We start from the raw sequence: 115,343 nt of genomic DNA on the forward strand, positions 1-115,343 counted from the left end.
CAATAACATTGACTTGTAATAAAATTTCTTTGCTCTCAAGGAGAACATCGTCCTACGATAAATCCAAGTGAGTATCAGTAAAGCAGCATGGTTGAATTGTCATTCAACTCAAACAGCGGAGGGTGGACGTGGTTTCGCAGACCATAGTCGACGGCCTGGTGCCGTACAAAATTGGCGAAAAGATCCGCACTTTACGGTTGCGGAAAAAAATGGGGCTCGTGGAATTGGGGCAGCACACTGGTCTTTCCGCGGCTCTGCTATCAAAACTGGAGAGGGGAAAGCTTTTTCCCACCTTACCTACACTCTTAAGAATCGCACTGGTGTTCAGCGTGGGACTTGAGTATTTCTTCCGCGAAGAACACAAACACGTTGTTGCAGTGGTACGAAAGAACGAACGCCAGCGTTTCCCCGATAAGCCGGCGACAAATGATGTTTCTTATTTCTTTGAGAGCCTGGATTTTTCAGCTACTGAAAAGAAGCTGAATGCATATTTTGCGGAGTTTCAGCCGATCGCTCCCGAGAAGGCCCGAATCCATTTTCATTCCGGCTTCGAGTTCCTTTACGTCATTCACGGCGATCTGGCACTGAAGATCGGAAACGAGGACTACGTTCTGGCAGCGGGCGATTCGGTCTACTTTGATTCTTCGGTGCCGCATTCGTACCGCAGCGAAGGAAAGAAATCGTCAGAAGGCGTAGTGGTCACGATCGCCTGAAGACCCGTGACTAGGCGGTGGACGCCTTAGCGTCCCGTTATCGAACTCGATAGGCGCGGCCGGTCCCTTTGAGAAGTCCGGCCTTGGATGCAGACCGCGCACATTTACCTGCCACTGCTGATTTGCTCCGCTCCGGCTTTTCCTGAATACTGGATCCAAGGAACGCAACTGCCCCATGATCCACGAAATCTTCCCTGTCGGTCCCCTGCAATGCAATTGTTCTGTCGTCGGAGATGAAACGACACGCGAGGCCATCGTTATCGATCCCGGAGACGACATTTCGAGAGTCCTGTCGGTCGTTCAAAAGCACGGCTTGAAGGTGAAACAAGTCCTGATTACTCACGGCCACATCGATCATGTCGGTGGCGCGATGAAGCTCAAGCAGGCGACGGGAGCTCCGATCCTGATGAACACCAACGACATGTCGCAACTCGGAATGCTGGACATGCAAGCGGCGTGGATTGGAATGGCTGCTCCGGGAATGGTGAAGATCGATGCCTCCCTGGATCATGGAGGAAAGATCTCTGCCGGCACGCTTGAAGCGAACATCCTTCACACCCCTGGCCATACTGAGGGCAGCACGTGCATTTACTTTGAATCCGAAAAGAAGCTGATTGCGGGCGACACACTGTTTGCGGGAAGCATTGGCCGAACGGACCTACCGGGCGGCGACTTTGACAAGATCATGCGCTCACTACATCAGCAACTAATGCAACTTCCTGACGAGGTAGTGGTAATTCCGGGGCACGGACCAGCGACGACGATCGGCGAAGAGAAGGAAACAAATCCTTTCCTCGTCAGATAGCGCGCTTCTTCCTCACGACCTCTGTTTTCTGCTTTTGGGGTAGGAATACTGTGAAAACGGTCCCACTGTTGCCGGGACGCGTGCTCGACCAAACCCGGATGGATCCGCCATGCTTCTGGATCATACCCATGGTGACCCAAAGGCCCAGTCCAGTTCCTTTGGAACCTTTTGTGGTGAAGAACGGTTCGAACAGGCGAGCCTTGTGCTCAGCCTTGATTCCGGGTCCCGAGTCACCAATACTGACGCGAACCCCTCGCTGGCCCTTTCCAGTCCAATGGCGCGCGCGACTCACGCGAACGTGAATCTTTCCTCTGCGTCCAGTGGCATCAATAGCATTGGCCAAGAGATTGGAAAGGATCTGCCTGACCTCGCCGGAATAGGCTTCGATCGGCGCGTCTTTCCCCAGATCGCACTCGATCTGGATATCCGCATTGCGTATCTTCCTGCCGAAGATGGCCAGCACCTCGTCCATGAGTTTAGAGACCTGAACGGGTTCGACGTTGGTGCTGTCGCGGTAGAAACCGAGTGTTTGCCGGGCGATGTGCGCGACTCGGGTTACTTCCTCCTGCGCCATTCGCGTGTAGCCTTTCGCGGTCTCATCCAGGGATTTGTTCTGCTCGAGCAGATACAGCAGGTTGGTTACGGCCTCAAGCGGATTATTGATTTCATGAGCGATGCTGGCCGCCAAACGTCCCGTGGCGGCAAGTTTCTCTGAATGGCGTAACGCTTCGGCAGCCTGACGACGCTCGGTTATATCTTCGATGACCTTGATGATGTATTTCGGTCGACCGTTCTCATCGCGCAGGAGCGAAGCGGCCGTCTGCACCCACGCCTGGGTTCCGTCCTTTCGGATATAACGCTTCTCCGCGGTGTAACTTGGCCACATACCTTCGAGCATGCCGTAGAACTTCTCGTCGTAGGACGGGAGGTCGTCGGGGTGGGTGAACTCGCGGAAGTTCCTGCCGAATAGTTCTTCGCGGGAGAAGCCCAGGATGTCCGTGAGCTTGTGGTTCACCATCAGCATCGAGCCATCGACCGCAATCAGCGCCATTCCCACCGCTGCCTGGTTGAAGGTAGCGCGGAAGCGATACTCGCTCTCACGCAACGCTTTCTCGAACGTCTTGGAAGAGGTGACGTCGATGGCGACGCCGATCATACGTTCGGGAACGCCTTTGGAATCTTTGAAGACCGTAGCTCGAGAATGGACCCATCCCCAGTTGCCATCGCCACGCTGGACTCGAAACTCGATGTCAAAGTCCTGATGCGACGAAACCGCAATCTCAATCGCCAACTTCACCCGGTTGCGGTCGCTCTCGTGAACACGCGAGATGAGCGAGTCGAAATCGTTTGCGAGAGCCTCTGATTCAGAGATACCGAAGATTCGTCGCACCTCCGGGGACCAGATCACGTGGTTCTCGCGGATGTCCCACTCCCATGTGCTGATACCGGCGGACTCGAAGGCTAACTGCTCGCGTTCGCGGCCAAGCCGCATCTGCTCCGCAACGGTGCGCTGATCCGTGATGTCGATGGCTCCTGAGACTACCGCCTGGCGACCTGCGAACTCCACGCTGCTTCCGCTGAAGTAAATCCACTTTGCCGTACCGTCTTTCGTCACGATGCGGGCTTCGAATCGAGACGGGATGGGTTTACCCTCGGCGCGCAGACGGAAGCGTTCCCTGATGTACTCAAGCGAATCCGGATGCACCAAGTCGAGCAGGTTCTTGCGCATGAGTTCTTCGTTCGAGAACCCGGTGATCTCGCTGGTAGCGTTATTGGCGTAAATGAAACTCTGATTGTCGTGGATGAAGATTGCTGATGGAGTCGCGTCGGCCAGGGAACGAAAACGTTGTTCGCTCGCGTTCAAGGCTCGTTCTGCCGCCACTCTGGAAGTTACATCTTCGAAGGCGACGGCAGCAGCAACCAGTTTTCCGCTCGCGTCCAGGATCGGTGCGGCGTTGGCGCGAACCGTCACTTTTTGTCCGTTGTGCCGCACAACTTCGAACTCGTGGCCGTTTACCTGTTCCCTGCTTCGCAAGGCCTTAATGAGAGGCCAGTCGGTAGCGGTGAAGGGAGTGCCGTCTTCATGAAACGCCCGGTACATATCGGGATACTGATCAACATCTTGGGCGACGGGAGCATCGGTTCTCCAGAATTTGTTCGCATAGTCGTTTCGGAGAATGATTTTGCCGGTCGGGTCGGCAATGATGACACCAGCGGGTAATTGCTGAAGCACGTTGTGTAACAGCGTCAAAGCATCGTCTTTGTCCCGAAGCGCTTCTTTCGCCGCATGCTGAAGCCTTGCGTTCTCGACAAATGCTGCCGCCCGATTTGCTAAATCGCCGGCAAACTCGATGTCGTGTTCACCGTAAATCTTGTCTGCCTTGGAGGAGAAAAAGACGATAGCACCCACGGTGTTGCCGAACGCTTTCATGGGAGCAATGAGCATCGACTGGATTCCGAGACTGAGAAGCTGGGAAGCCTGGCTCTGGCTCCGCGTTACAGCCATCAGTAGTTCAGAAATGCCATCGGAAAGCACTACTGGATGATCGCCGCTAGTGACTTGCTTGATGAAATCGCTGTGGAAGAAGTCGGCAGCATGCAGAGGGTCATCGGACGCACGTGGATATGCCGCCGCAAGCGTACACTCGCCGGACGGTTGACAGGTGTAGAGAAAACACCAGTCTGCAAACTCCGGAACCAGCGATTCGGCAAGTGCTCCCAGGGTCTGGTCGAGCGGAAAACCAGCCAGAAAAACCTGATCAGTTCGCGCGAGCAAGGATTTACGCACGAGTTGCGAATCGACTGTAATTCGGGCTGCTCCGTGACGGGATTCCTGCATGACAAAAGAAAAGGAGGGTGGCCAGACCGATCACCACACTACCGATCACCACACTATGGTCGTACAGCTTACCACGCGAACCGTGACTCTCGTTCAGCAACAAAGACGAAAGGGCAGCCCGAAAGCTGCCCTTGTCTCCCGGAGTTCGGTTAGAACCGGAACTGAGGGCCAATCGTGAGTCGCAGATTGTGGTTGGCGCCGCGATCGAAGTACATCAGGTCGCCCGCCTCAATACGGAATCCGAACCAGCCCGCGAAGAATTCCACGCCGCCGCCGGGGTAAAAGACACCGTTCGTATCGCCGCCATTGATTCCCGAGAACTGGTTACCGAGATTCTTGTCGGTACTGAAGTTCAGGAAGCCGCCTTTCATTACGGCAAAGACACGCACTGCGTCACCGGTAGTTTGGAACTTCGGACCGAATAACCCGTGCATCAGACGAAGATTGGTGGTATTGACGGATACCACACCGCCATTCGTCGTCGTGTTCGTGAAGCTTTGCGCGAAGTTGTACGACAGCTCGCCTTCCAGCTGGACATTGGGATGGATGTTGAAACCAACACGTCCACCCAAGCCCCAGAAATTAGCGTTATCAGCGTGCTTCAGACGAACATAGTCCGCATAAACGCCAACCGAGCCTCGGTCTTGCGCGAATGTTGCCGGCGCCGCAAGCAGAAACAGCACCGCGATCATAGCTAATGCGATTTTTTTCATTTCTTTCCACTCTCCAAACCGGTCGTTCGTCCTCCGTGTGGTTCACGCCTTCCCGCTCAGGCGCTCGCCATGAGGAGAGCAGGGAGTCAGCACGGGGACACTCCGACTTGGATGGCAGCGTTGCCCCCGGGGTGGGCTGATGACTAGTTGGTAACTACTCCGAAGTGAGCTGCTGTAGCAGGCGAAAATACTCAGGGAAAGAAATACGTGCCGAACTAGCGCCATGTATCCTTGTTTCCCCTTTGGCCCTTAGAGCGGCCACGGCAAAAGCCATGGCGATCCGGTGATCATCGTGAGAGTTGATATCGGCGCCGTTAAGTTCCTGCTGGCCGGGGATCGTCAAGCCATCTTCGTCTTCTTCGACTTTCGCGCCCATGGCCTTCAGGTTCTCTGCAATGGCGGCAAGACGGTCGGATTCCTTGACCCGAAGTTCCTTCGCATCCCGGATCCGAACGCCGTCTTTCGTATAGGGCGCGATGGCAGCCAGCACAGGAATTTCGTCGATGACAGCCGCGGTGGTGGCGCCAGCTATTTCCGTGCCGCGTAGATTGCCGGATTCCACCGTGATCATTCCGACAAGTTCTCCGTGTTTCTCTTCCAAACGAATGACACGAGTTCTCACTCCCATGGAGGCAAGCACATCGAGTAGAACGGCACGCGTGGGATTCATGCCGAGTCCGTCAATCACGAGGTTTGATTGCGGATACAGCGCGGCAGCACAAAGGAAGAAGGCTGCCGACGAAAGGTCGCCCGGGACGGTGGTCTCGATCGCAGAGAGGTCCTGGAAACCGCGGATACTCAGTCGACAACCCATCCGTGTCACGCTTGCGCCAAAAGCACGCAGTGCAATCTCCGTGTGGTCGCGAGTGGGGACTGGCTCATTAACAACCGTTTCGCCTTCTGCGTAAAGTCCGGCGAGGAGAATGGCGGACTTCACTTGAGCGCTGGGCACCGGCAGAGCGTACTCAATCGCCTGAAGTTTTTGACCGGTGATTTCAAGTGGCGGGAATCCGCTCACAGAATGGATGCGTGCTCCCATGGAAGTCAGCGGCTCAATTACTCTACGCATCGGACGACGCGAGAGCGATTCGTCTCCGATCATCCTGCAGGAAAAGCTCTGTCCGCTCAGTATTCCGGCGAGCATTCGCATCGTCGAACCGGAGTTGCCGCAGTTCAGGTCTTCCGCCGGCTGCTGGAGATGAAGGCCACGTCCTTCGATTTCAACCGCGCCTTCGGTGTGAACTACGTCGCATCCGAGTTCGCGCATGCAAGCAAGAGTGCTGGCGCAGTCCGCCCCTGTAGAGAAATTCAACAGTTTCGTCGTGCCCTTCGCGATTCCCGCCAACATTGCGTAGCGATGCGAAATTGATTTGTCGCCCGGCAGTCGAAGACTGCCTAAGATGTTGTGTGCCGGATGAATAACTGCGACATCGTCCTGCATTTGTATTGGCCCATCCTCGAATAAGTTGCCCGCGTCGGCTACTTCAACTTCTTTATATTGTCAAGAGCAAATACAACTTCTCGCCTTCTTTTTCTCTCTTAGCAGTCAGCGCGGAACAAAGCGCCGAGCTCGGTACCAGTTAACAAGGTCCTCGCCACTGCCTCCCAAACTGGAACGTCTCGTGAAAATTGGGAAGTAACGGAAATGGAACTTCGGCCCTCGGCTCTTTTCCTTATTTTAGCCTTAGCGTTGCCAGCTTGGGCTCAATCAACGCCATGGTCACGCCCCAGTCATGACCGTTTCGAAGCGCCGATCAGTGGAGTGGTTCGCGATTACCGCGGAAACGCTGTGAATGGCGCACGAGTTGAAATACAAGAATTGATGACTGGTCGCACGGTCATCACTACGTATACATACTCCAACGGAAGCTTTCAAACGGATGAGCTACCGGCTGGTCGCTACGAGATCGTTGCGATCTATGGATTGACAGAAGCGCGCATGCGCTTCGACCCGGAGCACGACCGAGATGTCACTCTATCGATGCCTGCGCCCCCGACGACTGAGTCCAGCAGCAATCCCACTGTTTCCCTGTCGCAGATGAAAGTGCCGGGGAAAGCCCGTAAGTTCTTTCAGAAGGCGCTCGATGCTTTCCGGAAGTCACGCATCGACGATGCGTTCGGCTTCGTTCAACAAGCCCTGGGCATGTATCCCGATTACGCACAGGCGCTAGCTCTCCGCGGCGTGCTGAACCTGCAGAAGGGTGATACGCAGAGTGCGCAACCGGACCTGGAGAAAGCCGTCGCACTCGACTATGGAGACGGCACCAGCTTCGTCGCACTCGCGTCTCTGTATAACGTCGAGGGCAAGTTTCAGCAGGCTCAGCAGGTTTTGGAGCGTGGCTTGAGAATGCATCCGGATTCGTGGCAAGCGCTGACGGAGTTGGCGCGAGCCCAGATCGGCAGGAAAGAGTTCAACGAGGCTCTGGGCACCCTGGCGAGATCGGAAAAGCTTCTGCCTCCTAGTATTCATTACCCGCTGATCTTCCGCGCACAGGCTTATGCAGGGTTGAAGAATTACCCCGCTGCCGTTGCTGACTTGCAGACTTTTTTGCAGAAAGAGCCGGACGGACCCAATTCGGAAGCGGCGAGAAAGACACTAGGGAAACTGCAGGAAGTGGTTCTGGCTGAAAAAAAATAGCCACAACACACTGAGATGGAGCGGTCAACCAGCCGCTCCATCTTTCATTTTGCCGATGTTTCGCGCAACACGGCTGCAGGTACTTCCCGCACTTTTGCTGAAACCGTAAAGGCTGGAGTTTCCGAGCCCCTTCCCCACCTGTTTACCTTCCAGTGCGCACGAACGAAGCGAATGTCAGGTTCGCCCCTTAGGTCCAGCAAGATCGGTGTTTGGCTTTTATAAAACTGCTGCGGGAATTCGAGAAGCGCCTTGGGCGTCCAGGTCTGGCCATCCGTTGAACCGAATATCGAGAGGTCGAAAGACTCCTGTTCAACGGCTTCAACGATATCCAAGCTGACCAGAAAGACCCTGTTCTCGGCCGAAGAGATGTCCACGGGATCCCCATCGCCTTTCGCAGTTATAACGGTATTTGCCGGGATGATTGCAGAATCGATCATGTCGGAAATTCTATCGGCTTCAGGGTAGCGCGCAAAGCTTAACTAGCGTCCCAGAAATTCCCGCAACGCGAGGTGGACCTGTTCCGGCGCTTCCAGCGGAGCATAATGTCCCGCTTTGGGAATACGACGCAATCGGCTATTGCGGATGCCGCTGTGGATCTTCTCCATCTCCGCAAGAGGAGTGGCCGTGTCCTCTTCGCCCCACAAGATCAGCGTGGGGACGTTGATGGTGCTCAGGGTTGGAACGGAGTCGGCACGCTCAGCCATGCCACGCTGAACCGCCGCTATGCCCATCGCGGAGGCCTGCATCATCCATCGTTTTGCGTTCTGCACTACATCCGGTCGGTTGCGATGGGTGCTCTCGCCGATCAGTTTCGGAAGCTGTGCCTCGATGAAGGGCTCGGTACCCCGCTTCAGAACGTCCTCAGCGGCCTGGAGACGCGTCTTGCGTGCGTCGTCGCCATCCGCGCTGGCTTTGGTGTCGACGAAAACCAACGCTTCGACGCGCTCACGGAACCGGCGCCAGAACTCAAACAAGATATAGCCGCCAATCGAGTTACCCGCGAAGCTTGCCTTCACAACGCCAACATCCTGTAGCACGGCGAGCAGATCTTCGGCGTGCTGTTGCATAGTAGCGGGTCGATCACCTATCGGAGAATCGCCGAGACCGCGAAGGTCTGGTGTAATGACGCGGTATCGAGTGGAAAGAAGTTCGGCAACGCCGCCCCAGACGTGGTGGCTGGCTGGAAATGGATGCAATAAAACGAGGTCAGGACCGTTTCCACTGACCTCGTAGAAGATTTCTGTGTCTCCGCTGCGTACTCGCATGGCGACTCGAGTTTATCCAAATTCCAGCTATTGCGGAGTGTGTACGCTCGCGACATGGGCCGGCAGTACGTACTCCGGCTCCATGGGGATAATGACCCACGCAACCAGATAAACGATCAATGCGAGTGGAACCGTCGCGACCAAGGCGATGATCCATATCAGGCGCATGAGGGTGACATCGGTGCCGAAGTACCGGGCCATGCCTCCGCAGATACCAGCGATCTTGTTGTCAACCCGGGAGCGCTCGAGGCGCCGAATCGGCATGGTCCCGGCAACAATCCGGCCGCAATAAGCGCAAACACGCGCATCGTCCTGAATGTTCTTTCCGCAGTAGTTGCAGTACATGGACTTCCCTCCACCACATGATACGCAGTCAGTGTGAAAAAGGTTCCCTACATCATTCGGTAGGGCTGTTTCAGGTGCTTCTTTGCCAGACTTGCCCGGGGAGAATCAGGATCTTCCGCCACAACGGTTTGATAGTGCTTCACCGCGTCCTCTCGACGCTGAAGGACGTCGCACATCTCTCCTGCTCCTAACGACGCTCGCAGGCGAAGATCGGGATCTGTCTTCTGGAATTGCAGTACCCGCTCAAACGCTTCCGCGGCGTTCTTTGCGTCGCGCTGGCCGCGAAGCGCCTCACCCAATCCGTACCAGGCCATCTCAATGTGGGCCTCAGGATACGCGCCGCTCTCAGCGGCTTTCAGCAGTTTGTGATAGCTTGCAATCGCCTCGGGTGCTTTGCCGGATGCGTTATAGAGATTCGCAAGTTCAAGCGCCATGAGGAAATTGTGAGGGTAGCTATTGTTAAGGCCATCGATGAGTTCGATGGCTTCCTTGTAACGTTCCTCGCGCCGGAGAAAAAGCGCCAGCGCAATCTTGGCGTCCACGGCAGCCTCTCCTCCACCGTTGGCAGCCTCGTAGAGGTACTTGATTCCCTTTTCCCGGCTGCCACTGAGTCCGATGATCGACGCGGCTACTTTCACTGCCCAACTCACGCTTCCAATCACGTAATTGTGCATGCCGACGATCATCTTCGCGTCGGTGTAGTCCGGCGCCAGCTCCAGCACCTTCTCGTGGTCATGACGAGCGCCAACGGCGCTGCGCAATGCCGAAAACCATGCTTTTTCGATAAGAGCCGTATAGGTTGACTTCAGTCCTCGCGTGACACCACGGGCGTACAGAGCGTCCACGTCATTCGGATTTGTCTTGAGCTTCGCGTCGGACAACTGCAAGGATTGCTGCATCAACGCCTTGATCCGGTCTTTGGTCTTTTGCTCCACCGGAAACTGCTTGCTTTGAAGGAATCCTTCCTTGGCGTAGAGTTCGCTATCCAGTGCGCCGATGCGGTACATCTCCTTGAACATAACGCCCGATAGAAGATGGTTTACCGCGAACGCGTCGTCAGGATTCTTCTCCAGCGCAGTTTCGAATTCCTTGATCGCCTTGTCGTACTGAAGGTTGTAGAAGTGCTCAAAACCTCTGCGCGTGTGCTCGTCCTGGAGGTGGTATTTCAGGATCTGTTGCGCCGGCTTTGGCTTGGAGTTTTCGGCTTTGGGATGGGAGGCTACGGCTAAGGTCGTAAGTAGTGTAAAAGCAAGGATCAGGACAGTACGGAAGAATAGCCGTCTGAAACGCGAACTGCCATAGGGTTTCATGAAGGTAAGTACCTGAGTAGTTTATCCGATATTCCAGGGATTCTGAAACGCGTAGAAAGCTATTGTCCGCTGGGGGCGGACAGAATGACTAACGCAAATCATTCCCAGACCGACTCTTACACCGAGGCGGAAGCCGCAGCAATTTTGGGCATATCTCTGTCACGCCTGCACCAGTTGTTGGACGAAAACATTTTCAACGACGGCAGCGCGCGTCCGTCCGATATCCGTCTTCGTGATACGGACCTGGTTTTGTTGGAGTTTTGGAACCGCAGTACCGGAAACCCAAAAGTCCTCCGAATGCCTCACCGCTAATTACGGCGCTTGTCCCCCGCAGGCGCCGTACTCCTTTCCTCAGATTGCTCAACTTTTCGGCCTCTGAGTAATTCTTTCCCGCTTGCGAACGTGACCCAAAATCCTCAGCGTCCTGTAAGTCATTGAATATTCGGCACATAGCGAAATTCCCATTTTGGTGCTTCAAGTGCGCACGAGAACATTAAGGAGTTCAATAAGTTATGGAGCAGCTTGCTGATAAGGTTTCACAGGAATATTGGCGTCCCGCGGTACAGAACCACGCCCGTGAGGTTCCCGTCGATGTGCGCTCGCGCGTAGAAGTTTGCGAGGCATGCGGAACGGAGTTCGTACTCGGCGCCCGGTTTTGCCATGTTTGCGGAGGCGAACGCCAGGCGGTCCAGGCCCACAGCAACAGGTGGGCGGAAGCGCTCGATTTCGACAACATTCGGCACGCTCTCGGCCTGTCTACTGGGGCTTTGATTTCCTTTATCGTAGGCATCGTCTGTCTCGCCGCTGCAATTGCGACGGGTTTCATCTACAGCGCGAAGTCGCTGGTTGACTGGCAGGCGGTCCAGGTATGGCGCATCGAGTGGCTACTGGCCGCAGCCGTCGCATTTATCGCCGGCATTCTCCTCAAGCGGAACGAAGCCTGAAACTCCGGCAGAAAGTGAAAGGCCCTCGCGATCGGCGAGGGCTTTTCGTTTTGCTGCAAGAACTTATTTGGATTCCTGGTTCACGCTAATGTCATTGGCCTTGTAGTGGTTCCCGTCAAAAATAGCCGCGACAGTCACATCGGAACCAACCATCAGGTTGGAAGGAAGCTGTCTCTTCCGATCGAACGCGATGTCGTAAGTCTTGTTGTCGGTACGGTTCTCGACCGCAATGGAACCGCTGCTCACGTCTAGATATCTCACTTTGCCAGCGAAGGTGAAGGTTTCTCCCGGCGCGGCAAGAATCGTAATTTCCTGCGCGTTGCCTTCGCGAGCCTGTCCGGGCTTGAACTGGACACTCACGAGCGCTCCGGGCTTTAGCTCCGACGCTGGCACTGTCTGGCCCTCTCGCTTGATCTGGGTGTCGTCATTGACGCGGAAGGTGACCGGCCTACCTGAGAGACTATCCGCGACACTGGCTATATTGCTTTCGATACTCGTGATTTGGCCTCTAGCGTCAGCAACTACGGCGCTCGTAACAACTCTCACGTTCCGGGCGAGGATCTTGTCACCATCGAGCATGGTGTCCACGTACACGCGGTCGCCCTTCTTTACGTGTTCGAAGGTAGTTTCCTTGCCATCACGGAAGAAGTGGGTTCGCTCATCGAACTGCACGTTCCATCGGTTGCCGCCGAAGACCTTCACGCCGAGTTCATTGTGGATACCGTCGATCTTACTTACGGTTCCGCCGATCAGACTGGTTTTGCCATCGGGCAGCTTCGGTTGTCCAAAGACGGGATCGTCGTCAGTCGCAGCCGTCTTTTTGCCATCTGGCTGGTTCACCTTGACCGTGACCGGCATCTGGACTGGCTCCGCGCCGCTTTGCTGTTCGGCGTGCTTCTCTTGACTCTGTTGGGGCGGAGTATTGCCTGCCTGCTGTGCGACTGCTGCCGTTCCCATGGACACCGCAACCAGGATGGCCATCGCTGAAGGGTAGAAACTTCTCATGCGCTGGTGAGAAGCAGGTCTGACTTACAGAGTTGGCTAACCGCTGCCCTGGGAGGCAATTTCCCAAGATTGGCACTTCCATACCCATGGTCAGCAACTTTCTCCGGAGTTCGGACAAACGCGTGAGGATTTCACCCATCAAATCAGTCATCAAGCTGCTGCTTTGATTGGCAGCGATGTTGCTCTGTTCTTTTCTGGAGGTCTTGTCCGTACATGCATCGGCCCCGTTCCCTGGTCGTGGCTTCCCTGGTTTTAGCCCTGGGACCGTTATCGCTTCACGCAGGCGATCTTCGCATTCCCCTGCCGAAGCGAAGCAAGTACACCCCGGTCCAGAAGTTGAATCGCGACGGTGTCTCCGCCGTTGAGAAACACCAATACGACAAAGCCAAAAAGCTCTTTTACGAAGCGTATCTCATCGACCCAAACGATCCCTTCACGCTGAACAATCTCGGGTACATGGCGGAGTTGGAGGGAGATACTGATCGCGCCCAGCGTTACTACCAGTTATCTTCCGAAGTGAGTTCCGATGCAGTTGTCGACAAGGCGAATAACTCTCTTGTCGAGGGCAAACCGGTTTCGGCCGTAGCTGGAAACGCGGAAGAAAAAGGCATCAAGATCAACCGTCTTAACAGCCAGGCTATCGCGCTCCTGAACAAGGATCGTGCCCCTGAGGCTGACCTCATCCTCCAAAAGGCGCTTGCGCTGGATGCGAAGAACCCTTTCACACTGAACAACATGGGATACGCCAAGGAGAAGGAAGGCGAACTCGAAGCCGCTTACCAGTATTACTCCGCGGCAGCGAACTCCAACTCCGGTGAGCGAATCGAGATCGCCGCGTATCCAAACTGGCGTGGACGCGCTATCAGCCAGGTCGCGCGCGATAACGCGAACAAACTCAGCCGGAATATGCGCGACGGCAGCATGGAAGCGCGCGTGGCTCGATTGAATCTTCGCGGTGTTTCGGCGATGAACCGCAATGACCGTCGCGCAGCACGACAATACATCGAACAAGCTTACAAACTCGCCCCAACAGATGCTTTCACCCTTAACAACATGGGATATCTGGCCGAGCTCGATGGCGACCGCGAAACTGCGAATCACTTTTATGAGCGCGCCCAGGAAGCGAACAAAGCAAATTCCCGTGTCGCGCTAGCTACCCGCAAGGAAGTGGAAGGGATGCGGATAGGGGAAGTCGCTTTAAACAGCGACGCGCTGGTGTCACAGCGGATGGCCGAAGCGCAAGCGGAGCGGCAGAGGATGGGTGGCCCGGTCCTATTACGCCGGCGTGCAGATAATTCGGTGGTGGTAGAGCCGGCGGAGCCTGTAGCGCGTCCGCAGGTTCGGGTCAGCGACGCGAATGGCAATCTCATCCTGCCGCCTCGCCCAGCGACCAGTTCATCCCCCAGTACTGGCGGCCTCGCGATGCCGCTGCCGGACAGCCAACAGCCTGTCACGGTACATCAGGGCGAGAACGACAACGGCTTGATCATGCCTTTGCCTGAAAATGACCAGCCCGGGCCTAACGGCAACGTCAAGGAAGGTCCCAAGGACGGCGGGATGATTATGCCACTTCCGGATAATCAGCAGCCTGGAGCACAGCAGCCCGCGGGTCAACAGCCCGGCGATCAGCGGCAGGACTCGAACGCAATCGGAAACCCCGTCAACACGCAACCACCTGCCACAACGGTTCCGAATCCGCCGGCGACGCAGCCTTCCACGGCTCCGCCGCAACGGCCGGTCGCTCCACAGCAGAATGTTCCGCAGCAGTCTGCGCCGGTTCAGCCCAGCGCACCGAACCAGACGGCGCCAGCACCTACACAACAGAACCCCGGCTTGTTGCTGCCGGCTCCTGACCAGACGCAGGCACCTCCAGCGCAGCAAACTGCGCCGACGCAGCAGCAGACACCGCAGCGTCAGCAGGAACCCGGACTGTTGTTGCCGCCTCCGGACAACCAGCAACAACCGAACAACCAGGCTGCGCCGCCGAAGAACAACACTGCGCAGAACGGCAACATCGGCGTGTACACACCCCCGGCACCGAATCGCACCACGTCTCAACCGAAGCGCATCAACGATAATAATCGTCCTGCTGCGAACTCAAACGTCCACAAGATTGACGACCGCAAGTAACTTTCTTCTGTGTGCCTCCGCCCGGCTATCTGCCGGGCTTTTTTGTTGGCGCGTCCGACGCTCATCACATAAAACCGAAATCGGCGTCACTGCCGACACCTGTGCTTGGGTGTTGCATTGTCGTAAAGGAAGGACAGCATGATCTTCGGAGCATTCTCTTTTCTTCTTTCCGCCACGGTAATCGCCAAGGAGTCGGTTGGAACCACCTTGGACCATCTGCAGGAAGCCTTTAACGGCGAAAGCAATGCCAGCCATCGATACAAAGAGTTCGCCAAAAAGGCCGACATGGAAGGATTTGGCCAGGTTGCAAGCCTATTTCGCGCAGCATCGAAAGCCGAGGAATTTCATGCCCGCAACCATGCCGAGGTCATCCGTAAACTAGGTGCGGAGCCCAAAGCTACGATTGAAAAACCAGTCGTGAAATCGACGCGCGAGAACCTGCAATCGGCAATGGAGGGGGAAATCTATGAGCGGGATGTGATGTACCCGCCCATGTTGGAACTGGCGAAAAAGAACGGCCATCCCGAAGCGGTGCGAACGTTTTTATATGCCTTGAAGACGGAAGCGGAACACGCACGACTTTTTCAGGATGCGCTGAAGCATCTGGCCAAGATGCACAACAAGACGACTTACTACGTGTGTAACGTCTGTGGATACACGGTTCAGACGCTGAATTTTCTTAAGTGTGTCGTATGCGGCCACTCCAAGGCCGACTACGTCCCGGTCGATTAATCATCGTCTGTTTGGCGGGTAATCGGGTGGCGAGTGGCTACAGTCTTCTCGCCACTGTCACGCCGTCCCGAACTGGCAGCATCACCGAATACCACTCCGGCGAATTTGCCAGCATCTGGTTGAATTCCACGATCTGTTTGGTGTGATGCTGCGGGTCTGTTTTGATCTCGGGATTGCCAGCCGCATAGACTACCCGTCCGCTCCAAAGAACGTTATCGGCGACAAACAGGCCGCCCGATCGAACGAAGTTCTTCGCCAACCGAAGGGCCCGAGGATAGTCTTCTTTGTCGATGTCACAGAAGATGATGTCGAACTGTTCCTTCTGCTCCGAAAGTATCTCCAGGGCATCACCGACGGAAACATCCACTTGGTCAGCTACTCCCGCACGTTCGAAGTAGCCCCTCGCTTCCTGTGCGTTCTGCGCGCTGCCGTCCGTGTAATGAACCCGGCCTGTTTTGCCGACCGCACGAGCCCACCAAATGGTCGAGTAGCCGATCGCCGAACCAAGCTCAAACACTGTTTCGGCGCCACTGATTTGGGCCAGCAACTCGAAAAGACGCCCAATTACAGGTCCGACAATCGGAATCTTGCGTTCAATCGCCTTCTGCTCCATTTCCGTGAGCACGGAGTCGCGCGGCGGAAGCATGGCGTAGAGGTAGTTTTCCACCTCAGGGCCAGTGATCGGATGCGCATCTGGATAATTGCTCTGATTAAATTTCGTCATGCTACTGAATCGTCTGTCCTGGTTTTAGATCAACAACTTCCACTCCCATATCGGACACCAGCTTGCGCAGCTCATTCGGCGTACCTTTCAGCAGTGGGAACGTTCCAAAATGCATTGGGATCACCGCTTTCGGGCGCAACAAACTGCAGGCATACGCGGCCTCTTTCGGCGACATCGTGAAGTGGTCGCCCATCGGCAGGCAGGCGATTTCCGGCGCGTACAGATCACGAATGATCGCCATGTCACCAAAAACCGCTGTATCACCCGCGTGGTACAGCCGGAGCCCGCTTTCAAATTCGATCACGTACCCGCACGCTTCGCCACCGTAAATGATGGACCCATCGTCTTCCTGGATGCCGCACGAATGAATTGCGTGCACCATTGTGACTTGTAGGTCCTCCACCTTCTGGGTCCCGCCCTTGTTCATCGGTGAGACATGCTTGACCCCCTTCTTCCCCATCCACGTAGCGAGTTCGAAGATTCCGACTACCTTCGAGTTGTGCTTCTTCGCGATCGCGACGGCGTCGCCGATGTGGTCAAAGTGCCCATGGGTACAAAGCATTACATCGCACTTCTTAACATCCTTCTCCGATTCGGGCGTCATAGGGTTCTGCGACAGCCACGGATCAACGTAGATCGTTGTGCCTTTGGGAGTTTCGATCCGGAATGTGGCGTGCCCAAGCCAGGTGAGTTTCAGTCCATGAAGTTGCATATGTTCCTCGTGCCCGGAAATTGTAAATCAGCGGGCGAGCTCCGGATTTCGCCGATCCAACTCACTGTCGCTCGGTTAGGACTGCTGATATCCTTTTCGCCATGCAATCATCAGCCACTCAGGCGCAACTTAAGGTTCTCATCTCGCGCGAGCAGATCGCGAGACGTGTGACCGAGCTTGCGGAACAGATCACCCGTGACTACCAGGGTGAACAGATTCTTTTTGTCGGCGTATTGAAAGGCGCTTCCATTTTCTTAAGCGATCTGGCACGGCAGGTAAATCTCGATGCCACCTTCGACTTCATCAGTGTTTCCAGCTATGGGAGCAGCACAAGATCCAGCGGCGAAGTAAAACTGAATAAAGACGTCGACCAGTCGCTCGAAGGTAAGAACGTCATTATCGTCGAAGACATTCTCGATACGGGCCTGACCCTCAGCTTTCTTTTGAAACAGTTCCAGAACCACAAGCCCAAGTCACTCAAAATCGCCGCTCTGTTGGACAAAGTCTCCCGCCGAATCACCGACGTTCACGGAGACTATGTGGGATTCGAGATCCCAGACGAATTCGTGGTCGGCTATGGACTCGATTACGCTGAGCGTTACCGTAATCTGCCGGACGTCTGCGTTTTGAGCCAGTAAGAGGTGGTTTATGTTGTCGTTGATCAGGGACCTGTACGCACATCAAGCATGGGCCGACGCCGAGATGTGGCGGTTCCTGCAAAGCTCACCCGCTGCTCTGGTCGACAAACGAGTAATGGAACTGCTGAACCACATCCACGCGGTGCAGCGATTTTTCCTTTCGGCCGTGCAAGGTGAACCTCTGACTCGTGAAGAACTTGCGGTCGAAATGCCTGCTTCGGACCTGCTTCTGTCCTATCGGCAGTATCACTTGAAGGCCGAAAGCTATCTGGGCAAAATGCGGGAGGCCCACCTCAACGACAAGGTTACCGTACCCTGGTTTCCGGATTTCCGGCCTACCTCGACCGAGGCGCTCCTTCAGGCCGTCATGCACACCGTCCATCACCGCGGCCAAATCCTGATGCTGGCCCGGCAATTGGGAGCCGACCCAAAGCCGGTGGATTTCATCATCTGGACGGCGAAGGGACGGCCGGAACCCAAGTGGGATGTCGCGGCTTCGGCCAGTTGATAAAATTCGTACATGTCCACCACGGCCCCCTCTCATCGCGACTGGCAATCCGTAGCACGCCTTATCGACCACACCGTTCTTAAAACCGACGCCCGCCGTGCTCACATCGAGCAGTTGTGCTCGGAAGCGCGCAAGTACAACTTCGCTTCGGTTTGTGTCCAACCCGTGTGGGTGGAACTTGCAGTCGAGTTACTGAAAGGATCCGGCGTCATGACCTGCACAGTCGCTGGTTTTCCTCAGGGGGCAACGCTGTCTTCCGTGAAACTGTTTGAGACGCTTGCGGCCGTCCGGCAGGGCGCGGCAGAAGTGGATATGGTCATCAATGTGGGGGCTTTGAAGGATCGCCAACTCTCACTGGTGGAAGACGAGATCCGGGCACTTGCCGATGCATGCCATAACGGGAAAGCCCATCTCAAAGTCATCATCGAATGTTGCCTGCTGACCGAGGACGAGAAGAAGCTTGCCTGTGAACTCGCGCTTAAAGCTGAAGCAAATTTCGTAAAGACTTCCACCGGAATGTCGACCGGGGGCGCCACGGTCGAGGATATTCGGCTAATGCGATCTGTCGTTGGGTCGAAAATGGGTGTCAAGGCCGCAGGGGGCATCCGCACCGCCCAGGGCGCTCTAGCCATGATCGATGCAGGCGCAAACCGCATCGGGGCCAGTGCCTCGGTCGCCATTGTGCAGGAACTGGGCGCAGTCTAGGTCGTATTCTCCACATATCGGGACAAGTGGTCGGAACTGTGATTTTCGGCTGATATCATGGTGCGTCACGAATGAACTCCACCAATAAAGCCCTGGGCACGACGGAAAGCGTTGAGTCGTTTCTGCTCGACGTGGCAGACGTGGTCAACAGTTCCCTCGACCTTGACACCATCCTGAAGCGCGTGGCCGAGATCATTCGGCGGGTCATCGATTACGAGATTTTCGCCATCTTGCTCGTCAACGAGAAGACTCAGGATCTTCGAATTCGATTTTCCATCGGCCACACCCCGGAGACGGTCGAGCGTACGCGCGTCAAGATTGGTGAAGGCGTAACCGGACAGGCAGTACAGCGTCGCGAGCCCATCGTCGTCAATGACGTCCGCCGCACCAGCGGTTACATCGAGGCGCTGCCCGAAGTCCGGTCGGAAGTTGCGATTCCGCTGATCATCAAAAACCGAGTCATTGGGGTCATTGATATCGAGGCGTCCCAGCCTAATTACTTTACGGAAGAGCATGCGCGACTTCTCACCGTCGTCGCTTCGCGCATCGCGATTGGAATTGAGAACGCCCGCCTTTACACCCGCACTTCCCGTCAAGCCAGGACGCTTCTGCTTCTGAACGAGATCAGTCGTGAACTGACGTCCATCTTGAACGTGGATGAGTTATTGCGACGTGTCGGTGAATTGCTGACCCGCATCATCGATTACCAGATGTTCAGCATCCTGCTCGTGGATGCTACCGGTGAAAAGCTCGTCCATCGATTTTCGATACGCTTCCAGGAAAGCATTCACCTGAAACACGACATCCCCATCGGACAGGGTCTGGTAGGACATGCCGCGTTGCTGAAGGAGCCCGTGCTCGTTCCGGACGTCACCAACGACCCGCGGTATATCAAGCTGAATCCGGAGACTCGCTCCGAGTTGGCCATACCGCTGATCTACAAGGGCAAGGTACTGGGCGTTTTGGACCTGGAGCACACGAAGAAGCGCTTCTTCAATGAAGACCACATGCGGACGATGACCACCCTCGCCGCACAGATAGCCATCGCGATCGAGAACGCCACTTTGTACGAGCGCGTCATTAAGCAGGAGCAACGCCTGGAGCGCGATCTGGCCCTCGCGCGGGAGCTTCAGTTCCGGCTGCTGCCGGCCTGCTGTCCAGTCTTGGGGAATGCCGAACTCGCCGCCAAGTTCATCCCAGCCCAGGCAATAGGCGGTGACCTCTACGACTTCCTTGAATACCCGAACGATACGGAAGGCTGCTCGAAGTGCGTTGGTATTGCGATCGGCGACGTCAGCGGCAAAGGTGCTGCGGCAGCTCTTTATGCGGCTCTGGTGAGCGGATTCCTTCGTTCGTACTCCGCTGAGCGCCCAAGTGCATCCGAGATGCTTCGCATGATCAACGCTTCCCTTGCGGAGCGTCATGTGGACGCCCAGTACGTCACGATGGTGTACGCCATTTGGCGAGACGAGCAGAGCCTGCTGCATATCGCGAACTCAGGATTGCCCCGTCCGATTCATTGCCGAAAAGGCAAGTTGGAGCGGATCGAGGCCGTCGGTCTGCCGCTCGGATTATTCGAGACTGTCGAACACGATCAACTCACTTTTCGCGGTCAGCCCGGCGATGTCTTCGCTTTCTTCAGCGACGGCATTGTGGACGCAACCAGCCCTGAGGGCGAGATCTTCGGCCGCCAGCGAATCGAGGAAGTTGTCGCGAAGAACTGGAAGAAGACCGCAGACGAGATTGTCTCTGCCATCTTCCAGGCGACTACCGAACATACGGCCGGCGCCGCACAGTTCGACGACCAAACCGTGGTCGTCCTCAAAGTAAGAGGTACGGACAGATCCATCCAGAAGAAATGACGAAACCCTTAAAACCTTCAGCATCTGGCCGTCCACCGGCGTTTGTTTATTCCGGAAAGAAGTTGCTTTGTGAAGCTGTGCCTGTCGCGCAACTTGCGAAACGATTTGGCACACCTCTCTACGTCTACTCCAGCTCCACCATCCGCGACCGATACCTGACTTTTGACGGGGCGTTCAAGGGTTCGCCTCATACCGTTTGTTATTCAGTGAAGGCCAACTCGAACCTGAGCATCCTGAAGCTGCTGGCAAGCATGGGGTCGGGGTTCGATATCGTGTCCGGCGGTGAGCTCGAGCGTGTACTTCGCGTGGACAAGAAAGCCGCGCATCGAGTGGTTTTCTCTGGGGTTGGAAAGACTCAGGAGGAAATCGACCTCGCACTCAAAACCGGCATCTTGATGTTCAACATCGAGAGTGAAGGAGAGGCGGAGTTGCTGGGCGCCCGCGCGTCCAAATTGAAAAAGCATGCCCGGGTCGCCTTGCGGGTCAATCCTGACGTTTTCGCGGAAACACACCCTTACATATCGACGGGGCTTCACAAGCACAAATTTGGAATCCCCATCGCAGACGCTCGCCAGATCTACCGCAAGTTGGCAAAAATGCGCTACCTGGATGTCGCCGGCATCAGTGTCCACATAGGATCGCAGATCACTTCCGTGGATCCCTTTAACGCAGCGATGGAGCGATTGGTCGAATTGGCGGTGAACCTCCGACGCGACGGTCACGATATTCGTTACATCGACTGCGGCGGCGGGCTTGGGATCCACTACCACGGAGAACATACGGACTTCGCACAGACGGCCCAGAGATATGCGCTCGCCGTGATCAAGCCGCTGTCGGGTCTCGGCATCCACCTGCTTCTGGAGCCAGGGCGAGCCATCATCGGTCCATGCGGAGCACTCATCACGCGTGTTCTGTATCGCAAGAGAAACGGTGACAAGAACTTTCTCGTGGTAGATGCGGGAATGAACGACCTGATTCGTCCATCTCTATATTCGGCGTACCATGAAATTGTTCCGGTAGAACTCAGCAGCAGAAAGCGTGAAACGGTAGATGTCGTCGGCCCTATCTGCGAAACCGGCGACTTCTTCGCACGTGATCGGGAACTGCCGGTAGTAGGGTCCGGTGATCTCGTCGCCCTTCTCGACGCCGGAGCTTATGGCATGTCGATCTCGTCCAACTACAACACACGCGGACGGGCGGCTGAAGTGATGGTAAGCGGCAAACAGACGAAACTCGTCCGGCGCAGAGAGACTTTTGACGATCAGGTACGGACCGAATCGGTGCGCTAAGGGAGTAGAACCACCTTCCCGAACATCTGACTATTCTGCAGATACCGATGTGCTTCCGCAGCCTCGGTCAGTGGGAATGTGCGGTCCACCACAGGTTTCAGCCTGCCTTCGAACACGTGTCCCAGTGCCTCGCGCAGGTCACCCATGGTTCCCATGAAAGAACCAAGGAAGGATAGTTGTTTCGCGAAGAGCACGCGGATGTCGAACTTGGCCTCCGGACCCGTGGTCGCGCCGCACGTCACAATCGTTCCGCCTGTTCGCAGAGACCTCATGCTCTCCTGCCAGGTGGCCTGGCCCACATGTTCGAACACGATATCAACACCACGCTTTTCGGTGATCCGCTTCACTTCGTCGGAAATCTTCTGCTTGTAGTGATCGATTGTGTAATCGGCCCCTAGTTCCCTTGCCCGTTCGAGCTTCTTATCGTCGCCCGCGGTGGCAATTACCTTTGCATGAAATAGTTTCGCTACCTGGATAGCCGCCGTCCCCACGCCTGAACTGCCTCCGAGCACGAGGACCCATTGCCCCTGTTTGATCTGCGCCCGCGCGACCAGCATGTGCCAGGCAGTGAGGAAGACAAGGGGCACGCTCGCCGCCTCCTCAAAGCTTAGAAAGTCCGGAATGGGAATGACCTCCACCTGAGGCACCGCCACAACTTCGCAGTTTCCGCCATCCACCAAATTCCCGCGAACCGCAAATTGCCGACAGAAGCTCTGCTGCCCGGAATTGCAGAACTCGCAGTGATTGCAGAAGACCATGGGCGTCAGGATGACGCGCTGTCCTTTTTGCACGCCGGTAACGTACTCTCCGAAGTCTTCCACCACCCCAGCCACATCGCTTCCGTTGATATGCGGCAGTTTCACGCCGGGAAGGCCTTTTCTCGTCCACAGATCCAGGTGATTCAATGCGCAGGCCTTCACCCGGACCAGCACATGATCCTTCCGCAATACTGGCTCCGGAACGTCCTCATACTTCAACACTTCCGGACCACCAAATTCATGAAAACGAATAGCTTTCATCAAAGCCTCACAGGAAACCCGCCAAGTTACCATATCGGGCGTTCGCCTTGCTCGTTCCATGGGACCGAGCCGCTATAATCAACTTGCCTTGAAACCCCTGCGGCTCATACCACTTCTGTTCTTTTTCTTCTATTGCGTGGCTGCGTCCGGCCAACCGGCGGTACAAACCGTTCTGATTTTGCCCTTCGAAAACCAGTCGAAAGCCCCCGGCTTGGAATGGATCGCGGAGGCGTTCCCGGAAGTCATTGGCGAAGGCATGAATTCGCGCGATATCTACGTTGTTCCTCGCCAGGACCGCGAATACGCTTTCGACCGCATGGGCGTGCCGTCCAGTACCCATCTCTCGCGCCAGACTCTCTATCGAATTTCCGAACAGATGGACGCCGACTTCGTCGTCCTTGGCGCTTATAACTACGACGGCCAAACCTTCACCGCATCCGCCCAGTTGCTGGATATGAAGAAGCTGTACCTCGGTCCGGAGTTGAAGGAGAGTGGTCCTCTGGTGAACATGGTCGAAATCCAGCGTTCCGTTAGCTGGCAACTGCTGAAGGCCTTGGGATCGAGGCACTTGCCGGCCAAAAACGTGTTCCTGGAAGAATCTGCTCCGGTGCGTCTCGACGCCTTCGAAAACTACATCCGGGGCATTATCGCCAACGGACGACAGGAACGAATCCAGCGCTTTCGCGAAGCTATTCGCGTCAATCCAAGCTTTACCCGCGCGGTGTTCCAGTTGGCCAAAACCTACTTTGACAATAAGGAATACGAATCAGCCGCCTCCTGGTTCTCTCGCATTCCCAGGACGCACGCTCTCGCCGGCGAATCCAGTTTTTATCTTGGACTCTCCGAGTTTTACAGCGGAAATTACGAGAAGTCAGAGAATGCGTTCAAGTTTTTGGAGAGCCGCTTCCCTCTTGCGGAGGTCAACAATAACCTTGGCGTGGTTATGGGCCGCCGTGGCAAGCGGAGCGAATTGGAATATCTTCGCAAAGCGGTTGAGGTTGACCCCAATGACCCTGATTATCACTTCAACATTGGCGTCGCTTATGCCCGCATTTTCGACGATAACAACGCCGTTCGCGAATTAAAGGAAGCCCTGCGACTGCGTCCATCCGATGCGGAAGCCAAGAGCCTGCTCGATTCTATTACTGGAAATCCGGGTACTTCCCTGGCTAACAGCTTCCGGCAGGCCAGTGCTCAGAAGTTGCCCCTGCAGCGAGTTAAACGCAATTACGACGAGACATCGTTCCGTTCGCTCGCCTTAGAAATCGAGCGCGCAGCGGAGGCGCGGCTTGTAAATACTGATCCGAAGCAACATGCTGCGTTCCACGTCGAGCGAGGACAGCAGTTCCTGACCCAAGGCTTCGATGACGATGCACGCAAGGCTTTTCAGGAAGCGATTGTGCTCGATCCCACTAGTAGCGAAGCGCACACCGGCATGGCACAGATATATGAATCGGAAGGCAAAACCGAGCAGGCGGTCGCCGAGGCCAATGCGGCGCTTCGTCTGCAACCTACAGCCGCCGCTTTCTTAGTGCTCGCCAGGGTGAATTTGAAGGACAATAAGCTCGACATCGCAAGCGAGCAAGTTACTCGAGCCTTGGCGCTTGATGCGAAGAGCAAGGAAGCACTTACGCTCAAACGCACCATAGACGAGAAACTCGCCGCTGCAAGGAACTAACCCTATGCCGCAGGCATTACGATGTGTGTTTGCCGTCGTGTTTTTGATGCTCTCCCATCTCTCTTGGGGAGATGTCCTCAAGATCACCATTGATGGGACCATCCACCCTATTGCCGCCGAGTTCGTCGGGCGTGCGGTCGATCAGGCAAAGAAAACGAATGCTGACGCTCTGCTCATCGAGTTACGCACTCCCGGTGGTCTGGAATCTTCCACACGGGTCATAGTCGAGAAGATCGTCGCATCTCCCGTCCCTGTCATCATCTATGTCTCTCCGAGTGGCAGTCGGGCAGCGTCAGCCGGATTCTTCATTCTCCAGGCTGCCGACATCGCCGCCATGGCCCCAGGTACGAACACCGGCGCTGCTCACCCTGTAACCATCGGCGGCGGGAAACTCGATGACGTCATGCAGGCGAAGATTACCAACGATTCCGCCGCTTTCATGCGCTCCATCGTGGCGAAGCGCGGACGAAACATCGCAGTTGCAGAAAGTGCCGTTCGGGAGTCCAAGAGTTTTACCGACCAGGAAGCCCTGAAGGAAAAGCTCATCGAGATCGTCTCGCCGAACGAGCGACAGCTCCTGGCCGACCTCAATGGGCGAAAGATTAAACGGTGGGATGGCACTGAAGCTGTACTGAAGACCACGGGCGCCGTCAACGACTTCAAGATGACCTTGAAGCAGGAGATCCTCACCTGGCTGATGGATCCCAATATCTCGTTCATCGTTCTTGCAATCGGGCTTCTGGCGCTCTACTTCGAGTTCAACAATCCCGGAGCGGTCGTACCCGGCGTCGTGGGATTTTTCTTTATCGTGCTCGCAGTGTTTGCACTGAATATCCTGCCCGTTCGTTACTCGGCATTCGCTCTCATCGTATTGGCATTTGTGTTTTTTGCATTGGAGGCTAAGTTCGTGAGCCATGGAGCGCTGACGATCGCTGGAATTGCTTCTCTGACCATCGGCGCCATGCTTCTGGTAGACGGCCCGATACCGCAGATGCGCGTGCAGCTCTGGACTGCATTAGCCGTGAGTGTTCCACTCGGCCTTATTACGGTATTTCTGATGGCACTCGCAATCCGCGCTTACAGGGGTAAGGTCACGACCGGAGTGGAAGGGTTGGTAGGAGAGATCGGTACAGCTCAAACGCCATTGGAACCGGAAGGCAAGGTTTTCGTCCACGGCGAGACCTGGAATGCAGTCTCCTCCTCTTCCGTGAAGGCGGGCGAGCAGGTACGGGTAAGGCGGGTCGCGGGGCTGAAAATTGAGGTGGAACCCGTGGCGGCCGCCGCTACTCAGCGATAACTTCTACGATTCCTAAACGATAGTTCTCATACTCACAGCACGCTGCGTGAGCTACAATCCGCCTCATTGCAGCATTACTAACGGAGCGCCACATGCCTTTCGGACTAGTTACGATTTCCGTCGCCATCGTCGTGCTGTACCTGCTGAGCTGCATCAAGATCCTTGCCGAGTACGAGCGCGGCGTTATTTTCAACCTGGGACGCCTCCAGGGAATGCCCAAGGGCCCCGGCATAGTCCTGGTGTTTGCACCGATCCAGCGCATGGTCCGCATTTCCCTTCGCCAGGAAGCGCTGGATGTTCCTCCGCAGGACATCATCACCCGTGACAACGTTACCCTGAAAGTGAATGCGGTGATCTTCTTCCGGGTGATCGATCCGAACCGCGCGGTGGTGGAAGTTTCTAATTACCTTTACCAGACCTCACAGTTTGCGCAGACGACTCTTCGTTCCGTGCTTGGCGAAGTGGAACTCGACGAATTGCTGGCGCACCGCGACAAGATCAACGTGAGGCTTCAGACGATTCTCGACGAACATACTGACCCGTGGGGCGTGAAGGTCACCCGGGTGGAAGTAAAACAGGTTGACCTACCGGAAACTATGCTCCGCGCCATGGCTCGCCAGGCCGAGGCCGAACGCGAGAAGCGTGCCAAGATCATCCATGCGGAAGGCGAATTCTCCGCGGCACAACGTTTGACCGACGCCGCACACCAGCTCGCCACCGAGCCAATGACCATCCAATTGCGCTATTTGCAGACGCTGACCGAGATTGGCGCTGAAAAGAACACAACCATCGTATTCCCGATACCGATCGATATTCTGCAGGGAATTCAATCCGTGCTGAAAAGCAAGGTCAATAAACCAGGGGCGCAAGAATGACAGATGGGAATGACACCGAGATCACACTCGGGACCGGACGTCTTCTCGGTTTGTTTTTCGGACTCGTAATCGTCTGTGCCATTTTCTTTGGACTCGGCTTCTCGATGGGGCGAAACTCTGTGAAGTCAACGCTCACGATGGAAGAAAACCCATCCGTGACAATGCCGGCTTCCGCCACCGCCGGCAATAAGTCCACAGCAGGTACACTTCCCCGTCCCGCGACTTCCCCGGATTGTCTCAGCCCGGGCGGTTGTGGGGAGAGCCAGACGGTCTCCGAAACCGCCGCCCCGAAACAAACCACGGCCGCAGTTGGTGAAACGTCTTCTCCGGAACTCAGCCAGACGCCGCTTGCGATCCCCGCCGGTTCTTACACCGTCCAGGTAGCTGCTGTCTCCAAACAGGAAGATGCCGACGCACTGGTCAGCGCGCTAAGAAAGAAATCGTACCCGGTGTTCATTGCATCAGGGCCGACTGACAAGCTCTTTCACGTGCAGATTGGACCTTTTTCGGACATAAAAGACGCGGAAGCGATGAAGACTAAGCTGACTGGAGACGGCTACAACCCGATCGTGAAGAGGTAGTTGTTACGGGCTAGACCGCGACTTTTTCTCGACGTTCTTGGTCGAATTGCGGTAGCAGAACAGAAAAGACTGTGCCGGAGTCGATACAGCCACTTCGGCTCCACACTTTTATTTTTCCGCCGTGCTTTTCGACGATGCCTCGGCTGATCCAAAGCCCTAGGCCGTTTCCACTGCTCCCTTTCGTGGTATAGAAAGGCTCGAAAAGCTTCAACCGGGATGCAGAGCTCATTCCTGAGCCGTTATCGCCGACGCTAACACGAATTCGACTTGCAGCCCCATTGCGTGACGGATCTTTACTCACGCGAATTCGCAAGATTCCCCGTGGGCGCATCGCATCCACGGCATTGAGCACCAGGTTCGCGAAGACCTGCCGCAGCTCTGATTCATACCCAAAGAGCAAGTCCTCGGTCTGGTACTCCCGCCTTATCTCGATGTCTTTTTCACAAAGGCGGTGCCGGTTGATCTCCAGCACATCGTCCAGCAACTTGCGCATGTGCACGTCTGAGGGTTTGCCTGTATCGCGATAGAAACCGAGAGTCTGCTTTGTGATTGCACTGGCTCGCCCTATTTCCTGCAGAAGTAACTTGGCGTACCTTTGTGCCGTTTCATTCAGGGTCGCATCCACTGTCAACAGGTACGCCAGGTTCGTGACCGCCTCCAACGGATTGTTGATCTCGTGGGCGATTGCCGCCGCCATTCTTCCAGTTGCCGCAAGTTTTTCGGAATCGATCAGGGCCTGCTGCATCCTTTTCCGATCGGAAATATCTCTGGCAATTTTCGATGCCCCGATGACCCGGCCGTTCAGGTCTTTCATCGGCGATACCGTCAACGAGACGTCCAGCAGCCGACCGCTCCTGTGCAGCCGCTTAGTCTCGTAGTGCTCGATATGCCTTCCGTTCCTCAATTGCTGGAGGATCTCCACTTCTTCGTCGTGGAGGAATTCGGGAATAAGCGCCAGGATTGACTTGCCGATGATTTCCTCTGGCTGCCAGCCAAACATCCGAGTGGCTGCCGGATTCCAGCTTCTCACGATTCCATTAAGGTCCTTGCTGATGATGGCGTCCTCGGAAGAGTCCACAATGGCCGCCAGTCGGAGCCGAATTTCGTCGCTCCGCTTCCGCTCGGTGATGTCTCGGGCAATCTTCGAGGCTCCGACAATCCTGCCGTCGGCCATCTTCAAAGGGGAAATCGTCAGCGAGAAATCACGGCGGGTTCCATCTTTCCGGATTCGAACCGTTTCATAGTGCTCAATGCGCTCACCGTTCCGCAGCTTACGGAGAATCTCGGCTTCCTCGTGGTGCAGTTCAGGAGGAATGATGGTTAGGATCGACCGGCCGATCATTTCGTCGGGTTCCCAACCGAACAGACGAGTTGCGGCGCGATTCCAGCTTCTCACGATGCCGTTAAGGTCCTTGCTGATGATCGCATCGTCGGAAGACTCCACGATCGCCGCCAGCCTTAGGCTTACTTCGTCCGCTCCGCTCAATTCAGGGAATCTGATTTCGTCTGGACTTTGTGCTTTTCCAGCCACTTCACCCACTCGAGAGACCCTCTCTATTGACGATATCCATGAATTGCCAAGAGGTGTATTTCCAGGAATATAGGGATGCCTATATTTTGCTTGCCAGTAAAATACGCGCTTTGGATGAAGATGCAGCTGAGCTGCCGGACGGTTGCTTCCCCCAACCTCTCACCCCACCCCTTGCGCCGAAACATAATAACCGATCCCTCGCCATATGATTACTGGAAGGATTCCGTCACATTGCCATTCCACTGCATAACATGGAAAATCTTAGCCATTGAGCTCACGTTCTAGCTGCGGAGAGGCATCTTCATGGCGCGCCTGAAAGTGGTGGCGCATCGAAAAACCGGCCACCTCGTCAAAGGGTACACAGAGTTACCCTGGGCCCTCGACCAGGTCGGAAACCCCGCCATTGTCGACTTTAAAGCGCCCACACAACTTAGCATCCATCCTGTCACGGCCGCCCGGGCAGTTGTCGTTTCGCTCGACTCACTCAAAGCCATCTTTTTCGTCAAGAACTTCGACGGCAATCCCTCCTATGCCGAAACGAAATTCTTTAATCCCGAACCGCAAATCGAGGGCCTTTGGGTCCACGTTACGTTTCAAGATGGCGAGGTCACCGAAGGTATCGTCCACAATGGCTTGAGCCTATTGAACGATTCTGGATTCCTGATGAAGCCTCCCGACCCACAAAGCAATAATCAGGCAGTCTATGTGCTCAAATCGGCCATATCCGCGTTCCGCGTTGTAGGCGTGCGGGCGAAATTCTGATTCCTATCCCCTGAACTTCCCTTTTTGTTCGGCTCTACTGTATAACCACTAGTTCCGTTTCAGGAGGGCTTCTTGAACCATCGCCGTTCATGGCTGGTCTTAATACTCATTCTCGTCCTGACCCTAACGGCATCGGCCCAATCTGTTCCTTCGGACCTCGATAGCTGGGTCGATCGTACGATGAAGACCTTCGCCGTGCCGGGTGTCGCAGTAGCCGTAGTCAAAGACGGCAAAGTACTGGTCGCGAAGGGGTACGGTGTGCGGGAGCTGGGAAAGCCCGCACGGGTTGACGAGCACACCCTCTTCGGCATCGCGTCCAACACCAAGGCTTTCACCAGCGCCGCTCTGGCCATGCTCGTAGACGAAGACAAGCTCGCCTGGAATGACCCCGTCACCCTGCATTTGCCATGGTTCGCGATCGACGATCCATACATCACCCACGAACTGACCGTCCGCGACACTCTTAGCCATCGCAGTGGCCTTGGGCTCGGTGCCGGCGACCTGATGTTCTTCCCGCCCTCAACGCTTAGCCGCGACGAGATCCTGCGTCACGCCCGTTACCTGAAACCAGCTTCCAGCCTGCGCAGCAAGTACGCCTACAACAACCTTATGTTTCTCGCTGCCGGGCAGATCATTCCCGTGATTGCAGGCAAAAGTTGGGATGAGTTCATCAAGGATCGTATCTTCCAGCCCCTTGGCATGACCGACTCCGTAACCGATACGAAATCGGCAATCACAAGTTCGAACCACGTTGTCGCCCATTCGAAAGTCGACGGCAAAATCACCCCGGTCGGCTGGCAAGGGATGGATAATGCCGGACCAGCTGGTTCTATCGCGTCGAGCGTCACCGATCTTTCCAAATGGGTGATGCTCCAACTGAACCGCGGCACCACTGCCGACGGTAAGAAATTGTTCAGCGAGAAACGCTCTGCTGAAATGTGGACGCCCACCACCATTGTGCCAATCAGCAAGCAGCCGAAGGTCTTAGCAGCCGCTACGCCGAACTTCATGAATTACGGCATGGGCTGGTTTCTTCGCGACTATCACGGACGCAAACTCGTCTATCACACCGGCGGCTTAGTCGGTCAGGTTTCGAAGGTCCTGCTCGTTCCCGAGGAAAACCTGGGCATAATCGTTCTCACTAATCAGGAACAAGGCGGCGCCTTCGAGAGCATCGTTTATCACCTGCTTGATCACTATCTCAATCTCCCGAAAACCGACTGGATCGCAGCGTTTCGTGAGGCCACTGACATCAAGGAAAAAGAGGCGGCAGAAACCGAGCAGAAAGCTCGCGAGGCACGTGCGGCCAAGTCGCGCCCCTCTTTGCCATTGGATCAGTATTCAGGCGATTACAAGGACGCATGGTACGGTCTCATCTCCATTCGTCCGCAGGAGTACGGACTTGTAATGAAGTTCGAGAACACACCCGGCATGATCGGCGACCTCGAACATTGGCAATATGATTCGTTCATTGTGAAGTGGCGCGATCGTACCATCCCGGATGCGTATCTCTGGTTCGCGCTGAAACACGATGGCAGCATCGAGAGCGCGAAGATGGCGCCGGTATCGCCCCTGGCAGACTTCAGTTTCGATTTCCAGGATCTGTTGCTAGTCCCGTTGCCGAAACTGAATGTGAGCATAACCATGGTTCCCAAATGAGCGACGATCCAGCTAGCACTTGAACCAATTACAATAGTTGGAACCACTTCTCGAGGATACCGATGACTGCCAGTAACGTTCGTGCCGAGATCGCTCGGACTCAAATTCCGCAGGTACCACTCACGATAGAGGGCTCGAGCGTCCTCCATCAGATGATGCGCTTCCGGTGGTCCGAATGGCGCAAGTTGTCGGCGTCCGAACGTCAGCAGATCACGGCCGAAGCCGCTCCTGTTTTTGAGGAACTCGAAAAGCAGCAGTCCGCCGTCTATTCAATGCTGGGTCACAAAGGCGATTTCCTCTTCTTGCATTTCCGAAATTCATTCGATGAACTGAACCAGGTTGAACTTCGGCTCGCTAAGCTTCGCCTGTGGGACTTCCTCGAATCCCAAACCTCATACGTCTCGATGGTCGAACTTGGACTTTACGACTCCAGCGTGAAGATCTATGAAGCCCTGCTGGCTCGTGGGGTCGAACCCAACACCGACGAGTGGACCAAGGAGATACAGGAGACCCTCAACCGTCAACGTGACGCCATGAGGCCGCGCCTCTACCCAGAAATCCCGCCTGCCAGATATCTCTGCTTTTATCCCATGGACCGGAAACGCGGTGAGGCGAAGAACTGGTACACCCTGCCTATCGAGGAACGCCAACGCCAGATGCACGAACATGGGATGGTCGGCCGACGGTATGCCGGAGAAGTCCGCCAGATCATTACTGGCTCTATCGGCTTCGACGACTGGGAGTGGGGCGTGGATCTTTTCGCGGATGACCCCCTCGTCTTTAAGAAGCTTATCTACGAGATGCGCTTTGACGAGGTCAGTGCCATTTACGCGGCGTTCGGCTCGTTCTTTGTGGGCGTACGCTGCCCGGCGAAGGATTTGTCCCGGATGCTGGATGGAGAACTTCCACCACGCCAGTAATCGCCGTTTACTCGTTTTTCGTAGTCTGACACCCTTCCGTTGTGATAAAAGAATCCCCTTTTACAGGGCCTTATACTCATGTCGATTCAGGTTGAACGCTCGGGCTTTGACCCCACGGTGGGGTTTCAATACTACCTCTACTTCAAGCCACACATGGAGCAAGAGGGCGCGGATGTGCGTCAGCGCATTCCCGTGGAAGTTGCTGTGTCTGTAAGTGAAAGCGGCGACCTGGCAGACTGCACCTTCGAATTACCCAAGACTCTCAGAAGCGATGCCGCGATTTCATTCTTACGTCGCCAGGAAGGTGTTAACTACGTCCCGCCTCATGTCTTCATTGACTTCCCCGGCCAAAGCGGAGATGCAGTCATCCGCGCCGCCGCTAACCTTGATCTGGACCTGGCGGGTCGGATCATGGGCATGGAATTACTCTGGTCGCCCCAGAGCGATTAGCTTCGTTCACTTGGTCACCTTTACGATCACCCTCTTCAGTCCCAATACCACGCGGGCCATTTTGTCGTAGTCGAGTTTGTCTGGGGTATCGTCCGCTTTGTGATTGTGCGGGTCGCGAAACGCAGCCGTGTCCGTCACCATGATGGCGGGCACCCCAATCTGCCAAAATGACCAATGATCCGACCACCCGACTCCTTCAATCCATCCCGGCAAAGAAGCGCCCTCGGAGGGGAAATGAGTTGTGAGTCGGAACTCCTCGATACAGTGTTGTAGCAACTCTCTCGATTTTGTGTCGCCGACAAAGGCAATGAAGTTACCCGTCTTCGGATACATCGATCCGATGGGCGCCGGGTATCTTTGGCTTCCCTCCTGGTCCGAGTAGTATCCGATCGTTTCGAGCGACATCATGCCGGCAATGGCAACATTTCGGCGTTGCAGTTGTCTGGCGAAAACCAGGCTTCCCATCTGCTCGCTTTGGAAATAAGGGGGCTCCTCGTTCGGAAAGAAAACGAACATGATCGACACACCCGGTGACTCGTTCTTCAGAATCCGACCCAACTCCAGCAGGGCTGCGACGCCGGAGGCATTGTCGTTCGCGCCCGGAGTCCCCACAGCGGAATCGTAGTGCGCTCCAACGATGAACGTCTTCCGCGGTGTAGATGTGCCTTCGAGGCTGCTATAGAGAATGCGAGCCTTCTTGCCGGATATGTCGTACGTTTCTTCCGAAATGCTATATCCCCGCGACTCCATGGTCTGTCGGATGTAATCGGCGGCTTGATTTAGTGCATCGTAGTGCTGCAGGTTTCGTTCGCCGATCGTCCCCGCCAAGGTCTCGACATGCGTCTTCAGATTGTCCCGAATGCGGCCCTGGTACGCGTCCAGCGGTTCCAAACGTCCGGAATACGATCTCCCAGGCATTCGAACTCCGATGCGTACCCAATGCACCAGGTACGCCAACCCGACGATCACCGCAACGATTATCAGGACCTTCGGGCGAAATAGCTTTCTGATCATCTGGATTTCCTGTGGCTTGATTTATACACCGCGCATCGATTGTCGATGAGCCAAAGGTACAACGGGGCAGGGTCCTTGGAATGTACTAAGGCGATTACTCACCCCCAAAACTTCTGGTTTGCTTCTACAATGAAAAAATCTTAGTCCTTTGAATCAGGGGCGTCGTATTCATGGATAAGTTCGTCATTCGCGGTGGCAATCCCCTTCTCGGTACAATCCGCATCAGCGGCGCAAAGAACGCGGCTCTGCCCGCCATGGCCGCTGCCTTACTCACGGACGAAACAGTCGTTTTAGAGAACATCCCGCAGGTCCGCGACATTGTTACCGAACGAAATCTGCTGGCCGCCATGGGCGCCCAGGTTGAACTTGGATATGGGCGTGCCCAGCACCGCACCACCATCAACTGCGGAACTGTGAAGTCCCCGGAAGCTTCCTACGAACTTGTTAAGACCATGCGCGCCTCTACCCTTGTCCTTGGCCCTCTTGTTGCCAAGTTCGGCAAAGCCCGGGTTTCTATGCCCGGAGGGTGCGCTATTGGCGCGCGTCCAATCGACTTGCACATCAAGGGGCTCGAGCGGCTCGGCGCGAACATCACCCAGGACCACGGTTACGTGGAAGCTTCCGGCAAACTCACCGGCGGACATATACTTTTCGACAAGATCACCGTGACGGGGACGGAAGACCTGCTTATGGCTGCGACCCTGGCCGACGGTGAAACGGTGATGGAAAACTGCGCGCGCGAGCCTGAGGTGGTTGATCTCGCCGAACTGTTGATCAAAATGGGCGCCAGGATCGAGGGGCACGGCACCTCGACCATCAAGATTCGCGGTGTATCGCGACTTGGCGGTGCCAGGCATCGCATCATACCGGACCGAATTGAGGCGGGCACCTTCATCATCGCCGGAGCCATCACTGGTGGCGATCTCAACGTTGCCGGATGTGACCCCAACCACATCTCTGCGCTTCTCAATAAACTCGAGGAAGCCGGCGTCAAACTACAGAGAACCCACGATTCTGTTCGCGTGATTGGCACTGGTGCTTCGTTCCAGTCGGCCGACGTGACCACCGAGGAACACCCCGGATTCGCTACCGATATGCAGGCTCAGTACATGGCTCTGATGACTCAGTCGGAAGGGACCTCCATCATCACTGAGAACATTTTCGAGAACCGCTTCATGCACGCGCAGGAACTCGTCCGCATGGGAGCGAACATCAAAATCGAAGGCCGGCGTGCGATCGTGCGTGGAAAGTCACCGCTGTCCGGATCCGCCGTCTTGGCCAGCGACCTGCGCGCCTCAGCCTCACTGGTATTGGCGGCGTTGGTAGCCGAGGGCGAGACCATCATTGACCGTGTCTATCACATCGATCGAGGTTACGAGCGCATTGAAGAAAAACTTCGTGGCGTTGGTGCCGAAATCAAACGCATGGGCGAGATGTTCCCAAAACGCGCAGCAGTGCCTGTCGCGCATTCCTGACCTCCAGTAACTGACCGAATTCAGTCCCGGTTTCAGGGCATCTCATGTCACTCGGATGGGGACCGACACGGTAAGCTCGGCCGCAATCTGCTAAGTTATTCCGTTTAGCACGGGTCCATACCATTAAGGAGCGCATCTCATGCGACACAAGTGGCTGTTGCCGCTTTCGTTGTTGTTTGCACTTTCTGCCTTTGCCCAGGAGCAAAAAGCTCCCCAAAAGCCGGGGGAATGGCCGCTGCCGAAGATCAATCACTTTGATCTCGACCTTGTGGACCGCAACCTCCAGCCCTGCGACGATTTCTATAAGTTCGTCTGTTCCAAGTGGATGGCGGCGAACCCTATACCCTCTGATCAGGCGTCATGGGGAACCAGTTTCTCTTCGAACCTTCAGCTCTATAACGAAACCATTCTGCGCAACACCCTGGAGAAAGCCGCCGCGACAACCAACCCTGATGCCGTCCATCAGAAGATCGGTGATTACTGGACGTCGTGCATGAACGAATCCGCCATCGATAAGAGCGGCGTTAAACCAATACAGCCCGAGCTCGACCGCATCGCCTCCATGAAAAGCAAGAAAGAGCTCCCGGTGATTATCGCCGAGTTTCACCGGCTCTATCCGTCTCCTTGGGTCGGAGGAAACACCCAGACATCAACCGCCATTTTCGGCTACGGTCCCAACGTGGATTACAACGACGCCAGCCTCGTCGTGGGTGGGTTCGATCAGGGCGGCATGGGAATGCCCGGACGTGAGTATTACCTCTCCGATGACGCGAAGATGGTCACGCTCCGGAACAAGTATCTCGCGCACGTTCAGAAGATGTTCGAACTCTCTGGCATAAAGCCCGAGCAGGCAAAATCCGATGCCGCTACCGTGCTCCGCATGGAAACCGCGATGGCAAAGGTCGCCATGGACATCGTCAAACGGCGCGATCCCGCCAATCTCAATAACGTAATGACGCTGGCGCAGGTCAAAGCTCTGGCACCGTCATTCGACTGGGCGGCTTACCTGAAAGCGGTCGGATCCCCCTCCCCCAAACATTACCTGGTTTCGTCGCCCGACTTCTTCCGCGGAATCGAACCTCTCTTCAAGAACGAGTCGCTCGATAACTGGAAGACCTATCTTCGGTGGTGGACGCTGAACAAGGCCTCGAACTATCTTTCCAAGCCTTTCGTCGATGAGCACTTCGACTTATATGGCAAGACTTTCTACGGCCTTGAGGAAAATCAGCCGCGCTGGCGTCGCTGCGTCGGTATGGTGGACCGCGACCTCGGCGAGGCCCTCGGCCAAGCCTATGTTGATGTCGCTTTCCCACCCGAAAGCAAGCGCCGGATGAAAGAAATGGTTCAGGCCATCGAAGAAGCGCTCGGCCAGAACATCGACGGGCTCGCGTGGATGTCACCTCAAACCAAGAAGGAAGCCCAGGCGAAACTCAAATCCATTTACGACAAGATCGGATACCCCGACAAGTGGCGTGACTACTCGCCGGTCAAAGTCGTACCGGACAACCTTGTTGCCAACGTGCATCAGGCGACCTCCTTCGAAATGACGCGGCAACTCAACAAAATCGGTAAGCCGGTGGATCGCGAGGAGTTCTCCATGACTCCGCCCACGATCAATGCCTACTTCGAGCCCCAGCAGAACACAATCAACTTCCCCGCCGGCATCCTTCAGCCTCCCTTCTTCGATCCCGAAAAGGGCGATCCCGAAAATTACGGCGCCATCGGTCTCGTCATCGGACACGAAATCACGCACGGCTTCGATGACCAGGGCCGGAAGTTCGACGCCAAAGGCAATCTCCGTGACTGGTGGACACCCGCCGATGCTAAAGGCTATGACGAGCGTGCCGCCTGTATCTCTGAGGCCTACACGCACGACGTTCCGGAACTCGGTGTGAAGACGAACGGTGCCCTTACTCTTGGTGAAGATTCCGCCGACCATGCAGGCCTTCGCATCGCGCTCGCCGCGCTTGAGAACACCTACAAGAAACGCGGCAAGTCACTCGACGAGAAGGATTCGGATGGCTACACGCCTCGCCAGAAGTTCTTTATGGGACATGCGTTCTCGTGGTGCGAAAACCAGCGCCCCGACTTCTCGCGTCTGGTGATCACCACCGACCCGCACTCTCTTTCGGAATACCGGGTTAATTACGTCGAAAAGCATTTCCCGGAATTCTGGAATGCTTTCGGATGTAAGCCCGGCCAGAAGATGGTCGCGGAAAAGGCCTGCCGTATCTGGTAAATAACAAAGGGCCGGTCTCCTCGACCGGCCCGCTCACTTTACACTCTGCTTACTTCCCTGAATGCTGCTCGTCCACGTACGCTTGGTTCATCCATTTCTGGAAAGCCTTTGTATTTTGCGGACGTCCCAGGAAGTCTCGCACAAGCTCATTCGCAGACTCTGATCCGCCAGGTTCAAGCACCAACTTACGGTAACGAGCCGGTGCTTCACCCAGCATCGGATTCTTCTGATTGAACCGCTCGAAGAAATCCTGGGCGATTACCAGGTCCCACAGGTACGTGTAATACGCTGACGAATACCCTGCCAGGTGACCAAACGAAGCGTACATGTGTGTATCGGGCATGGGCTCAAATGGCGTGTACTTCTCGGTGTCGCCGGTCGTGATCTTGTCCGGATCCACACTCTCAGGCTTCTGGCTGTACATGTCGTACGAAATCGCCGTGTAGCTGTCCTGCGAGCTCACCCAGAGCGCGCGTCCGAACGCCTGCGCTTTATTCAGTTTCTTGACCAACTCTGACGGAATCGGCTGGCCGGTCTTGTAGTGACGAGCAAACGACGACAACACAGCATCGCTGTGCATCCAGTTCTCGAGCATCATCGACGGAGCCTCCACAAAATCGGCCTCCATCGTCAGCCCTGAAACGCCGGCCCACGGCTGCTGTCCTGCAAGGATCCAGTGCATGAGGTGTCCAAACTCGTGGAAGAACGTTTCCACGTCGCCGAATTCCATGAGCCCCGGATCATCCGCAGTCGGTACCGGAAAGTTGCATACTAATGCCGCTTCCGACAACTGCTTCCCCTTGATTCCATCGCGTACGGGCACCATCTCAGCATGCGTAAATTTCCCCGCGCGCGGGTGCATATCGAGATAAAACCGGCCTATCTTCTTGCCCTTGTCATAAACGCCGTAGGTCTCGACTAGCGGATCCCACGACTGCACGTCCGCTTCTTTCTTGAACTGCAACTGGAACAGCTTCTGCGCGATACCAAGCACGCCGTCCTTCACCTGCTTATATGGGAAATACGGCCGCACCAGCGTGGAATCGAAGTCGTACTTCGAACGTCTTACCAGTTCGGAGTAATAACTGTTCTCGTACGTCTCCATGCTCTTGGAGTCCGGCGTTGTCTTGCGCTTCTCGGACAGCAGCATTTCGAACTCGCGACTTGCTATCGGCTCAGCCGATTCATGCACCTGTTTTATGAACTCATCGATGTGCTTGCCGGTCCTGATCATCTTGTCGGCAGCAAAATAGTCAGCCCACGTGGGATAGCCAAGCGTGTTCGCAATCTCGTGGCGTGTCCGGATCATCTCCATCAGAACTTCCTTGTTCTCCGGATACGCACGGGTCAGGTACGCCTGCGCCAGTCTCTTGCGTAATGCATCGCTCTTTGCAAACTTTTGAACGGGATTGAAGTCCGGATAATCGGTCGTGATCTTCACCTTTCCGCTGGCATCCGGTTTATGACGCGCGATGTAGTCCTGCGGCAGTCCTTCCAATTCCGCCGGATCAGCCATCACGAACTTCGTTCCCTCAGCGATATTCTTCGCGAACTTCGATTGCAGATCCGTCGACTTGTCGTTGAGGTCTTTGATTTTCTGGCGCGTCGCGTCGTCACGGTCCACACCTGCCAACCGGAACAGCAGCAACTGGCGGCTGACGTAATGTTTCGTTGTCGCGTCCGCTGTCTTGAGGTCGATCCCTTCCAGCGCCTTGTAGACCTCCTGATTCAGTGCCAGTGCGGTTAACGCGGCACTGGCCTTGCGAGTCATCTCAGACGCCTTCTCTCTGAAAGCCTTGTCTGGATGCACATGCTCCATCAGTCCAGCAAAGTAAGCCGCGAGATTAAGGTTTCTCACCGCCTCGTCGTACACCGCCAACGTATTCGAAACAGTCCGAGGACCTTTCACGCTGACCAACTTTTGCACTGAACCCTGCGCGGCGGCCAGATACCCGTCTTCAATCTTTTCAAATGCCGCGGCATCAGGCTTGGACGCCCAAAGCGGAGCCTGCGAGATGACTGCCCCTGAACTGCTTTTTGCTACAGTTTTGGATTGGGCGGCCAGTGCACTGAGCGGCACGACTGCCAGCGCAAGAATAAAAAGCCACTTATGTAGTTCCATACACTCTCCGAGAATCTGTTCCAGCTACGAGCTTAGCAACACCGGCATCGAGTCGGCGATTGCCGCGATGACCTGATAAATAAGAAAGGGGCACGAATCGCTTCGCGCCCCTGAGTACCTAATTCAAATTTAGCGATTCCCGCGGTCTCCGCCACGACCACCGCCACCGCCACGGCCACCGCGTCCGCCACGGCCCGGTCCACGACCATGTCCGTGACCGCCACCTCCGTGATGCCGGCGTCCGCCGCGATCTCCACCACGATCACTACGTTCGGGGCGACCGCCTCCCTCTGAACCGGCGCCGAGACCGACTGCCAACTGACCGTCTTCCTCTTCCTCGCCCTCGTGGCCGCCTTCAAAGGTCGTCGGCTCGGCAGCTGCCTCGCCGCCTTCCATTTTGGCGCGCTGTTCTTTCAGGATCGCCTTCCGCGACAACCGGATGCGGTTTCCGTCCATCGAAAGCACCTTCACCAGGATCTGGTCGCCTTCTTTCAGTTCGTCGCGAACGTCCTTGATCCGGTGCTCCGCAACTTCGCTGATGTGCAGCAATCCATCGGTGCCGGGCAGAATCTCGACGAACGCGCCGAAGTCCGCCAAACGAACCACCGTGCCAAGATAGGTCTTCCCGACTTCCGCCGTTGCCGTGATCTCGCCGATCATCTGCAACGCCTTCTTCGCCGCTTCCTGGTCAGCCGACGCGATGTTCACCTTGCCGGAATCTTCCACATCGATCTTCACTCCGGTCGCGTCGATGATTCCACGAATTACCTTCCCACCGGGTCCAATCAAATCCTTGATCTTGTCCGTAGGAATGTTCAACGTGTAGAACCGTGGCGCGTAATCCGACAGCGTCGTGCGCGGTTCCTGGATCATCTCGTTCATCTTCTCCAGGATGAACAACCGGCCGTCCTTCGCTTGCGCCAGAGCCTCGCGCATGATCGACGACGTAATACCGGTCACCTTGATATCCATCTGCAGTGCGGTGATACCGTCACGCGTGCCGGCCACCTTGAAGTCCATGTCGCCGTAATGATCTTCCGCGCCCGCGATGTCGGTCAGGATGGCGTACTTCTCGCCTTCCTTCACCAGACCCATCGCCACACCGGCTACGTGCGACTTCAACGGCACACCGGCATCGAAGAGTGACAACGACGCGCCGCAAACGCTCGCCATCGAACTCGATCCGTTCGACTCAAGAATGTCGCTCACCACGCGCATCGCATACGGCCAATCCGTTTCGTTCGGCAACACGGCCATAATCGACCGCTCCGCCAGAGCACCGTGACCGACTTCACGCCGTCCCGGTCCGCGCAGGAATGCAACTTCTCCCACCGAAAACGGCGGGAAGTTGTAGTGCAGCATGAAGCGCTTCTTGGCCTCACCTTCAAACTGCTCAACTCGCTGCATGTCGTCGCCCGTTCCAAGCGTCGTCGTGACCAACGCCTGGGTCTCGCCACGGGTAAAGATTGCCGAACCGTGTGCACGCGGCAGAACGCCGACTTCAATCCAGATCGGCCGGATCTGATTGAACGCGCGCCCGTCCGGACGCCGCTTCTGCTCGGTAACCTGCTCACGGAAGATACGCTCGCGCAGCGTCTCGTAGTAGCTCGCCAGTTTCGCCAGCGCTACCTCGTCGTCGGAAGCGATCTCTTCCTTCAACTTGGTCTTCAATTCCTTGATCCGCGTGTAGCTTTCGATTTTTGTGTACTTCTCTGTGTTGAGGGCGTCCGCCAGTTGCGTCCCGACTTTCGCCTTCAACTGGTCGTAATAGGCCTGGTCAAACTCCGGCGGGGTTACCTCACGCTTCGGCTTGCCGGCTTTCTCCCTCAGTTCTTCAATCGTCGCGCAGATTTTCTTGATCTCGCCGTGAGCGAACTCGATAGCCTCAACGATTGTCTCTTCGCTGACTTCGGTGGCGCCGGCCTCGATCATCACGATGCCGTCTTTCGTTCCGGCTACGACCAACCGGAGATCGCCATCGCGCCCCTCGTCGTAGGTCGGGTTGACGATGAATTGCCCGTCCTTGCGGCCAACGCGCACAGCGCCGATTGGGCCGAGGAACGGAATGTCAGACACATGAAGTGCGGCCGATGCCGCGTTCATGCCAATAACATCGGGATCGTTCTGGCTGTCCGCTGACTGCACCATTGCGATCACCTGCGTCTCGCTCTTGAATCCTTCCGCGAACAACGGACGGATCGGGCGATCGATCAAACGGCTGGTGAGAACTTCGCGCTCGCTGGGACGGCCTTCGCGCTTGATGAATCCACCGGGGATCCTTCCACCGGCATACGTGTACTCGCGATAATCAACAGTCAACGGGAAGAAATCGATTCCTTCCCTCGCTTCCAGGTTTGCGACCGCGGTCGCCAAAACGTAGTTGTCGCCACTCTTTGCCAACACAGAACCGTGTGCCTGTTTGGCAATTCTTCCTGTTTCAAATGTGATGGATTTACCACCGGAGAGTTCAACGGTGACTTCTTGCTTCATTTGTTTCCTTCCGCTCGGACGTGCATAGTTCCAGTTGAGGCGGGATGCACCAGAGAGCGCTGGCGTATAGATGTGCGAGGTTGCCCCCACCCAGAAGCCCACAACGGCGCCGGGTGGAGATTCTCAGTTCTTTGACAACGAAATGGATAGACAGACTCGCTGACTACCGACTCCGACTACTTGCGGATTCCCAGCTTTCCAATGACTTGCTTGTAACGCTCAGAATCATATTTCTTCAGGTAGTCGAGCAGGCGACGCCGCTTGCTCACCAGCATCAACAGGCCGCGCCGGGAGGCGTGGTCCTTCTTATGCGTCTTGAAGTGGTCGGTCAACTGTCCAATACGCTCGCTCAAGATCGCGATCTGCACTTCCGGGCTTCCGGTATCAGTCGCGTGCGTGCGATAGCTGTCAATAATTGTCTTCTTTTGCTCTCTGGCTAACACTGAACTAGATGCACTCCTGCTAATTTTCCAATCGTCTTGGTACGTTATTGAGACTAACACGCCGCCTCAGATTTGGTAAAGCTCTGTAACTTCAAGGCTTACGGCCCCTCCGATATAGGTTGCCCACTTCAATTCCCAGCTTACCCGACCCGTGCTCCTGCGCATCCAATATCTAGATTATCGCTATGCTTTGTACTCAGTGTGACACCAGGAACCCTGACTTCAACAGATTCTGCGGAAACTGCGGCGCCCGTCTCGTGAGCGAGAGGCCCGCCGTACCCGTCCGCGAGTCAAGCCACCTCGCGGAACCAACCACGCCCCCGCAAGCAGTCATAGTTCACGAGCCCACCGTGGAACGTGTGGTCGTTCGTGAACCCGAACCCGAGCACTACACGCCCATCTCCGGACCCTCTTTGCTCGGCCTGGGCGGCGACGACGATTCCTCTTCCGCAAGTTCTTACCTCTTGGATGACGACTTTGAAAACGAATCACGAGGTCGAGCTGGCTGGTACGTTTTTGGATTCGTTGCCCTCTCCATTCTGGCCGTATTTGGCTACTTCGAATGGCAAGCGATCAAAACTGGCAAAAATCCGATTCCGTGGCTCGGCAGCGGTTATTCAGGTCCATCAGCGGCTCAGGACCAGGTGCCCAAGGCCAGCCCGCCAGGGCCTCCTGTAACTCAGGCCAATGCCGAAGCGAATCCGGCAACGCCGTCGAACCCAACTACAAACTCGGATCAGTCACTGGTTGGAGACGAAACCCTTAAGGTTCCACCCTCGGCTTTGGATTCAACCCAGTCTGGCAGCGCTGCAAACGCTCCGACTCAGGAATCTCAGAAGAATCCCGTCACGCCAGCACAGAACGCGCAGCCCACTCCCGAAGCAAAGTCAGGAGAAACGCCTCCCGCAGTCGCTGCACCACCTGGCAAGGAGACTCCATCCCGCGCGGCACAAACGCCGCAGGCCACGGAAACAGATGTAAAAGAACCTGAAGCTGAAGCGAGGAAGAAACCTCGTTCCTCTGTGAAGCCGGTAAAGGCTGAACCTGCGCCCGATCCCAATACGAATCGGATGCTGATATCAGGCGAGCGGTACTTATATGGACGTGGTGTTCGCCGTGACTGCAATCAGGCACTCATCTATCTTCGGGCTGCCGCCGAACAAGATAACGCGCCCGCCATGTCTCGCCTCGGTGCCATGTATGCAAGTGGAAACTGCGTAACGCTCGATCGGCGTGCGGCATACAAGTGGTTTGCCAAAGCTCAGTTGTCTGAACCCAACAATCAGTGGCTCACCCGGAATCTCAACATGCTCTGGCGCGATATGACGCCCGAAGAGCGCAAGGCAATCACCCATTGAAGCGAGGCTGTACTGGATTGGTTCGCATCACCATCATTCGTGATACTCACCACAGCGTCTCGCTGAGTGTCATTTAAGAATACGAATGCAAGCAGCCGTCGCCACGTAGCGACCTGCTATCACCAGCGACTGCCCTGGCTTCGTGCCAGGGCGTTTTTCTCCACATTTCAGCACCTCACGTCCGTGCTGTTATATTGTCAGGCGTCTCGTCGAGGCACGCGTCTCTGGACCGCTCGGCGATTGCAACGTTCCACCACACAATTGCCTCCAACACCTGAGAAATACACCCTTAGATTTCAAAGGAGCACCAAGAATGGCTGGTTCTACCGCGGGACTTCGGACCCGGAATCTTCATAAGTTGAAGTCTCGCCAACGGGGCCACAAAACACCCATCGAGCAAGCCGGCCTGTTTCTGAAGAACTTCTTGCGGCATCCGCTCATGTTGGGGTCAGTCATTCCCAGTTCGCGCTATCTGATCGCTCGGGTGCTGGACCGCATCGATTGGAACCAGACCAACATAGTTGTCGAATACGGCCCCGGCGTCGGAACCTTCACGCGCCCCATCCTCGATCGGATGGCGCCTCAAGCCAAACTGCTGACCATTGAGTTGAACGAGGAGTTTGCTGAGCTTCTGCGCGCAGATATCTCAGACCATCGTTTGCACATCGCGCACGGTTCAGCCGTTGAAGTTCAGAAATGGATGCACTTTAACCGGCTCACGCAAGCCGATCTGATCCTCTCCGGCATTCCGTATACCGTTCTTCCTGCGGACGTGCGACAACGAATATTGACCGCTACACGCGACGCACTCACACCCAGCGGCAGCTTTGTCGTGTATCAGTACACGCGCGCCGTGCTTCCCGACCTGCAGCGCGTCTTCTCCCGCGTAGAAGAGGAATTTGAGCCCCTGAACATCCTGCCTGCCAGAGTCTTCCGCTGTTGGAAATAGCGGAACAGCTCACGCCAGGCGCTGCCGCACCTGCTCGAGTAAGTTGCGTAGGGTACGACTGAACTCCACCGGATATTCCGCCGGAGCCTCAAATCGGCGCACGTCTTCTGGAACCTGCTTGAGCTGCGTTCTCGCTCGGTCACGGATATCGCTGAGCGCCTCCGCGGCAACGGATGTGCGCTTGCCTGCATTCATCACCTGCCGCAGCAACGGCTCCCCGTCTTCCACTCGCTCTTCCGCGCAAGCGATCACGTCGCGAGTGAACTTCCCGGCCTCATCTCGGAACCGCCATACTTGCTTCGCCCCGGGATACGTCATCTTCTGATCGCTGAACTTTGCGTGATAATTCTTTGTCCCGTCCAGTTCCGTCTCAACCAGTTTGTAGATCCCGCCAAGGGCTGGCGCGTCATTCGAAACCACCATCGCCGTTCCTACGCCATATCCGTCAATCAGCGCACCACGCTGGTTCAACTCAAAGATCTTGAACTCATCCAGATCGCCGCTCGCCAGTATCTTCGTTTGCTTCAACCCCGCGGCGTCCAGTTTGGCTCGTACTTGTTTGGACAATAGCGCAAGGTCGCCGCTGTCGATGCGCACTCCTGAGGGCCTGAGTCCCGCTTCGATAATCTTGTCGATCGCCTTCAGCGTATCGTAAGTATCCACCAGCAATATAGATGCTTGCGGAAAAAGGCTCGTGTATTGCTTGAATGCTTTCTCCTCGTCTTCGAGCGCCATAACATACGAATGTGCAATCGTTCCGAAAGTCGGTATTCCAAACCGATATCCCGCCTCGGTATTCGATGTTCCGATACATCCGGCGATATAGCTCGCCCTGGCTGCCAGCACTCCAGCCTCCGGACCATGCGCCCGACGTGTGCCGAACTCAATCACGTCTTTCCCTTCCGCCGCTTGCACCACTCTCGACGCCTTGGTTGCGACCGTCGTCTGATACGTAATCGTCGCTAGCAGATAGGTTTCCAGTATCTGCGCTTCGATCAGCGGCGCCGTCACGCGCAAGAGCGGTTCCTGTCCAAAGATCACCGTGCCTTCCGGCACGGCCCACACATCGCCCGTGAATCGTAGCTCTCTCAGAAAACTGAAGAACTCGTCAGAGACATGCTCAAAGGCAGGATGCTTCCGCAGAAACTCAACGTCGATCGCCCCACAACAGACTGACTCAACCCACTGGAGTGCTTGCTCCAGTCCTGCCGCAACCAGATATCCGCGGTTCTTTGGCAGCTTTCTGACGAACAGCTCGAAAGTCGCTGTTGGGTTGAAGTTGTTCTCGTAGAAGGCTGCCGCCATCGTGAGCTCATACAAGTCGGTCAGCAGCATCGAAGACGTTCTATCGTTCACTCTCAATTGGATGCAACTCTCGTTGACACTCAAACACGTATGGCTCTATCGGCCCCGGTCGAATCCCGTACTTCTCGTCCAGAAACTCGCGCAGCTCGTCAGGTACAACCTCCGACAGTTCCTGCCAGGTGAGCACCTTGCATCGTAGCCGTAAGTCGGCGCTTCTCACGCACCGCATCACCGCGTACCACTGCTCGATCAAATCCGGGCGTCTCGCATCGCATAGAACGCAGAAAGACGTCTGCAGCGCATGCGCAGCCAGCACGTTGCGGATCAACTGGTACCCTTCATATTTTTTGCTGTCCTGCGGCAGGTCTCTACGGATGAACACGTCGCGGAAATCGCGATACTGCTCCACCACATCCTTTGCTTTCGATTGGAAGTCCGCTTCGGTCAATTTCGCTTCGACCAGCAAACCCGGCAATCTCAAATCCACTTCGGTCCTGTCGAAGCGTTCGCCTGTAAGCGGTACACGAGCTTTGAACCCAAACTCCGGCGACGCCGCCTCCTCAACGCCGAGCATCGACAACACTGCTGACGACTCACACACGCCGGGATAACAGAACACGTTCATCAATAGCGCGTCGGAACTGTTACACGAATCCAGCTCGCACCATCTTCGATCCGCCCGCGGCAGGCTGCTTTTCGCGCTCGTATGTACCTTGCGAAGACGCCTGGCCCACTGCGGGTTCGCACGAATCTGTCCGTAGCTGGCTTGGGCAAAATTACCGTGTACTTCGCCCGATTCTTCGTACACGACCACGGGCGCCGAACCGTAGCTTAGTTGTGAAGGCAGGCCATACTTCCGGCTGAAAGTGAGGTTTCTCTCTTGCAGTTCATGACGAAGAAGGTTGGCGTATGCGGCCGTCATTAAGCGGCGATAGGACGAGGAATAATCCGATATCTCAGAAATTGTAGCCCATGAGGCGTAATTGCGACCCGATCTTCAAGTGTGAAGACGATCAGTTCCGATTGCTCCAGGAAGCGGATCCACTGCTCGAAGCGTACTCCGTCGTAGAGTTCCGGATACTGCCTCGATGTCCCGGCAAAGAACCGGCGCATCTTCGCAACACTCACACCCTTACTGCCTCCAATCGCAATTTGTTGAAGGGCGGGTGCCTGTGTCTCCCATAAGATCGCGGACTCTTCTTCGAAGGCTTGCGCTACCGACAGAACGGTGAAGGGCTTTCCGGGAATGTGAAGGAAATGCATGCGCCGCTCTTCTTTGCGTTCCGCAATCTGCGCAACACCCAGCGCACACAACACCAGCAGGAAGAAAATAATGGCCGAAACTGTCAAGAAGAGGACGGGCATAATGCACCCCAGCAATACGCCAATATCACTACGTTACGCCACTTTCTCGCTACCAGCAACCGATATGCCGCGACTGGAATTCAGGGTTCCTGTTACGGCCTTCTTCACTTCTTCCGCCTTCCACTTGTGCACGATCTTGCGTGCCCCAAGTGTCATCAGGTACGGCTCCGCAAATGGATGGCGTGGTTTGTTCTCCAACACCAACAGGGGAACATGCCTTCCTTCCGACTTAGCTTTCCGGAGAACCGCTTCGCAATTCAACTCCGGTGGATGATCCGCCACCAACATCAAATCGAAGCTCTTCTTCTCCAGCAGATCTACGGTCTCGCTCGTGCTCCACGCTGTCGTGGTGTCGAATCCTTCGTCTTCGAGCAGGTGCTCCAAAGCGATAAGAGCCCGTTCGTCCGAATCGGCGATCAATACGTGCTTCTTGCCTAGATTCATAGGGACCCCTTTGCCGTTGGCTTAGGCATGACAATTTGACTTTGATGATGACTCTGACGAGAAAGGAGATTCGGTAGGTTGGAGCGCGTATATTCCCGAAGGGCACTGCGCCCTGATTCGTTCGCCCTCGAGGGAACGTACACGGGAATCCTCGACTGCCCCAAGCATAGCACCGTTCCACACTGGATCAAAGCACATCGACCTTCTTCGCGGAGTTCCTGACCGCTCAACTTCCGTTCTGCTACTTCGACGTGACATCAGCATCTAAAGCCCATGTCTCACCTGTTCGAACCACTGACGATTCGTGGCGTTACCCTACGCAACCGCATCATTGTCTCGCCCATGTGCCAGTACTCAAGCGAGGATGGTTTTGCTAACGACTGGCATTTCGTTCACCTGGGAAGCCGAGCCGTTGGCGGTGCTGGACTCATCCTCACCGAAGCCATCGCTGTTACGCCGGAAGGCCGTATCAGTCCAGAGGATCTGGGCATTTGGAAGGATGACCACATCCCTGCTCTCTCGCGCATTGTCCAATTCCTGAAGCAGCATGGATCTGTAGCTGGCGTTCAACTGGCGCATGCAGGCCGAAAGGCGAGCACCGCGGCGCCCTGGAAAGGCGGCAAGCCCGTTTCAGTGGAACAGGGCGGATGGTCGCCCATTTATGCCCCGAGTCCAGTCGCATTCTCGGACGGCTATCAGACTCCTCACGAGCTAACCGCAGCCGAGCTTGAGGAACTTACACGTGCCTTCGTCGCCGCCACCAGACGGGCGCTCTCAGCAGGGTTCGAGGTCATCGAACTTCATGCGGCCCACGGCTATCTCCTGCACGAGTTCCTTTCGCCCCTAACGAACAAGCGTACCGACCAATATGGCGGCTCCTTCGACAATCGCATTCGCCTGTTGTGTGAAATCGCTGCTGCTGTTCGCGCCGTATGCCCCGAAAAGATGCCGCTTCTCGTTCGAATCTCCGCGACTGATTACGCCGAGGGAGGATGGGACATCGAGCAATCGATTGAACTCGCGCGTCGGCTCAAGTCCATCGGCGTCGATCTTGTGGACTGCTCTTCGGGCGGTCTCATTCCTCACGTAAGGATCCCCACCGGCCCCGGATATCAAACGCAATTTGCGGAACGGATTCGTCGCGAAGCTGCCATCATGACCAATGCCGTTGGCTTGATCACGTCTCCTCATCAGGCGGATCACATTATCCGCAGCGGACAGGCGGACGCCGTCATGCTTGCTCGTGAATTTTTGCGGGATCCGTACTGGCCACTGCATGCGGCCCGGGTTCTGGGACAACCAATCCAGTGGCCGCCTCAATACGAGAGAGCTAGCAACTAGCTACGATGCGATCGCTGTAGCTTGCCCGAAGGCGCGCTCCACGGCCTTGATGACATCTTCCCGTGGACGCCCTTTGGGTAGCACGCCTGCGGCATTCTCTTCGAGGAAAGTCCTTTCCTTGTCCGTCAGTCGCTTCGATGTGCTCACCAGCACCGGAATCTTCGCCGTGGATTGATCAGCCTTCAGCGCCTTCAACACTTCCATTCCACCCATTTCTGGCATGATCAGATCCAGCACAATTCCGTCCGGCTTCACATCTCGCGCCAGTTGCAGCCCTTCCCTGCCGTTAGCGGCTTCCACGAAGGAATACGTGTTGCTGCCAACCATCGCCATCAGCGAGTACCGTGATACCTCATCATCATCCACCAGCAGCAATCGCTTCGCCGGACGCCCCAGCACCATCTTCCGTAGTCGGTCCAGTAGCCACGATCGATCAATTGGCTTCGTCGCAAAGTCGTCGGCGCCAAGCGAGAACGCCTTCGTGCGGTTGTCCACCACTGTCGCCACTATGACCGGGACCTTTGCCGTCAACGGACTCTGCCGTATCTCCTTCAAAAGCTCCCACGAGGTCTCTTCACCTATCAGTACATCGAGAACAATTGCCGACGGCGTCAGGTCCCGCAGTACGTTCCGCGCCTCCGCCAATGTTCTTGCTTGCACAACCTTGAATTCGGACCCCTGCAGGAACTTCTCGTACGTGTACAGCGTCTCAAAGTTATCTTCGATCACCAGCACCGAGTATTCGGGAGCCTCTGCCGTAACGGAGGCTCCGACCAGCGTGACCTCCCCGGGGCCCGCATACTGCCTCGGAATCGACAGATAAAACTTCGATCCACGGCCAGGCTCACTCTCTAACCAGATCCTGCCGCCCAGCAACTCCGCCAGCTTGCGTGACAGCGGTAGTCCCAATCCGCTCCCTTTAACCCTTCGCTGTGCTGGATTCTCGATCTGGCTCCACTCTTCGAAAATCTTTTCCTGATCTTCCGGCGAGATTCCGATGCCAGTATCCGAGACCGCGAATACAACGTTTTCGCCGTCCAGTTGCGCCGAAACATGTACCTCACCGTTCTCGGTAAACTTCAGCGCATTCGAAAGGAAGTTCCGTAAGATCTGCGAAACCTTTGTATCGTCTGTGTTAAGAGCCGGAACTCCGGGGGTATCGTCGAAAATCAACTCTACCGGCTTTGTGCCCAGCATCGGTCTGATGGCCCCGCGCAGCGCGCTGAAGATTGTGGGAACATCAAACTCCTGTGGGCGTACCGTGATCTTGCCTGCCTCAACTTTCGCAAGATCCAGCAGGTCGCTCACAAGCTCGATCAACTCCTCGGCCGAGCGCTTGATGTAATTGACCTGCTTCTCCTGCTCCGGCGAGAGATCGCCATCAATCCGGTCCAGCAGAATTCTTGACAGGCTGACGATCGAATTCAGCGGCGTACGCAGCTCATGGCTGATATTCGAAAAGAACCTGGTCTTGATGTCACTCGCCTTGCGCAGATACTCCGCTCGGTCATCAAGTTCTGCATACAGAGCCACCACGCCACGGTTCGTGTCTTCCAGTTCGCTGTTGAGTTGCGCCAGCTCGTTCTGGCGCTCTCGTAAAGTTTCCAGCGTCCGCAACAGTTCCTGGTTCTGCTGCTGTAATTCGTCGATGATTACATTGCCGCCGCCTCTCGAATCCGCGAGCGATGCAGCAATCTTGCCGATATCGAGTTTCGAGGACGTCCCCTCTGGTAATCGGCGCGTCACCGTCACGACCGTACCTTTGCCGGGCGCTGATTGCACCTCGAACCCTTCCATCAGACGCTTGGCTCCGATGAGCCCCAACCCCATCCCGGTACTCGACTGGTATCGCCCGCTCATGATCCGCTCGATATCGCGGATGCCCGGCCCTTTATCCTCCACCCTGACCGCCAGCATTGGCATCGGCGACTTCTGTAGAGAAAACTCGACCTGGCCGCCTTTCGCATACTCGAACGCGTTTCGTGCCAGCTCGGATACAGCCGTGGCAATCCTCGTCTGATCTTGCATATCGAACCCGAGCGATCCAGCGATCTGCCGCGCACGTTGCCTGGCGAGCACCACGTCTTGCTCGTTCGCCACGGCCACCGTCATGATCCTCTGTGAGCCCTTCATCCCTATGCCGCCTCTTGCCCCACGAAAACTGTCACGTCGTCGCGTTCCCGCCAGTAGTCCCGGTACAGCACCCCTGCCACGATCGCCGGATGCCGCTGCATAAGTCCCGGGTACTTCTCGATATGCCACGTGGCCAGACCGTCGGAGTTCATTACCAGCTTTGTACGGCTGTTCCAGGGGTACGAAAACTCCTGGATTCTCCTTACCTCGTGCCCAAGAATCCCGTTATGCGAAACCATGCTGCGGATCGTGGTTCCCTCGATGAGGGCGGCCGCGATATTGCCCACACCGCTGAACCGAATCTGCTGTGCCTCGCGATCTATTTGCGCTACTGCAACAGCGGCTCCCCGCGTTTTCCGCAAAGTCCCGTGTAGGCCTTCGATGCAGTCGGCCACAGTCTCCGCCCGATTCTTCCGGAACCAACCTGTGGCTTCGACGGCCGCTTCATGTGCGCTCGGGCCATGGCCCAATCCATCGACCAGGAGGATCCATTGTCGACTGCCACTCGAGAGTTGTGCCCAACCATCTCCGTTGACGATTTCACCATGCTTCGGACGAGATATCACACCGCACTCGAACTCTCCCTCGTTCTTGGTTGTCGATAACCGCGACACAATCGCCGTTCCCTTATGCGGTCGCGAATATATATCAAACAGCGACGACATCCGCCGAATCGCACCAAGCCCTGTACCCGACGTTCCCGATGTCGAAAAACCGTCCGACAAGCAAGTGCTCACGTCCTGCATGCCCGGTCCTTTGTCTATGCCGATCACCTCAATGCCATTCTCGAGTTCACGTAACAGCAGTTCGCCGCCCTTGCCATGCTTTATCAGGTTGGTAGCCGCTTCAGACGCAATCAAAGCGGCACGGCCGGCCTCCGTATCATTGAGCCCGGCATTGCTGGCCAGTTGCAACGCTCGTCGCCGGGCATGGCTGACCTCGGCTTCTTCCCGAACTGAAATTGAGATTTGATGATTTATCGGCACTACTTCCACCGGGTGATAACGACTTTAGTTCCTTCTCCGACTTTTGAGCTGATGTGGAACTCGCTCATCAGTCGCTTCGCTCCGCTAAGACCCAGTCCCAGACCAGAGCCGGTTGTATAACCGTCTTTCAAAGCAAGTTGAATATCCGGAATGCCGGGGCCCTGATCTTCAAAGCTTAGGCGTAGGCCTCGTCGGGTGCCCTCGTTTAACACTTCGATGCTGATAATTCCGCCGCCGCCGTAATCGACCGTGTTGCGCGCCAGTTCGCTCGCGGCCGTCACAATCTTCGTCTGGTCCACCAGGCTGAATCCCAGTTGCGATGCGTGCGCGCGCACCGTTTGCCGGATGATCAAAATGTCTCCGGAATTTCGTACTGGCAGTTTTTCAGGAACGACGGGTGTCACGTGATACCCTCACCCTGCTCGTCGTGGCAGTAGCTCGCAGCAATTCCATCCCTTTTTCGACATTCAGCGCCGTACGAACTCCGGGCATTGATAGTCCAAGTTCAACCAGAGTGATCGCCACCGCCGGACGCATTCCCACGACTACCGTCTCTGCATCCATGATTCGTGCCATTGCGGCGATGTTGCTGATCATCCTGCCGATGAATGAATCCACAATCTCCAGGCTGGAAATGTCGATAAGTACCCCGTGCGCGCCGGTCTCCGAAATTCGCGCCGTCAGGTCTTCCTGCAGAGCGAGCGCCAGCCGGTCATGCATGTCCACCTGGATCGAAACCAGCAGGTACTCTCCCATTTTTAAAATTGGTATTCGTTCCATGTCACCTTTTCGCTATGCGTTTCGAGTACTGATTTGCAGTCCGGTGCGCAACAACGCCACCGCAAACGCGTCGGCCAAGCTGGCTTTCGTCGTAACGTCGCCCAGGCCCACGCCAAGATGAACAATGGTTTGTGCTATCTGCGGACGGATACCGCTGATGATGCAGTCCGCGCCCATCAGCCTCGCCGCTGTCACCGTTTTGATCAGATGCTGGGCAACCAGAGTGTCCACTGTCGGGACACCGGTAATGTCGATGATCGCCACTCCCGACCCGGTCTCTACGATCTTTTCCAGCAGCGTTTCCATCACAACCTGCGTGCGTGCGCTATCAAGCGTCCCGATCAGCGGCAGTGCCAGGATGCCCTCCCACAACTTCACAACTGGGGTCGAAAGTTCCAGCATCTCCTGCTGCTGCATGCGGATAACTTCTTCCCGCGATTCCTGGTAAACCTCCGTCGTGAATAAGCCTAGTTCGTCCAGTCCTAGGTTGCTGCGCCAAGTCTCTTCCGCCAGATCAAGCGGCTTCGACGCAAGGTCTTTCCTTAATTGCTCAAACAGGGGCTGTTTGAATGAAAAGACGAATGTCGCGACCTGCGACGGCGTAAAGCCCTGCTGGACCCGTGTGCGGGTGACGTCGCGCAGAAACTCCTTGATCGGAGACCAGTGCGATTGGTGAAGGTCGCCGAGATCACCCTTCTGCGCCGCTTCCTGTAAAAGGCGAATAAACTGGGTACATTGCTCCCTAAACTCTTTCTCCCCAATCAGTTCTGAACGCCTGGTGGAAGACGGCATCTGTTGCATCCAACTGTTGAGAATTTCCGCTTCGTGCTGTCTCAAAACGTCGGCAATTCGACTCAAGACGGTACTCCTTGCGTGTTTGGTTGTGGGTTCGTGAAAAAAGAGATTGGTCCGACCGACTGACTGGGCCTGGTCCTGCGAGCAGTTTGGATTATAGCAACGAATTTTTGCCGATTCCAAACCGCTAACACAGCTGTTATTCTGTACCGGCGTTAGCTTAGATGCAAAAATCTCAGAATCCGAACACAATTCTCATCGTTGATGACAACGAAGTGCACCGGTACGCCCTTTCCCGGCTGCTTCAATCGCGGAATTATGGCGTCCTGATCGCCGCGAACGGTAGCCAGGCTTTGGAAGCGGTGAAGCAGTCCCCTTCCATGGTCCTGATGGATATACACCTTCCTGACACCACTGGCTACAAGGTACTGGAAGAGCTCCGTAGCCGTCCCGAAACTGCATCCCTGCCTGTCATTCTGATGAGCGCTACCGAACCTGCCCCTCAGGCACGCAACACCGCCGCCTCTCTTGGAGTTCAGTCTTTCCTGACCCTGCCCGTCAGCCCCGATGACCTTTGGATCGTCATCGAAGCCACCCTCCGCAGACAACAACGCCGGACCACTTAGTCCGGCGCCATTGCTTTCCCGACTTCTATCGACTTCTAGTCCGCCGAAACGTACTCCGGTTGCTGCCGTGACGTAGTGCTCTTCGATTTTCCAAAGCGTCTCCGGAAGAACCCTTGCAGGCGCTCCATGTAGATGTAAAACACCGGCGTAATGAACAGCGTCAGTAACTGGGACACCACCAGGCCGCCTACGACTGCCAGGCCCAGCGGACGCCTCGACTCCGCACCTGCGCCATATCCAAGGGCGATGGGCAGCGTACCCATCAGGGCTGCCATCGTGGTCATCATGATCGGACGGAAGCGAACCAGCGCGCCGTGATAGATAGCCTCTTCGGCAGGCTGCCCGGAACGCTGCGATTCGAGGGCGAAGTCGATCATCATGATGGCGTTCTTCTTCACGATACCGACCAGCATGATGATGCCCACGAACGAATACAAATTCAGGTCGACATTAAACAACTTGAGCGTAATAAGCGCGCCCATACCGGCCGCCGGAAGTCCCGAAAGAATCGTAATCGGGTGAATGAAGCTCTCGTACAGGATTCCCAGCACGATATAAATCACCGCAATCGCCATCACGAGTAGTAGGCCGAGCCCGCGGAACGAGGACTGGAACGCTTGCGCGGTACCCTGAAAACTCGTGGTGATCGTGTCCGGCAGAACTTCGGTTGCGACCTTATTCACCTGGTCCACTGCCTGACCCAGCGGTGTTCCGGGCTTCAGGTTGAATGACAACGTCACCGCGGGCAGTTGCCCTAGGTGGTTAATCGTCATGGGCCCCAGGCTCTTGGTGATCTTTGCCACCGTAGACACCGGGATCAACTGCCCCGTCGATCCTCCACCGCTGCCAGTATTGCCTTGGGCATTCGGCATCTGCAAGGAAGGATTGTTCGACGCCGGTACACTGCTGCGGATATACAGCATCGAAAGCGCAGTCGGATCCAGTTGGTACTCCGGCTGCAGTTCCATGATCACGCGATAAGCATTGTTCGGCGCGTATATCGTCGAAATCTGTCTCGAACCGTAAGCCGTATAAAGCGCGTCTTCTATCTGTTGCGCGGAAAGGCCCAGCGCCGCCGCCTTGTCCCGGTCGATATCAATATTCACCTGCGGGTTCTTCAACTGCAGGTCGCTTGTCACGTCCTGCAATCCCGGAATCTTCCTCAGCTCTTCTTCCAGCTTCGGAGCCGATTGATAGAGTTGATCCGTATCCGGCCCCTGCAACGTGAACTGATATTGGCTCTTGGTCATCTGACCACCGATACGGATCGGCGGAGGATTCTGCATGTAGACGTTGATGCCCGGTACTTTGGCAATCACCGGCCGCAGCCTTTGCATGATCTCGTCAACGTGCGGGCGTTCTTCACGCGGGATGAAGCGCATCACCATCATGCCCGAGTTGCTGGCCCCGCGGCCCGCGATCGTCATGAAGCTGTTGATGTACTTCCCTTCCGGTGAGTTCAGGACGGCCTTCGATACGTCTACCTGGTGCGCCGCCATGTCCTTGAACGAAATACCCTGCGGACCTTCTGTAGCCGCATAGATCTGTCCCTGGTCTTCGCTCGGCAGGAATCCCGTCGGCATGCTGCGGAACAACATAACCGTCACGACGATCAGCACCATCGACAGCACCATCGTTGCGAATCGATGACGCAGCACGAATTGCAGAGTATGGTCGTAGCCCTTCAGCAGGCCGTCGAAGAACCGTTCCAGGACCATGTACATCCGGCCGTGCTTGACTTCCTTGCTGTGACCGTTCCCCTTCAACAGACGGCTGCACATCATCGGCGTCAGGCTTAGAGATACGAAGCCGGAAACCAAAATCGCCGCCGCAATCGTTACTGCGAACTCATGCAGCAACCGCCCCACGATGCCACCCATGAACAGGAAGGGCAGGAACACCGCCGCCAGTGAGATCGTCATCGACACGATCGTGAATCCGATTTCGCGCGATCCTCTCAACGCCGCCTGCATCGGGCCTTCGCCCATTTCCATGTGGCGGACGATGTTCTCCAGCATCACGATTGCGTCGTCCACCACGAACCCCACCGACAACGTCAACGCCATCAATGACAAGTTGTCGAGCGAATACCCAAGCTGGTACATCACCGCGAATGTCGCGATGATCGAAAACGGCAGCGCAAGACTTGGAATAATCGTCGCCGACAGGTTCCTCAGGAAGAGGAAGATAACCAGGATCACCAGTACCAGAGACAGGTACAGCGTGAACTTCACATCCTCAACCGACTCGCGAATCGATTTCGAGCGGTCGTACATGATGTCCAGGCTCACCGCTGCCGGCATCTGCGACCTGAAACCCGGTAGCAGCTTCCGGATGTTGTCCACCACTTCCACCGTGTTCGTGCCCGGCTGCTTTTGTACCGCCAGCACCATCGCGCGGTTCAGGTTGTGGTCTTCTTTCGCAAACCACGTCGCTGTCTTGTCGTTTTCTACCGAATCGAAAACGTTCCCTAGCTGCTCCAGTCGGATCGGCTTGCCGTTGCGATAAGCAACAATCAGCGGACGGTACTGATCGGCACTCGTCAGCTGTCCATTAGCTTGCACGACATACGCCTGCTTCGATCCCCACAGTGTGCCGGTCGGAAGATTGACATTTCCCTTCTGCACCGCTGCCGATACTTCATCGATGCCCACTTGCGCGCTCGCCAGTTTCCGCGGATCCAGTTGCGCTCGCACCGCGTACTTTTGCGCGCCGTAGACGTTCACCTGCGCCACGCCGCTCACCATCGAAATGCGCTGGCCGATCAGGGTCTCCGCGTATTCATTCACGTCGGACAGCCGCATCGTCGGCGAACTTACCGCCATATATAGGATGGGCTGGTCCGCCGGGTTCACTTTCTGATACGACGGCGGTGCGGGCATATCGCGCGGAAGATCGCGTTGCGACTTCGCAATCATCGACTGCACGTCCTGTGCCGCCGCATCGATGTTGCGGTCCAGCGCGAACTGCAGCGTAATCGACGTGCTTCCCAACTGGCTCGTGGACGTCATCTGGTCCACGCCGGCAATCGTCGAGAACTGCTTTTCCAGTGGTGTTGCCACCGCCGATGCCATCGTCTCCGGACTTGCGCCCGGCAGGCTGGCGTTCACCTGGATCGTCGGAAAATCCACGTTCGGTAGGTCGCTCACCGGAAGCTGTTCGTACGCCAGGATGCCGAATACGAGAATCGCGATCATGACCAGCGTCGTCATGACCGGACGGCGAATAAATAGTTCCGCTATGTTCATGAACCGCTTCCTTGCGTCACCGCTGCCGGCTGTTCCGCAGCCGAGGTAGGCTTGTTGGACAGTTCGATCTTTGCCCCCGGAACCAGCCGGACTTGACCATCCGTCACAACTGTTTCACCCGGTTGAAGACCCGAATGCACAACCGAAACTTTGTCGTTGCCTCTGTCGATCGAAACGTTTCTCAATTCAACGCTCTTGTCGCTCTTTACTACAAAAACGTACTGGCCCTGCTGCCCATTCTGCAGCGCGGCCGTTGGCACCACCACAGCGTTCGGCTCGTTCGCCAATGTGAGCGACACATCTGAAAACGCACCCGGCCACAACCGACGGTCGCCATTCGCGAACTCGCCTTTCAGCCGGATCGTCCCTGTCGCGCTGTCAACCTCGTTATCGATGAACGTTAGCTTTCCGGTCGAAGGCTTCGGATCACCCGCGATCCTTGCTTCCACCGCAAGCTGCTTCTTCGCGTTGAATTGTTTGATCTGGTGCAGTTCGCTCTCAGGCACGGAGAACGTCACATACACCGGCTGGATCTTATTGATAACCACCAGCGCCGGTGTATCGTTCGCCTTCACCATGTTTCCTTCGTGGACGATCAGGTTCCCCGTGCGCCCATCGATCGGCGCGTAAATCTTCGTATACGTCAGCTGTACCTTGGCGTATTCCACGGCGGCCCTATCGGCCTCCACCGCCGCCGCAAAAGTCTCCTGCTGCGTTTGTTGCTGTTCGTACTGTTCGCGGGAAATCACGCCCGCCTTGAACAGCGCGTCGTACCTGGCTGCTTGGGCTTTCGCGTTCGCCAGCGATGCCAGGTCGCGGGCCAGTTGCCCTTCTGCCTTCTTCAGGTCCGCTTCAAGCGGGCGCCGGTCAAGTTCGAACAACAACTGTCCTTTCCTGACGTCATCGCCTTCTTTGAAATGCACGCCGGTTAACTGTCCGGTTACCTGAGTCCTTATCTGTACCGTCGAGAAGGGCTCCACCGTGCCGATCGCCGTCACTTGCAACGGCATGTTGCGTTGCTCCACGTTCGCTACCGTGACCGGCACCGCCGGACGCCCCTGTGGCGCCGCTTCTTTCTTCTGGCACCCCGCAAGTAGTCCAAGACTCAAACAAATCACTGCAAATAAGAAAAAGTGCCGGATGTTTCCGGCCTTATGAAGGGTTTTCATCGTGCTGCTGTCTCCGGGTATCTCGTGCGCTTAATGCCAGTCTTTTTGCTTTTGCTCCGTTGCATTCCACTCAGCCATATATCAACTAGATTGCGAACCACTTCGGAAGGTTCAAACTCTCGCAGGTGCCTACCGCCGAACAATTCCTGGATTTGGAAATGGTACGCAAACATCGCGATGAACGAACGCGCAGCCAATAGCGGATCCATGCTCCGGAACCGGCCAGCTCTCATCCGTTTGCTCATGTATTCGGCCACGATCTCGTGATACTCCACCGCATGCGTTTTGAAGAAACGATCTGAGAGTTCGTGCCGCTCCAGAACGCTGTAGAACAGAAGCCGCGTCAGCTGAACATTGCGGTTCAGGATCTCCCGCGCTACCAGCTCAAGAGTCTCTCGTTCGTCCAGTCCAGCGTTCAAGAGTTCACGCAGGCGTTCGATCTTCCCCCGCATGTCGATGATGCTTTGGATCACGGACCAGTAGAGATCCTCTTTGCTTTCAAAATGTCGGAAGATCAGTGCCTCGTTGATTCCGGCACCTTCGGCGAGCTCACGGGTGGTGGTTCCGGTGAAGCCTTTATCGGCAAACATCTCGCGTGCCACATCGATAATTTGCTGACGTCTGTCCTCTGCCGCAACCCTGATATGTGTCGTGGTGGCCATTGTAAGTAATCACTTACTATCCTCCCCTAGCACGCACATCCATGTCAATTGCGTGACGACCCAAAGGCTGTGATGAGCCGAGATTTTGCAGGGATGGAGATAAGCAAAAACGGCAGCCCTCTTTCGAGTAGCTGCCGTTGCAGATTGGATGGATGATTGAAGCGTTTGCTACTTTCGGAAGCGCCTCACCAGGCCCGTTCCGAGTGAGCCCAATCCGAGCATAGCTAGCAACGGAAGCGGAGAAGCCGTTTGCGGCAACGCACCGGCATTCTGGTCGCTCGACGTGCCGGCGTTCTGGCCGGCTGCGGTAGCGTTCTGGTCCGCCGTGCCTGTCTGGCCCGCATTCGTATCCACGCTACCCTGCGCACCCTGGCTGCCCACGCTGCCCTGCGCAGAGGCGCCGGTCTGATCGTTACCCGTCGACGCCGAACCGCTGGCTCCCGTCTGTGCCATGGACATGCCGGCGGCCAGCAACATCACCGCCATCAGATACAGCAATTTTTTCATCTAGGTACCTCCCACGCATTCGTTAGAAACGAATTCCGAGGTTAGACCGCTCTGTCCAGCGGCGGGTTTCCCTCGGATCTCACGAATCGTGAGCTGCGCGGATATATACCTGAGATCCCTTAAACGCTTACCGGTGACTTGATGTTGATCCCGATCTTCGGAGGCGCCAGCAACGTGTTGTGAATCAGGCACCTGTGAACGGAATCTTCAACTCCCGCCCGATGTTTCTCGTCCAATTCCACTGGAATGTCTACTTCAATCTTGAAATCGTCGAGCCGGGCCGGACCCTTCACCTTCTCTGCCGTGATCCGTACCTTCGTGCCTTCCGATGCCAACCCATGCTTCTTCAGATAGGCTGCCGCATAGAACGCCGCGCACGACCCTAAAGACGCCAACATCAATTCCGGAGGCGTCATTCCTTCGTCATAACCGCCGTTGTCCGCCGGTTGATCACTCACAATCACGTGCTGGCGGGCCTTGATCTCGAATTGCACTGCGCCAAGATGTTCAATCAAGACTTCCATTGCAAGACTCCCTTATGAATTCCCTTCGTCTGAATAAATGCATTCCTCTTAGATTCGTTACATTCACGTTAAGCAATCTTTCAAACCTTCGTCTGTGACGCACTACACCCCGTTTCGGGCTATTTTGCCCAGCATTTGCCCTTCCTCTCTGCTAATCTTTCCTCATGACCCGAGCTCCCAGCTTTTGTGGTGTCATCCTTGCCGCTGGCGACTCCACCCGCATGGGAAGCCCCAAGGCTCTCCTTCCCTGGCGCCGCGGGACATTTCTCAGCGGAACCATTCGCGCCCTGACCGGCTTCACCGATCTGGTCATCGTCGTCGCCGGATCGAATGCCGAGATCCTCCGTCCTGTTGCCGACGCGGAAGCCGCTTACCTCATCCCGAATCCGCAGCCCGAGCGCGGTCAGTTCAGTTCCCTCCAGGTCGGTCTTCAGGAGGTCTTAAACCGTGGCCGCGACGCCGCCATCATCACCCTCGTAGATCGGCCTCCCTGCGCCACCCAAACGGTGTCCCTGCTCCAGCAGGAGTTCCTTGCCCGTATCGCCCGCGATGTCTGGGCCGTCGTCCCCGAATACCAGGGCCAGCACGGTCATCCTTATGTCATCGGTCGCGAAATGATCGGCAAGTTTCTTGATGCCCCTGCGAGTGCGACCGCTCGCGATATCCAGCACGCCAACCAGGCTCACATTGATTACATTGCGGTGACAGATCCATTCGTCATCGCCAATGTCGACACCCCGGAGGACTACCAGCGCCTCCTGGCCAATACCCCGGAGACCTCTGTTTCACGATGACCCAGCCCGTTACTTCGCTTTCAGCCGCCGCCGAACAGTTCATTGAATCCATCATCCGCCAGCGCCCTCGCCTCGCTGTCTTCGACTGCGACGGCACTCTTTGGAAAGCCGACTCCGGCGAACGCTTCTTCTATTGGGAAATGGAACGCGGACTCGTTTCCCGCGATGTCGCCGACAAAATGCGCGAGCGCTACGAACTTTATCGGCGCGGAATTGTCAGCGAGGAACAGATGTGCGGTGAGATGGTCACCATGCACAAGGGCATCTCTTGCGACGCTATCCAGCGCACAGCCGATGAGTTCTTCTCAACCGTTATCGCCCCCGGCATCTTCCCCGAAATGAAGGTGCTCACGCATCTGCTCATCGAGAACGACTGCGAACTGTGGGCCATCTCATCCACCAACGACTGGGTCGTCACCGCCGGCGTGCGCGAATTTGGAATTCCGCCAGAGCGCGTGCTTGCCGCCTGCGTTCACAAGAACGACGGCCATGCCACGGACCGCCTCATTCGCATGCCCTCCGGCGAAGGCAAGGCCGTTGCCATCCGCGAAGTCATCCGTCGTACCCCGGATGCCGCCTTCGGAAACTCCCGCTGGGACCAGGCCATGCTCGAATTATCCAAGCATCCATACGCTATCAATCCCAATCCAGATCTCGAGCAAATCGCCCGGGAACGCAACTGGACCGTCTACAAGCCTGAGTAGCTGCGAATCGGCACAGACACCAAATGTCTGTGCCGCACGCACCCTGTGGCTTTGGTAAACATTCCTTTTATCTTTAGGGATCTGTGTTTCAATAATCCGCGGAGATCGCCATGTCCGACACCCTCGTCGCACCTATACCCAACGCTGACCACTCCGAAATCGGCGGAGTTCAAACTGACACCGTGCGGACCGGCAAAGCCCGCGTCCGCCGCGTCATCTACCCGGCAGGTTTCCGCTGGTCAAAGAACATGAAGCCCATTACCGGCACCGACGTTTGCATGCACGCCCACGTGGGTTTTCTTGCACAGGGTCGCATTCACATGGAGTTTTCCGACGGCTGCGTCACCGAATTCATCGCCCCTCAGGTCGTCGTCATTGAACCCGGACACGATGGCTGGGTCGTCGGCAACGAACCCGCGGTCCTCATCGAGTTCGATTTCGAGCGCGATACTGTAAAAACCATCGGCCTGCCCGAAAAGCATCAGCACAAATAGAATCTGATTGTGTGAGGACCCCACCCTGTAGCAAGAAATGCGGCGTAAGGATGGGGTGTCTCAAACATGGCAGCAAGAACTCAAGTGCTATGGTACGTAGTTACGTACACTCGTCAGGAACGTCCCGCCATCGTACGTGCCTCCATACCTCTCAATGACTGGGGTCGCTCTCGGTGCCGAAATCGCATACGTCACGATAGCCGTCCCGGTACCACCAGGCGGGATATTTCCAATCGCGATTGGAAAGTCCGTAGAGACATAATGCCAGTCACTGCCCAGCGTCCACTTCCAACCCGTATCCACGCCAAATTTCGCCAGCGTCAACTTCACGTTCTGGGCGGTGCCGGTCCCGGTGTTCTTGATGAAGATCCATTTTGTGAAACTCGTGCCGTAAGGGCCTTCAAACTGGACCAGCCACGATCTCGCAGTCAGTTGTACAGTCCCAGGTACTGGTGGGATTCGGTAGTAGTGCACTCGTGCTTCCATAGCGACGTACGTGTAGTCCCAAACACCCTCATCATCAGGCGTCCATGTATTGGTCGCAGGTAGATTCAATTCATAACCGCCTGTGTTATTCACCAGCACCGTGATCTGATTTGGGCGATCCGCATACAGCGGGACACCTAAAGGTGCAGGCGACACCGGATACTCTCCGCTCCGATACTCCACTGGCTCTGGCGGAAGCACCGCATTCGGGTCGCAAACGCCCATCTGGAAAGTTCCCGCACCCGTTGCATATCCCGTCGCAAAGTGTCCAACCAATTGACCATTCACGTACACGGCTGCCTTGTCATCAACGTTGACTCGCTCCAGCCAGAACTCCAGCCCAATCGCATCCGGCGGAACGATGAACCAGTGTTTCGTGATCCAGAATCCCGTCCAGAAATACGGATTGAAACCAAGGATTCCCTTGGGGATTTCTGGTGAGAACTGAGGATTGCTCAGGTTATTTGTGATTCCAATCGCATTCATGATTGGCGACGGCGGGAGATGGGGATTCGGGTCGACCAGCACCTGCGACCACGGTATGTCTTCCCCGGTCGTGCTGGCGCATGCCTGCCACCGGCTCTCGTTTCCGACCGTGCCTACGTTCATCCATTGCTCTTGCGATTGAAGTGTGACGGTGAAGAGAACAACTAGGAGAAAAGTAAGAACCCGAGGCCTCATATCTGCACCTCCGGTTTGCTGCTCATTTTGTAAAGATTGGTATTGCAGAAACACTAATGCCGGCTGGATGGAATGTCAGTGACCGCCGACGCTATTTGGTTCCTAGTTCCAATTAGGGAACCCGGATCGCCTTCCCCATCCGCCTTCTTATGTGGCGGATGGGGCCTTCCTCGACGATCTACTTCGGCATCGCCAGTTTTTGTCTCGGCACAGTCGTATTCGCTGCTGTCGAGTCCTGCGCTCCGGCGGACGCCGTTAATTCATTCTTGTGATACTTCGGCTCCACCACGTACCCACGAATATAGTCTTTCGCGATCGTGTTGATCACCACCTGTACCGGCTGCTCGCTGTCCGCGGAATAGAACATCGCCGGCTCGTAGATGTTCACGTGCTTTTTCTGCACCGTCCTGTCATCCACGATCAGTTCAAGATCCGCATACTGGCGCTTCACGTTTGCCTTCTTCAGCTTGATCCCAACCGATCCATGCTGCGTAAACTGCTTCGATTTATTGATCGAAAACTCGAAGTAGTTCTTCTCGCCCTTGCGCTGCAGGACAACCAGTTCGCCGTGTGTCCGCGCGATGGAATCGCCCAGTTCGGTTTTTGCAGCAGTCAGGTCTTGCCTGGTCGATTCAATCGCCTTTCCCTGTTCGTCCAGTTGCGACTGAACCTTCTTCCACCGCGGATCCTCCGCTGCCCGTCGCGCCACCTTCGAACGACGCGCCGTAGGCTTCGTCGCCGGACGCGCCTCTCGCACCGGTTCCGGCTTCGGGGCCGTCAAATCGTTCAGCTTCGCCGTCAGTTGTTCGATTTGCGCGTTGGTTGTTTTCAGCGATGCCGCCAGCGCCGTATTCTCATCCTGCGCTTTCCGTGCTACACCGCGTTCATGGACCGAATAGGCTCCGGCCCCGCCGACCGCCATTGCCACGGCCAGAACTGCCGCGGGAAATCTCAATTTTCTTCCGGATGTTACGTTTTGTTCCTGTTCTTCTCGGGGGAGAGGTTCCAACATCGATGTCCTCCAGACCTGGAATATCCAGAATGCCTGCACACTTGATTCCAAGTCACAGACAGACAGAAAACCCCAGAAAATCAGAGACTTACATCGATGTTGCCTGCTTGACGACGAAGTATCCTATGAAATCCTTGGTGGCACAGCGTAAAACAGACCTAGCCGTCCACCGTCGTCTGCTCCAGATTGGCGAGCGAAATCGATATACGAACAGGTAACGTCAGCTTGACCAACTCGGCTTGACCGCCGTTTGCCTCACTCCCACAGGGTGCGATGATCGATCGTCGCGAGTCTGCGAACTACCTTTATCTGTCACGGTTTGGGCGAGACCAACGTACTCAGTTTCTTCGTACTGACACGCGGGCGCATGATCAAGTCGAATTTTGTGTGCTAAGTCGTAACAGTACCCGCACCCCAGCCAAACAAGTGGCCAGAAGGCGACCGTCACGACGAACGCGCAGATGTGAAACGCCCAGTAGCCAGCGCACAGCAACGCTAGCATCCGAAAATAACGAAGATAGATGACGATTCCAATCGTGGCCCAGATAGCACAAAAGGTAGTCACGGCTGCTCCCTTGGTGGGCGGTGGAAGAACTCGTACATGCGCTCCAGGGCACCAAATAACCCCAGAACGATTGCGTCTCTAAATGAAACGATTACTGAACGCATTGCCACGCGACGTCCTCACACCCGTTAGTTCCAATTTGGGGCTTCAATCCGAGTAACAGGAGATGGCGTACCGTCGCACAGGCTAGGCGCTACGCACTCTGATTGCGCTTAACCTCGGATTTAGCATGAGTATCTACCGTTCTGGTTATGTTAACTGTGACGACAGACACTATCGCACGTGATAAGCCGTTTCTGGCGATCACCAACAAAAAGGCCGCCCGCAGGCGGCCCCTCTTCTTACTTTTCACTTTCTCAAAAGCTGACCTTCAGGATTCTTCCTCCTGTTCCCACCAGCCAGCCGACTCTGCCCTTACCAAAGTCGACCGCCCAGTACCCGGTTACGCCCTCCAACAGGTGCCACGTCGTGCCCTCATCCGGAGACCACGCCGCGCCATTCGGGCCCGTGATGAACACAGCTTCCGTTCCGCTCGCATTTCCGCTGCCCTCGGCCAATCCGCGCATGTTCATGTAGTCCAATCCGTAGATCGCTCCCGGAAATGGCGACGGCGTACCCAGCTTCCATGTCATGCCGCCATCGCTCGACCGCGCGAAGTTATTCGTGAATGCAGTCGGATCCGCCAGGTCTCCTCCGCCCAACACTCCGTTCCACGGATCCCGGAACGCAATGCTGAAGCCTCCCGATATCGGCGTCCCCTGCACGATCGGCGTCTCATACGCATTCCATGTATCTCCGCCGTCCCTCGTTGCCAGCACGCGGGCGTGTTCCGCTCCTCCCGTGATCACCCACGCATTGCGGCCTCCCTGCGTAGCCACGCACGTTCCGCTCGCAGCAAAGCCGGCTTCACCCGCCTGCGCCGGAGGCAGATTGTCTCCAATGTCCTGCCACGTCGTTCCATCCGTCGTCCGCAGCATCGGAAAACGTCCGGCAACGGAATCGCTGTACGCCAGGCCGCGCTGTGGCGTCCAGAATGCAAAGCAGTCATAGAACGCGTCAGCGATCGTATTCTCGAATTGCAGCGTCCACGTCTGACCGCCATCCACCGTTTTGTAGATCCGCGAATCCGCACCGCTCCCGGCCGACATCAGGTATGCCACCTTCGCCGAAACCCCTTCCACATCTCGGAACTGCAACGCTTCGGCTCCCGGCACCACGCCCGCTCGCCATGTATTGCCGCCATCGGTCGTCACGGCGAAACTTCCGCCCACACCGCTCACCCAAACCACATTCGGATTTACCACGCTCACAGCTTGTAGTCGATTAGTTGTGCCGCTTTGTTGAGGCGTTAACGTTGGTTGCAGAGCAAAGCTCAGCGTACTGGTGACAGCGAAAAGAAGGAGTACTGCGATTCGAAAGACTCTCATTCGGAACACCTCTTTGTGGCTGGGTTTCACAACGTAGGGCACGAAGTATAGGCGGTTCCCGCACCTCACGTCAAAACGATGAACTCCCCATCACAGACACCATCCGTGACAATCGGTAAACTCCTCACCCGGGAAGACCATGCCTACTCCCTGGATTACCCGCACCTTCAACTTTTCCACCCCAATCGATCTCTACCCCGGCGTTCTCGCGCGCTATCGAGGCACCCCCGCCCGCCTGGAAGACGCGGTCCACGCCCTCTCCCGTGACGCGTTGATCTTCAAGCCCGACGGCAAATGGTCCATCCAGGAAAACGCCGGACACCTTCTCGACGAAGAAGCGCTTTTCTCTACCCGGCTACAGGAATTTCTTCGTGGTTCCGACACCCTCACGCCCGCTCCCTATCTTCATCGGGAACTCACGCACAACAACAACAACGACATCCACCACATCCTCCGCGACTTCCGCCAAGCCCGCGAACTCCAGGTCTGCCGTCTCGAAAGCCTTTCACCGGATGACTTCGCTCGTACCGCCTACCACGCCCGACTCAATGTCCGCATGCGCCTGCTCGACCACCTAATCTTCATCGCCGAACACGACGACCACCACCTCGCCCGCATCTGGGAAATCCGTTGTCGCTAACCGGCAATCGCCTTCCACCTTCTAGCCGTATCCTCGTCTGCCGGAAACGACGACTCAATCCTTATCTCTTCCAGCGTCACGTCATGCGGCGCACCGAAGGTCGTCCACGTCGAAAAGAACTTCAAGTCCACGTCGCCCTTTCGAAACACAAATGTCAGCATCGGTGACGACGGCATCTCCAGTTCCCGTTTCCCCCACTGTTCCTTCACGTCCGGATACTTCATCACTTCCGCCAGCAACTGCTGCGAACCCTTGTCCGTCGGATCCCAGTCCACCTGCTGATGCAGTCTCTGGACCATGTCCGCCGCGACCTCCTCCCAGTTCGCGATAAACGGACGCAGCATCTCCTCGCTGAATATCTGTCGCACCACATTCGGATCCTTCGGCGCCCCTCCAATCAGAAATCCCAGCAGTTTCTTCGCGCCCTCGTTCACCTGCAGCAGGTTCCAGTGCCGATCCAGCACAATCGCCGGATACGGTTCCTGCTGCTTCAGAATGAAATCCACCGCCTGCCTTGCCAATTGCATCTCCGGCGCGGTTAATCCCGTTTCGCGATACATCGGCGCATACCCTGCCGCAAGGAACAACGCATTTCGCTCTCGCAGCGGGATAGCCAATGCGTCCGCCAATCGGATCAGCATCTCCCGGCTCGGCTGCGCTTTTCCCGCTTCCAGGTAGCTCAAGTGACGCGACGAAATCTCCGCCTCCAACGACAAATCCAGTTGGCTCATTCGCCTTGACGCGCGCCACTGTCGCAGCAGTTGGCCGAACCTGCTCGTAGGCGCACTTAGCGCCTCTTTCACCATTGGCATGCAACACCCACCACGTGAAACTGAACCATATTACCTGTCAGGTAATTGCGACGCGCGTCACGCCGCCCCTACGATCACGAAACATTTCCTTTCGGGGTGAACCACATGTCCGTCGACCGCCGCGAATTTATCCAGCTTTGCGCTGGCGCAACCGCACTCACACTCTTGTCGGGATGCAAAACGAAAACGCTCGCACCCAAACACTCGACTTCACCGCAACCTGTCACAAGCACCGAATTCACCGCACTCCGCCGCATGGCCGACACTCCTTTCGGACGCATCGCATATGTCGACCGCGGTTCCGGCGACGCCGCTCTCTTCCTCCACGGCTTCCCTCTCAACAGCTTCCAGTGGCGCGACGTCATCGCTCGCCTGACTTCTGATCGGCGCTGTATCGCCCCTGACTTCCTCGGCCTTGGCTACACCGAAGTCAAAGCCGGACAATCCGTCGGCCCGCTGGCGCAGGTTGCGATGATCATCCACCTGCTCGACTCGCTCTCCATCTCCTCCGTCGACCTCATCGCCAACGACAGCGGAGGCGCCGTCGCCCAACTAATCGCCACCCGTCACCCCAACCGCATCCGGACTATGTTGCTCACCAACTGCGACGTCGAGCCCGACAGCCCTCCCGCTGCCGTTCTTCCCGTCATCGATCTCGCCCGGCAAGGCAAATTTGCAGACGCATGGCTCGCCCCCTGGGTCGTCGACAAGAACCTCGCGCGTTCCCCCAAAGGACTCGGTGGCCTCACCTACACCCATCCCGACCGCCTCACCGACGCCACCATCGATTACTATCTGGCGCCGCTCGTCAGTTCGCCCCAGCGAAAGTCGCTCACCAATGCCTACGCCGTTGGCCTCTCACCCAACCCACTCGCCGGCATCGAATCCGACCTCAAGCGCTGCACCATTCCCACTCGCATCGTCTGGGGCACCGGCGATGACATTTTTTCTCAATCCAGCCCCGACTACTTGCACAAACTGCTACCCGCGTCTCGAGGAATCCGTCGCGTTGCTGGCGCCAAGCTATTCTTCCCCGAAGAGTTCCCGGACCTTATCGCCGACGAAGCCCGCCAGCTTTGGCGTTCATAACAAAAAAATGTTTGTTCGTGTCGATTTGAATCCGTCCCATTCGACATACAATCGAAAACCTTTTACAGGAGCGGACAACCATGAGGTTCATGATTATGGTGAAAGCCAACCAGCAGACCGAGGCCAATGCCATCCCGAGCGAGAAGCTCATTGCCGAAATGGCCAAGTACCACGAGGAACTCGCTAAAGCCGGTGTTTTGCTCGACGCCTCCGGTCTTCAACCCACCTCGCACGGATGGCGCGTGAAGTACTCCGGCGACAACCAGATCATCACCGACGGACCCTTCGCGGAAACGAAGGAACTCATTGCCGGGTACACCCTCATTCGCGTCAACTCGCGCGAGGAAGCTCTCCACTGGATCAACCGTTTTCCGAATCCGTCGATGGACGGCGGCGAAGCCCAAGTTGAAGTCCGCCAGTTGAAGGAACTCGAAGACTTTGGCCCAAGTGAGGCAATCAGGAAGTTCCAGGAACTCGAACTCGCGTCACAGAAATAACTGCACGGAGCAAGCGTATGAAGAAAGTCATCTCCCTCGACGGTACCGCCATCGCCTACGATGTCACCGGCAGCGGTCCCCCACTCATCCTCATCGACGGCGCTCTTTGCAGCCGCAACTTCGGTCCAATGCCGGAACTCGCCCAGCTTCTCGCTCCCTATTTCACCGTCTACACCTACGATCGCCGCGGACGTGGTGACAGCGGCGATACGCTGCCTTACTCCATCGAACGCGAGATCGAGGACATCCACGCCCTTATCCAGCAGGCCGGTGGCTCCGCATTCGTTTACGGCATCTCCTCCGGCGCGGCACTCGCACTTGAAGCTGCGAATCGTCTAGCTGGCATCACGAAAGTCGTAGCCTACGAAGCGCCATTCGTCGTCGATTCCACCTACCCGCCAATGGCCGAAGACTACCTGCCTCGGCTTATCACCATGGTCGCGGAAAACCGTCGCAGCGACGCTCTTAAGCACTTCATGCGGCGCGTCGGCATGCCTTCACTGATGCTCGCCTTCATGCAGTTCACCCCGGCTTGGCCAAAACTCAAGCGCGTCGCACACACGCTCGTCTACGACATCACCATCGTCGAACGCAATCAACGCGGACGCCCCCTCCGTCCCGCACAGTGGGAATTCGTCTCCGTTCCTGTGCTCGTAGCCGCCGGCGGGAAGAGTGCGGCATGGATGCAGAACGGCGCGCGCGCCCTCGCCGACGCGATTCCCACGGCGAAACACCTCACCGTGCCCGGACAGAATCACATGTTGAAAGCAAGTGCCATCCTCCCCGTTCTGAAGGAGTTCTTCTTATCCGCTTCATCCAAAGCAGCCGTCGCTCAGGGGGTTGCATAGCTCATCAACGGTGAAGCCTCACGGCGTCTCGTTTAGCATTCATTGATGAAGAGAATTTCTCTTGCCGTCGTCGTTTTTCTGTTTGTGCTTTCCACCTGCTTAGCCCAGGACTGGAGCAAGGCCAAAGAAGTCGCCGCTTACGCACAAGCCATCACCACACCGGATGGAATCTCGGAACATCGTACCGTTGCGATCGGTGGCATCCAGCAGGCAATTACCATCCGCGGCAATCACAAATCTAATCCCGTTCTGCTCTTCATCCATGGTGGCCCCGGATATCCCATCATGCCCGTCAGCTACACGTTTCAGCGGCCCTGGGAGGAATACTTCACCGTCGTGCAATGGGACCAGCGTGCTGCGGGAAAAACCTTCGGACTCAATAATCCTGACAAAGTCCTTCCCACGCTTACCACCGCCCGCTTTGTCGACGACGCCATCGAACTCATCCGCTATCTGCGAACGGAATTCCACCAGGACAAGATCTTCGTCCTCGGCCACTCTTGGGGCAGTATCATCGGACTCCAAATCGCGCAGAAGCACCCTGAATGGCTGCACGCTTACATCGGCGTCGGCCAGGCGATAGACGTTCGTAAAAACGAGCAACTCGGGTACGACGCACTACTCGCACACGCCCGGTCAATCGGTAATCACGAAGCCATCCGGGAACTCGAATCTCTCGCTCCGTTTGTCTCCCCCACTGGACCCCTCTCCTGGGAAAAGACTCAAACCGAGCGCAAGTGGATGAGCGAATTCGGCGGTTACACATGGAACCGCCCTAACGACCATTACTTCGACCTCATCCAGCTAAGCCCCGATTACACGGATAAGGACTTCGTTTCGTTCCAGCAAGGACTCGACAAGTCCGTCCAGAAACTCTGGCCTGAACTTACCGAAGTCGATTTCTCGAAGACCGCCTCGTTCCGCTGCCCGGTCATTCTCTTCCATGGTCGCCACGACCTCACTACATCTCACACGCTCGTCGAGCAGTGGTTCCCGCAAATCAAAGCTCCCAGCAAAAAGCTCGTCTGGTTCCCCAACTCAGCGCATATGGTGATGATGGAAGAACCCGGTCGGTTCTTTTACCACCTCGTGCGCGACGTGAGACCACTGGCACCGGAATCCCTGTCCGACTGAAGGAGTGGCAGAAACATTCCTGCCTTACTTGCACTCAATCGTCAGGAATAGTGCCTTCTGCCCTCCCCGATTAATTAGCCTGTGCACCATTCCGCCCGTCTGCCAGGCTGCATCCCCCGCCTTTGCGTCGAAGTCCTCGATCCTGCCTCCTATAACCGCACTGGCCACGAACTGGTCTGTCAGCGCAATCATCACGTGATCGCCGGTATGACCGTGCTCCGCCATTCCCGACTGTGGATCAATCTCCACCTTCGACAGCTTGATCGATGGCGTTTCAAACAAGGTGCCGGTCACGTACTTATCTTGATCGTTGAACGCGAACTTGCTCTCTCGGCACGGACTCGCATTCAAACCGCAACTTGCCCGTTCCGGGGCGATTCCGCGCACCACATCCACCTCTACCAGTCGCAACGGCCGACTCGCCTTATTCACCACCCGATGCGGCCAGCGCCCCTTGATCACCTGCACCTCGCTGTCCTTCATCGTGAACGGGATCGAGTTCACTGCGCCCGATAGTTCAAATTCGCTGTCCCCGATGGAGACAATCAGGAAATCGTGACTGTGCGGCGACACTGCGGTTGCTTCACCCGGTCCGAGTTCAATTCGATATACCCGCAACTGGGAATTGGCAATTAGCTCTCGCACGTGCGAATCGCGCGTCACAGTCGGCATCGGCGCAGGCCTTTTGGGCGACGTTGTGAACTTCGTCTGCGTATTCCCCAATACGGTGGACAGCACGATGGCAATCACGAACACAAACTTCATCGTTAGACTCCAGCGGCGCATTATCATCCAGAATTGCTGGCTGGAGCCCCGAAAATGTCATCCGTTCCAAATTCGTAAAACGACGCCCACTACTGCAGTCCGGTTTGCTAGATGGCGCACACCGGGAAACTTCCTCACATGACCAGTTAGTTCCCAACTCCGGAAAAAGCATGTCAAGTGGGTCGGCGGCCTCTTTTCGACGTAAGTTCCTGATTTAACGGAAAATATAAATCTGGAAAACGTGGCATGTTGCCCCCGCCCCAATTGCTATTCTGAATGTGTAGATGGTTTTCGTTCTTTGTCATTCTGAGTTCTGAGGCAAAGCCGAAGAACTCCTGTACTTGTTTTTTGGGGGTTGTCATTCTGAGGCAAAGCCGAAGAACCCCTGTAGTTTGGGTTTTGTCATTCTGAGCCTGACGCTGAAACAAGGAGAGCTTTTGCCGACGGCCGACAACCGAAAACTGTCGGCCAGATACAACAGATTGTGCTACTCGCAAGTGCTTTAGAATCAAATCTATAGCCTAACTAGCTGTAAAATCATCTACTTACAAGTCCTTTGTTTTCATAGTCCGACGTGCAAGTGGTTTGTTTTCTGATCAGGAGGGGGTAGGGGGTACCCCAGCGCTGCAACTCGGCCAAATACAACAGCTTGTGGTAGCGATTGATATGACAAATTTTGTGATTAAAAGATCTAAGTAGCTTTGTTTGCAACGCAAATTGAGAGATACTCCGGGGTATCTCGTTGATTCCATTAGAAGCACAGGGGGGGAGGGTGAACTCCAGGGAAGGCACTAAAGCAAATTTGGCTACAATTACCCGACTGTTCCCAGAGGAAACATGACTACTGCAATTAAAGATATCGAAGCCCCCGCCGCCCGACGCACGCTCCAGCCCGACGACTGTACCCTTATCGTCGTCGATATCCAGGAGAAGCTTCTTCCGCCCATTTTCAATAAAGAGCAACTGGTCCGGAACTCGCAACTCCTCATCAGGCTCGCCGGCATTCTTCAACTGCCGATTATCGCCACCACGCAATACTCGAAAGGCCTCGGCCAGACCGTTCCCGAGATCGCTTCTCTGCTCCATGGTGTTCCCGTCTACGACAAAGTCGAATTCTCCTGCTTCGGCAGCGACGCTTTCTGCGGCGAGATCAAGGCCGTTCCCGGAAATCGCAACACGTTGCTCGTCTGCGGCATGGAAGCCCATATCTGCGTAATGCAGACCGTCCTCGGCGCTCTCGACCGCGGATACATCGTCCACGTCCCTGCCGACGCGATTGGCTCCCGCGCCGAGTCGAATTGGAACATCGGCATCCGCCGCATGGAATCCGCTGGTGCCGTCATCTCTTCCACCGAAATGATGATGTACGAACTCATGCGCGCCTCTGGAACGCCCGTATTCAAGGAAATGCTCAAGCACCTGAAATAGAAAGGACCACAATGACCCTCTTGCAGATTGACTTCCCCCACCCGGGGCCATTTGGCAACGAACTCACGGCAGCATGCACCGGACTCGCTCAATCCATCGCCGCCGAGTCCGGGATGCTCTGGAAGATCTGGACTGAAAACAAGCAGGCAGGTGAAGCCGGCGGCATCTATCTCTTCACCGACGAAGCTTCTGCCCGGAAATATCTCGCGATGCACGAAGCCCGGCTGGCCGGCATGGGCATCAAGAACATTCGCGCAAAAGTTTTCGACGTAAACGAGACGCTTTCTCGGATGACCAACGCGCCGCTGTTCGCCGTCAAAACCGCGGCCCAGTAGACAAACAAAAACCCCATCCGCGTGCGGATGGGGTTATAGGTACAACCAGTTCAGTAAAGATCTTCGGCTTTGCCAGTTCCCGGCTCTTCCACGCCCATCACTTCGTTGTCGGGTTCCGGTTCCGCTTTCGATGCCCGTTTCACGCGAACAACGGTAATTTTCGAAAAACCTTCGTCAAAGGTCGGCGGACGAAGTTTTTGCGCCATGCGTTGCATCACGTCTTCCGGAACGATTCGCCCGCGACGCGTGTTTCGCTCAGCACAGACTTCAACGGGAACATCGAAGAACACTGCATGAACTTCGTATCCAAATTCCTGCGCCATCTTGATCCAGCCGCGCCGTTCGCGCGGCGACAAGTTGGTTGCATCCACGTAATTCCACGGCATGCGCGCGATCATTCTCGCCCGCAGCAAATAACGTAATGTCGAGAAAACCAGGTCTTGATAACGCTGCTCGGCGATGTCATCGAACAGCATCATGCGCAGTAAATCGCTCGAGAGCGGCGTAATTCCGCGACGCCGAAACCAGCTCGTCTTGCCCGATCCTGGCAAACCGATCGTGAGAACGACCGTTCCCTTCGGCTGACGCTTCTGTGCGTAAGTCGCCTGTGGAACTTGCGCGGGCGCGCGTTCCGGTTCCGCAGCCTCTTCGATTCCCGCTGCATCAACGCTTTCCGGCGATTCCGCTTCGACTTCCGGGTTCGCAGCCGCTCTCGCCGCGCTGGCAGCGCTCATCGGTTTCCGGCCTCGACCGCCGCGACGGCGTTTCTTGCCGGTCCGCTGCTGTGGCTGCGGCGCTGCGGTTTCGGGTTCTGCCTGCGGTTCGGCGGCGCTTCCGCCGTCATCATCTACCCTGTCTTCCGGATAAACTGGTTGCAGCGGCGCTTGTTGCTGCTCCTGCTTCTCTCCGGCTCTTGCGGGCTTTCTACGTCTTCTTCTCTTCATACCCTGCATCATGCGCTTGTAACACATTCCCTTCCGCTCGGGCAATCGCAGTTCGTACGAACGTTATATAAAGTTGCACATCATCGGTTCGCGTGACCCTCATCACGAAAATGTGTGGGCTGCGTTTTGCGGCCTCTGCGTGCCGGATGTTACGATTTCCTGTTTAAGGAGCGCATTCGTAAATTCCTGTACTGTTGCGCTTATATTGTGGAGGCGAAATGGCAATTAAAGTAGGCATCAATGGATTCGGACGCATCGGCCGCAACGTTCTGCGGGCATCTTTGAACGATCCGAACCTGGAATTTGTGGCGGTCAATGACCTTACCGACGCGAAAACCCTCGCGCACCTTTTGAAGTACGACTCGGTTCTCGGCAACCTGCACCAGAAAGTATCGGCTTCCGGCGACTCGATTGATGTCGAGGGCAAGAAGTTCAAGGTATTCGCCGAGAAAGACCCTGCCAAGATCGACTGGCAATCTGTCGGAGCGCAGGTCGTCATCGAGTCGACCGGCCGTTTCACCAACGCCGACGACGCCCGCAAGCACATCCGCGGAACCGTAAAGAAAGTCATCATTTCAGCCCCCGCGAAGAATGAAGATGTCACCATCGTCATGGGCGTGAACGAAGACAAGTACGATGCTTCGAAGCACAACGTAATCTCGAACGCCTCGTGCACCACAAACTGCCTTGCGCCAGTCGCGAAGGTCGTCAACGACAACTTCAAGATCGTTGCCGGCACAATGACCACGATCCACAGCTACACGAATGATCAGGTCATCCTCGACTTCCCGCACAAGGACCTGCGTCGCGCCCGCGCCGCTGCCCTGTCCATGATCCCGACCACGACCGGCGCCGCCAAGGCCATCTCGCTCGTAATCCCTGAACTGAAGGGCAAACTGCACGGCTTTGCCATGCGCGTCCCGACGCCGAACGTCTCCGTCGTTGACCTGGTGGTTTGGGTCGAGAAGGCGACGAGCGTCGAAGAAGTCAACGCCGCGTTGCAGAAGGCATCGCAGAGCGGTCCGCTCTCGAAGTACCTCGGCTACGAAACTCAGGAACTTGTCTCTTCTGACTACAAGGGCAACTCGTTCTCCTCGATCGTAGACGCTCCGATGACGCTGGTCGTCGGCGGCAACTGCGTGAAGGTCATCGCGTGGTACGACAACGAGTGGGGCTATTCCTGCCGTGTCCGCGATCTGATCGACTACATCGCAAAGAAGGGCCTGTAACTCCATTTTCTGAATACGCCACCCGCGATTTTTCGCGGGTGGTGTAATTCGGGAGGCATCCGATGCCAACGCCCGCTGCTACCACCACATCCAGACAAGGTTCTCCGATGAACAAGCTCTCGATTCGTGATCTTTCTTTGAACAATCACCGCATCTTTATGCGGGTTGACTTTAACGTTCCTCTCGATGAACACGGTCGGGTCACCGACGATACGCGAATTCGCGAGACGCTGCCGACCATCGAATATGCGCTCCGTCACGGTGCGCGTCTGATTCTTGCTTCCCACCTTGGACGTCCGAAGGGCAAGCCAAATCCGAAAATGAGCCTTCGACCGGTGGCGGAACGTCTTCGCATGCTGCTCGACTCGGCGCTGGGTCGCGGCGAAAACGTCGGCTTCTGTACCGATTGCGTCGGCGTTCAGGCGGAAGAAATGGCGGGCAAACTCGAGCGCGGGCAGACTCTCCTGCTGGAGAACCTGCGCTTCCACGCCGAGGAAGAAGCCAACGACGACAAATTCGCACAAGGACTTGCCGCGCTGGCGGATTTCTATGTCAATGACGCTTTCGGGTCTGCTCATCGCGCGCATGCTTCGACTGCGGGCATTACGAAGTACGTCCAGAAGTCGGCGGCTGGTTTGCTGATGGAGAAAGAACTCGAGTACATGGGCAAGGCCCTGCACGATCCCGCGAAGCCGTTCGTTGCGATCCTCGGCGGCGCAAAGGTCAGCGACAAGATCGAAGTCATTCAGAACCTGATGACCAAGGTCGACGCACTGATCATCGGGGGCGGCATGGCTTATACGTTCCTGAAGGCACAGGGCTACGACGTTGGAAAGTCGCTGCTCGAAGCCGACAAGGTCGACCTCGCGAAGCAATTGCTCGCCGAGGCTCAGCAGCGCAACGTGAGATTGCTCCTCCCTGTCGATCACATCGTGGCTTCGCAGGTGGCGCCAGACGCGGTCACACGGATCATCGGCGATGGCCAGCCCATTCCGGCCGATCAGATGGGACTCGATATCGGTCCGAAGACGATTGAGCAGTTTGCCGAGGAGATCAGCCGCGCCAAGACGATCGTCTGGAACGGTCCCATGGGCGTATTCGAGATGCCGCCGTTCGCAATGGGTACACGGAAAATCGCTCGCGCCGTTGCCGACAATGCTGGAGCAACATCGATTGTGGGAGGCGGAGACAGTGTGGCCGCCGTCAAGAGCGCGGGCGTTGCCGACCGGATCACACACATCTCAACCGGAGGCGGCGCGTCGTTGGAATTCCTGGAAGGCAAAACCCTTCCGGGTGTTGCGGCACTCACGGATAAGAAATAATTGCCGCCACGGATGGTGAGGTCGACGGTCCGTCATCTTCGCTTTCCGTGGCGTTGTTGCATTCATAGAAAACGAGGCACTCATGGCACGTAAGAAGGTCATTGCAGCGAACTGGAAAATGTACAAAACGCCCGAGCAGACCCGGGCATTCTTTTCTGATTTCTTACCTCTTGTAAAGGGACATACACGCGACGAAATCGTGGTGTGTCCGCCTTTCATTAACATCCAGGCTGCGCTTGATGCGGCCAAAGGATCGACAGTGGCTATTGGCGCGCAGAACATGTTCTGGGAGAAAGAAGGCGCTTACACTGGCGAGATTTCCGCCGAGATGATCAAGGCTTCCGGTTGTACTCACGTGATAATCGGCCACTCGGAGCGCCGCCAGTATTTCGGCGAGACCGATGACACGGTTAACAAAAAACTGAAGGTCGCCCTTAATGCTGGCCTGACGCCGATCGTGTGCGTCGGCGAAGTCCTGGAGGAGCGAGAGGCCGGGATCACCGATGACGTGCTACGCCGTCAATGCAACGTGGCATTCCGAGGTATGTCAGCCGAGCGAGCGGCGAAACTGGTGGTTGCGTACGAGCCGGTTTGGGCGATCGGAACGGGAAAAACGGCGACACCCGAGATCGCTGAGAAGGCTCATCTTACGATTCGCAGCGAAGCCGGCAAGGCATTTGGGGATGATTTCGCTGACAAACTGCGCATCCTGTACGGCGGCAGCGTGAAGCCGGACAATGCCAAGGCGCTGATGTCGGAAGAGGACATCGACGGCGCACTGGTCGGCGGAGCGTCGCTCGATCCGAAGAACTTCTCTGCCATTGTGAAGTACTAACATTTACCCAAAGTAAAAAGCCGCCCGGCACGGGCGGCTTCTTCATTTGAACTGAATCAATGCTCCGCGGCCCTGAGCTCCTCAACGATCTCACGGGCTGCGGCGCGAGCTTCATCGAACTGGTTGGGTTCAAATGAAATTGCGCCGACGCGCGCATGTCCTCCGCCGCCATAGCGCTCGCACACTTTGGCGAGGTTTACCATTTTCTCTACTGGGGTTTTGGTCCACGGATTGGAGCCGACCGAAACCTTCGTCCGGAAGCTGCTCCGGCTCAAGCCCACGCTGTACGTGCTTTGCGGATGCAAATAGTAAGGAACAAATTTGTTGTAGCCTTCCAGATCGTAACCTGTCACATCAAAGAAGATGGTTCCCTCTTTGCACTCGCTTTTCTCCCGGATGATATCGATGGATTTCTTATGGCGATCCATCAATGGCGGAACCAGTTCAGCAACGAAAGGCTCACGAATGATATCGACCAGCGAGCGCGAGGCCAGCAACGGAATCAGGCGCGGAATGAAGGCTGGATCCTGAGTCGATTCAATGACCATCGTCAACTTCATCGCAGGTTCTTTCATCTCGACGGCTGCTTTGGCGTCCTCGTAGAGAGCACCGTCGATGATGTCCGCCCACTGCACCACTTCGGCGACCGGTTTGGGATTAAACCCAAAGCGCTTTTCGGTAGTTTCGGCGATGAACTTCGTACACGAACGGTAGTCGGGATCGTAGAACTTTCTCGTACTGGGATTGCTTTCGTAATGGGCAGCGTCTTCAGGGGACAAAAAAGCGCTCTGGTGGTGATCGAACCACCAGGTGATTTTTGGCGACGTGCAGTACTTAAAATCGAGGATCGCGTTTTCATCTCCGCTGAATTGGCTTTCCTCAAAGAGTGCGCCCGCGCGGTGAACCAGCCCCGTATATCCGAACTCCACATCGTGACGAATGCGTTCGCGATAAAAGCGCGTGAATACGGCCGCCGAGCATGCACCATCGAAACACTTGTCGTGATATAAGACCCGAATTCTCAACCCTGCTCCCCTTGAGCCGCAAAATCAAAAGACAAAGCCAATTAGAATGGCGACCCACATGGCACCTTGTCAAGGCTGATGAAAACGAAAGGACGGCCGAACAGCCGTCCCTTGTAAGCAACCAGTGGGCTAAATCGCGTTTGCCTGTTTTTCCGCCAGATCGCCGATCACGGGCAATTTAAACATTTGACCCTGATATGCCTTGATCAGAAGGACGATCCAAACGATCAGAAACAGGATGTGGATTACCTGCATCACCATCCATCCAATCACCGGAATCATCATCAGCACGATATTTATGACGATCCAGGCAACGGCAAAGAACAGGCATTGAAACGAATGAAATCTCACGAACTTGTTGCGGTTGTACGGTGTGGTAACGAGGAAAATGATGGCCGGAATAATCGTGATGTATGCCAGCAGGCCAGCAACATTATCGGTGAGGCCACCCGTGGTAACGGTGCTGGCAGTTCCGCCCGGAGTGGCAGTTGCTCCGGCTATGGGCTGTCCGCACTTCTGACAGAAGGCGGAGCTATCGTCCATGGGATTACCGCAATTAACGCAAAAACGCGCCATCAGTATCCTCCAAGGTTGGAAAGTTTGGGACACGTTACCCCAAACTACGTCGCATTACAACGCTTGTGGTTGTGAAACTATTGCTGCTGACCTTCAGACCTGAAACGACGTTTCGGCGATGTGCCAAGATCCTGAGAGATACGGCGGAGAGTCGCGGACATGCTTTGAATGGCGGCGTCGGCTTTCGGAGCGGTTTCACCGTCACACTGCTGGACGGCATAGGAGAGTATCTGAAGGGCATTTCTGAGTTCGTGATTGAGTTGCTGGATAGCAGCGTTCTGTCGTTCAATGGAAACCAGCAGCAGATACACAATGACAGAGGTGATCGTGGTGCCGATCCCTATGGTGACGATCAAGGTCCATAACGGCGGCCTGGGATTTCCACCGAGAGTCCATCTGAACAACCAATCAACCAGGAATGCCAAAATCGCATAGAAAACTGCAAAGGCGACAGTACCCCACACGGGGTGCTGGCGAAGAGCCGCCGAGTTCAGCAGAACTTTCACAGTTGATTGGGATTCAGAATAGCCGGAGGGCGATGCGTTCCACAATCTGAGGGGCGTCAGAAAGTGTAAGAGGCATGGCCACGGCCATGCCTCTACTTACAGTTTTACTTAAAGTTTTTCGTAGAAGTCGCAGGCGGAGCAGGAAATAAACATCCCACCCGGAACACCACGCTCGGCGTCTTTGATCCGCTTTACAATGCGCGTCGGTTTGCCGCACTTGGGACAATCCGTGGACTTGGAGGTGTCCATGACCTTTTTGCGGTCAGCCGTTTTTGCGATCTTTGCCATATCTCTCTCCTGACAGAATCCTCCGTCGGCCGTCTTGCCACCGGATCAGAATTCCCTGAAATTGCGGGAGTAAATGAACTTGAGGACCGGTCGAACCGGTTAGGATTGCTCTACTCTCCGTATCGGTACGATTTTACACTATCGCGCTTTCAACTCATAAGATTTGAGGACACTGGAGGCGATGGCGCGGTTGATCTCGGCCGCGTTGATGCCACGCATATTGATCATGACAACTGAAACGATCTTCCTGGCAGGGATCACCAGCATGGCTGTGCTGGTACCCTGCTGAGAACCGGTGTGTCCGTAGGCGGGCAAACCGTCGAGGTCGCCGATTCCCCATCCGAGCCCGTAACGGGTTTCTTTGCCGTCGGAGGTCTTGAGCGAAGTCCACATCAGCCGCATGGTTTCGGGTTTAAGCAGCTCTTGGTCCAGCAGCTTCATGACAAAACGAACCATGTCTTCAGGGGTGGAAAGATACCCGCCTCCAGGGATCTTGTAGCTGCTGTCCATCGGGCCGTCATTCACGACTTTGCTGTCGATCTTCCAATACCCATGAGACCGGCCGGGAATGATGGTGTAAACGTCGTCAACAAAGGTGTGCGCCATGCCAGCGGGCTTGAGAATGTGCCGCCTCATGTATTCGGGATACGGCAGGCCGGTTACGCCTTCGATCACACAGCCAAGTACGGTGTAGCCATGGGTGGTGTAGAGATACTTCGTCCCCGGTTCGAAGGCGAGGGGATCGTTCTTGAACATGATCATGCCGTCGATGAGCGAGTAGTAATGCATGGTGCTCTCCGACTCCTTGCCCTCGTAAGCGCGAACGCCTCCGATGTGACCGAGTAACTGCCGGGTGGTAACGGTCCATTCCTTCTTAGGAAAATGCGAACAATACTCCTGGACAGGAGCATCGAGCTTTACTTTCCCTTGCTCGACAAGCTCAAGTACACCCACCGCCGTCAATGGCTTACAAAGGGAGCCTGTACGCATGAGGGTATCGGGCCGGAGAGGAATGCCGTTCTCGAGGTCGGCGGAGCCATAAGCTTTCTTCAGCACCACGTGTCCTTGCACGCCGATAGCCAGCGACAGACCTGGAATCTTCTGCGCACTCATAGCTTTGTTGACGATATCGTCGATCTGCCGGAGGACTTGGGGAGAAAGCTGCGCCGCAGCCGTACCGCAGAGCAGAAGGAGCAGCAGCCATAGAGCGCAAAGCTTTGGCGCACGGTGGATCATTGCCAATAATTCTATTCGCGTAACGTGTTCGTGCTTCGGAATTATGAGGCCCCTCACTGGGCAATGTCGGCGTAGGTCGCGTTAACCGCACGCAGGTAGTCGGCAGGGCTGAGGAGAATCTGGACGCCACGCATTCCCGCCGACACGGAGATGACGTCCTGCAGCTGGGCGGTGTGGTGGATGAAGACAGGATATGGTTTCTTGCAGGCCAGCGCGGTTACTCCGCCGCGGATGTAACCGGTGAGCGGCTGCACCTCCTTGAGCGGGACCATGTGCATCTTGCGGTCTCCGGTGGCTTCGGCGAGTGATTTGAGGTTTACCTCTTTATCAGCTGGAATCACGGCCATGCAGACGCCATTGACGTCTCCGCGAACCACGAGCGTCTTGAATACCTTTTCGTATGGAAGGCCGATCTTATCGGCAACGAGTTCTGCTTCTAGGTGATCAGGGTCGACTTCGTACTCGCGAAGCTCGTAGGAGATCCCAAGATTATCCAACTGCCGCGCTGCATTGGTCTTGGGCGACTTCTTAGCCATGTCATTAGGATACAAAAAAAAATGGCGCCGGCCTGAGCCGACGCCATCAAATCCGACGGGGTTATCCGACTTTGCGGTCGCGATCGCGCTTGGGAATGCTGGCACTCGGGCTGATACCGCAGGCGGAGCATCCAGAGGTGATCCGGCTACGGTCACGGCGGAGCCGGTCTTCAAAGCTGCCCCAGCGATGTCCAAGGCGCTCGCGGCTCACGACGCCGCCCCCGCTGGCGATGGGATCGTTGGCTACAGGGGGATTTTCTCGGGCAATGGTGGTGCGCATCGGCGTGACATCGGTTGCGCCGGTAGGAACGCTGGAAGTTGTCCGCGCCATGCCCGGGGTAGCGGTAGGCATTTCGCTCGTGGTCGGAGTAACGATCTTGTCTACCTCTTCTTCGCGGTGCATGACTTCTCCGTCGGACCAAGCCCGTGTGTAGCGGGTTTCGTAATCGTTCCAGCGATCGCGGTCGCTGACGATGTCCTCATCGTATTCGGGGAATGATTCGATCTCGGCCTTGCTGAGGTTCACGTAATAGTCATCGTCGTGCTCGCGAGAGGCTTCGAGGCGACCTGCGGGCACCAGAAACTTCTTGCTCGAGAGCCAGCCACCGGTATCGACGACTACGTAACGGATGTCGCCGGTGGTGTGGTCGAAAATTACATCATCGATCTCGCCGAGTTTCTCGTCGCCGCGGCCGTACAGGTCAGAATCGCGGATATCGTCTACATCTTTTTCGGAAAAACGAAAGTCCCTCAAAGTGCCGTAATGATTCATATCTTCTCCTCTGCTGTGGGAATCAAGCCAGTGCCTATGGATGCTTATTCCCGGCACGGAGTGGTGCGACGACGCAGTGGAAAGCAGAGACGAAAAAGCCGGACACTGATGTGCCCGGCCCGGTGAGTTTCAGCAGCTTGGTTAACGGCGGGATCTAGCCCGCTTCTTCATGGGTTTCTTTGCTGGAGCGGGTTCTTTCTTCGGTTCCGGAACTGTGATGCTCTTTCCGTACATCGATCCATAAAGCAGGTACTGGTGTACGGAATCTTTTGGATAGGTCATCCGAATGGCTACAACCCGTCCCTTTGTAGTGGTGGCGGTAAGTTCGGGATAGAGTCCCGCCCAGTATGACGGCACGTTCAGCGACGCGTAACGCTTAACGACCTGGTCGCGAAGGTTGGGGTCGAATTTCACGCCATATTTGTCGACCAGAGCCTTAATGCCGTCGTAGTCACCTTCGCCCTTAATGCGCATGATTTCGGCCAGCAGCTCACCGACGCCTTGGCGCATCTTCTGGTAGTCGGTGACCATGATGTATGTCTTGCCGTTGCGATCGAACATCTTGACCGCGCCGGTCTTGTCCATCAGGTAGTTGGCAATTAGCGCGCGGTTACGCTGGTGGTCTTCTTCGATCGTGGTGCCCTTGGGAATTCGGCGCAGTTGCGTGAGCACCACGAGAACAGCAGAGTCGTACTGGGCTTTGGCGACTTCTTCCTGGTTGGTCACGAGGCCCAGCTCTTTCAATTTCGGGTCCCAAACGTTCCAGAGGGACATCAGGTCCGCCCGAGCCTCTTCCATCGTGGAGTAATACTCCTTCAGGAGGGCCTCGGAACCGCTCTTCAGCTTCGGATTCAGCTTGCCCGATCCATGGCCGATCACTTCATGCATAGCCGTATGCAGTTCGTCAGCTTCCTGACCGTACTTAATGTCGCGTTGAATGATCTCGTCGTTGGCGCCGAACTCACGAATGGCCTTGTGCCCGCCTGCGGCTTCAAAGGCGCGGCTGCTGGCGGTGAACAGGAAGTTCTTGGTGCCGAATGCCTCCCGCAGTTCGTTCTCGTTGGGCAGGTTCAGGCCGATGGTGTTCACGTGAAAGTCGCCGCTTTCAATCACGGTTTCAACGGCTTTCACGCTTGGTGGCGAGAACTTCGTCTTCTTGTACTTGTCGTCCCAAGGCGCCTTGGATTCGAAATACTCGGCGTTGTGGGCAAGTTTCACCATGGTGTCCGTGAGTGGCTTGTCGGTAATGCTGACGAAAGCCTGCGAGCTGCCTTTCTGCCCGCGAGCGTCGCGGTATACCTCGACGAATCCGTTCGTGAAATCGACGGTGGCATCGTTCTTCACCCACAGCTCCCCGAACTTCAGCCAATCACTAAATTCGCCGGTCTGGTAATAGTGGATGAGCGAGCCGATCACTTCCGCCTGCTGAGGCTCGGCTACCGTTTGGGCTTTCTTCAGGAACTCGATCGTCTGCTTCAGGAAGAGCGCGTACTTGCCCGCAGGGATGGATCCGTCGTCGGTACCTGCACGCCAGACTTCCTCGCGCAACTGGCCATCCGGACCCTTCACGACGGTGGAGTTGAGCGGGTATTTCTCCTTGAAGTTGTTCAGCTCGGCCAGAGTAACTCCCGAGCCATAGAACGTATTGGAGCTGGCCTGGATGATGTCCTTGCCGCCCTCGGGGCTCTTGGCTGTGATCATCGGTTCGAAGTTCGGATCAAATAGAGAAGCTCGCAGCGACTCGAGTTCTTTCGTCACGGCGTCCGGCGATTCAAGCGGCGCCAGGTCGGCGTAACCGGAGGCGAACGCTCCGTTCTTCTGTGCCTGAAGCGCTGCTGATTCCAGTTCTTCCGGTGTGAAGTCCGGCAGGAACTTCTGCGCGGTGGTCTCGTTGTGCTTCCCGCGGTTCGCCCAGAAGAGCTTCGCAAATTCGGTGATCTTGCCCATTAGTTTGGGCTCGATGCCATCCGAGTGCGAAACGATTTCCTCGAGCAGCCTCTTCTGACGAATGCCATACGCCGATAGCTGATCGTAGATGATGGGATCAATCGCAATTGCCGCCTGGGTGAGCCAGTACGCCAATTCTTTCTGTTTCGGCGTGAGCGACCGGAAACTCTCAGCGTGAAGCTGTACAAACCCTGTGGTTCCGACGCGCTCGACCAACTCTCCCGGAGGTACCACTTTTGTTGGGGCTTTCTTCGGGTTCTTACACCAGCCAAAAACTGTCACGAGAAGCATCAGAGCTATGACTGCGCCGCTGCGCATTTTCATCCTTTTCCTCCACTCCAATTAAAACGCTGGGGGCCAAACTCGATAATGGTAAACGACGAAGCAGAAACATGGCGACTTTGTCCGTGCCCGGATGTATCCCCGAAGCGATTACGGTTGACATGCGAATCGAGTGTGAATAATGTTCCCCGCCTATGTGGGGTTCACTGCGCAACCTGTTCGTCTTGTTGTTCCTGTTGACTCTTGTCCCGACGGTATCCCCGGCGCAAACGAGCGAAGGCTCGGTAACGCCTCCTGAGATCAAAGTAACGATCCTCGGTTCCGGCGCGGGTCCGCCCGTGCGGCTCGATCGATATGGCCCGAGCATTCTGGTGGAAGCAGGTTCCGAAACGCTGCTATTCGACTGCGGTCGCGGAGCATTGATCCGGATGACGCAAGCAGGCGTTCCACTTGAAAAGATAACCAAGCTATTCCTTACACATTTGCATTCGGACCATATCGTGGATATTCCCGACCTTTTGCTGACGCCCTGGTCTGGTCGCACAGCGCGGTCGGTTCCGTTGGAAGTGTGGGGACCGACGGGTACCTCTGCGATGATGGGTCATTTGCAGAAGGCTTTTGAGTTCGATATCCACGTGCGCCGCGACCTCGACGAGAAATTCTCTCCCGATGGCATTCGCGTCGTCAGCCATGACATCAAAGAAGGAACCGTCTACGAAAAGAACGGCGTTAGAGTCACGGCATTCACCGTGGATCACGGTCCGGTGAAGCCGGCTTTCGGATTTCGAATCGACTATGCCGGACGATCCCTCGCACTCTCCGGAGACACCCGACCATCGCAGAACCTATTGAAGTTCAGCAAGGGAGTCGACGTCATCATTCATGAGGCCGTCGATCCTGACGTATTTCGCCGAGCCACAACGCACCACACCGCCGCCCAGGCAGAATCGATCATCGCTCATCACACAACGCCCGAACAAGCAGGAGAGATCTTTACAAAACTAGAACCTAAACTCGCGGTGTTTTCCCATGCTGCCGGGGGTGAAGAGATGCTGAGCAAAACTCGGAAGACCTATTCGGGACCACTCGTGATGGGCGAAGACCTGATGGTATTGGTGATCGGGACGGGTGTAGAGGTGCGTCGGCCTGGTTTAGAACACAGAAAGTAGTCGTCGGAAAAACTACGCGGCCTGATCCAGCACACGGTGGATAAACTCGAGCAGTTCTCTTTTCGAAAAGGGCTTCTGCAAAATCGGCAACCCTGCCGTTGGGTCGTGAAACACGGCACCACTCATCAGGACGATGACGGCCTGCGGATCCTGCGACAGCAATTCACGTGCGAGTTCTACACCGGAGTGGGTTCCAAGATGGGCATCGATTAGCGCCAAACTGAACTTCCCGGACTTAAATTGATCGAGAGCCTGGGCATACGTGCTCACGGCCAGCGTCTCGAAGCCTTCGTCCTCCAGGAGCATGGAGACAGCCGCGCGCACGCCGTCACTATCGTCGACAATCAAGACCCTGGTCACAGACCGGTTCTCCATCTCTCACCTTGCCCCAAGGTTAACTCAATCACCTGCGGAATGAAACGCGGATATGGTTCAGGGGTGGCGATTGGACGTTAGACTAAACTTCGGTTCATGTACTATCGGAACCGTTATAACGCCCTCTCCGACTCTCCACTGCAAAGTCCAATCCCTGCTGCAAGGACCGCAGAGCCAGAATGACTCCACATGGCTCTTACCGCGCTGTGAGAATTGAAAGACCTTTCCAGTACGGAAATAGAGGAAGGGTGTTGGGCACTCGTGATTGGCACATTTACTGATCACGAGAATCCTCGTGCATGGAAGATGCCGAAGTAGGTTATGTATCTCTAACGTTGGGAACTTTTTGGACACCAGATGCGCAAAATTTTGCGGGTCCCTGTTCAAATCTCCCCAATGACCGCCGGCAGATTCCTTACCGCGCTCGTTACCATACTCACTTCTTTTGCCCGCATATTCCCAAACTGGAACCGGTTCATTCCAAGACCATCTTGTAACTGACTGATTCCATAACTCGCCAGAGATGGATCCATTTAGGAACAAAGTACATGCATTACCTTGGAAGGTACGCCACAGCTTCGGAGGCGGCCCTGTGGTAGCGCAATTGCACTTATTACATTCGAATTTATCTAAAACAAAGGGCCCCTATGGTTATTCTGGATCGGCAAAGTACTTCACTGAAGCGTCGCATTCACCGTCTTGTGGGATCGCGGGTTGAGCTGACTTGGATCCGCGGTTCCGAACTCGATCCGGTACTTGGCGAGTTGGACTGGGTTGAGCAGATCATCCTGGAGATGGCATTACGGGCTCGGGCAGCCTTGCCATATGGCGGACGCTTGGTGGTGGAATCCGCCAATCTGGAGTTGGACGACCTGTGCGGAGCGTCGGAAGGCCTTACTGCCGGACGTTACGTCATGTTTGAGATGACTTGTCTACGGCATTCCCCCACGGCAGGTTTGGAGGGACGTCCCCTGCCCTACACGCCCGAGTTCGCGTCGGACCTGTTCCTGGAGCCGTTTTGGGGCGACTCCCTGGGGATATTGCAGGCACTCGGCGGCAATCTTTGCGAGTACAATGAACCCGGACGTTCGCTGACGTTAAGGGCATTCTTTCCCAGCGCCGCGAAAGTCATTTACTCCGACGAGGATTATTACCAAGTGGATTCTATCTGTCCTGAAACCATCCTGCTGGTCGAGGATGAAGGCTATGTCCGAGAAGTGGCATGCGAAATTCTCGAGAGCGCGGGTTACACGGTTCTGCCTGCCGTATCAGGCAAAGAGGCCCTGGCGGTATTTGAAAAACATGGTCCCGTAAAACTGCTGCTAACCGATGTAGTGATGCCCGGAATGAACGGACGCGACCTTGCCCAAGCGCTCACCGAGCGACAACCGGGGCTGAAGACGATCTACATGTCCGGATACAACGACAAATCGATTTTCAGGCGCGATATCGATCCTCGGGAAGTCGTTTATATTCAGAAGCCGTTTACACTGGAGACGCTCACCACAAAGGTCAAGGAAGTTTTGAGTACGGTTTAGAAGCGAAACATTACCTGTACCAGCTTCCGGACATCTTTAAGATAGGTTTCCAGCTCCTTGTAGAACAATTGCCAGTTGATGATTCGTGCGTTCGGGAAGCTTGCGCTCAAGGTTCCAATGATCTCGTCCTGATTCCAGTCAATCACCAGGTCCTCTGGAAACCCGTAGCCCAGCCCGTGCAACCGGCAAAGTCGATCCGCAAGATTCACCAAAGCGACAAGAGCGGGATAGTCGGCCAGCGCCGAAAGCCGGTGATGATAGCTAATCACTTCCATGATGGCGGGATTTAGTTTCCATTGTTGTGCAAGCAACTTGCCTGATTCGCAATGGTTGAATCCCATGAGTTCATCTTCCATTCTGTCCATCGAACACCGTTGCAGTTGTGCTCGCTGACTTGCTTGCATGAAACGTTCCGGGGCGACCTGAAGATTCACCACGAATCCGATGTCGTGCAGCAGGCCGGCAAGATACGCCTGTTCGCTGTCCTGCATGCCGATCCGCTTGGACAACTTGCGGCACACCAGTGCGCATGCCAGTGAATGCTCCCAGAACACTATCGGGTTATTGGCGCTATCCCCTTCTCCGATCATCTTCAGCATGCAACAGGAGAGCACGATCTCGCGCATGCGCTGTAAGCCAAGCGCCATCACGGCCGCGCGTGTGGTGGACACTGACTGCCACCGGCTGAATAACGGTGAGTTGGCCATGTGGAGGCACTGTGCGGTGAGCGAGCTATCGTGCGAGACCAAATCGATAATCCGCTGGGTATCAACATCCTCGAGCGGCTGCTGGAAGTAGCCAATCAGGGGCTGGACAATAGCCTGAATGCTCGGGATGGAACCGAGATTGTCGATCTGTTTTAGCAATGCCTGGCCGGGCGTCATGGTCGCGGTGCTCACAGTGGTCCTCGCGTGTATATCGGCCAGAACAAGAAGTTCGTGAACCACACGCATTTGCCTAAAGCTAATTGCACACAATCCGATGAATCTCCTGAACGCGGATTTCGGTTCCGCCGCCGGCAAGCAAAGCAGAGGCACGCAGGACGCGCCGCTGGGTGTAAGGCGAAAAGGAACCAACGCGAAAGGAGCAACACATGGCACTCAGCATCCTGAACAATATTCCTTCCCTGGCAGCCCAGAACCAGTTGTCGATCACCGGCAGTGGGTTGCAGAAGACCTTGTTCCGGCTGTCGTCCGGCTCTCGTATCAACAGTGGCGCTGACGACGCGGCCGGTCTTGCAATTGCCGACGGTCTCCGCGCCAACATCAGCGCACTCAGCCAGTCGTCCCGCAACGCGACGGACGGCATTGGCAAGCTGCAAGTGGCCGACGGAGCTCTGGCGCAGGTTTCCAACCTTCTGAACCGTGCCGTAACCCTGGCAACCGAGGCCGCGACCGGCACGGTCAGTTCTGGACAGCGGAACGCACTGCACGCAGAGTTCGACCAGATTCGTCAGGAAATTGACCGTATCGGAACCGACACCACCTTCAACGGCGACAAAGTGTTCCAGCAGGCTGGCACGACAACTGACACCAACAGCTTCAGCCGCTTTACCGTCTGCACCAGTTCGTCCGGATCAAGGTCCGGCAGGCATCGATCGAGCAACAGCAGGTCGCACTCCGTCGTCTCCAGCTTTCCGAGAGCATCCGCACCCCCGTCAGCTGCAATCACTGGCCAGCGATCCGTGTTTAATGTGGAGATAATCTGGTCGCGGCGCGCCGCGTCGCCACTGGCAACCAGCACACCACCGAAGTTGGAAGGCAATACAGGACAGATGGCCATGCCCCTGTTCTACGCAGGCCACGTTCAAAAATCATAAGAAGAAAGTTAGAAGTCTCTTAAATCGTGAAAAAAGGCTAAAGTCTTTCGTAACCCAACCGACCTGCAAATCCAACCCTCGACCCTGCATCTAATCCAGCATGGAACGAAAGCTCACATTTTCCGCCGTCCTGCTGCTTTTCGCCTTCATTACGGTCCTCTCATTTCCGGCTGTCGCGCAGTCGAATGAACTCGCCGTCACCGTCGGTGGCTACTTCCCCATCAACAGTGCCGCCAATGCCGACGCCGCCTTTTCCGTTGGCGGAAGCTTCGCCCATCGCATCATTGGAGTTCCCTTAGCTTCTCTTTATCTGGAGCTGCCCGTCTACGGCACCTTCAACTCCACCGCTGCCATAGCCTCCACCACCCAGGGTGAAGCCAAGTATTCCGGCCTCTTCATTACCCCCGGACTCAAGCTCAAGCTCGCCCCTGAATTTCCAGTCTCCCCCTACTTCGTCGCCGGAGGCGGACTCGCCCGCTTCAGCAAGACCAACACTGCCACGCCTGATACCACCAATACTGGAGTCTTCGACGTCGGCGGTGGGCTCGACTTCAAGATCGCGCCGTTCATCAGCGCGCGCGGTGAGATTAGAGATTTCTATTCCGGAAATCCCCGCATCCTGACTGGCTTCACCGCTCGTGAGCATCAGCTCATCACTTCCGTGGGATTGGTCCTGCGCTTCTAGGCGTCAGCCTGATTTGCGGCTGTTAAACTTGTACGAGTGACTCTGCCAGTTCGACTAATCGCAATTGATATTGACGGTACCCTTCTGAACTCCGAGTTCAAGATCCCGGCCGCCAATATCAACGCGCTGCGCCAGGCGCACGAATCCGGTGTCGAAATCATCCTCGCTACCGGACGCCGGCACACGTTCGCCCTGCCCATCGCCGAAATGCTCGGCTTTAACGTCTGGCTTATCACGTCCAACGGCGCTGTTACCAAGTCCATGTCCGGTGAACTCTTTCACCGCGACCTCCTCCCCGCCAGCACCGCCCGCAAGGTCATCGCGCATATGGAGCCCTTCCGCCCCAACTGTGTCCTCACCTTCGACACCGACCTCCCCGGCGCACTAGTCCTCGAGCACGCCGATATCTTGAATGCCTCGATCGGGCGCTGGATTGAAAAGAATGCGGCTTGGATCAAGTTCGTCGTTCCATTAGAGGATGCGTTGGTCTCAGACCCGGTCCAGCTTATGTACTGTGGGACGATCCACCGTATGCGCGAAGCCGAAGCTCATTTACGGCAGGCCGGCGTAGAGCAGGAAGTTACGGTACTCAAGACAGAGTACCCGGCCCGCGACCTGTGCTTGTACGACGTGCTTAACTACGGCTGCTCTAAAGGACACGCCGTCGAACGCTGGGCTTCCTATCGCAGCATTCCGCGCGAACAGGTCATGGCCATTGGGGATAACTATAACGACCTGGAGATGCTAAACTTCGCCGGAGTACCTGTGGTTATGGCCAATGCCGGCGACGAGATGAAGTCTCGCGATTTCACCGTCACCCTCAGTAATGATGAGGCCGGAGTCGCAGCAGCCGTCGAGCAGGTGCTCGGCATCAAAGTTCTGGAATGAAGCGCTTTCTCATATCAGGAGTGCTGTTGCTCTCCGCGGCGGCTTACGCGGGCGATGCCGTCCCCGCTACCCGCACCGCCTATGACGCAGTGCTTCGCAACGGCTTCAGCATTCACCATCTTCGGCACGAAGTAGTCGGCGACAACACTCGCCTGTACACCGACGATCGCAGCTTCCTGGATGTGCCCACGCACGAAATCGCCGAGATGGTGGAATCCCCAGAACCACTGCCGGCTCCGGAACTCGCCCCCAAGGCCAGCTTGAATGAGGTCGTAAGCGCAGCCAGCGACAAACACCAAATTGATCCGGACCTCATCCAGGCCGTCATCCACGCCGAAAGCGGATTCAATCCCAACGCCCGCTCCCCCAAAGGCGCGCAGGGACTGATGCAGTTAATGCCCGGCACCGCCAATCAACTCGGCGTCGCCGACGCTTATGATCCTGAAGCGAACGTTGACGCCGGCACCCGCTATCTGCGCGAACTTCTTCTTCGGTACGACGGTGACGTCATCAAGGCACTCGCCGCTTACAACGCCGGACCAGCGCGCGTATCGCAGTACAAAGGCGTTCCTCCCTACCGCGAAACTCGTCACTATGTCGCCAGGATCGTGAAGGAGTTCAACCAAAAGAAGACTGCCGCCAGCACCACCAAAACCTCGAAAAAGTAGCTTCTCTAGCGCCCTTCGGCGGCCCCCGCGTACCACCGTCCCAATGAAAGCCGTTTCTCTTTCGACTGCAATTTACTGCAACTCGTGCGTTTACAGTCGATTCTGTTAAGACCTGTGAAAATCTCATAAAGTGTGGTAACTGCTTTGGTTTCAACACACTGCAGACACCGCAGTTGCCACAGACGAACATCTTCGTTTTGGGCACTCCATTTGCTTTGTACAGGGCAGGCCCCGCTGTGCTTTTCCGTTCCAAATTGGGAAATTGACCAAATATCACTTCGGCCGTGTGGTTCGGTCCGGATGACGCTTGACCTGCAGTTCAACTGCTTCGAGCTGTCATTGGGAGAACTGCGTCGAATTCCGTTTGTCGGAAGGCACTTGTTTGGCGAATTAGAAGCACGAATTCAGGAGGCCTTCGGTTGCTTTCCAAAGGACCGATGGCAGGAAGCTGAGGCACGAAGATGAATAGAACTCTGAAGTTGGCGGCTTTGATAGTTTTTGCCGTTATTACTATCAGTTCCGCATTTGGGGTGACAGCTCCGGCAGTCACGTTGTCTGATGGCGGCGGTAACACCGCCACCATTGATGCGACGGGAACTGTCACATTCGGCGGATCATGCACCGTTCCCACCACCTGCTCCACTATGAGCGTATCCGTAGCACCTGGCCAGGTAGTGTGGCTTGGTAAGCTCGGCGCGTTCACGATCTCTGCCATCGCGGGCCTCACTAAGCCCGTGCTCACCGGCGCTCCCGCGGTTATGGATTTGAGCCTTCAGGGAATTCAAACCACTTCGGGCGGCACCATCACGATCAGGTTCGGCGATACCGGCTTCACTCAGACGAATGTCACTAGCATGACCATGAAGCTTGGTGGACTGATCAGCGCAGGAAGCGGCTCGATTGTCGCGAAAGCCTATGCTGACGACACCAACACCCTGTTCGGTACTGGCCACCTGATCGGAACTATCGGTCCGCTAACTGGTCCGACATTGACCGGTACGGCCACCGGAACCGGCCCGACCGTTGCTCCGTTCTCCCTCATGGAAGAGGTTGTCGCAACCATGGGTCCCAACTCCGCATTCGGAATCGATTTCGAACTCGATATCCAAACCGGCCCTGAAGAAGAGATCGCCTGCCGTTATACCGGCGGCGGCGTGGACACCAACTACAACTGGGACCACACCCTCGCTGACGGCAACATGATCACCAACGGTGCCGGCAAACTGCCCCCGGGAATTGACCGTTATCAGTACGGTGGACAGGTCGGAGCCCCGACTGCTGCCGACCCGCAGCCATGGGGTGAGTGGCAGCACAGCCAGCAGAGAGGCCCGAGCGGATCGTTCAATTTCCATGCCGGTACCGCTAGCGCCGCTCCCGGAACGCGCATCGTCGACGTTCGTTGCAGCGATCCCGGATTCTGCAACCCGGCTCGTCACGCTCCTGCAAAGCAGCTTGATTGGGACGGCATTGGAACCTTCTCCAATGTCGGCAGCGGAGCCAAGGCTCCGGTGTGGCAGATTCCCGCCAACGTCATTCCTGAACCTAACGGTGGCTCGAACAAGCTCTTCACGTTCCACTGGGTCGAAGTAAACATCGACGATATGGGTGAGCGTGGCAGCATGAACACCGGCGCTCCCGACCCGGCCGTTTGTCCAGGTCGTGGATTTGGTGAGAAGAGCGGTGGACCGTTCGTTCCCGATCCGGTCAACGCCCCCAACACCATCATTAACCTCCTGCCCACTCCGTTGGGTCATTGCGATTGCCCGGACTTCTATCGCATTACCATCTACAACGGCGTCCGCAGCGATCAGGTGGTTTGGGTGAATGGGAAGATCGACCCCGCTTCGCTCGACCGCACCAATGTCATTTATGAAGTGTTTGGCTACGTGGATGGAGGCAATCTCCAGATCCATCCTCCGACCAGCGCAAACAAGTAATCGGCGCTTCACTTGATACGGCCGCCTGGTAACATCCGGGCGGCCTTTTTTATTTACCTGACGCCACCGGTACCCGGGCGCGAGTTCTTCTCGATTCTTCCGTGCGAGACGCGCCATCTGCCTGACCCACGGCCCGTTTTGGGAAACTTTGTGTCAAGGGGGTCAACGCTCCGCAAAAACTGTAAGTTCCTGATTTAACGGCAAATATAAATTTGGAAAAGTTGGCAGAGTACCCCCTCCAAACTTGCTATTCTGAAAATGTAGGCAATTGGATCGGCAACAACGGATATTCATTACGAGCAGTATTTTCCAAATCGGCAAGGACGATGAGCTTTAACTAATCTCCACAACTTGTTGAAAAATAAATACATTGCTCGCAACCCAAACAGAATCACGAACTTACGCGAAAGTACCCTCGTAAGTTGCTGATTTCAAAAGACCGCTACATTTTTTTAAGTCTGCGACACACACGATTGGGCATGAATAGATGACATCAACATTGCAACTGTGCGTTTCATTGACCCGTGTCACCTGCTCATTTAATGTGACCGTTTGGCGTCTGGCCACCCATCTCGGATGAAGCGTAAGAAACAAGCCATTGCAGTCATCGTCGCCGCAGCGATCCTTGCCGCGCTCGTGTACCTCCAGTTCCGTCAATGGCAGCAGTTCGACTGGCGCGCATTCAAGGCGGGCACAAGCGGGATCAACTGGTGGCTGGTGCTGTGGGGAGTACTGATGGTGCACGTGGCTGACTTCCTGCGTGCCTTACGGTGGAAGGTGTTCCTCCGGCCTAGTCGCCCCAAGGTCCCCTGGACCTCGCTGATAGCGCCGCAGTTTGTCGGATTTGCAGGTCTGGCGATCCTGGGCCGTCCCGGCGAACTGATCCGCCCGTACCTCATAGCGAAGCGGGCCGATACGCCCGTGACCGCACAGGTAGCGGTTTGGTTCGTTGAGCGCGCCTTCGACATCACCTCGGTCACCATCATCGTCGCCGCCGACATATTCTTTGTTCTGCCGCCGCATCTGCGTCAGCAATGGCAAACCGCCGGATATATCCTGATCGCCTTCTCGGCCGCGTTCGTAGTAGCGCTTTACGCTCTCTGGAAGCAGGGCCCGGCCATTGCCGACTTTGCCTGCCGCTTAATCACGCCCATTTCCGGCAATATCGCCGGCAAGGTCGGACGCAAGCTTCGCACCGCGAGCGGCGCCCTCCACACTATTCATGACTGGCAATCTTTCTTCGAAGCTTCGCTCATCTCCGGCATTATCTGGATCCTCGTCTCCGTCGCGTATCGCGAAGTTTCGCTTGCCTTCCCTGCTCACACTGGATTGCACGCCCTCGGGATCCCTGAAGTCATCCTACTGATGGGGGCCAGTGTTGCAGGCGGCGTTTTGCAGTTGCCAGTCGTCGGCGGAGGCGCGCAACTGGCGTCTATCGCCGTTTTGAGTTCCAGCTTCCACGACGTGGTTCGACCCGAACTTGCAGTCGCCGCTGGAATCCTTTACTGGCTGGTGACCTTCGTTTCCGTCGCACCCATTGGCTTGGTACTTGCCCGCTTCGAGCATGTCTCGCTCCGCAAGGTTGCGCAGGAACCGGAACCCAATGGTGATCTTCTCGAAACAGATGCTGCGAACTGAATCTGGTCCGCTTGTTACAATGAAGGTGCAATGAAATGTCCATTCTGCGGGCATCCCGAAGATAGAGTCGTGGATTCCCGTGAAAGCAAAGAAGGCGAGTCCACTCGCCGCAGGCGAGAGTGTCTGAAGTGCGAGAAGCGCTTCACCACCTATGAGCGGATCGATGAGATCCCCTACATGGTCGTCAAGAAAGACGGTCGTCGCGAGAAGTTCGACCGTCAGAAGGTCCTCAGCGGACTGCTTCGAGCCTGCGAAAAACGGCCAATTCCAATGGGAAAGCTGGAGCAGATCGTGAATGAAGCTGAAAGCTTTGTGATCGATTCTCCAGAGCGCGAGCGCCGCACCAGTGAAGTCGGCGAACTCATCATGAACCGCCTTCGCAAGTACGACAAAGTCGCTTACGTCCGTTTTGCCTCTGTTTATCTGGATTTCAAGGACGTCAAAGAATTCATGGACGAACTGAAACATCTGCTCAAAACCAAGGAATCCGCTGAGCAGAAGACCGGCCTCAAGGCCTGATAGTTCCAACCTTTAAAGAACGCACTGATATGGCACATAAGATTACGCTAATTCCTGGCGATGGCATTGGCCCCGAGGTAGTCGGAGCCACTGTACGCATTCTCGAAGCAACCGGAGTCAAGTTCGATTGGGAGTCTTTTGCCGCTGGCGCGGATGCCTACGACAAGTTCGGCGAGTACATTCCCAAGGAGCTCACCGACGCCATCGAACGCAATAAGGTCGCCCTCAAAGGACCGATCACCACGCCGATCGGCGGCGGCTTTGCTTCCATCAATGTCACGCTCCGCAAGCGATTCGAGCTTTACGCCAACTTCCGGCCTATCCGGAACTTGCCCCACATTCCGACCCGTTATCCCGACGTGGACCTTGTCATCATCCGCGAGAACACGGAAGGTCTCTATTCGGGAATCGAGCACGAAGTTGTTCCCGGGGTTGTGGAATCGCTGAAGATCATTACGGCGAAGGCTTCCACCCGGATCGCCAAGTTCGCTTTCGAGTACGCCCGCAAGAATGGCCGCAAGCGTGTGCATTGTATTCACAAAGCCAACATCATGAAGATGTCCGACGGACTCTTCCTCCGCTGCACCCGCGACATCGCCAAGGGCTATCCCGAAATCACTTACGGCGAGCACATCGTAGACAACACGTGCATGCAACTGGTGACCAACCCTTACCAGTACGACGTCCTGGTACTCGAGAACCTTTACGGCGATATCATTTCCGACCTCTGCGCGGCCTTTGTCGGCGGCCTCGGTCTCGTGCCGGGTGCCAACATCGGCGATGAGATCGCGATCTTTGAAGCGGTTCACGGTTCGGCGCCTGACATCGCCGGCAAGGACTTCGCGAACCCGACAGCGGTGCTGCGTTCAGCCCTGCTGATGCTTCGCCACATTGGCGAACCCGAGGCGGCACTGAAAATCCGCAATGCCATCGAGTACGTCTATCGTGACAAGAAAAACCTGACCCGCGATGTCGGCGGCACTGCCAGCACCACCCAGTTCACCGACGCTATCATCGCGGCCATGCAGGGCCAGGCCGTCACGGCATAAGCCTTCGGGGCAGACCCCGGTCTGCCCCACTAAACACTAGCCACATTCTCACCACTGTCATAAGCTTTCGCTTGCGCCATGGACAACATCCGTCTGTCGCTGCTGCACACATACTTCCTGTTTCCGTTCTCGATTAATTCCGCCCGGCTGATGTCCGGTAACGAAGAATATTGGGTCAACACACCGCACTGGCTCGACGGCTTCGAGCAGTGGCTGAATGTCTGCGCTCTCTCCGATAAGGCCGGCATTCGCGACATCCTGGGCTGCTGGCAGCGTGACTCCTACACTCGGTTTGACATGGACTCCCGCGCATACGAAGACATGGTTTTCTTCCACCCGTTCGTCCGCCATGTTTTCTTTGATACCCAGAACGCCGGAACCGACCCAAGCCTCGCCCTGATCCGCTGCTACACGATCCCGCTGGCCGGAAAAGAGGTTGTGTTGAGTGCGACCGACGACAAAGGCCAGGTTCACTCCGTCTCAGTCACGGAGTTGCGTTTGTTCGTATTCGCGAACGGAGTCGGCATTCTTTCCATCGGAGTAGAAGCTCGTGACATTCCCGTCAAGGAGGCACTCTGGATCAACGAGCAAATGCGCAAGATCTATCCCTCCAGCGGACGGCAGCGCCGCGAGGGACGCATCCCTACCTCCTTCAGCTTGAGTGTGAAACACAACGGGAAGCTGGTCGAGATCGTGAGCGAAGACTTCGATTCCGCCACGATGGTCGGACTCGAGCCGCCTCTCTCGTCGATCATTCGTCGGCTTCTGTACTTCATCGACTACTACAAACATCAATACGAACAGGTTCTCGACGAGCGCATGATCGTTTACTCCTACTTCGACGTGGACCAGTCCACCGCGCCACCCGACTTTATCAATACGCAGGAGTACCAGGTTCTCTTAAGCCTGCTGCTCTACGTCGATCAGTATTCAGACAAGTTTCGCTACGATCGGAATTTCATCCACGGACGGATGTTGCAGCAGATTTACAGCCGCTGGGCGCACGAAGGCACCTACTACGGTTACACGGCCTACAGCAACGTGGCCCTCACCTTCGGCGTAGGAGACCGCGGAGGCCACTGGGTTTCCGAGGGCTTTCTCATCCACCGCATGTTCAGCACGCGATATTACCTTATGGCTGTCGTAGCCCTCTTTTATCGAGCTACGCTGCTGATGTTCAACGAAAAGGTGGCACTCGTTTCCAAGAGCCTGTATTCAGATCTCCAACGAGGCGAGTACAAACGCGAGAACATCGACCTTGCACAATCGTTACGCGGCGAATTTCTGCACTTCACCAACTACTGGTACTTTGAGGAACTTGCGAACAAGGACGAGGAATCCGAGCACTTTGATCTCCAGGTACGAGAGTTCCGCCTTGGCGAAACCAAATCAGAAGTGGAAAAGGAACTTGCGTCCCTGAATAGCTCGCTGACCGAGTACTATCAGACTCGCAACACGTCAGCCGTGAACCGGTTGGCCATGTTGAGTTTGATCTTTGGCGCGGGCGCAATCATCACGGGCTTTTTCGGGATGAACTTCGGGCGGCGTTTCAGCAATCTCTTCTTTGAACCCAGTACAAACCCCATCGCTCACGAACTTGCCATTACCCTGGTAAGCCTGTTCACGGTCGGCGCGCTATTCTTCGGCATGTACGTGATCGTATCCAACTGGAACGATTACGGCTTCATTCTTACCCGCAAGAAACGGCAACGGCGCGCTCGATTACACGGAAACGTCGATCTTGTTGGCACCAAACCAGATGTACCTGGCACATCTGAAAGCGCTAACCAGCAGACCTGACCCATACACGCTGCTGTGACGTGTATCGCAGCAGCGTTAACTCTCCATCAGTAAACTGTGCTCCTATGGCCCGTTTTCTGCTGCTCTTCGTCTTTGTTGCCGCTCCTTGTTTTGCCCGCGAATGCGTACCGTTCGAGAAAGCACCCGACCATATCGGCAAGACTGTGTGCATCTCGGGAACCGTACTGAAGGTTGCAGCATCAGAGTCAGGCTCTATGTTTCTTGACTTCTGCGAAGACTACCGCAAATGCGCCTTCACGGTTGTTGTCTTCCGCAGGGACCTGTTTAGAGTCGGTGACGTACGCGTCCTGGAAGGTAAGCCGGTGGAGATTACAGGAAAAGTCAAAAAGTATCGTGGCCGCGCAGAAATCATCCTGAGAGACCCGGCCCAACTGGAAGGCGGAAGCGGTGCGCTTCCGGAAGTTCCGCGGACCTACGACGCTGATAGAAGGGGAAGCTTCAGCGCCGGAAAGTTCGACACCGCGCGCTCAAAGCATCAGACACACCGGAGGAGTACCCGGCCCTCCGAAGGGGAAATCGACGACGAATAGTCAGCGTGGAATTGACTTCAGTGCGGACCGCAGCGTCTGGATCGCCAACGCCGCTGCGTGCTTCGAGGCCTCCGGCAAGCCACCCACTTCCGTTTCAATAGTGTCACTGTTCAGATCGGCAGCCTTCTGAACCGTGAGGCCCTGTAATAGATCAGCAAGCCTGGCGCCGCATGCAATCGCCGGCACACATCCCTTGGCACGGAAGCGGACCTCAGTTATCACCCCGGCATCGACGCGAAGCGACAGCCGTAGAACGTCTCCGCAAACAGGATTCTGAGACTCCACTGCTACCGTGGCTTTGTGGACATCTCCGACCTTGCTGGAATCCTGGAAATGCTTGAGCAGTTCGGCAGAATACACGCTCTCATTGTAGCTATAATCACCAGCGGGGTGAGTGTGAACTACTTCCACTACGCGAAGTCCGTGTTCCAGCCGAAGCGGCTCGAATCTGTTTTCCTGTTTGTCACCTCCACCTGCAACTCCCTTTGCCGGACCTGCTTTTATTGGGATGAACTGAACAAGGGACGCGACCTGACCTTCGAGCAGTTGCGCCGCGTGAGCGAGACCGCGCCCCAGTTTCACAAGCTCTGGATTTCCGGTGGCGAGCCGTTCCTCCGCAAGGACCTGGCGCAAGTGATCGAACTCTTCTACGTCAACAACCATATGCGGCACGTCAACCTGCCGACGAACGGCCTTCTCCCGAGGCAGGTTGAATCCGCAGTCGCCTATCTGCTGGAGCGGTGTCCCGAACTTGTCATCGACCTCAACTTCTCTCTCGATGGGCTAGCCAACACCCACGACGCCATCCGCGGAGTGCCTAACAATTTTGAGAAGACGCTGGCGACCATTCATCGTGCTGAAGAACTCTGGTCAGGTGAACGGCGGCTGCGCCGCAATGTCGTGAGCTGCATCACGTCTGAGAACTACCGTGAATTGGTTGAGCTCGGATTGCAGATGATGAGGGAAACGAAATCCGATGGGCACTACTTCGAAATCGTCCGTGGTAATCCCCTGGATCCGGCGTTGAAGAAGATCCCGCTGGAAGAGCTGAAGCAACTTCACGCGCGTCTTCTCGTGTTCCACGAACACTACGCGGATAAGCTGTTTGGGCATTTGAGCCAGCCCGCAGGGGCCCTCGCCAAGGCCTATTATCTCGGCAACATCAAGCTCCACTTCGACATTCATCAACGCAACCATTACAGCAACCGCGCATGGCCGATGCCGTGTACCGCCGGACAGACTACGATCGTCATCGATCACGATGGAACATTCCGTTCCTGCGAAATGCGACCCAAGCTCGCCAATCTCAACGAGTTTGATTTCAATCTCAACGCGGCCCTGCAATCGCAACAAATGCAGGAAGAGGTCAAAGCAATTCCTGCCGCGCAATGCTGGTGCACCCACGCTTGCTTCATTCACTCCTCGTCGAAGTTCAGTCCCAAGGTGACGCTGTTTGCTATTCCGTGGGCTTACCTGCGGCACCGGTGGAATCGTTTGCCTCTCATATCCGCGAAGGAACTTGAACCCTATCGAGTGACGGATGCTCCGCTGACCGACTCATGAGCGAGTTTCCTCAACGAATCGTGTCGTTACAGCCCAGCGTTAGCGTGACGCTGCGTGACTTGGGCCTGCTCGGACGCGTGGTCGCCTGTACGAAATACTGCGTCGATGTCGTCCCGGAACTTGCGGGTTCAGGGCGACTCATTGTGCATGACTCCTGGACGGCGCAGAGTGATCAGATTCTCGCCGCAAAGCCCGACCTTGTGATTGCTTCCGTGCCATACCAGGAAAAAGCGGTAGGCGAGATTCTTCGCGCCGGACTTCCCTTCCTTGGCCTTTCGCCTCGGAGTCTGGCCGACGTCTATCGGGATATCACGATGATCGCGAGCGTTGCCGGTGCAACGGAACGCGCGGAGCAGGTCGTCAGCAATATGCGGTCCCAGATTGAGTGTGTGCGTGAGAAGAGTGCCGGACCGTCTGTCTCCGTGTACTGCGAGGAATGGGGCAAGCCGCTGATTCACTCTCAGCCGTGGGTCGCCGAGTTGGTCGAGGCGGCGGGCGGAAAGTTTCTCGGGACTCCCGGTAAACAAACCGATGCCGAGACCATACGTCGCTCGGAGCCTGAGGTGATCATTGCGGCCTGGTGCGGTGCTGGAGATAGAGTGCCGCTGGAGAAGATCATCAAAGACAGGAACTGGCAAGATACTCCCGCCGCCAAACACGGCCGCGTCTATTGCGTCCAAGACGAGTTTCTCAATACGCCTGCTTCCACGCTCATCGCGGGGCTACACGCAGTCGCCTACGCCATCCATCCCGACCGATTTGCACAACCCACAGGAATTCGACGAATCCGCTGTGATTAAATAAAGCCATGCCGCTCAGGACAGAATTCGATGTAGTTCGCGATCTCAAGTCCGCGGCGCGAACTGCGCCGACGGTTCACGTGCTGATGGCGACGATCTGCCACACACTTGCGCACAGGCTATCCGGTTATAACTGGGTCGGCTTTTACATGCTGGACCAGTCCGATCCGAACACGCTTGTGTTGGGACCTTTTGTCGGCGCACAAACGCCTCATACCCGTATTCCTCTGAACCAGGGAATTTGCGGGGCTGCGGTCAGCCAGGGACAAACGATCATTGTCGACGACGTGAATGCCGATCCCCGATATCTCGCCTGCTCGCTCGAGACGAAGTCGGAGATCGTGGCACCCGTCTCCGTTCACGGGAAGATCGTTGGAGAACTCGACATCGACAGCCACGAGCCAGGGCGATTCAAGGCCGAAGATCGCGAGTTGGTCGAAAAGTGCGCGCAGATCGTAGGCGAATACCTGGAGCAACGTAGCCGATGACGCGTGTGGTTGCAGGACTGATTACGCGAAACGGCGATATCGTCATCTGCCAGCGCACCAGACATCAGTCGATGCCGCTGAAATGGGAATTCCCCGGCGGAAAGATCGAGTTCGGCGAGCAACCTCGTGACGCCTTGCGGCGTGAACTGGAGGAAGAGTTAGGGATCCAGGCAACGATCGGGGATGAAGTCAGCCGGATCGTGCATACGTATCCTAACGGCGGAACGGTGGAGCTACGCTTCTTCGTCGTAAGCGAGTACAGCGGCGAACTGGAGAACCGAATCTTTCGGGATGTTCAGTGGGTGAACCGCTCGAAGTTGCCGGAATACGATTTCCTAGAGGCCGACGAACCCGTCGTCCGCGACCTGGCTGCCGGCAAACTCCCTTTAGGCTAACGGCAACCTAACTTCCAGACGCGACTCGCCTTTTGCAATCTCTCCCCCGAGTGTCCATATGTAGCTGCGTGCCGCATCACAACGAATCTCGCGGGCTTTGCTGTCGGTGTCGGCTCCATCTTGGGCCCGGCCGCTTCCCTTCCATTCGACAACGATCACCGCATCCGACTCCTGTTTCATCGCACGAATCTCGATTGCACTTCCACGATGAAGCCTAGCAATCAACGGGACGATCAGGTTGCCGAGCGAGCGCATCAGTTTCGCAGGATCTGCCGAGATGTAAGCAGGACCCATCTCTGTGAGCAGTACCCGCACATCAGCTTGCTCCGCCGCGAACGAGGAAAGTTCATCCACCAGTTGCGCAAGCAGCGGCGCGAGATCGACAGTGCCGAACCGCTCGCCCGGATCCGTGGATTCCGCGAGTTCCCGGATGGCTTGGGTCAACTCCATCACGGTCCCCGCCCTGGCCAACGCGTCCTCGACGCGCTCCCGGTATTCGTCATGGCTATTAGCTTTGATCAACGCGAGTTCGAGTCCGCAATGCAGGCCGGTAAGCGGCTGGTGAAACGAATGAAACGCTTCGGACATCGCCTTCCGGCGCTCCCGGGTGTGGTCAGTTGAAGTTCTAGGCATGCGGGACCTCAGTGTGGCTCAGCAGATAGCCGACTCCCCGGACGGTATGAATCAGCTTGCGTGTGGCGCTCTCGTCTATTTTTCGGCGCAGGTAGTTGATGTAGACGTCGACCACATTCGTGCTCGTGTCAAAAGAGATGTTCCAGACGTGCTCAATAATCATCGCGCGGGTAATGCAGCGCCCAGTGTTGCGCATCAGGTATTCGAGAAGAGCGAACTCCTTGGAGGTTAGATCCACCCGTTGGCCGCCCCTTTCCACCCGACGCTCAACGCGGTCTAAAACGAGGTCGTCCACCTGTAGCAAAGTTTGCTGTGGCAGCTTTCCGCGCCGCATCAAGGCCCTGACGCGGGCCGATAGTTCTGAAAACGAGAACGGCTTAATCACGTAGTCGTCCGCTCCCTGGTCCAGCGTTGCCACGCGATCCTCCACCTTGGAGCGCCCAGTCAGAACCAAGATGGGAACGCTTTCTTTCACTCCTCGTACCTGATGCAGCACGCTGAGGCCGTCGCGTTTCGGCAGGTTCAGGTCCAGCAGGAGCAAATCGTAGTCGTAAGTGACAGCGAGATCGCACGCTGTTTCGCCATCGGAAGCTACATCCACCGCATAGTGTTCGGACTCAAGTCCCTTGCGCAGGAACGTAGCCAGCGGCGCATCGTCTTCAGCGATGAGAATTCTCATCCCTCTCTCCCGAGTGACAATTCTCGGCCACCATGGCAGTTTTTGGCTGTGATGTTTGCCACAATCGGGACTAACTATTTCGTTTTTGGCACTCGGGACCAAATCAGGAAACTGAAGGTATTGCCGGAATCACCGATGTAACTGCTGCGGGGCGCTGAGTCCAGTTCCTCGAGCATAAGAGCCAATGAATTCCCGTATTCCCGCAATCCTGGTTGTTGACGACGAAGCACCGGTACGCGAGTACCTTCGTGAGGTCCTATCGCCCATCTGCGACCGAGTTTCTGTGGCTTCGAATATGGGCGAAGCAATTCGTTGCATGGACGAACGCGTGCACGACGTTGTGCTGGCGGATATCTGTATGCCGGGATCGGGCGGCATGGACTTGCTGCAACTGGCGTTGCACCTGAACTGGGATTGCAACGTCGTTCTGATGACAGGTCATGCGCGGCTGGAACATGTTGTGATGAGCGTCCGGCTGCAGGCCGCCGATTTCATTCTGAAGCCGTTCACGCAGGACACTCTGACCGGCGCGGTTCAGCGTGCGTACAACAAGCTCTTGATCAACCGTCAGAAACGAGCTGAGCGAGAGGTGCTCAGTTCGGGATTGATCGAAAGGACGCAGGAACTTGAATTCGCCCATCGCTCTCTTCGCCGCAGCTACCGCACCACGCTGGAGACGTTGGTGGCGACATTGGAAGCCCGGGAATATGAAACTTATGCGCATTCATTCCGGGTACGCGCCTACGCGATACACCTCGCGCGATCGATGGGGTATCCCCAGGATCAGCTTACGAAATTGGCATACGCGGCTTTATTGCACGATATCGGAAAGATTGCGGTAAGCGATTCCATCCTGTTGAAACCCGGGCCGCTGACACCACAGGAATTTCAGGTCTTGAAGAGCCACCCTGCGATAGGGGAGCGAATCGTCAGCCGGATGGGCTTTTTGCAGGATGCCTCCAAGATCGTACGTCACCATCATGAACGTTGGGATGGACTTGGATATCCGGATGGACTGGCGGGTGTTGACATTCCGATTGGTGCAAGACTTTTCGCAGTTGCCGATACGCTGGACGCGATGACCTCGACTCGTTGCTATCGGGGAGCGCTTTCGCTTGCAGATGCCAGGGCGGAGATCAAGAAGAACTCGGGCAGACAGTTTGATCCTGCGATCGCCGGCCTGGTTCCGCAGGTTCCTGACCTTACCTGGCGCGAACTGCGCGCCCGGGCGGATGCTGACGCACAGGCGGCGATCATTCCCGAGGACCCGATTCCTGGCCGCCCTTCAGAGCCTCCTCCACCTTTGCCAATAACTGTTTCATCGAAAACGGCTTTGCCAGGAAGTGCGCTTCCAGAGGAACCGAGTGGGAGTTTGTAAGGTGTTCGCGCGGAAACCCGGAAATGTGAATGATCTTCACCTTCGGATACCGGACGGCGAAGAAACCCATCAGGTCTTCGCCGCTTAAGCGCGGGGCGGTTACATCCGTGATCACCAGGTCGATGATGCCCTCGAATGACTGGCACGCCGCGAGGGCCTGCTCGCCGTCGGCCGCTTCCAACACAGTGTGACCCTGCTCGCGTAGAACAGTAACTACGAGTGAGCGAATTACGTCGTCATCCTCGATCACCAGCAGCTTGTGTGGCGCCGCCCCGAGTTTCTGCGCCGACTGTCCTTCTGGGCTGGTCATCGGCAGGTAGATCTTGAATGTAGAGCCCTCGCCGGGCTCGCTGTACACCCAAATAAATCCCCGACTCTGCTTCACGATGCCGTAGACCGTGGAAAGCCCCAGACCCGATCCTTCGCCCTGCGGTTTGGTCGTAAAAAACGGTTCGAAGATATGGTCTCTGACTTCTGCGGCAATGCCCGTACCCGTGTCGGTCACGGCGAGCAACGAATACCATCCGGGAGAAACCTGAACATGCGTGCGCGCGTAGTCATCATCGAGATAGACCGCGTGCGTCTCAATGATCAGTTTGCCTCCATTGGGCATGGCATCGCGAGCGTTCACAGCCAGGTTCATGAGGATCTGCGAAAACTGGCCGGGGTCAACCATGATGTTTCCCGCGTCGGGATCGAGGATGGTGATGAGCCGGATATCTTCCCGCATAATGCGATTCAGGAGATCAATCGTCTTGAGAACGGTGTCGCTGATACTGAGGACTTTCGGTTGCAGCACCTGTCGGCGGCTGAAGGCGAGCAACTGGCTGGTGGTCTCCGCGGCACGTGTCGCGGCGCCCATGATGCCTTCCACGTATCTGCGCTCCTTCCCTTCCGGAGAATTCCGCAGCAGCAGTTCCGCATAGCCACGAATCGCGGTAAGCATGTTGTTGAAGTCGTGCGCCACGCCGCCAGCCAGACGGCCAACGGCTTCCAGCTTCTGCGCCTGCATCAACTGCAACTCCAGTTCACGCCGCTCGGTAAGGTCGCGCATGATGAACAGGTGATGCGCATCGCGAAAATTCGGTACAAGCGACAGACCAATGTGACGGGTCTTTCCGTCGGGACAGCGAAACTCGGTTTCGACGCTATATTGGCCGCCCTGAATTGCTGTAGCCCGGAACTGCTCAACGTTGACGCTTGAGGTGAGTAGCGTCCCCTGGACTTTACCGATTATGTCGGCGCGCGGAATGCCGAATATCTTCTCGGCAGCGTGATTCACTTCCACATACATCCAACCCGAATCGGTGATCAGCAGCCCGTCGGATGAGCTTTCAAAAACGGCCCGGAATTCCTTCGCGGATTGTTCGAGTGCCTGTTCGGTGCGTCGAAGCTCCGTGATGTCCTGTCCGGCGCCAATGATCAGATCCCCCGGTCCCTTCGCGTCGTGCCAAAGAATCCAGCGCTCTTCTCCTGACTTGCTGATGAGTGGCGTTGGATAGGGGACACTCTGAGGCGGCAACTCACCGCGTGCGATTCGCATGATCTCTACATGATGCCGCGCGCGCGCTTCGGCGTCGTTGGTGAGTGGCAGTTCCCAGTAGCTGTCGCCCAACACCTCTGCCGGAGTGTATCCAAGAATTCTCTCGACCGACGGGCTTGCGTAGACAATCTGGCCGTCGCCGTTGGCAACGAGAACCATTGCCTGGATTACGTTCAGGATGTCTTCGGAGAGATTGGGCGAAGGCGGCGGGAGTTCGCCGCGACGGCCTGCGTGTGGACTCTTTTTCTGCATAGGTCAACTGACCCAAACTGACGAGCCCACGGTCACACTCAGCCGCTTGGGAGTTAGGCTAGCTTCACAGGTTCCTAACTCTCACGCTGTGACGAATGACAATCTAACAAGTGACGAATCTCAGTCGCACCGGACGAGTGCGCCGAAAACAAGAAAGGAGAGGCCGCAGCCTCTCCTTCTCACATCACCTCAGGACTAGTAGAGTCGGAAGTTCACTTCCACGTTGATCTGAACCGCCACGGGTTTTCCATCCTTCATGGCAGGCTCAAACGTCCATTTGCGAACTGCTTCGATTGCTTTCTGATCCAGTCCCATACCGAGCGACCGGGCCACCTTCACGTCTCGCGGACGACCGTTCTGGTCCACAATCAACCAAAGGACAACCGTGCCCTGATACTTGGCCTTACGAGCTTCTTCCGAGTAATCCGGATCAGGAGTGTTCAGTGCACGTGGCGCAGAGACGCCACCGCCGACGCGGAACACGCCGCCGCCGATACCGCCGCCACGGCCTTGGCCGACGCCAGGCCCTTCGCCGACGCCAACGCCACCGCCGCTACCCGCGCCAATACCGCCGCCCGAACCCGTTCCGTTCGAAGGTGGTCCTGAAGGCAATGCGGACATCGGATCGCCGAGGTTCGGCATGTTCCTCGCCATGTTCAACTTCACCTGGGGAGGGATGACCACCGATGGCTCTACCGGCAGCTTCGGATGGTCGTTTCGAATGACCATCGCTGGAGGCGTGATCTGCTCCATCGACTGCTTGGGCAACTTACCCTTCGGCGCAACGAGTTTGTCGCGGTCGCCGCCGCCACCGCCGCCGCCAATCGTGTCGTTCTTCTTGTTCGAGATCGGCAGGTACTGGCTGATGTCCGGCGCAATCAGGGTGACGTGCTCCTGCTTGGCGACTTCAACCACTTTCTTGCCAGCCACGGACAAAAAGATCAGTCCGCCGATGAGGGCGGCATGCAGCATCGTGCTGCCCACTGCGCTTTTCTTCTTGTAGTTGTAGTCGCCCCAGATGTCTTTGACTTTAACTGGCCGCGAGGTCAGTTGAAGCGGGGGTAGCTTCTCAGGGAACAGTTTTTCGTGGACTTGTCTCGCCAGCGACCGCCACATGGGCTCGTCCAGCTTTTCTGGCCCAAGCAGCAGGTTCAATTCCGGCTGCGGGTTCCGACGGAAGCTCTCTTCGTTAACGGGAGGAGGTGTCAAAACTTGATTCGCCATACCTAAATCCGGGTCTCGCTCCTCTTTCTTTCTGCTCCTCTTCGGAGTGTCGGAGATGCACTAACCAGATGAGCACATCAGATGCCAAGTTGGCTTTTTTCTCGGTTACTGCGTTTCAGAGCGATTCAGCACATCCCTTTGGCCCTAAGTTGATGGTTCTCAGTACATAGACTGGGAGTTACTGTTCACACTCTTAGATGCCCAAGTACTCTTCTCCGACGTTGGAATCGAACCTTAACCACATTTTTCTACCGATTCCTTAGTCCCGGTGGGTCAGATGGTGGCACTCACGTTCACAATCTTTCCACCTCCGGAGAGGAGTGAAGACTAAAACCCCACTTCATCTCCTATGTTGCGGGACCGGAATCCGGTCGCGCGCACAAATTACACAATGGGAGTAGAAGCTACGCCAGTTACGAAAGACATTAAGCTGGGGCCAAGAGCAACGGTAACCTGTCGCGATATCCCCGACTCAACGTGAGTTCCTTGCCTGTGGTGAGAATCACCACATATTCCCCCGTAAACCACGGCCGGAGCTCCTTGATCCGCTTCCGGTTCACAATGACCGACCGATGAATACGGATGAAATCCGAGTCGGACAGCTTCGACTCGAAGGAACTCATCGTGTCGCGAGTCAGGTACTCGTTTCCGCCGCTGTGCAACCGAACGTAGTTGCCCGCAGCTTCCAGGTAGTCGATCTCGTCCAGTTGGATGAAGACCGTCCGGCCAGCCGACTTGATCGGGAACCGCTTCAGGCCACGACGCTCCACCATGCTCTCCATGAACCCGGACAGCCGGGAACGCTGGTACGTGCGCCGGAATTCCAGCTCCTTTTTCGCCCGTGAAAGAGCTCCCGCAAGACGCGCTTCTTCGAAGGGCTTCAACAGGTAATCGAGAGCATGAACTTCGAATGCGCGCAGGGTGTAGCGATCGTATGCTGTCACGAAGATCACGATCGGCATGTTGTCGATCCCAACGGCATCGATGACGTCAAAGCCGTTCATCTCCGGTATCTCGATATCGAGGAAAACCAAGTCGGGCTTCAGTGACTCAATCTTCTGGACGGCGCTATTTCCATCACTGGCGATGCCCACGACGTGAATTTCGGGATCGGTGAGCAACATGCGATGCAGCGCATTTGCTGCCAGTCTCTCGTCTTCGACAATTAGTGCTTTTACTGTGCTCATCCGACAGACTCCTCTTTGGTGATATTCGTCTCCAGTGACTGAAAAGGCAATTCGATCCAGACCTGAGCCCCTTGTCCTGCAGGTCGAAGTTCAAACACGAAATCGCTTCCAAACAATTGCGACAACCTGGCCCGGGTATTTGCCAAACCGATACCGCTCGAGTGAGCGGACGGCGCCGGAGGGCGTCCATCGTCGGTGATCGTGATCTTCAGGCGGTCACCAATCCTTGCCGCCCGTATCTCGATCGTGCCTCCGGAAGCCTTTTTGCTGATCCCGTGCCGAATTGCGTTCTCCACCAGCGGTTGCAACAACAGATTGGGAACCGCAGCGTCCAGCACCTCAGGAGTAACTTCCTTTATGACCTTTAGCCGCTCTTCGAACCTCGTCTTCTCGATATCGAGGTAGCTATCCAGGAACTCCAACTCTTCCTGCAACGGCACCATGTTGGATGAGACGTGGTCCAGCGAAAGTCGCAGTAAATTACTGAGACGGGAGATCATCAACTGGGCCTTGCGACTGTTCTGCGGGGCAAGGTTGTAAATGGTGTTCAAGGTGTTGAAGAGGAAATGCGGCTGAAGTTGCATCTTCAACACTTGCAACTCGGCGGAAGCGAGTCTCGTGGCCAGCCTTTCCTCGTTCAGCGCGCGCCGTTGCATTTCCTGCGCATAGACCCACGCATTAAAGGCGATCACGATACAGGTGAATCCCATCGCGTCATTCAGAACGAAGGATCGAATGGCGATCGTCACCTTTTCCTTGTACGTGTACTCCAAGGTCTTGGCATTGGCCATCGGGCGCACAACGAAGGGCAAAACGAAGGGCCGAACCGTGACGTGCGCGATCATGAAGGCAAAGCCCATCAGAAGATAGATCGCGACTCGCGGCGCCCACCGATTGAACCGGGCGTGAACATGAAAGAGCGCCATGATGACCGGAACGGTCAGTGCGGCTCGGAGCCATGCGTCACCGACGGTGAGATAAAGCAGTCGCTCCAGCGGGAACGAACTGCGCTCATCCATGGTGTTGGCGTAGCTCTGGAACGCCGCCATGATGCCGAACAACGTCCACAAAATGAACGTCAGCAAGATCAGGCGACGGAAATTCCGGTTCTGTAGAGACGCTTCCAAGCGACCCCCCACCCTTTCGCGGTTAAGCATGACTCCCGTTTATCCTCCAGACAAGCGACTTCATCCCGAAAACAGGTACACTCACAACTCTGATTTCAGGCAGTTTATCCTCCGGAACACCCTTCTTGCCTCGTTATAATGGATTAAGTCCCTGAATGGAGATAATGCTGGAGTGCCCCTAGAGCTCAAGGCAACAATCAACCTACCGAAAACCGCGTTCCCCATGAAGGCCAATCTTCCGCAAAACGAGCCGAAGATGCTGAGCCGCTGGGAGGAGATGCGGATCTATGACTTAATCCGCGAATCCCGAAAAGGTGCTCCCCTGTACGTGCTCCACGACGGACCGCCGTACGCCAACGGCCCTATCCACCTGGGCACAGCCATCAATAAGTGTCTTAAGGACTTCATTGTTAAGTCCAAGACCATGGCCGGCTTCGATGCCCCTTATATCCCCGGGTGGGACTGCCACGGGTTGCCGATCGAAATCAAGGTCGACGAGTCGCTTGGCGGCAAGAAGCTCCAGATGGACCCGTTGACGGTTCGAAAGATCTGCCGCGAGTTCGCCCAGAAATACCTCGATCTCCAGCGTAAGCAGTTCAAGCGCATCGGTGTGTTCGGACGCTTTGACGACCCATACTCCACCATGAATCCTCAGTATGAGGCGGCGGTCGTCAGCGCACTCTATAGCTTCTTCGAAAAGGACGCTATCTACAAAGGACTGCGCCCGGTGTATTGGTGCATCCACGACATGACGGCGCTCGCCGAAGCGGAAGTCGAGTACGAGAATCACACGAGCCCCAGCATCTGGGTGAAGTACCGGCTGCAATCGGATCCGCGCGACATTGATTCTCGTCTTGCGGACGAGCGCATCCATCTCGGGAAAGAGATCAACACCATCATCTGGACCACCACACCGTGGACCCTTCCCGCTTCGATGGCAGTAGCGTTCCATCCAGATGAAGAGTACGTGGCTCTCGCCACCAACGACGCTATCTACATCGTCGCCGAGAAGCTGGCGAAGGTGACTGCGGAGAACTGCGGCTTTACGGACTACAAGGAAATAGCGCGCTTCCCTGGCCGGAAGCTTGAACATGCGTACTTCTACCACCCGTTCCTGCCCTGGGAAGAGCGGAAGATCGTCGGCGTACTTGCCGAATACGTCACCATGGACCAGGGCACGGGCGCTGTCCACACCGCGCCTTCGCACGGTGCTGACGATTTCTACACCGGCGTGAAGTACAAGCTCGATCAGACCTGCAACGTGGATGCCGCAGGTCGCCTTGTGCAGGGACTTCCCGAGTACCAGGGTGAAACCGTCTTCAAAGCGAATCCGAAGATCGTGGAACTCCTGAAGTCGAGAAACGTATTGCTTCATTACGAGAAGATCGAGCACTCATATCCTCATTGTTGGCGTTGCCACAATCCGGTGATCTTCCGCGCGACTGAACAGTGGTTCATCTCCATGGAATCCAACATGGACGGCAAGGGCACCACCCTGCGTCAGCGGTCGTTAGAAGAGACGCGCAAGGTGAAATGGGATCCAGCCTGGGGCGAAGAGCGCATCGGCAACATGTTCGCCACCCGGCCCGACTGGTGTATTTCGCGCCAGCGCGTTTGGGGTGTTCCCATCGCCGTGTTCTTCTGCAAAGGCTGCAAGCACATCCTGAATAATCCGGAAGTGCACAAAGCTGTCGTGGACATGTTCGCAAAGGAAGGCGCCGACTCGTGGTATCGCACGCCGGCCGAATCCATTCTTCCGGCTGGAACCAAGTGCCCGAAGTGCGGCGATGCGAAGTTCGAAAAGGAGATGGACATCATCGATGTCTGGTTCGAATCCGGTTCGAGCTACTTGTCGGTTCAGTCGAACGAGGCGGGATTCCCCTGGCCTGCGGATATGTACCTTGAAGGCGGCGATCAATATCGCGGATGGTTCCATTCCTCCATGCTCTGCGCCATCGGTGCAAAGAACTCTTCGCCTTACAAAGGCGTGATCACGCACGGCTGGACGCTCGACGATCAAGGGCGCGCGCAATCGAAGTCCATCGGAAATACCACGGACCCGGTCGAAGTGGCCGAGAAGATGGGCGGGGAGATCGTCCGTTTATGGGCGTCATCGGTTGACTTCCGAGAAGACGTGGTCGGCTCCGAAACGCTCATGCAGCGGGTGGCCGAGAATTACCGCAAAATCCGCAACACCTTCCGGTACATCCTTGGGAACCTGAACGAATTCGATCCGTCGAAGCACGCGGTACCGTTTGCGGAAATGGAAGAGATCGATCGCTACATCTTGTTGCGGACAGCTGAGCTCTCCCGCGAGGTTCGGAAGTGGTACGAACAGTTTCAGTTCCACAAGGTCTATCAGTTGCTTCTGACCTTTAGCTCGGTTGACCTTAGCGCCGTCTATTTCGACATTCTTAAGGACCGGCTCTACACGTCGGCGCCAAACGGGAAACCCCGGCGCTCGGGTCAGACGGCTCTCTGGAAGATCGGAGAAACGCTTGTCCGGCTGGCTGCGCCGATCATGAGCTTCACGGCCGAAGAATTCTGGCAGTTCCTGCCGCCCGTAAGCGATCGTCCGAAGTCCGTGCACATAACCAAGTTCATGGACGAAGCGGAACTTGCAGGCACGGCTGATGCCCAGTTGATCGCGGACTGGCAGACTCTTTTACGTACACGCGACGACGTTCTGAAAGCGCTGGAAGAGGCCCGGAACAACAAACAAATTGGCAGTGGGTTAGAAGCGAAGGTGGTGCTAGACGTTCCAGCCAGCATCTATCCTGTTCTGGAGCAGCACGCAAGCCAACTGCGCTACATCTATATTGTGTCGGCGGTTGAGCTCGGAAAGAGTGCAGAGACGAACGGCACCGGGACGGTGAAGGTCACCGTGGAGCGCGCTCCTGGACAGAAATGCGAGCGCTGTTGGAACTACTCGACCCACGTTGGCGAGTACACTCCATATCCGACGGTATGCGAACGTTGTGCGGCGGTTTTGCCTGAGTTTGAATCCGCCGCCGGAGCTTCTTAGGAACTATGAGCGCGAATCACGCACGGGGATTTCACGTATTCGTTGCGTTTGGGGTGCTTGCACTCGACCGCTTCTCGAAGTGGTTGGTTGCAAGCCGTATTAACCTCCACGATACGATTACGGTTATCCCCGGGTTCTTTCGCATCACCCACGTCGAAAACAGCGGCGCCGCGTTTGGCTTGTTTTCTGATTCGTCGTTCGAGTGGAAGCTCGCGTTGCTCATCCTCTTTTCGCTCGTCGCTCTCGCCGTGGTGAGTGTTCTGCTTTGGAAGAACAGCCATATCGTGAACGCCACCGGGACCGCCCTATCCCTCATCATGGGCGGCGCGCTCGGGAACCTGTGGGACCGCATGATCTCCGGTCATGTGGTCGACTTTCTCGACTTCAACATCGGAAGCTACCACTGGCCATCGTTTAATGTTGCCGACAGCGCCATCGTGATCGGTGCGTTTCTATTGGTGGGCGATATTCTGTGGAGCAAGACACCCGAGCACGAGCGCGTTCGGTAGCAAATCTGTAGTCCCAACTTCCCCAAAATCCCGTAATCTTTCCTGGTCGCCCTCCGTCTAAATGAGGAACA

Annotated in this window: 110 protein-coding genes and 1 pseudogene; 58 read left to right on the plus strand and 53 right to left on the minus strand. The window is 56.1% G+C overall.

All coding sequences use genetic code 11. From position 1 onward, the window contains the following. Positions 1–128 precede the first annotated feature (128 nt). Together VN577_15345 and VN577_15350 are read left to right on the plus strand one after the other, a co-directional pair. Complete coding sequence (locus VN577_15345; GenBank protein HWR16202.1) at positions 129–713, plus strand: cupin domain-containing protein; 585 nt, start codon at positions 129–131, stop codon at positions 711–713. A gap of 175 nt (positions 714–888) precedes the next feature. Beyond that, complete coding sequence (locus tag VN577_15350) at positions 889–1,518, plus strand: MBL fold metallo-hydrolase (GenBank protein ID HWR16203.1); 630 nt, start codon at positions 889–891, stop codon at positions 1,516–1,518. Here the strand turns inward: VN577_15350 and VN577_15355 are convergent. The 3 genes from VN577_15355 to aroA all read right to left on the minus strand — a co-directional run bounded on the left by VN577_15355 (position 1,511) and on the right by aroA (position 6,511). Next, positions 1,511–4,306 carry a PAS domain S-box protein gene (locus VN577_15355; GenBank protein HWR16204.1) on the minus strand — a complete coding sequence of 932 codons (2,796 nt, stop codon included), beginning with the start codon at positions 4,304–4,306 and terminating at the stop codon, positions 1,511–1,513. The genes VN577_15350 and VN577_15355 overlap by 8 nt on opposite strands. Before the next feature lie 200 nt (positions 4,307–4,506). Next, positions 4,507–5,070: a hypothetical protein gene (locus VN577_15360; GenBank protein ID HWR16205.1), complete on the minus strand. Its 564-nt coding sequence runs from the start codon at positions 5,068–5,070 to the stop codon at positions 4,507–4,509. Between the two features lie 154 nt (positions 5,071–5,224). Next, positions 5,225–6,511, minus strand: coding sequence for a 3-phosphoshikimate 1-carboxyvinyltransferase (aroA, locus tag VN577_15365; protein HWR16206.1), 1,287 nt, complete (start codon positions 6,509–6,511; stop codon positions 5,225–5,227). A 204-nt stretch (positions 6,512–6,715) separates the two neighbouring features. Between aroA and VN577_15370 the strand changes: the two genes are divergently transcribed. Further along, entirely contained in the window at positions 6,716–7,708 is a 993-nt protein-coding gene (locus VN577_15370; GenBank protein HWR16207.1) for a tetratricopeptide repeat protein, read from the plus strand. 44 nt (positions 7,709–7,752) lie between these two features. Here VN577_15370 and VN577_15375 read toward each other — a convergent pair whose 3' ends face one another. The 4 genes from VN577_15375 to VN577_15390 are packed head-to-tail and all read right to left on the minus strand — an operon-like array spanning position 7,753 to position 10,628. Beyond that, positions 7,753–8,145 carry a hypothetical protein gene (locus VN577_15375; protein ID HWR16208.1) on the minus strand — a complete coding sequence of 131 codons (393 nt, stop codon included), beginning with the start codon at positions 8,143–8,145 and terminating at the stop codon, positions 7,753–7,755. A gap of 42 nt (positions 8,146–8,187) precedes the next feature. Then, positions 8,188–8,973: an alpha/beta fold hydrolase gene (locus tag VN577_15380; GenBank protein ID HWR16209.1), complete on the minus strand. Its 786-nt coding sequence runs from the start codon at positions 8,971–8,973 to the stop codon at positions 8,188–8,190. Between the two features lie 27 nt (positions 8,974–9,000). Beyond that, positions 9,001–9,318 (minus strand): PspC domain-containing protein, encoded by a 318-nt coding sequence (locus VN577_15385; GenBank protein HWR16210.1) that lies wholly within the window; start codon positions 9,316–9,318, stop codon positions 9,001–9,003. Between the two features lie 47 nt (positions 9,319–9,365). Next, complete coding sequence (locus VN577_15390; GenBank protein HWR16211.1) at positions 9,366–10,628, minus strand: tetratricopeptide repeat protein; 1,263 nt, start codon at positions 10,626–10,628, stop codon at positions 9,366–9,368. Positions 10,629–10,712: 84 nt separating this feature from the next. On the opposite strand from VN577_15390, the gene VN577_15395 reads away from it, so the two are divergent. Continuing rightward, complete coding sequence (locus VN577_15395) at positions 10,713–10,940, plus strand: hypothetical protein (GenBank protein ID HWR16212.1); 228 nt, start codon at positions 10,713–10,715, stop codon at positions 10,938–10,940. A gap of 200 nt (positions 10,941–11,140) precedes the next feature. After that, positions 11,141–11,572 (plus strand): hypothetical protein, encoded by a 432-nt coding sequence (locus tag VN577_15400; GenBank protein ID HWR16213.1) that lies wholly within the window; start codon positions 11,141–11,143, stop codon positions 11,570–11,572. 63 nt (positions 11,573–11,635) lie between these two features. On the opposite strand, the gene VN577_15405 is transcribed toward VN577_15400, so the two are convergent. Then, complete coding sequence (locus tag VN577_15405; GenBank protein ID HWR16214.1) at positions 11,636–12,577, minus strand: DUF5666 domain-containing protein; 942 nt, start codon at positions 12,575–12,577, stop codon at positions 11,636–11,638. Positions 12,578–12,790: 213 nt separating this feature from the next. Here VN577_15405 and VN577_15410 point away from each other — a divergent pair, with 213 nt between their 5' ends. Both VN577_15410 and VN577_15415 read left to right on the plus strand, forming a co-directional pair. Further along, the gene (locus VN577_15410; protein HWR16215.1) at positions 12,791–14,707 is read left to right on the plus strand and encodes a hypothetical protein; all 1,917 of its coding nucleotides are present in this window, start codon (positions 12,791–12,793) and stop codon (positions 14,705–14,707) included. Positions 14,708–14,914: 207 nt separating this feature from the next. Next, positions 14,915–15,439: a ferritin family protein gene (locus tag VN577_15415; protein ID HWR16216.1), complete on the plus strand. Its 525-nt coding sequence runs from the start codon at positions 14,915–14,917 to the stop codon at positions 15,437–15,439. Between the two features lie 37 nt (positions 15,440–15,476). On the opposite strand, the gene VN577_15420 is transcribed toward VN577_15415, so the two are convergent. Then, positions 15,477–16,163, minus strand: a complete 687-nt coding sequence (locus VN577_15420) for an O-methyltransferase (GenBank protein ID HWR16217.1) — start codon at positions 16,161–16,163, stop codon at positions 15,477–15,479. 1 nt (position 16,164) lies between these two features. Beyond that, complete coding sequence (locus VN577_15425) at positions 16,165–16,875, minus strand: metal-dependent hydrolase (protein ID HWR16218.1); 711 nt, start codon at positions 16,873–16,875, stop codon at positions 16,165–16,167. Between the two features lie 101 nt (positions 16,876–16,976). On the opposite strand from VN577_15425, the gene hpt reads away from it, so the two are divergent. The 5 genes from hpt (at position 16,977) to lysA (ending at position 21,877) form a co-directional block, all read left to right on the plus strand. Then, positions 16,977–17,513, plus strand: a complete 537-nt coding sequence (gene hpt, locus VN577_15430) for a hypoxanthine phosphoribosyltransferase (GenBank protein ID HWR16219.1) — start codon at positions 16,977–16,979, stop codon at positions 17,511–17,513. Positions 17,514–17,523: 10 nt separating this feature from the next. Continuing rightward, positions 17,524–18,021 carry a DinB family protein gene (locus VN577_15435; GenBank protein HWR16220.1) on the plus strand — a complete coding sequence of 166 codons (498 nt, stop codon included), beginning with the start codon at positions 17,524–17,526 and terminating at the stop codon, positions 18,019–18,021. A gap of 12 nt (positions 18,022–18,033) precedes the next feature. After that, on the plus strand, positions 18,034–18,726 hold the full coding sequence (gene deoC, locus VN577_15440; GenBank protein ID HWR16221.1) for a deoxyribose-phosphate aldolase: 693 nt from the start codon (positions 18,034–18,036) through the stop codon (positions 18,724–18,726). A 71-nt stretch (positions 18,727–18,797) separates the two neighbouring features. Further along, positions 18,798–20,588: a GAF domain-containing protein gene (locus VN577_15445; protein ID HWR16222.1), complete on the plus strand. Its 1,791-nt coding sequence runs from the start codon at positions 18,798–18,800 to the stop codon at positions 20,586–20,588. Next, positions 20,585–21,877 carry a diaminopimelate decarboxylase gene (lysA, locus tag VN577_15450; protein ID HWR16223.1) on the plus strand — a complete coding sequence of 431 codons (1,293 nt, stop codon included), beginning with the start codon at positions 20,585–20,587 and terminating at the stop codon, positions 21,875–21,877. The genes VN577_15445 and lysA overlap by 4 nt, the downstream gene beginning before the upstream one ends. Here lysA and VN577_15455 read toward each other — a convergent pair. Next, positions 21,874–22,896, minus strand: a complete 1,023-nt coding sequence (locus tag VN577_15455) for a zinc-binding dehydrogenase (GenBank protein ID HWR16224.1) — start codon at positions 22,894–22,896, stop codon at positions 21,874–21,876. The genes lysA and VN577_15455 overlap by 4 nt on opposite strands. A gap of 88 nt (positions 22,897–22,984) precedes the next feature. On the opposite strand from VN577_15455, the gene VN577_15460 reads away from it, so the two are divergent. The 4 genes from VN577_15460 to VN577_15475 all read left to right on the plus strand — a co-directional run bounded on the left by VN577_15460 (position 22,985) and on the right by VN577_15475 (position 27,327). Then, positions 22,985–24,574 carry a tetratricopeptide repeat protein gene (locus VN577_15460; GenBank protein ID HWR16225.1) on the plus strand — a complete coding sequence of 530 codons (1,590 nt, stop codon included), beginning with the start codon at positions 22,985–22,987 and terminating at the stop codon, positions 24,572–24,574. Positions 24,575–24,578: 4 nt separating this feature from the next. Next, the gene (locus tag VN577_15465) at positions 24,579–25,871 is read left to right on the plus strand and encodes a nodulation protein NfeD (GenBank protein HWR16226.1); all 1,293 of its coding nucleotides are present in this window, start codon (positions 24,579–24,581) and stop codon (positions 25,869–25,871) included. Positions 25,872–25,963: 92 nt separating this feature from the next. Beyond that, positions 25,964–26,746 (plus strand): slipin family protein, encoded by a 783-nt coding sequence (locus VN577_15470; protein ID HWR16227.1) that lies wholly within the window; start codon positions 25,964–25,966, stop codon positions 26,744–26,746. After that, positions 26,743–27,327 (plus strand): SPOR domain-containing protein, encoded by a 585-nt coding sequence (locus tag VN577_15475; protein ID HWR16228.1) that lies wholly within the window; start codon positions 26,743–26,745, stop codon positions 27,325–27,327. Before VN577_15470 ends, VN577_15475 begins: the two co-directional genes overlap by 4 nt. Before the next feature lie 10 nt (positions 27,328–27,337). On the opposite strand, the gene VN577_15480 is transcribed toward VN577_15475, so the two are convergent. Continuing rightward, a complete protein-coding gene (locus VN577_15480) occupies positions 27,338–28,858 on the minus strand; it encodes a PAS domain S-box protein (protein HWR16229.1) in 1,521 nt (506 codons plus the stop codon). Positions 28,859–29,161: 303 nt separating this feature from the next. On the opposite strand from VN577_15480, the gene VN577_15485 reads away from it, so the two are divergent. From VN577_15485 to VN577_15500, 4 genes are all read left to right on the plus strand, one after another. Next, positions 29,162–29,620, plus strand: a complete 459-nt coding sequence (locus tag VN577_15485; GenBank protein ID HWR16230.1) for a hypothetical protein — start codon at positions 29,162–29,164, stop codon at positions 29,618–29,620. A gap of 72 nt (positions 29,621–29,692) precedes the next feature. Next, positions 29,693–31,279 carry a serine hydrolase gene (locus tag VN577_15490; protein ID HWR16231.1) on the plus strand — a complete coding sequence of 529 codons (1,587 nt, stop codon included), beginning with the start codon at positions 29,693–29,695 and terminating at the stop codon, positions 31,277–31,279. A 62-nt stretch (positions 31,280–31,341) separates the two neighbouring features. Continuing rightward, complete coding sequence (gene hemQ, locus VN577_15495) at positions 31,342–32,199, plus strand: hydrogen peroxide-dependent heme synthase (GenBank protein HWR16232.1); 858 nt, start codon at positions 31,342–31,344, stop codon at positions 32,197–32,199. 78 nt (positions 32,200–32,277) lie between these two features. Then, positions 32,278–32,649 (plus strand): hypothetical protein, encoded by a 372-nt coding sequence (locus VN577_15500; GenBank protein HWR16233.1) that lies wholly within the window; start codon positions 32,278–32,280, stop codon positions 32,647–32,649. Positions 32,650–32,655: 6 nt separating this feature from the next. On the opposite strand, the gene VN577_15505 is transcribed toward VN577_15500, so the two are convergent. Further along, positions 32,656–33,663: a M28 family peptidase gene (locus tag VN577_15505; GenBank protein HWR16234.1), complete on the minus strand. Its 1,008-nt coding sequence runs from the start codon at positions 33,661–33,663 to the stop codon at positions 32,656–32,658. A gap of 170 nt (positions 33,664–33,833) precedes the next feature. Between VN577_15505 and murA the strand changes: the two genes are divergently transcribed. Continuing rightward, entirely contained in the window at positions 33,834–35,138 is a 1,305-nt protein-coding gene (murA, locus tag VN577_15510) for a UDP-N-acetylglucosamine 1-carboxyvinyltransferase (GenBank protein HWR16235.1), read from the plus strand. A gap of 139 nt (positions 35,139–35,277) precedes the next feature. After that, a complete protein-coding gene (locus tag VN577_15515) occupies positions 35,278–37,377 on the plus strand; it encodes a M13 family metallopeptidase (protein HWR16236.1) in 2,100 nt (699 codons plus the stop codon). A gap of 49 nt (positions 37,378–37,426) precedes the next feature. On the opposite strand, the gene VN577_15520 is transcribed toward VN577_15515, so the two are convergent. The 3 genes from VN577_15520 to rpsO form a co-directional block, all read right to left on the minus strand. Continuing rightward, positions 37,427–39,499, minus strand: coding sequence for a M3 family metallopeptidase (locus tag VN577_15520; GenBank protein HWR16237.1), 2,073 nt, complete (start codon positions 39,497–39,499; stop codon positions 37,427–37,429). 129 nt (positions 39,500–39,628) lie between these two features. Further along, positions 39,629–41,989 (minus strand): polyribonucleotide nucleotidyltransferase, encoded by a 2,361-nt coding sequence (pnp, locus tag VN577_15525; protein ID HWR16238.1) that lies wholly within the window; start codon positions 41,987–41,989, stop codon positions 39,629–39,631. 176 nt (positions 41,990–42,165) lie between these two features. Beyond that, a complete protein-coding gene (rpsO, locus tag VN577_15530; GenBank protein HWR16239.1) occupies positions 42,166–42,432 on the minus strand; it encodes a 30S ribosomal protein S15 in 267 nt (88 codons plus the stop codon). A 350-nt stretch (positions 42,433–42,782) separates the two neighbouring features. On the opposite strand from rpsO, the gene VN577_15535 reads away from it, so the two are divergent. Continuing rightward, entirely contained in the window at positions 42,783–43,790 is a 1,008-nt protein-coding gene (locus VN577_15535) for a hypothetical protein (GenBank protein HWR16240.1), read from the plus strand. A gap of 313 nt (positions 43,791–44,103) precedes the next feature. Then, complete coding sequence (locus VN577_15540) at positions 44,104–44,739, plus strand: rRNA adenine N-6-methyltransferase family protein (GenBank protein ID HWR16241.1); 636 nt, start codon at positions 44,104–44,106, stop codon at positions 44,737–44,739. A 9-nt stretch (positions 44,740–44,748) separates the two neighbouring features. Here VN577_15540 and VN577_15545 read toward each other — a convergent pair whose 3' ends face one another. From VN577_15545 to VN577_15560, 4 genes are read right to left on the minus strand one after another with little or no spacing between them, the layout of a single operon-like run. Next, entirely contained in the window at positions 44,749–46,074 is a 1,326-nt protein-coding gene (locus VN577_15545) for a nicotinate phosphoribosyltransferase (protein ID HWR16242.1), read from the minus strand. A gap of 10 nt (positions 46,075–46,084) precedes the next feature. Next, positions 46,085–46,966 (minus strand): hypothetical protein, encoded by an 882-nt coding sequence (locus VN577_15550; GenBank protein ID HWR16243.1) that lies wholly within the window; start codon positions 46,964–46,966, stop codon positions 46,085–46,087. Beyond that, positions 46,966–47,409: a hypothetical protein gene (locus VN577_15555; protein ID HWR16244.1), complete on the minus strand. Its 444-nt coding sequence runs from the start codon at positions 47,407–47,409 to the stop codon at positions 46,966–46,968. The genes VN577_15550 and VN577_15555 overlap by 1 nt, the downstream gene beginning before the upstream one ends. A gap of 33 nt (positions 47,410–47,442) precedes the next feature. After that, positions 47,443–47,853 carry a response regulator gene (locus tag VN577_15560; protein ID HWR16245.1) on the minus strand — a complete coding sequence of 137 codons (411 nt, stop codon included), beginning with the start codon at positions 47,851–47,853 and terminating at the stop codon, positions 47,443–47,445. Between the two features lie 273 nt (positions 47,854–48,126). On the opposite strand from VN577_15560, the gene VN577_15565 reads away from it, so the two are divergent. Then, positions 48,127–49,194 (plus strand): NADH:flavin oxidoreductase/NADH oxidase, encoded by a 1,068-nt coding sequence (locus VN577_15565; GenBank protein ID HWR16246.1) that lies wholly within the window; start codon positions 48,127–48,129, stop codon positions 49,192–49,194. Here the strand turns inward: VN577_15565 and VN577_15570 are convergent, their stop codons facing one another. From VN577_15570 to VN577_15590, 5 genes are read right to left on the minus strand one after another with little or no spacing between them, the layout of a single operon-like run. Next, positions 49,195–51,327 (minus strand): ATP-binding protein, encoded by a 2,133-nt coding sequence (locus VN577_15570; protein ID HWR16247.1) that lies wholly within the window; start codon positions 51,325–51,327, stop codon positions 49,195–49,197. Between the two features lie 2 nt (positions 51,328–51,329). Next, positions 51,330–52,313 (minus strand): ATP-binding SpoIIE family protein phosphatase, encoded by a 984-nt coding sequence (locus VN577_15575; protein HWR16248.1) that lies wholly within the window; start codon positions 52,311–52,313, stop codon positions 51,330–51,332. Then, complete coding sequence (locus VN577_15580) at positions 52,313–52,666, minus strand: anti-sigma regulatory factor (GenBank protein HWR16249.1); 354 nt, start codon at positions 52,664–52,666, stop codon at positions 52,313–52,315. Before VN577_15580 ends, VN577_15575 begins: the two co-directional genes overlap by 1 nt. A gap of 31 nt (positions 52,667–52,697) precedes the next feature. Continuing rightward, positions 52,698–53,093: an STAS domain-containing protein gene (locus tag VN577_15585; GenBank protein ID HWR16250.1), complete on the minus strand. Its 396-nt coding sequence runs from the start codon at positions 53,091–53,093 to the stop codon at positions 52,698–52,700. Between the two features lie 12 nt (positions 53,094–53,105). Next, the gene (locus tag VN577_15590; GenBank protein ID HWR16251.1) at positions 53,106–53,951 is read right to left on the minus strand and encodes an STAS domain-containing protein; all 846 of its coding nucleotides are present in this window, start codon (positions 53,949–53,951) and stop codon (positions 53,106–53,108) included. 161 nt (positions 53,952–54,112) lie between these two features. On the opposite strand from VN577_15590, the gene VN577_15595 reads away from it, so the two are divergent. After that, positions 54,113–54,514, plus strand: a complete 402-nt coding sequence (locus VN577_15595; protein ID HWR16252.1) for a response regulator — start codon at positions 54,113–54,115, stop codon at positions 54,512–54,514. A gap of 35 nt (positions 54,515–54,549) precedes the next feature. Here VN577_15595 and VN577_15600 read toward each other — a convergent pair whose 3' ends face one another. From VN577_15600 to VN577_15620, 5 genes are all read right to left on the minus strand, one after another. Beyond that, positions 54,550–57,762 carry an efflux RND transporter permease subunit gene (locus tag VN577_15600; protein ID HWR16253.1) on the minus strand — a complete coding sequence of 1,071 codons (3,213 nt, stop codon included), beginning with the start codon at positions 57,760–57,762 and terminating at the stop codon, positions 54,550–54,552. After that, a complete protein-coding gene (locus VN577_15605) occupies positions 57,759–58,931 on the minus strand; it encodes an efflux RND transporter periplasmic adaptor subunit (protein HWR16254.1) in 1,173 nt (390 codons plus the stop codon). The genes VN577_15600 and VN577_15605 overlap by 4 nt, the downstream gene beginning before the upstream one ends. Then, on the minus strand, positions 58,928–59,593 hold the full coding sequence (locus tag VN577_15610) for a TetR/AcrR family transcriptional regulator (protein ID HWR16255.1): 666 nt from the start codon (positions 59,591–59,593) through the stop codon (positions 58,928–58,930). The genes VN577_15605 and VN577_15610 overlap by 4 nt, the downstream gene beginning before the upstream one ends. 168 nt (positions 59,594–59,761) lie before the next feature. Then, complete coding sequence (locus VN577_15615) at positions 59,762–60,100, minus strand: hypothetical protein (protein HWR16256.1); 339 nt, start codon at positions 60,098–60,100, stop codon at positions 59,762–59,764. Positions 60,101–60,219: 119 nt separating this feature from the next. Continuing rightward, complete coding sequence (locus VN577_15620) at positions 60,220–60,624, minus strand: OsmC family protein (GenBank protein ID HWR16257.1); 405 nt, start codon at positions 60,622–60,624, stop codon at positions 60,220–60,222. A gap of 164 nt (positions 60,625–60,788) precedes the next feature. Between VN577_15620 and VN577_15625 the strand changes: the two genes are divergently transcribed. The 3 genes from VN577_15625 (at position 60,789) to VN577_15635 (ending at position 62,616) form a co-directional block, all read left to right on the plus strand. Continuing rightward, positions 60,789–61,418, plus strand: a complete 630-nt coding sequence (locus tag VN577_15625; protein HWR16258.1) for a nucleotidyltransferase family protein — start codon at positions 60,789–60,791, stop codon at positions 61,416–61,418. Beyond that, positions 61,415–62,122, plus strand: coding sequence for a haloacid dehalogenase-like hydrolase (locus VN577_15630; protein HWR16259.1), 708 nt, complete (start codon positions 61,415–61,417; stop codon positions 62,120–62,122). Before VN577_15625 ends, VN577_15630 begins: the two co-directional genes overlap by 4 nt. A 110-nt stretch (positions 62,123–62,232) precedes the next feature. Further along, the gene (locus VN577_15635) at positions 62,233–62,616 is read left to right on the plus strand and encodes a hypothetical protein (GenBank protein ID HWR16260.1); all 384 of its coding nucleotides are present in this window, start codon (positions 62,233–62,235) and stop codon (positions 62,614–62,616) included. A gap of 87 nt (positions 62,617–62,703) precedes the next feature. Here VN577_15635 and VN577_15640 read toward each other — a convergent pair whose 3' ends face one another. From VN577_15640 to VN577_15650, 3 genes are all read right to left on the minus strand, one after another. Next, positions 62,704–63,711 carry a hypothetical protein gene (locus VN577_15640; GenBank protein ID HWR16261.1) on the minus strand — a complete coding sequence of 336 codons (1,008 nt, stop codon included), beginning with the start codon at positions 63,709–63,711 and terminating at the stop codon, positions 62,704–62,706. Between the two features lie 250 nt (positions 63,712–63,961). Continuing rightward, positions 63,962–64,738 carry a hypothetical protein gene (locus VN577_15645; GenBank protein HWR16262.1) on the minus strand — a complete coding sequence of 259 codons (777 nt, stop codon included), beginning with the start codon at positions 64,736–64,738 and terminating at the stop codon, positions 63,962–63,964. Positions 64,739–65,716: 978 nt separating this feature from the next. Further along, on the minus strand, positions 65,717–66,787 hold the full coding sequence (locus tag VN577_15650) for a hypothetical protein (GenBank protein HWR16263.1): 1,071 nt from the start codon (positions 66,785–66,787) through the stop codon (positions 65,717–65,719). A 139-nt stretch (positions 66,788–66,926) separates the two neighbouring features. Between VN577_15650 and VN577_15655 the strand changes: the two genes are divergently transcribed. Then, the gene (locus VN577_15655) at positions 66,927–67,427 is read left to right on the plus strand and encodes a DinB family protein (protein HWR16264.1); all 501 of its coding nucleotides are present in this window, start codon (positions 66,927–66,929) and stop codon (positions 67,425–67,427) included. On the opposite strand, the gene VN577_15660 is transcribed toward VN577_15655, so the two are convergent. Next, positions 67,424–68,239, minus strand: coding sequence for a helix-turn-helix transcriptional regulator (locus tag VN577_15660; GenBank protein ID HWR16265.1), 816 nt, complete (start codon positions 68,237–68,239; stop codon positions 67,424–67,426). The two genes, VN577_15655 and VN577_15660, sit on opposite strands and share 4 nt — an antisense overlap. Before the next feature lie 105 nt (positions 68,240–68,344). Between VN577_15660 and VN577_15665 the strand changes: the two genes are divergently transcribed. The 4 genes from VN577_15665 (at position 68,345) to VN577_15680 (ending at position 71,807) form a co-directional block, all read left to right on the plus strand. Beyond that, on the plus strand, positions 68,345–69,328 hold the full coding sequence (locus VN577_15665) for an alpha/beta hydrolase (GenBank protein ID HWR16266.1): 984 nt from the start codon (positions 68,345–68,347) through the stop codon (positions 69,326–69,328). Positions 69,329–69,408: 80 nt separating this feature from the next. After that, positions 69,409–69,825, plus strand: coding sequence for a YciI family protein (locus VN577_15670; protein HWR16267.1), 417 nt, complete (start codon positions 69,409–69,411; stop codon positions 69,823–69,825). Between the two features lie 17 nt (positions 69,826–69,842). After that, positions 69,843–70,673 (plus strand): alpha/beta hydrolase, encoded by an 831-nt coding sequence (locus VN577_15675; GenBank protein ID HWR16268.1) that lies wholly within the window; start codon positions 69,843–69,845, stop codon positions 70,671–70,673. Positions 70,674–70,718: 45 nt separating this feature from the next. Beyond that, on the plus strand, positions 70,719–71,807 hold the full coding sequence (locus VN577_15680) for an alpha/beta hydrolase (protein ID HWR16269.1): 1,089 nt from the start codon (positions 70,719–70,721) through the stop codon (positions 71,805–71,807). Positions 71,808–71,831: 24 nt separating this feature from the next. Here the strand turns inward: VN577_15680 and VN577_15685 are convergent, their stop codons facing one another. Beyond that, positions 71,832–72,572, minus strand: coding sequence for a hypothetical protein (locus VN577_15685; GenBank protein ID HWR16270.1), 741 nt, complete (start codon positions 72,570–72,572; stop codon positions 71,832–71,834). An 837-nt stretch (positions 72,573–73,409) separates the two neighbouring features. Here VN577_15685 and VN577_15690 point away from each other — a divergent pair. Then, positions 73,410–74,000 carry a hydrolase gene (locus VN577_15690; protein ID HWR16271.1) on the plus strand — a complete coding sequence of 197 codons (591 nt, stop codon included), beginning with the start codon at positions 73,410–73,412 and terminating at the stop codon, positions 73,998–74,000. A gap of 11 nt (positions 74,001–74,011) precedes the next feature. Then, positions 74,012–74,335 (plus strand): monooxygenase, encoded by a 324-nt coding sequence (locus VN577_15695; protein ID HWR16272.1) that lies wholly within the window; start codon positions 74,012–74,014, stop codon positions 74,333–74,335. A 50-nt stretch (positions 74,336–74,385) separates the two neighbouring features. On the opposite strand, the gene VN577_15700 is transcribed toward VN577_15695, so the two are convergent. Further along, positions 74,386–75,279: an ATP-binding protein gene (locus VN577_15700; GenBank protein HWR16273.1), complete on the minus strand. Its 894-nt coding sequence runs from the start codon at positions 75,277–75,279 to the stop codon at positions 74,386–74,388. Positions 75,280–75,497: 218 nt separating this feature from the next. On the opposite strand from VN577_15700, the gene gap reads away from it, so the two are divergent. The 3 genes from gap to tpiA all read left to right on the plus strand — a co-directional run bounded on the left by gap (position 75,498) and on the right by tpiA (position 78,665). Next, entirely contained in the window at positions 75,498–76,508 is a 1,011-nt protein-coding gene (gene gap / locus VN577_15705; GenBank protein ID HWR16274.1) for a type I glyceraldehyde-3-phosphate dehydrogenase, read from the plus strand. A gap of 62 nt (positions 76,509–76,570) precedes the next feature. Further along, a complete protein-coding gene (locus tag VN577_15710) occupies positions 76,571–77,830 on the plus strand; it encodes a phosphoglycerate kinase (GenBank protein HWR16275.1) in 1,260 nt (419 codons plus the stop codon). Positions 77,831–77,912: 82 nt separating this feature from the next. Further along, positions 77,913–78,665: a triose-phosphate isomerase gene (tpiA, locus tag VN577_15715; GenBank protein ID HWR16276.1), complete on the plus strand. Its 753-nt coding sequence runs from the start codon at positions 77,913–77,915 to the stop codon at positions 78,663–78,665. Positions 78,666–78,721: 56 nt separating this feature from the next. On the opposite strand, the gene VN577_15720 is transcribed toward tpiA, so the two are convergent. From VN577_15720 to VN577_15755, 8 genes are all read right to left on the minus strand, one after another. Beyond that, positions 78,722–79,690, minus strand: coding sequence for a DHH family phosphoesterase (locus VN577_15720; GenBank protein ID HWR16277.1), 969 nt, complete (start codon positions 79,688–79,690; stop codon positions 78,722–78,724). A gap of 129 nt (positions 79,691–79,819) precedes the next feature. Next, a complete protein-coding gene (locus tag VN577_15725; protein ID HWR16278.1) occupies positions 79,820–80,266 on the minus strand; it encodes a DUF4870 domain-containing protein in 447 nt (148 codons plus the stop codon). Between the two features lie 77 nt (positions 80,267–80,343). Further along, on the minus strand, positions 80,344–80,772 hold the full coding sequence (locus VN577_15730; GenBank protein HWR16279.1) for a hypothetical protein: 429 nt from the start codon (positions 80,770–80,772) through the stop codon (positions 80,344–80,346). A 108-nt stretch (positions 80,773–80,880) separates the two neighbouring features. Continuing rightward, the gene (locus VN577_15735) at positions 80,881–81,060 is read right to left on the minus strand and encodes a hypothetical protein (protein HWR16280.1); all 180 of its coding nucleotides are present in this window, start codon (positions 81,058–81,060) and stop codon (positions 80,881–80,883) included. 138 nt (positions 81,061–81,198) lie between these two features. After that, positions 81,199–82,296 (minus strand): serine hydrolase domain-containing protein, encoded by a 1,098-nt coding sequence (locus VN577_15740; GenBank protein ID HWR16281.1) that lies wholly within the window; start codon positions 82,294–82,296, stop codon positions 81,199–81,201. Positions 82,297–82,349: 53 nt separating this feature from the next. Further along, positions 82,350–82,832 carry a Cys-tRNA(Pro) deacylase gene (gene ybaK / locus VN577_15745; GenBank protein ID HWR16282.1) on the minus strand — a complete coding sequence of 161 codons (483 nt, stop codon included), beginning with the start codon at positions 82,830–82,832 and terminating at the stop codon, positions 82,350–82,352. 61 nt (positions 82,833–82,893) lie between these two features. After that, positions 82,894–83,604: a PRC-barrel domain-containing protein gene (locus VN577_15750; protein ID HWR16283.1), complete on the minus strand. Its 711-nt coding sequence runs from the start codon at positions 83,602–83,604 to the stop codon at positions 82,894–82,896. A 141-nt stretch (positions 83,605–83,745) separates the two neighbouring features. Next, a complete protein-coding gene (locus VN577_15755) occupies positions 83,746–85,875 on the minus strand; it encodes a hypothetical protein (protein ID HWR16284.1) in 2,130 nt (709 codons plus the stop codon). A 152-nt stretch (positions 85,876–86,027) separates the two neighbouring features. On the opposite strand from VN577_15755, the gene VN577_15760 reads away from it, so the two are divergent. Continuing rightward, positions 86,028–87,002, plus strand: a complete 975-nt coding sequence (locus VN577_15760; protein HWR16285.1) for an MBL fold metallo-hydrolase — start codon at positions 86,028–86,030, stop codon at positions 87,000–87,002. A gap of 12 nt (positions 87,003–87,014) precedes the next feature. Here the strand turns inward: VN577_15760 and VN577_15765 are convergent, their stop codons facing one another. Further along, on the minus strand, positions 87,015–87,362 hold the full coding sequence (locus VN577_15765) for a response regulator (protein ID HWR16286.1): 348 nt from the start codon (positions 87,360–87,362) through the stop codon (positions 87,015–87,017). Positions 87,363–88,024: 662 nt separating this feature from the next. Here VN577_15765 and VN577_15770 point away from each other — a divergent pair. Continuing rightward, positions 88,025–88,915 (plus strand): response regulator, encoded by an 891-nt coding sequence (locus tag VN577_15770; protein HWR16287.1) that lies wholly within the window; start codon positions 88,025–88,027, stop codon positions 88,913–88,915. Here the strand turns inward: VN577_15770 and VN577_15775 are convergent. Further along, positions 88,912–89,814 carry an HDOD domain-containing protein gene (locus VN577_15775; protein HWR16288.1) on the minus strand — a complete coding sequence of 301 codons (903 nt, stop codon included), beginning with the start codon at positions 89,812–89,814 and terminating at the stop codon, positions 88,912–88,914. The two genes, VN577_15770 and VN577_15775, sit on opposite strands and share 4 nt — an antisense overlap. Before the next feature lie 194 nt (positions 89,815–90,008). Between VN577_15775 and VN577_15780 the strand changes: the two genes are divergently transcribed. The 10 genes from VN577_15780 (at position 90,009) to VN577_15825 (ending at position 100,469) form a co-directional block, all read left to right on the plus strand. Beyond that, positions 90,009–90,734, plus strand: coding sequence for a flagellin (locus VN577_15780; protein ID HWR16289.1), 726 nt, complete (start codon positions 90,009–90,011; stop codon positions 90,732–90,734). A gap of 100 nt (positions 90,735–90,834) precedes the next feature. Beyond that, positions 90,835–91,419, plus strand: a complete 585-nt coding sequence (locus VN577_15785) for a hypothetical protein (protein HWR16290.1) — start codon at positions 90,835–90,837, stop codon at positions 91,417–91,419. A 36-nt stretch (positions 91,420–91,455) separates the two neighbouring features. Then, positions 91,456–92,307, plus strand: coding sequence for a Cof-type HAD-IIB family hydrolase (locus VN577_15790; GenBank protein ID HWR16291.1), 852 nt, complete (start codon positions 91,456–91,458; stop codon positions 92,305–92,307). Continuing rightward, positions 92,304–92,975 carry a lytic transglycosylase domain-containing protein gene (locus VN577_15795; GenBank protein ID HWR16292.1) on the plus strand — a complete coding sequence of 224 codons (672 nt, stop codon included), beginning with the start codon at positions 92,304–92,306 and terminating at the stop codon, positions 92,973–92,975. Before VN577_15790 ends, VN577_15795 begins: the two co-directional genes overlap by 4 nt. Positions 92,976–93,436: 461 nt before the next feature. Next, positions 93,437–94,912: a hypothetical protein gene (locus tag VN577_15800; protein ID HWR16293.1), complete on the plus strand. Its 1,476-nt coding sequence runs from the start codon at positions 93,437–93,439 to the stop codon at positions 94,910–94,912. A 576-nt stretch (positions 94,913–95,488) separates the two neighbouring features. After that, positions 95,489–96,550 carry a lysylphosphatidylglycerol synthase transmembrane domain-containing protein gene (locus VN577_15805; GenBank protein ID HWR16294.1) on the plus strand — a complete coding sequence of 354 codons (1,062 nt, stop codon included), beginning with the start codon at positions 95,489–95,491 and terminating at the stop codon, positions 96,548–96,550. A 30-nt stretch (positions 96,551–96,580) separates the two neighbouring features. Then, positions 96,581–97,069 (plus strand): transcriptional regulator NrdR, encoded by a 489-nt coding sequence (gene nrdR / locus VN577_15810; protein HWR16295.1) that lies wholly within the window; start codon positions 96,581–96,583, stop codon positions 97,067–97,069. A 29-nt stretch (positions 97,070–97,098) separates the two neighbouring features. Beyond that, complete coding sequence (locus VN577_15815) at positions 97,099–98,118, plus strand: isocitrate dehydrogenase (NAD(+)) (protein HWR16296.1); 1,020 nt, start codon at positions 97,099–97,101, stop codon at positions 98,116–98,118. A gap of 78 nt (positions 98,119–98,196) precedes the next feature. Further along, positions 98,197–99,918: a hypothetical protein gene (locus VN577_15820; GenBank protein HWR16297.1), complete on the plus strand. Its 1,722-nt coding sequence runs from the start codon at positions 98,197–98,199 to the stop codon at positions 99,916–99,918. Positions 99,919–99,983: 65 nt separating this feature from the next. Next, positions 99,984–100,469, plus strand: a complete 486-nt coding sequence (locus VN577_15825; protein HWR16298.1) for a hypothetical protein — start codon at positions 99,984–99,986, stop codon at positions 100,467–100,469. On the opposite strand, the gene VN577_15830 is transcribed toward VN577_15825, so the two are convergent. Beyond that, positions 100,470–100,829: an iron-sulfur cluster assembly scaffold protein gene (locus VN577_15830; protein ID HWR16299.1), complete on the minus strand. Its 360-nt coding sequence runs from the start codon at positions 100,827–100,829 to the stop codon at positions 100,470–100,472. 36 nt (positions 100,830–100,865) lie between these two features. Here VN577_15830 and VN577_15835 point away from each other — a divergent pair, with 36 nt between their 5' ends. The 4 genes from VN577_15835 to VN577_15850 are packed head-to-tail and all read left to right on the plus strand — an operon-like array spanning position 100,866 to position 103,715. Further along, positions 100,866–102,032, plus strand: coding sequence for a radical SAM protein (locus VN577_15835; protein HWR16300.1), 1,167 nt, complete (start codon positions 100,866–100,868; stop codon positions 102,030–102,032). Next, complete coding sequence (locus VN577_15840) at positions 102,029–102,832, plus strand: ABC transporter substrate-binding protein (protein ID HWR16301.1); 804 nt, start codon at positions 102,029–102,031, stop codon at positions 102,830–102,832. The genes VN577_15835 and VN577_15840 overlap by 4 nt, the downstream gene beginning before the upstream one ends. Positions 102,833–102,840: 8 nt before the next feature. Beyond that, a complete protein-coding gene (locus VN577_15845) occupies positions 102,841–103,320 on the plus strand; it encodes a GAF domain-containing protein (GenBank protein HWR16302.1) in 480 nt (159 codons plus the stop codon). Then, a complete protein-coding gene (locus VN577_15850; protein ID HWR16303.1) occupies positions 103,317–103,715 on the plus strand; it encodes a (deoxy)nucleoside triphosphate pyrophosphohydrolase in 399 nt (132 codons plus the stop codon). Before VN577_15845 ends, VN577_15850 begins: the two co-directional genes overlap by 4 nt. On the opposite strand, the gene VN577_15855 is transcribed toward VN577_15850, so the two are convergent. Together VN577_15855 and VN577_15860 are read right to left on the minus strand one after the other, a co-directional pair. Then, positions 103,707–104,348 (minus strand): hypothetical protein, encoded by a 642-nt coding sequence (locus VN577_15855; protein ID HWR16304.1) that lies wholly within the window; start codon positions 104,346–104,348, stop codon positions 103,707–103,709. The two genes, VN577_15850 and VN577_15855, sit on opposite strands and share 9 nt — an antisense overlap. Continuing rightward, a complete protein-coding gene (locus tag VN577_15860) occupies positions 104,341–105,027 on the minus strand; it encodes a response regulator transcription factor (GenBank protein HWR16305.1) in 687 nt (228 codons plus the stop codon). The genes VN577_15855 and VN577_15860 overlap by 8 nt, the downstream gene beginning before the upstream one ends. Positions 105,028–105,211: 184 nt before the next feature. Between VN577_15860 and VN577_15865 the strand changes: the two are divergent. Continuing rightward, positions 105,212–106,189, plus strand: a pseudogene (locus VN577_15865) (HD domain-containing phosphohydrolase). Between the two features lie 91 nt (positions 106,190–106,280). Here the strand turns inward: VN577_15865 and VN577_15870 are convergent. From VN577_15870 to VN577_15885, 4 genes are all read right to left on the minus strand, one after another. After that, positions 106,281–108,200: a PAS domain S-box protein gene (locus tag VN577_15870; protein HWR16306.1), complete on the minus strand. Its 1,920-nt coding sequence runs from the start codon at positions 108,198–108,200 to the stop codon at positions 106,281–106,283. Positions 108,201–108,395: 195 nt separating this feature from the next. Next, positions 108,396–109,424, minus strand: coding sequence for an energy transducer TonB (locus tag VN577_15875; protein ID HWR16307.1), 1,029 nt, complete (start codon positions 109,422–109,424; stop codon positions 108,396–108,398). 425 nt (positions 109,425–109,849) lie between these two features. After that, positions 109,850–110,611, minus strand: a complete 762-nt coding sequence (locus VN577_15880) for a LytTR family DNA-binding domain-containing protein (protein HWR16308.1) — start codon at positions 110,609–110,611, stop codon at positions 109,850–109,852. Next, complete coding sequence (locus VN577_15885) at positions 110,608–111,738, minus strand: histidine kinase (GenBank protein ID HWR16309.1); 1,131 nt, start codon at positions 111,736–111,738, stop codon at positions 110,608–110,610. The genes VN577_15880 and VN577_15885 overlap by 4 nt, the downstream gene beginning before the upstream one ends. 223 nt (positions 111,739–111,961) lie before the next feature. On the opposite strand from VN577_15885, the gene ileS reads away from it, so the two are divergent. Further along, positions 111,962–114,763: an isoleucine--tRNA ligase gene (gene ileS, locus VN577_15890; protein ID HWR16310.1), complete on the plus strand. Its 2,802-nt coding sequence runs from the start codon at positions 111,962–111,964 to the stop codon at positions 114,761–114,763. Between the two features lie 5 nt (positions 114,764–114,768). Further along, entirely contained in the window at positions 114,769–115,272 is a 504-nt protein-coding gene (gene lspA, locus VN577_15895) for a signal peptidase II (GenBank protein ID HWR16311.1), read from the plus strand. Positions 115,273–115,343 lie beyond the last annotated feature (71 nt).

Source organism: Terriglobales bacterium (assembly GCA_035561515.1).
Lineage (GTDB): Bacteria > Acidobacteriota > Terriglobia > Terriglobales > Acidobacteriaceae > DATMXP01.

Excerpts from the sequence above, each read along its gene's own strand:
- VN577_15350 (HWR16203.1), top strand. The coding sequence starts at position 889 with ATGATCCACGAAATCTTCCCTGTCGGTCCCCTGCAATGCAATTGTTCT.
- VN577_15360 (HWR16205.1), bottom strand. The coding sequence starts at position 5,070 with ATGAAAAAAATCGCATTAGCTATGATCGCGGTGCTGTTTCTGCTTGCG.
- aroA (HWR16206.1), bottom strand. The coding sequence starts at position 6,511 with ATGCAGGACGATGTCGCAGTTATTCATCCGGCACACAACATCTTAGGC.
- VN577_15370 (HWR16207.1), top strand. The coding sequence starts at position 6,716 with ATGGAACTTCGGCCCTCGGCTCTTTTCCTTATTTTAGCCTTAGCGTTG.
- VN577_15375 (HWR16208.1), bottom strand. The coding sequence starts at position 8,145 with ATGATCGATTCTGCAATCATCCCGGCAAATACCGTTATAACTGCGAAA.
- VN577_15380 (HWR16209.1), bottom strand. The coding sequence starts at position 8,973 with ATGCGAGTACGCAGCGGAGACACAGAAATCTTCTACGAGGTCAGTGGA.
- VN577_15385 (HWR16210.1), bottom strand. The coding sequence starts at position 9,318 with ATGTACTGCAACTACTGCGGAAAGAACATTCAGGACGATGCGCGTGTT.
- VN577_15390 (HWR16211.1), bottom strand. The coding sequence starts at position 10,628 with ATGAAACCCTATGGCAGTTCGCGTTTCAGACGGCTATTCTTCCGTACT.
- VN577_15395 (HWR16212.1), top strand. The coding sequence starts at position 10,713 with ATGACTAACGCAAATCATTCCCAGACCGACTCTTACACCGAGGCGGAA.
- VN577_15400 (HWR16213.1), top strand. The coding sequence starts at position 11,141 with ATGGAGCAGCTTGCTGATAAGGTTTCACAGGAATATTGGCGTCCCGCG.
- VN577_15405 (HWR16214.1), bottom strand. The coding sequence starts at position 12,577 with ATGAGAAGTTTCTACCCTTCAGCGATGGCCATCCTGGTTGCGGTGTCC.
- VN577_15410 (HWR16215.1), top strand. The coding sequence starts at position 12,791 with ATGCATCGGCCCCGTTCCCTGGTCGTGGCTTCCCTGGTTTTAGCCCTG.
- VN577_15420 (HWR16217.1), bottom strand. The coding sequence starts at position 16,163 with ATGACGAAATTTAATCAGAGCAATTATCCAGATGCGCATCCGATCACT.
- VN577_15425 (HWR16218.1), bottom strand. The coding sequence starts at position 16,875 with ATGCAACTTCATGGACTGAAACTCACCTGGCTTGGGCACGCCACATTC.
- hpt (HWR16219.1), top strand. The coding sequence starts at position 16,977 with ATGCAATCATCAGCCACTCAGGCGCAACTTAAGGTTCTCATCTCGCGC.
- VN577_15435 (HWR16220.1), top strand. The coding sequence starts at position 17,524 with ATGTTGTCGTTGATCAGGGACCTGTACGCACATCAAGCATGGGCCGAC.
- deoC (HWR16221.1), top strand. The coding sequence starts at position 18,034 with ATGTCCACCACGGCCCCCTCTCATCGCGACTGGCAATCCGTAGCACGC.
- VN577_15445 (HWR16222.1), top strand. The coding sequence starts at position 18,798 with ATGAACTCCACCAATAAAGCCCTGGGCACGACGGAAAGCGTTGAGTCG.
- lysA (HWR16223.1), top strand. The coding sequence starts at position 20,585 with ATGACGAAACCCTTAAAACCTTCAGCATCTGGCCGTCCACCGGCGTTT.
- VN577_15455 (HWR16224.1), bottom strand. The coding sequence starts at position 22,896 with ATGAAAGCTATTCGTTTTCATGAATTTGGTGGTCCGGAAGTGTTGAAG.
- VN577_15465 (HWR16226.1), top strand. The coding sequence starts at position 24,579 with ATGCCGCAGGCATTACGATGTGTGTTTGCCGTCGTGTTTTTGATGCTC.
- VN577_15470 (HWR16227.1), top strand. The coding sequence starts at position 25,964 with ATGCCTTTCGGACTAGTTACGATTTCCGTCGCCATCGTCGTGCTGTAC.
- VN577_15475 (HWR16228.1), top strand. The coding sequence starts at position 26,743 with ATGACAGATGGGAATGACACCGAGATCACACTCGGGACCGGACGTCTT.
- VN577_15485 (HWR16230.1), top strand. The coding sequence starts at position 29,162 with ATGGCGCGCCTGAAAGTGGTGGCGCATCGAAAAACCGGCCACCTCGTC.
- hemQ (HWR16232.1), top strand. The coding sequence starts at position 31,342 with ATGACTGCCAGTAACGTTCGTGCCGAGATCGCTCGGACTCAAATTCCG.
- VN577_15500 (HWR16233.1), top strand. The coding sequence starts at position 32,278 with ATGTCGATTCAGGTTGAACGCTCGGGCTTTGACCCCACGGTGGGGTTT.
- VN577_15505 (HWR16234.1), bottom strand. The coding sequence starts at position 33,663 with ATGATCAGAAAGCTATTTCGCCCGAAGGTCCTGATAATCGTTGCGGTG.
- murA (HWR16235.1), top strand. The coding sequence starts at position 33,834 with ATGGATAAGTTCGTCATTCGCGGTGGCAATCCCCTTCTCGGTACAATC.
- VN577_15515 (HWR16236.1), top strand. The coding sequence starts at position 35,278 with ATGCGACACAAGTGGCTGTTGCCGCTTTCGTTGTTGTTTGCACTTTCT.
- VN577_15520 (HWR16237.1), bottom strand. The coding sequence starts at position 39,499 with ATGGAACTACATAAGTGGCTTTTTATTCTTGCGCTGGCAGTCGTGCCG.
- pnp (HWR16238.1), bottom strand. The coding sequence starts at position 41,989 with ATGAAGCAAGAAGTCACCGTTGAACTCTCCGGTGGTAAATCCATCACA.
- VN577_15540 (HWR16241.1), top strand. The coding sequence starts at position 44,104 with ATGGCTGGTTCTACCGCGGGACTTCGGACCCGGAATCTTCATAAGTTG.
- VN577_15545 (HWR16242.1), bottom strand. The coding sequence starts at position 46,074 with ATGCTGCTGACCGACTTGTATGAGCTCACGATGGCGGCAGCCTTCTAC.
- VN577_15550 (HWR16243.1), bottom strand. The coding sequence starts at position 46,966 with ATGACGGCCGCATACGCCAACCTTCTTCGTCATGAACTGCAAGAGAGA.
- VN577_15555 (HWR16244.1), bottom strand. The coding sequence starts at position 47,409 with ATGCCCGTCCTCTTCTTGACAGTTTCGGCCATTATTTTCTTCCTGCTG.
- VN577_15560 (HWR16245.1), bottom strand. The coding sequence starts at position 47,853 with ATGAATCTAGGCAAGAAGCACGTATTGATCGCCGATTCGGACGAACGG.
- VN577_15565 (HWR16246.1), top strand. The coding sequence starts at position 48,127 with ATGTCTCACCTGTTCGAACCACTGACGATTCGTGGCGTTACCCTACGC.
- VN577_15570 (HWR16247.1), bottom strand. The coding sequence starts at position 51,327 with ATGAAGGGCTCACAGAGGATCATGACGGTGGCCGTGGCGAACGAGCAA.
- VN577_15585 (HWR16250.1), bottom strand. The coding sequence starts at position 53,093 with ATGGAACGAATACCAATTTTAAAAATGGGAGAGTACCTGCTGGTTTCG.
- VN577_15595 (HWR16252.1), top strand. The coding sequence starts at position 54,113 with ATGCAAAAATCTCAGAATCCGAACACAATTCTCATCGTTGATGACAAC.
- VN577_15600 (HWR16253.1), bottom strand. The coding sequence starts at position 57,762 with ATGAACATAGCGGAACTATTTATTCGCCGTCCGGTCATGACGACGCTG.
- VN577_15605 (HWR16254.1), bottom strand. The coding sequence starts at position 58,931 with ATGAAAACCCTTCATAAGGCCGGAAACATCCGGCACTTTTTCTTATTT.
- VN577_15610 (HWR16255.1), bottom strand. The coding sequence starts at position 59,593 with ATGGCCACCACGACACATATCAGGGTTGCGGCAGAGGACAGACGTCAG.
- VN577_15615 (HWR16256.1), bottom strand. The coding sequence starts at position 60,100 with ATGAAAAAATTGCTGTATCTGATGGCGGTGATGTTGCTGGCCGCCGGC.
- VN577_15620 (HWR16257.1), bottom strand. The coding sequence starts at position 60,624 with ATGGAAGTCTTGATTGAACATCTTGGCGCAGTGCAATTCGAGATCAAG.
- VN577_15625 (HWR16258.1), top strand. The coding sequence starts at position 60,789 with ATGACCCGAGCTCCCAGCTTTTGTGGTGTCATCCTTGCCGCTGGCGAC.
- VN577_15630 (HWR16259.1), top strand. The coding sequence starts at position 61,415 with ATGACCCAGCCCGTTACTTCGCTTTCAGCCGCCGCCGAACAGTTCATT.
- VN577_15635 (HWR16260.1), top strand. The coding sequence starts at position 62,233 with ATGTCCGACACCCTCGTCGCACCTATACCCAACGCTGACCACTCCGAA.
- VN577_15640 (HWR16261.1), bottom strand. The coding sequence starts at position 63,711 with ATGAACGTAGGCACGGTCGGAAACGAGAGCCGGTGGCAGGCATGCGCC.
- VN577_15650 (HWR16263.1), bottom strand. The coding sequence starts at position 66,787 with ATGAGAGTCTTTCGAATCGCAGTACTCCTTCTTTTCGCTGTCACCAGT.
- VN577_15655 (HWR16264.1), top strand. The coding sequence starts at position 66,927 with ATGCCTACTCCCTGGATTACCCGCACCTTCAACTTTTCCACCCCAATC.
- VN577_15660 (HWR16265.1), bottom strand. The coding sequence starts at position 68,239 with ATGCCAATGGTGAAAGAGGCGCTAAGTGCGCCTACGAGCAGGTTCGGC.
- VN577_15665 (HWR16266.1), top strand. The coding sequence starts at position 68,345 with ATGTCCGTCGACCGCCGCGAATTTATCCAGCTTTGCGCTGGCGCAACC.
- VN577_15670 (HWR16267.1), top strand. The coding sequence starts at position 69,409 with ATGAGGTTCATGATTATGGTGAAAGCCAACCAGCAGACCGAGGCCAAT.
- VN577_15675 (HWR16268.1), top strand. The coding sequence starts at position 69,843 with ATGAAGAAAGTCATCTCCCTCGACGGTACCGCCATCGCCTACGATGTC.
- VN577_15680 (HWR16269.1), top strand. The coding sequence starts at position 70,719 with ATGAAGAGAATTTCTCTTGCCGTCGTCGTTTTTCTGTTTGTGCTTTCC.
- VN577_15685 (HWR16270.1), bottom strand. The coding sequence starts at position 72,572 with ATGAAGTTTGTGTTCGTGATTGCCATCGTGCTGTCCACCGTATTGGGG.
- VN577_15690 (HWR16271.1), top strand. The coding sequence starts at position 73,410 with ATGACTACTGCAATTAAAGATATCGAAGCCCCCGCCGCCCGACGCACG.
- VN577_15695 (HWR16272.1), top strand. The coding sequence starts at position 74,012 with ATGACCCTCTTGCAGATTGACTTCCCCCACCCGGGGCCATTTGGCAAC.
- VN577_15700 (HWR16273.1), bottom strand. The coding sequence starts at position 75,279 with ATGAAGAGAAGAAGACGTAGAAAGCCCGCAAGAGCCGGAGAGAAGCAG.
- gap (HWR16274.1), top strand. The coding sequence starts at position 75,498 with ATGGCAATTAAAGTAGGCATCAATGGATTCGGACGCATCGGCCGCAAC.
- VN577_15710 (HWR16275.1), top strand. The coding sequence starts at position 76,571 with ATGCCAACGCCCGCTGCTACCACCACATCCAGACAAGGTTCTCCGATG.
- tpiA (HWR16276.1), top strand. The coding sequence starts at position 77,913 with ATGGCACGTAAGAAGGTCATTGCAGCGAACTGGAAAATGTACAAAACG.
- VN577_15725 (HWR16278.1), bottom strand. The coding sequence starts at position 80,266 with ATGGCGCGTTTTTGCGTTAATTGCGGTAATCCCATGGACGATAGCTCC.
- VN577_15735 (HWR16280.1), bottom strand. The coding sequence starts at position 81,060 with ATGGCAAAGATCGCAAAAACGGCTGACCGCAAAAAGGTCATGGACACC.
- VN577_15740 (HWR16281.1), bottom strand. The coding sequence starts at position 82,296 with ATGATCCACCGTGCGCCAAAGCTTTGCGCTCTATGGCTGCTGCTCCTT.
- ybaK (HWR16282.1), bottom strand. The coding sequence starts at position 82,832 with ATGGCTAAGAAGTCGCCCAAGACCAATGCAGCGCGGCAGTTGGATAAT.
- VN577_15750 (HWR16283.1), bottom strand. The coding sequence starts at position 83,604 with ATGAATCATTACGGCACTTTGAGGGACTTTCGTTTTTCCGAAAAAGAT.
- VN577_15755 (HWR16284.1), bottom strand. The coding sequence starts at position 85,875 with ATGAAAATGCGCAGCGGCGCAGTCATAGCTCTGATGCTTCTCGTGACA.
- VN577_15760 (HWR16285.1), top strand. The coding sequence starts at position 86,028 with ATGTGGGGTTCACTGCGCAACCTGTTCGTCTTGTTGTTCCTGTTGACT.
- VN577_15770 (HWR16287.1), top strand. The coding sequence starts at position 88,025 with ATGGTTATTCTGGATCGGCAAAGTACTTCACTGAAGCGTCGCATTCAC.
- VN577_15780 (HWR16289.1), top strand. The coding sequence starts at position 90,009 with ATGGCACTCAGCATCCTGAACAATATTCCTTCCCTGGCAGCCCAGAAC.
- VN577_15785 (HWR16290.1), top strand. The coding sequence starts at position 90,835 with ATGGAACGAAAGCTCACATTTTCCGCCGTCCTGCTGCTTTTCGCCTTC.
- VN577_15795 (HWR16292.1), top strand. The coding sequence starts at position 92,304 with ATGAAGCGCTTTCTCATATCAGGAGTGCTGTTGCTCTCCGCGGCGGCT.
- VN577_15800 (HWR16293.1), top strand. The coding sequence starts at position 93,437 with ATGAATAGAACTCTGAAGTTGGCGGCTTTGATAGTTTTTGCCGTTATT.
- VN577_15805 (HWR16294.1), top strand. The coding sequence starts at position 95,489 with ATGAAGCGTAAGAAACAAGCCATTGCAGTCATCGTCGCCGCAGCGATC.
- nrdR (HWR16295.1), top strand. The coding sequence starts at position 96,581 with ATGAAATGTCCATTCTGCGGGCATCCCGAAGATAGAGTCGTGGATTCC.
- VN577_15815 (HWR16296.1), top strand. The coding sequence starts at position 97,099 with ATGGCACATAAGATTACGCTAATTCCTGGCGATGGCATTGGCCCCGAG.
- VN577_15820 (HWR16297.1), top strand. The coding sequence starts at position 98,197 with ATGGACAACATCCGTCTGTCGCTGCTGCACACATACTTCCTGTTTCCG.
- VN577_15825 (HWR16298.1), top strand. The coding sequence starts at position 99,984 with ATGGCCCGTTTTCTGCTGCTCTTCGTCTTTGTTGCCGCTCCTTGTTTT.
- VN577_15840 (HWR16301.1), top strand. The coding sequence starts at position 102,029 with ATGAGCGAGTTTCCTCAACGAATCGTGTCGTTACAGCCCAGCGTTAGC.
- VN577_15845 (HWR16302.1), top strand. The coding sequence starts at position 102,841 with ATGCCGCTCAGGACAGAATTCGATGTAGTTCGCGATCTCAAGTCCGCG.
- VN577_15850 (HWR16303.1), top strand. The coding sequence starts at position 103,317 with ATGACGCGTGTGGTTGCAGGACTGATTACGCGAAACGGCGATATCGTC.
- VN577_15855 (HWR16304.1), bottom strand. The coding sequence starts at position 104,348 with ATGCCTAGAACTTCAACTGACCACACCCGGGAGCGCCGGAAGGCGATG.
- VN577_15860 (HWR16305.1), bottom strand. The coding sequence starts at position 105,027 with ATGAGAATTCTCATCGCTGAAGACGATGCGCCGCTGGCTACGTTCCTG.
- VN577_15870 (HWR16306.1), bottom strand. The coding sequence starts at position 108,200 with ATGCAGAAAAAGAGTCCACACGCAGGCCGTCGCGGCGAACTCCCGCCG.
- VN577_15875 (HWR16307.1), bottom strand. The coding sequence starts at position 109,424 with ATGGCGAATCAAGTTTTGACACCTCCTCCCGTTAACGAAGAGAGCTTC.
- VN577_15880 (HWR16308.1), bottom strand. The coding sequence starts at position 110,611 with ATGAGCACAGTAAAAGCACTAATTGTCGAAGACGAGAGACTGGCAGCA.
- ileS (HWR16310.1), top strand. The coding sequence starts at position 111,962 with ATGAAGGCCAATCTTCCGCAAAACGAGCCGAAGATGCTGAGCCGCTGG.
- lspA (HWR16311.1), top strand. The coding sequence starts at position 114,769 with ATGAGCGCGAATCACGCACGGGGATTTCACGTATTCGTTGCGTTTGGG.